The 113635-nt window shown below is 44.6% G+C and carries 121 protein-coding genes, 2 pseudogenes and 1 riboswitch (2 of these 124 only partly in view); of the genes and pseudogenes, 25 read left to right on the forward strand and 98 right to left on the reverse strand.

All coding sequences use genetic code 11. The features are described 5' to 3' along the window. The 22 genes and pseudogenes from ftsA to RKD52_RS13000 form a co-directional block, all read right to left on the reverse strand. Nucleotides 1-96 carry the start of a cell division protein FtsA gene (gene ftsA / locus RKD52_RS12895; protein ID WP_369732982.1) on the reverse strand. It extends 1200 nt beyond the left edge of the window, so the window shows 96 of its 1296 coding nt (coding positions 1-96); its start codon is at nucleotides 94-96; the stop codon falls past the left edge of the window. Nucleotides 97-313: 217 nt separating this feature from the next. Then, nucleotides 314-676 carry a small basic family protein gene (locus RKD52_RS12900; protein ID WP_454100016.1) on the reverse strand — a complete coding sequence of 121 codons (363 nt, stop codon included), beginning with the start codon at nucleotides 674-676 and terminating at the stop codon, nucleotides 314-316. Beyond that, nucleotides 676-1395, reverse strand: a complete 720-nt coding sequence (locus RKD52_RS12905; RefSeq protein ID WP_369732981.1) for a DUF881 domain-containing protein — start codon at nucleotides 1393-1395, stop codon at nucleotides 676-678. Before RKD52_RS12905 ends, RKD52_RS12900 begins: the two co-directional genes overlap by 1 nt. Before the next feature lie 12 nt (nucleotides 1396-1407). Further along, the gene (locus RKD52_RS12910) at nucleotides 1408-2106 is read right to left on the reverse strand and encodes a DUF881 domain-containing protein (protein ID WP_369733091.1); all 699 of its coding nucleotides are present in this window, start codon (nucleotides 2104-2106) and stop codon (nucleotides 1408-1410) included. After that, on the reverse strand, nucleotides 2096-2935 hold the full coding sequence (locus RKD52_RS12915; RefSeq protein ID WP_454100017.1) for a cell division protein FtsQ/DivIB: 840 nt from the start codon (nucleotides 2933-2935) through the stop codon (nucleotides 2096-2098). The genes RKD52_RS12910 and RKD52_RS12915 overlap by 11 nt, the downstream gene beginning before the upstream one ends. 145 nt (nucleotides 2936-3080) lie before the next feature. After that, nucleotides 3081-3989 carry a UDP-N-acetylmuramate dehydrogenase gene (gene murB / locus RKD52_RS12920; protein ID WP_454100018.1) on the reverse strand — a complete coding sequence of 303 codons (909 nt, stop codon included), beginning with the start codon at nucleotides 3987-3989 and terminating at the stop codon, nucleotides 3081-3083. 236 nt (nucleotides 3990-4225) lie between these two features. Beyond that, the gene (gene spoVE / locus RKD52_RS12925) at nucleotides 4226-5326 is read right to left on the reverse strand and encodes a stage V sporulation protein E (protein WP_029285012.1); all 1101 of its coding nucleotides are present in this window, start codon (nucleotides 5324-5326) and stop codon (nucleotides 4226-4228) included. A gap of 47 nt (nucleotides 5327-5373) precedes the next feature. Continuing rightward, nucleotides 5374-6723: a UDP-N-acetylmuramoyl-L-alanine--D-glutamate ligase gene (murD, locus tag RKD52_RS12930; protein ID WP_454100019.1), complete on the reverse strand. Its 1350-nt coding sequence runs from the start codon at nucleotides 6721-6723 to the stop codon at nucleotides 5374-5376. A gap of 1 nt (nucleotide 6724) precedes the next feature. Continuing rightward, nucleotides 6725-7699 carry a phospho-N-acetylmuramoyl-pentapeptide-transferase gene (gene mraY / locus RKD52_RS12935; protein WP_203290119.1) on the reverse strand — a complete coding sequence of 325 codons (975 nt, stop codon included), beginning with the start codon at nucleotides 7697-7699 and terminating at the stop codon, nucleotides 6725-6727. Between the two features lie 90 nt (nucleotides 7700-7789). Continuing rightward, a complete protein-coding gene (locus RKD52_RS12940; protein WP_454100020.1) occupies nucleotides 7790-9259 on the reverse strand; it encodes a UDP-N-acetylmuramoyl-L-alanyl-D-glutamate--2,6-diaminopimelate ligase in 1470 nt (489 codons plus the stop codon). Between the two features lie 263 nt (nucleotides 9260-9522). After that, a complete protein-coding gene (locus tag RKD52_RS12945) occupies nucleotides 9523-11466 on the reverse strand; it encodes a stage V sporulation protein D (protein WP_454100021.1) in 1944 nt (647 codons plus the stop codon). 138 nt (nucleotides 11467-11604) lie between these two features. After that, nucleotides 11605-13827, reverse strand: a complete 2223-nt coding sequence (locus RKD52_RS12950) for a penicillin-binding protein (RefSeq protein ID WP_454100022.1) — start codon at nucleotides 13825-13827, stop codon at nucleotides 11605-11607. Between the two features lie 2 nt (nucleotides 13828-13829). Further along, nucleotides 13830-14195 carry a cell division protein FtsL gene (gene ftsL, locus RKD52_RS12955; RefSeq protein WP_454100023.1) on the reverse strand — a complete coding sequence of 122 codons (366 nt, stop codon included), beginning with the start codon at nucleotides 14193-14195 and terminating at the stop codon, nucleotides 13830-13832. Nucleotides 14196-14224: 29 nt separating this feature from the next. Beyond that, nucleotides 14225-15157 carry a 16S rRNA (cytosine(1402)-N(4))-methyltransferase RsmH gene (gene rsmH, locus RKD52_RS12960; protein WP_454100024.1) on the reverse strand — a complete coding sequence of 311 codons (933 nt, stop codon included), beginning with the start codon at nucleotides 15155-15157 and terminating at the stop codon, nucleotides 14225-14227. Nucleotides 15158-15241: 84 nt separating this feature from the next. Next, entirely contained in the window at nucleotides 15242-15673 is a 432-nt protein-coding gene (gene mraZ / locus RKD52_RS12965; RefSeq protein ID WP_454100025.1) for a division/cell wall cluster transcriptional repressor MraZ, read from the reverse strand. A gap of 123 nt (nucleotides 15674-15796) precedes the next feature. Beyond that, nucleotides 15797-17008 (reverse strand): annotated as a pseudogene (gene bshC / locus RKD52_RS12970) (bacillithiol biosynthesis cysteine-adding enzyme BshC); the annotation flags it as partial. A gap of 10 nt (nucleotides 17009-17018) precedes the next feature. After that, nucleotides 17019-17423, reverse strand: coding sequence for a bacillithiol biosynthesis protein BshC (bshC, locus tag RKD52_RS12975; RefSeq protein WP_454100026.1), 405 nt, complete (start codon nucleotides 17421-17423; stop codon nucleotides 17019-17021). Nucleotides 17424-17512: 89 nt separating this feature from the next. Continuing rightward, nucleotides 17513-17902 (reverse strand): DUF3397 family protein, encoded by a 390-nt coding sequence (locus RKD52_RS12980; RefSeq protein WP_454100027.1) that lies wholly within the window; start codon nucleotides 17900-17902, stop codon nucleotides 17513-17515. Next, nucleotides 17899-18777: a 2-dehydropantoate 2-reductase gene (locus RKD52_RS12985; protein ID WP_454100028.1), complete on the reverse strand. Its 879-nt coding sequence runs from the start codon at nucleotides 18775-18777 to the stop codon at nucleotides 17899-17901. The genes RKD52_RS12980 and RKD52_RS12985 overlap by 4 nt, the downstream gene beginning before the upstream one ends. Before the next feature lie 141 nt (nucleotides 18778-18918). Continuing rightward, nucleotides 18919-20460: an acyl-CoA carboxylase subunit beta gene (locus tag RKD52_RS12990; RefSeq protein WP_454100029.1), complete on the reverse strand. Its 1542-nt coding sequence runs from the start codon at nucleotides 20458-20460 to the stop codon at nucleotides 18919-18921. A 16-nt stretch (nucleotides 20461-20476) separates the two neighbouring features. After that, a complete protein-coding gene (locus RKD52_RS12995; RefSeq protein WP_369732967.1) occupies nucleotides 20477-20692 on the reverse strand; it encodes an acetyl-CoA carboxylase biotin carboxyl carrier protein subunit in 216 nt (71 codons plus the stop codon). Between the two features lie 63 nt (nucleotides 20693-20755). Beyond that, on the reverse strand, nucleotides 20756-22090 hold the full coding sequence (locus RKD52_RS13000) for an acetyl-CoA carboxylase biotin carboxylase subunit (RefSeq protein ID WP_454101213.1): 1335 nt from the start codon (nucleotides 22088-22090) through the stop codon (nucleotides 20756-20758). A 196-nt stretch (nucleotides 22091-22286) separates the two neighbouring features. Here RKD52_RS13000 and RKD52_RS13005 point away from each other — a divergent pair, with 196 nt between their 5' ends. Then, the gene (locus RKD52_RS13005; protein ID WP_369732965.1) at nucleotides 22287-22766 is read left to right on the forward strand and encodes an N-acetyltransferase; all 480 of its coding nucleotides are present in this window, start codon (nucleotides 22287-22289) and stop codon (nucleotides 22764-22766) included. A 35-nt stretch (nucleotides 22767-22801) separates the two neighbouring features. On the opposite strand, the gene RKD52_RS13010 is transcribed toward RKD52_RS13005, so the two are convergent. From RKD52_RS13010 to RKD52_RS13025, 4 genes are all read right to left on the reverse strand, one after another. Continuing rightward, nucleotides 22802-23410 carry an RsfA family transcriptional regulator gene (locus RKD52_RS13010; RefSeq protein ID WP_454100030.1) on the reverse strand — a complete coding sequence of 203 codons (609 nt, stop codon included), beginning with the start codon at nucleotides 23408-23410 and terminating at the stop codon, nucleotides 22802-22804. An 87-nt stretch (nucleotides 23411-23497) separates the two neighbouring features. Continuing rightward, nucleotides 23498-24280 carry an enoyl-CoA hydratase/isomerase family protein gene (locus RKD52_RS13015; protein ID WP_454100031.1) on the reverse strand — a complete coding sequence of 261 codons (783 nt, stop codon included), beginning with the start codon at nucleotides 24278-24280 and terminating at the stop codon, nucleotides 23498-23500. A 122-nt stretch (nucleotides 24281-24402) separates the two neighbouring features. After that, complete coding sequence (gene rpmF / locus RKD52_RS13020) at nucleotides 24403-24576, reverse strand: 50S ribosomal protein L32 (RefSeq protein WP_029285043.1); 174 nt, start codon at nucleotides 24574-24576, stop codon at nucleotides 24403-24405. A gap of 72 nt (nucleotides 24577-24648) precedes the next feature. Then, nucleotides 24649-25170: a YceD family protein gene (locus RKD52_RS13025; protein ID WP_454100032.1), complete on the reverse strand. Its 522-nt coding sequence runs from the start codon at nucleotides 25168-25170 to the stop codon at nucleotides 24649-24651. Between the two features lie 843 nt (nucleotides 25171-26013). Here RKD52_RS13025 and RKD52_RS13030 point away from each other — a divergent pair. Then, entirely contained in the window at nucleotides 26014-27243 is a 1230-nt protein-coding gene (locus RKD52_RS13030) for a nucleotidyltransferase (protein WP_454100033.1), read from the forward strand. Nucleotides 27244-27324: 81 nt separating this feature from the next. Here the strand turns inward: RKD52_RS13030 and RKD52_RS13035 are convergent, their stop codons facing one another. Together RKD52_RS13035 and RKD52_RS13040 are read right to left on the reverse strand one after the other, a co-directional pair. Next, nucleotides 27325-28347, reverse strand: a complete 1023-nt coding sequence (locus RKD52_RS13035; RefSeq protein WP_454100034.1) for a SepM family pheromone-processing serine protease — start codon at nucleotides 28345-28347, stop codon at nucleotides 27325-27327. Further along, nucleotides 28331-29170: a patatin-like phospholipase family protein gene (locus RKD52_RS13040; RefSeq protein WP_454100035.1), complete on the reverse strand. Its 840-nt coding sequence runs from the start codon at nucleotides 29168-29170 to the stop codon at nucleotides 28331-28333. Before RKD52_RS13040 ends, RKD52_RS13035 begins: the two co-directional genes overlap by 17 nt. Before the next feature lie 141 nt (nucleotides 29171-29311). Between RKD52_RS13040 and ylbJ the strand changes: the two genes are divergently transcribed. Next, nucleotides 29312-30526, forward strand: a complete 1215-nt coding sequence (ylbJ, locus tag RKD52_RS13045; RefSeq protein ID WP_454101214.1) for a sporulation integral membrane protein YlbJ — start codon at nucleotides 29312-29314, stop codon at nucleotides 30524-30526. Nucleotides 30527-30751: 225 nt separating this feature from the next. Here ylbJ and coaD read toward each other — a convergent pair whose 3' ends face one another. Next, nucleotides 30752-31234, reverse strand: a complete 483-nt coding sequence (coaD, locus tag RKD52_RS13050) for a pantetheine-phosphate adenylyltransferase (RefSeq protein WP_454100036.1) — start codon at nucleotides 31232-31234, stop codon at nucleotides 30752-30754. A 1-nt stretch (nucleotide 31235) separates the two neighbouring features. Next, nucleotides 31236-31805, reverse strand: coding sequence for a 16S rRNA (guanine(966)-N(2))-methyltransferase RsmD (gene rsmD, locus RKD52_RS13055; protein ID WP_454100037.1), 570 nt, complete (start codon nucleotides 31803-31805; stop codon nucleotides 31236-31238). Between the two features lie 380 nt (nucleotides 31806-32185). Between rsmD and RKD52_RS13060 the strand changes: the two genes are divergently transcribed. Continuing rightward, a complete protein-coding gene (locus RKD52_RS13060) occupies nucleotides 32186-32566 on the forward strand; it encodes a DUF7147 family protein (RefSeq protein ID WP_454100038.1) in 381 nt (126 codons plus the stop codon). A gap of 58 nt (nucleotides 32567-32624) precedes the next feature. Here RKD52_RS13060 and RKD52_RS13065 read toward each other — a convergent pair whose 3' ends face one another. Continuing rightward, nucleotides 32625-32897, reverse strand: coding sequence for a YlbG family protein (locus RKD52_RS13065; protein WP_029285061.1), 273 nt, complete (start codon nucleotides 32895-32897; stop codon nucleotides 32625-32627). A 95-nt stretch (nucleotides 32898-32992) separates the two neighbouring features. Between RKD52_RS13065 and RKD52_RS13070 the strand changes: the two genes are divergently transcribed. Then, complete coding sequence (locus tag RKD52_RS13070) at nucleotides 32993-33328, forward strand: hypothetical protein (RefSeq protein WP_454100039.1); 336 nt, start codon at nucleotides 32993-32995, stop codon at nucleotides 33326-33328. 9 nt (nucleotides 33329-33337) lie between these two features. On the opposite strand, the gene RKD52_RS13075 is transcribed toward RKD52_RS13070, so the two are convergent. The 4 genes from RKD52_RS13075 to ylbD all read right to left on the reverse strand — a co-directional run bounded on the left by RKD52_RS13075 (nucleotide 33338) and on the right by ylbD (nucleotide 35027). Beyond that, nucleotides 33338-33787: a YlbF family regulator gene (locus tag RKD52_RS13075; protein ID WP_454100040.1), complete on the reverse strand. Its 450-nt coding sequence runs from the start codon at nucleotides 33785-33787 to the stop codon at nucleotides 33338-33340. A gap of 70 nt (nucleotides 33788-33857) precedes the next feature. Next, nucleotides 33858-34274 (reverse strand): hypothetical protein, encoded by a 417-nt coding sequence (locus tag RKD52_RS13080; RefSeq protein WP_454100041.1) that lies wholly within the window; start codon nucleotides 34272-34274, stop codon nucleotides 33858-33860. Between the two features lie 102 nt (nucleotides 34275-34376). Further along, nucleotides 34377-34616 carry a YlbE-like family protein gene (locus RKD52_RS13085; protein ID WP_282033494.1) on the reverse strand — a complete coding sequence of 80 codons (240 nt, stop codon included), beginning with the start codon at nucleotides 34614-34616 and terminating at the stop codon, nucleotides 34377-34379. A 15-nt stretch (nucleotides 34617-34631) separates the two neighbouring features. After that, nucleotides 34632-35027 (reverse strand): spore coat protein YlbD, encoded by a 396-nt coding sequence (gene ylbD / locus RKD52_RS13090; protein ID WP_454100042.1) that lies wholly within the window; start codon nucleotides 35025-35027, stop codon nucleotides 34632-34634. Between the two features lie 171 nt (nucleotides 35028-35198). On the opposite strand from ylbD, the gene RKD52_RS13095 reads away from it, so the two are divergent. Continuing rightward, nucleotides 35199-35681: a PaaI family thioesterase gene (locus RKD52_RS13095; protein WP_454100043.1), complete on the forward strand. Its 483-nt coding sequence runs from the start codon at nucleotides 35199-35201 to the stop codon at nucleotides 35679-35681. A 195-nt stretch (nucleotides 35682-35876) separates the two neighbouring features. Here RKD52_RS13095 and RKD52_RS13100 read toward each other — a convergent pair whose 3' ends face one another. Together RKD52_RS13100 and RKD52_RS13105 are read right to left on the reverse strand one after the other, a co-directional pair. Further along, entirely contained in the window at nucleotides 35877-36914 is a 1038-nt protein-coding gene (locus RKD52_RS13100; protein WP_454101215.1) for a CAP domain-containing protein, read from the reverse strand. Between the two features lie 203 nt (nucleotides 36915-37117). Then, nucleotides 37118-37546 (reverse strand): CBS domain-containing protein, encoded by a 429-nt coding sequence (locus RKD52_RS13105; protein ID WP_454100044.1) that lies wholly within the window; start codon nucleotides 37544-37546, stop codon nucleotides 37118-37120. 195 nt (nucleotides 37547-37741) lie between these two features. Here RKD52_RS13105 and RKD52_RS13110 point away from each other — a divergent pair, with 195 nt between their 5' ends. Then, entirely contained in the window at nucleotides 37742-38098 is a 357-nt protein-coding gene (locus tag RKD52_RS13110) for a YugN family protein (RefSeq protein ID WP_454100045.1), read from the forward strand. Between the two features lie 132 nt (nucleotides 38099-38230). Here the strand turns inward: RKD52_RS13110 and RKD52_RS13115 are convergent, their stop codons facing one another. From RKD52_RS13115 to cyoE, 9 genes are all read right to left on the reverse strand, one after another. Further along, nucleotides 38231-39247 (reverse strand): sterol carrier protein domain-containing protein, encoded by a 1017-nt coding sequence (locus RKD52_RS13115; RefSeq protein WP_454100046.1) that lies wholly within the window; start codon nucleotides 39245-39247, stop codon nucleotides 38231-38233. Nucleotides 39248-39284: 37 nt separating this feature from the next. Continuing rightward, entirely contained in the window at nucleotides 39285-39794 is a 510-nt protein-coding gene (locus RKD52_RS13120; RefSeq protein ID WP_454100047.1) for a GNAT family N-acetyltransferase, read from the reverse strand. Between the two features lie 144 nt (nucleotides 39795-39938). Then, nucleotides 39939-40400, reverse strand: a complete 462-nt coding sequence (locus RKD52_RS13125) for a DUF420 domain-containing protein (RefSeq protein WP_454100048.1) — start codon at nucleotides 40398-40400, stop codon at nucleotides 39939-39941. Nucleotides 40401-40458: 58 nt separating this feature from the next. Continuing rightward, nucleotides 40459-41364, reverse strand: a complete 906-nt coding sequence (ctaG, locus tag RKD52_RS13130) for a cytochrome c oxidase assembly factor CtaG (RefSeq protein WP_454100049.1) — start codon at nucleotides 41362-41364, stop codon at nucleotides 40459-40461. Between the two features lie 159 nt (nucleotides 41365-41523). After that, on the reverse strand, nucleotides 41524-41853 hold the full coding sequence (gene ctaF, locus RKD52_RS13135) for a cytochrome c oxidase subunit IVB (protein WP_369732944.1): 330 nt from the start codon (nucleotides 41851-41853) through the stop codon (nucleotides 41524-41526). A 4-nt stretch (nucleotides 41854-41857) separates the two neighbouring features. Further along, a complete protein-coding gene (gene ctaE, locus RKD52_RS13140; RefSeq protein ID WP_454100050.1) occupies nucleotides 41858-42481 on the reverse strand; it encodes a cytochrome c oxidase subunit III in 624 nt (207 codons plus the stop codon). Further along, on the reverse strand, nucleotides 42481-44352 hold the full coding sequence (gene ctaD / locus RKD52_RS13145; RefSeq protein WP_454100051.1) for a cytochrome c oxidase subunit I: 1872 nt from the start codon (nucleotides 44350-44352) through the stop codon (nucleotides 42481-42483). The genes ctaE and ctaD overlap by 1 nt, the downstream gene beginning before the upstream one ends. A 34-nt stretch (nucleotides 44353-44386) precedes the next feature. After that, nucleotides 44387-45466, reverse strand: a complete 1080-nt coding sequence (gene coxB, locus RKD52_RS13150) for a cytochrome c oxidase subunit II (protein ID WP_203290105.1) — start codon at nucleotides 45464-45466, stop codon at nucleotides 44387-44389. 98 nt (nucleotides 45467-45564) lie between these two features. Beyond that, nucleotides 45565-46482 carry a heme o synthase gene (gene cyoE / locus RKD52_RS13155; protein WP_454100052.1) on the reverse strand — a complete coding sequence of 306 codons (918 nt, stop codon included), beginning with the start codon at nucleotides 46480-46482 and terminating at the stop codon, nucleotides 45565-45567. A 462-nt stretch (nucleotides 46483-46944) separates the two neighbouring features. Here cyoE and RKD52_RS13160 point away from each other — a divergent pair, with 462 nt between their 5' ends. Continuing rightward, the gene (locus RKD52_RS13160; protein WP_454100053.1) at nucleotides 46945-47886 is read left to right on the forward strand and encodes a COX15/CtaA family protein; all 942 of its coding nucleotides are present in this window, start codon (nucleotides 46945-46947) and stop codon (nucleotides 47884-47886) included. A 28-nt stretch (nucleotides 47887-47914) separates the two neighbouring features. On the opposite strand, the gene RKD52_RS13165 is transcribed toward RKD52_RS13160, so the two are convergent. The 5 genes from RKD52_RS13165 to glsA all read right to left on the reverse strand — a co-directional run bounded on the left by RKD52_RS13165 (nucleotide 47915) and on the right by glsA (nucleotide 55957). Further along, the gene (locus RKD52_RS13165) at nucleotides 47915-49339 is read right to left on the reverse strand and encodes a cryptochrome/photolyase family protein (RefSeq protein ID WP_454100054.1); all 1425 of its coding nucleotides are present in this window, start codon (nucleotides 49337-49339) and stop codon (nucleotides 47915-47917) included. Nucleotides 49340-49648: 309 nt separating this feature from the next. Beyond that, entirely contained in the window at nucleotides 49649-53092 is a 3444-nt protein-coding gene (gene pyc, locus RKD52_RS13170; RefSeq protein ID WP_454100055.1) for a pyruvate carboxylase, read from the reverse strand. 69 nt (nucleotides 53093-53161) lie between these two features. After that, nucleotides 53162-54370, reverse strand: coding sequence for an FtsW/RodA/SpoVE family cell cycle protein (locus tag RKD52_RS13175; protein WP_454100056.1), 1209 nt, complete (start codon nucleotides 54368-54370; stop codon nucleotides 53162-53164). A gap of 263 nt (nucleotides 54371-54633) precedes the next feature. Beyond that, on the reverse strand, nucleotides 54634-54915 hold the full coding sequence (locus RKD52_RS13180) for a YlaN family protein (protein WP_369732935.1): 282 nt from the start codon (nucleotides 54913-54915) through the stop codon (nucleotides 54634-54636). Between the two features lie 112 nt (nucleotides 54916-55027). Further along, nucleotides 55028-55957: a glutaminase A gene (glsA, locus tag RKD52_RS13185; protein ID WP_454100057.1), complete on the reverse strand. Its 930-nt coding sequence runs from the start codon at nucleotides 55955-55957 to the stop codon at nucleotides 55028-55030. A 134-nt stretch (nucleotides 55958-56091) separates the two neighbouring features. Here glsA and RKD52_RS13190 point away from each other — a divergent pair, with 134 nt between their 5' ends. Next, on the forward strand, nucleotides 56092-56580 hold the full coding sequence (locus RKD52_RS13190; RefSeq protein ID WP_454100058.1) for a peptidyl-prolyl cis-trans isomerase: 489 nt from the start codon (nucleotides 56092-56094) through the stop codon (nucleotides 56578-56580). Nucleotides 56581-56638: 58 nt separating this feature from the next. Here RKD52_RS13190 and RKD52_RS13195 read toward each other — a convergent pair whose 3' ends face one another. Continuing rightward, a complete protein-coding gene (locus tag RKD52_RS13195; protein WP_426864573.1) occupies nucleotides 56639-57967 on the reverse strand; it encodes a PhoH family protein in 1329 nt (442 codons plus the stop codon). Between the two features lie 170 nt (nucleotides 57968-58137). Between RKD52_RS13195 and RKD52_RS13200 the strand changes: the two genes are divergently transcribed. Then, the gene (locus tag RKD52_RS13200) at nucleotides 58138-58752 is read left to right on the forward strand and encodes a YhcN/YlaJ family sporulation lipoprotein (RefSeq protein ID WP_454100059.1); all 615 of its coding nucleotides are present in this window, start codon (nucleotides 58138-58140) and stop codon (nucleotides 58750-58752) included. 99 nt (nucleotides 58753-58851) lie between these two features. Here RKD52_RS13200 and RKD52_RS13205 read toward each other — a convergent pair whose 3' ends face one another. Continuing rightward, nucleotides 58852-59307: a pyridoxamine 5'-phosphate oxidase family protein gene (locus RKD52_RS13205; RefSeq protein ID WP_454100060.1), complete on the reverse strand. Its 456-nt coding sequence runs from the start codon at nucleotides 59305-59307 to the stop codon at nucleotides 58852-58854. Nucleotides 59308-59482: 175 nt separating this feature from the next. Here RKD52_RS13205 and RKD52_RS13210 point away from each other — a divergent pair, with 175 nt between their 5' ends. Next, complete coding sequence (locus tag RKD52_RS13210) at nucleotides 59483-59683, forward strand: YlaI family protein (protein WP_369732929.1); 201 nt, start codon at nucleotides 59483-59485, stop codon at nucleotides 59681-59683. Further along, nucleotides 59683-60105 (forward strand): hypothetical protein, encoded by a 423-nt coding sequence (locus RKD52_RS13215; RefSeq protein ID WP_454100061.1) that lies wholly within the window; start codon nucleotides 59683-59685, stop codon nucleotides 60103-60105. Before RKD52_RS13210 ends, RKD52_RS13215 begins: the two co-directional genes overlap by 1 nt. A 10-nt stretch (nucleotides 60106-60115) precedes the next feature. Here RKD52_RS13215 and RKD52_RS13220 read toward each other — a convergent pair whose 3' ends face one another. From RKD52_RS13220 to typA, 3 genes are read right to left on the reverse strand one after another with little or no spacing between them, the layout of a single operon-like run. Continuing rightward, complete coding sequence (locus tag RKD52_RS13220) at nucleotides 60116-60397, reverse strand: hypothetical protein (RefSeq protein WP_454100062.1); 282 nt, start codon at nucleotides 60395-60397, stop codon at nucleotides 60116-60118. Next, complete coding sequence (locus RKD52_RS13225; protein ID WP_454101216.1) at nucleotides 60394-60702, reverse strand: YlaH-like family protein; 309 nt, start codon at nucleotides 60700-60702, stop codon at nucleotides 60394-60396. The genes RKD52_RS13220 and RKD52_RS13225 overlap by 4 nt, the downstream gene beginning before the upstream one ends. 54 nt (nucleotides 60703-60756) lie before the next feature. Next, the gene (gene typA / locus RKD52_RS13230) at nucleotides 60757-62601 is read right to left on the reverse strand and encodes a translational GTPase TypA (RefSeq protein ID WP_454100063.1); all 1845 of its coding nucleotides are present in this window, start codon (nucleotides 62599-62601) and stop codon (nucleotides 60757-60759) included. 139 nt (nucleotides 62602-62740) lie between these two features. On the opposite strand from typA, the gene RKD52_RS13235 reads away from it, so the two are divergent. Next, nucleotides 62741-62926: a YlaF family protein gene (locus tag RKD52_RS13235; RefSeq protein ID WP_454100064.1), complete on the forward strand. Its 186-nt coding sequence runs from the start codon at nucleotides 62741-62743 to the stop codon at nucleotides 62924-62926. A 59-nt stretch (nucleotides 62927-62985) separates the two neighbouring features. On the opposite strand, the gene RKD52_RS13240 is transcribed toward RKD52_RS13235, so the two are convergent. From RKD52_RS13240 to RKD52_RS13250, 3 genes are all read right to left on the reverse strand, one after another. Further along, complete coding sequence (locus RKD52_RS13240) at nucleotides 62986-63441, reverse strand: GNAT family N-acetyltransferase (protein WP_454100065.1); 456 nt, start codon at nucleotides 63439-63441, stop codon at nucleotides 62986-62988. Beyond that, the gene (locus tag RKD52_RS13245; protein ID WP_454100066.1) at nucleotides 63441-64232 is read right to left on the reverse strand and encodes an inositol monophosphatase family protein; all 792 of its coding nucleotides are present in this window, start codon (nucleotides 64230-64232) and stop codon (nucleotides 63441-63443) included. The genes RKD52_RS13240 and RKD52_RS13245 overlap by 1 nt, the downstream gene beginning before the upstream one ends. Before the next feature lie 174 nt (nucleotides 64233-64406). Further along, on the reverse strand, nucleotides 64407-64595 hold the full coding sequence (locus RKD52_RS13250) for a hypothetical protein (RefSeq protein WP_454100067.1): 189 nt from the start codon (nucleotides 64593-64595) through the stop codon (nucleotides 64407-64409). A 254-nt stretch (nucleotides 64596-64849) separates the two neighbouring features. Between RKD52_RS13250 and RKD52_RS13255 the strand changes: the two genes are divergently transcribed. Beyond that, on the forward strand, nucleotides 64850-65491 hold the full coding sequence (locus tag RKD52_RS13255; RefSeq protein WP_454100068.1) for a YktB family protein: 642 nt from the start codon (nucleotides 64850-64852) through the stop codon (nucleotides 65489-65491). 72 nt (nucleotides 65492-65563) lie between these two features. Here RKD52_RS13255 and RKD52_RS13260 read toward each other — a convergent pair whose 3' ends face one another. The 23 genes and pseudogenes from RKD52_RS13260 to RKD52_RS13370 form a co-directional block, all read right to left on the reverse strand. Continuing rightward, a complete protein-coding gene (locus RKD52_RS13260) occupies nucleotides 65564-65833 on the reverse strand; it encodes a UPF0223 family protein (protein WP_369733086.1) in 270 nt (89 codons plus the stop codon). A 26-nt stretch (nucleotides 65834-65859) separates the two neighbouring features. Further along, nucleotides 65860-66816 (reverse strand): NAD(P)H-dependent flavin oxidoreductase, encoded by a 957-nt coding sequence (locus RKD52_RS13265; protein ID WP_454101217.1) that lies wholly within the window; start codon nucleotides 66814-66816, stop codon nucleotides 65860-65862. Between the two features lie 707 nt (nucleotides 66817-67523). Further along, nucleotides 67524-68525 carry a phosphotriesterase family protein gene (locus RKD52_RS13270; protein ID WP_454100069.1) on the reverse strand — a complete coding sequence of 334 codons (1002 nt, stop codon included), beginning with the start codon at nucleotides 68523-68525 and terminating at the stop codon, nucleotides 67524-67526. 6 nt (nucleotides 68526-68531) lie between these two features. Next, nucleotides 68532-70205, reverse strand: coding sequence for a long-chain fatty acid--CoA ligase (locus RKD52_RS13275; protein ID WP_454100070.1), 1674 nt, complete (start codon nucleotides 70203-70205; stop codon nucleotides 68532-68534). Between the two features lie 292 nt (nucleotides 70206-70497). Next, on the reverse strand, nucleotides 70498-71673 hold the full coding sequence (locus tag RKD52_RS13280) for an ABC transporter substrate-binding protein (RefSeq protein ID WP_454100071.1): 1176 nt from the start codon (nucleotides 71671-71673) through the stop codon (nucleotides 70498-70500). Nucleotides 71674-71760: 87 nt separating this feature from the next. Continuing rightward, a complete protein-coding gene (locus RKD52_RS13285) occupies nucleotides 71761-72468 on the reverse strand; it encodes an ABC transporter ATP-binding protein (RefSeq protein ID WP_454100072.1) in 708 nt (235 codons plus the stop codon). Continuing rightward, nucleotides 72446-73225: an ABC transporter ATP-binding protein gene (locus RKD52_RS13290; protein WP_454101218.1), complete on the reverse strand. Its 780-nt coding sequence runs from the start codon at nucleotides 73223-73225 to the stop codon at nucleotides 72446-72448. The genes RKD52_RS13285 and RKD52_RS13290 overlap by 23 nt, the downstream gene beginning before the upstream one ends. Next, complete coding sequence (locus tag RKD52_RS13295) at nucleotides 73225-74205, reverse strand: branched-chain amino acid ABC transporter permease (protein WP_454100073.1); 981 nt, start codon at nucleotides 74203-74205, stop codon at nucleotides 73225-73227. Before RKD52_RS13295 ends, RKD52_RS13290 begins: the two co-directional genes overlap by 1 nt. After that, nucleotides 74202-75068, reverse strand: coding sequence for a branched-chain amino acid ABC transporter permease (locus RKD52_RS13300; RefSeq protein ID WP_454100074.1), 867 nt, complete (start codon nucleotides 75066-75068; stop codon nucleotides 74202-74204). The genes RKD52_RS13295 and RKD52_RS13300 overlap by 4 nt, the downstream gene beginning before the upstream one ends. A gap of 171 nt (nucleotides 75069-75239) precedes the next feature. After that, a complete protein-coding gene (locus RKD52_RS13305) occupies nucleotides 75240-76223 on the reverse strand; it encodes a quinone oxidoreductase family protein (RefSeq protein WP_454101219.1) in 984 nt (327 codons plus the stop codon). A gap of 8 nt (nucleotides 76224-76231) precedes the next feature. Then, entirely contained in the window at nucleotides 76232-77011 is a 780-nt protein-coding gene (locus RKD52_RS13310; RefSeq protein ID WP_454101220.1) for an enoyl-CoA hydratase/isomerase family protein, read from the reverse strand. A gap of 11 nt (nucleotides 77012-77022) precedes the next feature. After that, nucleotides 77023-77787 carry an SDR family NAD(P)-dependent oxidoreductase gene (locus RKD52_RS13315; RefSeq protein WP_454100075.1) on the reverse strand — a complete coding sequence of 255 codons (765 nt, stop codon included), beginning with the start codon at nucleotides 77785-77787 and terminating at the stop codon, nucleotides 77023-77025. 16 nt (nucleotides 77788-77803) lie between these two features. Further along, nucleotides 77804-78547: a 2-phosphosulfolactate phosphatase gene (locus RKD52_RS13320; RefSeq protein WP_454100076.1), complete on the reverse strand. Its 744-nt coding sequence runs from the start codon at nucleotides 78545-78547 to the stop codon at nucleotides 77804-77806. A gap of 2 nt (nucleotides 78548-78549) precedes the next feature. After that, a complete protein-coding gene (locus RKD52_RS13325) occupies nucleotides 78550-79605 on the reverse strand; it encodes a phosphotransferase family protein (protein ID WP_454100077.1) in 1056 nt (351 codons plus the stop codon). A 23-nt stretch (nucleotides 79606-79628) separates the two neighbouring features. After that, nucleotides 79629-80036: an acyl-CoA thioesterase gene (locus RKD52_RS13330; RefSeq protein WP_454100078.1), complete on the reverse strand. Its 408-nt coding sequence runs from the start codon at nucleotides 80034-80036 to the stop codon at nucleotides 79629-79631. A 15-nt stretch (nucleotides 80037-80051) separates the two neighbouring features. Continuing rightward, nucleotides 80052-80829 (reverse strand): annotated as a pseudogene (locus RKD52_RS13335) (enoyl-CoA hydratase). Beyond that, the gene (locus RKD52_RS13340) at nucleotides 80826-81710 is read right to left on the reverse strand and encodes a 3-hydroxyacyl-CoA dehydrogenase family protein (protein ID WP_454100079.1); all 885 of its coding nucleotides are present in this window, start codon (nucleotides 81708-81710) and stop codon (nucleotides 80826-80828) included. The pseudogene RKD52_RS13335 and the gene RKD52_RS13340 overlap by 4 nt, the downstream one beginning before the upstream one ends. 78 nt (nucleotides 81711-81788) lie before the next feature. After that, nucleotides 81789-82352 (reverse strand): TetR/AcrR family transcriptional regulator, encoded by a 564-nt coding sequence (locus tag RKD52_RS13345; RefSeq protein WP_369732908.1) that lies wholly within the window; start codon nucleotides 82350-82352, stop codon nucleotides 81789-81791. A 72-nt stretch (nucleotides 82353-82424) separates the two neighbouring features. Then, a complete protein-coding gene (locus tag RKD52_RS13350; RefSeq protein ID WP_454101221.1) occupies nucleotides 82425-84035 on the reverse strand; it encodes a long-chain-fatty-acid--CoA ligase in 1611 nt (536 codons plus the stop codon). A 30-nt stretch (nucleotides 84036-84065) separates the two neighbouring features. Continuing rightward, nucleotides 84066-84818 carry an SDR family NAD(P)-dependent oxidoreductase gene (locus RKD52_RS13355; protein WP_454101222.1) on the reverse strand — a complete coding sequence of 251 codons (753 nt, stop codon included), beginning with the start codon at nucleotides 84816-84818 and terminating at the stop codon, nucleotides 84066-84068. Beyond that, entirely contained in the window at nucleotides 84818-85993 is a 1176-nt protein-coding gene (locus RKD52_RS13360; RefSeq protein ID WP_454100080.1) for a thiolase family protein, read from the reverse strand. Before RKD52_RS13360 ends, RKD52_RS13355 begins: the two co-directional genes overlap by 1 nt. Before the next feature lie 12 nt (nucleotides 85994-86005). Continuing rightward, a complete protein-coding gene (locus RKD52_RS13365) occupies nucleotides 86006-86782 on the reverse strand; it encodes an SDR family oxidoreductase (RefSeq protein WP_454100081.1) in 777 nt (258 codons plus the stop codon). A gap of 11 nt (nucleotides 86783-86793) precedes the next feature. Then, nucleotides 86794-88020: an acyl-CoA dehydrogenase gene (locus RKD52_RS13370; protein WP_454100082.1), complete on the reverse strand. Its 1227-nt coding sequence runs from the start codon at nucleotides 88018-88020 to the stop codon at nucleotides 86794-86796. Nucleotides 88021-88266: 246 nt separating this feature from the next. Between RKD52_RS13370 and RKD52_RS13375 the strand changes: the two genes are divergently transcribed. Continuing rightward, on the forward strand, nucleotides 88267-89739 hold the full coding sequence (locus tag RKD52_RS13375) for an aminotransferase class I/II-fold pyridoxal phosphate-dependent enzyme (RefSeq protein ID WP_454100083.1): 1473 nt from the start codon (nucleotides 88267-88269) through the stop codon (nucleotides 89737-89739). Nucleotides 89740-90346: 607 nt separating this feature from the next. Here the strand turns inward: RKD52_RS13375 and RKD52_RS13380 are convergent. Both RKD52_RS13380 and RKD52_RS13385 read right to left on the reverse strand, forming a co-directional pair. Then, nucleotides 90347-90487 (reverse strand): GapA-binding peptide SR1P, encoded by a 141-nt coding sequence (locus RKD52_RS13380; RefSeq protein WP_081414065.1) that lies wholly within the window; start codon nucleotides 90485-90487, stop codon nucleotides 90347-90349. 196 nt (nucleotides 90488-90683) lie between these two features. Next, a complete protein-coding gene (locus RKD52_RS13385) occupies nucleotides 90684-90983 on the reverse strand; it encodes a DUF3055 domain-containing protein (protein ID WP_369732903.1) in 300 nt (99 codons plus the stop codon). A gap of 155 nt (nucleotides 90984-91138) precedes the next feature. Between RKD52_RS13385 and RKD52_RS13390 the strand changes: the two genes are divergently transcribed. Continuing rightward, nucleotides 91139-91537, forward strand: a complete 399-nt coding sequence (locus RKD52_RS13390; RefSeq protein WP_454100084.1) for a DUF1885 family protein — start codon at nucleotides 91139-91141, stop codon at nucleotides 91535-91537. Between the two features lie 33 nt (nucleotides 91538-91570). Here the strand turns inward: RKD52_RS13390 and RKD52_RS13395 are convergent, their stop codons facing one another. After that, nucleotides 91571-92404: a polysaccharide deacetylase family protein gene (locus RKD52_RS13395; protein WP_454100085.1), complete on the reverse strand. Its 834-nt coding sequence runs from the start codon at nucleotides 92402-92404 to the stop codon at nucleotides 91571-91573. Between the two features lie 117 nt (nucleotides 92405-92521). Here RKD52_RS13395 and RKD52_RS13400 point away from each other — a divergent pair, with 117 nt between their 5' ends. Together RKD52_RS13400 and RKD52_RS13405 are read left to right on the forward strand one after the other, a co-directional pair. Next, nucleotides 92522-94060, forward strand: a complete 1539-nt coding sequence (locus tag RKD52_RS13400) for a glycine betaine uptake BCCT transporter (protein WP_454100086.1) — start codon at nucleotides 92522-92524, stop codon at nucleotides 94058-94060. Between the two features lie 660 nt (nucleotides 94061-94720). Beyond that, on the forward strand, nucleotides 94721-95107 hold the full coding sequence (locus tag RKD52_RS13405) for a hypothetical protein (protein ID WP_454100087.1): 387 nt from the start codon (nucleotides 94721-94723) through the stop codon (nucleotides 95105-95107). 70 nt (nucleotides 95108-95177) lie between these two features. On the opposite strand, the gene lpdA is transcribed toward RKD52_RS13405, so the two are convergent. From lpdA to RKD52_RS13430, 5 genes are all read right to left on the reverse strand, one after another. Next, a complete protein-coding gene (gene lpdA, locus RKD52_RS13410; protein WP_369732898.1) occupies nucleotides 95178-96590 on the reverse strand; it encodes a dihydrolipoyl dehydrogenase in 1413 nt (470 codons plus the stop codon). A gap of 4 nt (nucleotides 96591-96594) precedes the next feature. After that, the gene (locus tag RKD52_RS13415) at nucleotides 96595-97965 is read right to left on the reverse strand and encodes a dihydrolipoamide acetyltransferase family protein (RefSeq protein WP_454100088.1); all 1371 of its coding nucleotides are present in this window, start codon (nucleotides 97963-97965) and stop codon (nucleotides 96595-96597) included. Nucleotides 97966-98121: 156 nt separating this feature from the next. Then, nucleotides 98122-99099, reverse strand: coding sequence for an alpha-ketoacid dehydrogenase subunit beta (locus RKD52_RS13420; protein ID WP_029285200.1), 978 nt, complete (start codon nucleotides 99097-99099; stop codon nucleotides 98122-98124). Between the two features lie 3 nt (nucleotides 99100-99102). Then, nucleotides 99103-100218 carry a pyruvate dehydrogenase (acetyl-transferring) E1 component subunit alpha gene (pdhA, locus tag RKD52_RS13425; protein WP_369732895.1) on the reverse strand — a complete coding sequence of 372 codons (1116 nt, stop codon included), beginning with the start codon at nucleotides 100216-100218 and terminating at the stop codon, nucleotides 99103-99105. A gap of 463 nt (nucleotides 100219-100681) precedes the next feature. Beyond that, a complete protein-coding gene (locus tag RKD52_RS13430; protein ID WP_454101223.1) occupies nucleotides 100682-101350 on the reverse strand; it encodes a YkyA family protein in 669 nt (222 codons plus the stop codon). A gap of 227 nt (nucleotides 101351-101577) precedes the next feature. Here RKD52_RS13430 and RKD52_RS13435 point away from each other — a divergent pair, with 227 nt between their 5' ends. Both RKD52_RS13435 and def read left to right on the forward strand, forming a co-directional pair. Further along, on the forward strand, nucleotides 101578-101706 hold the full coding sequence (locus RKD52_RS13435) for a YjcZ family sporulation protein (protein ID WP_081414064.1): 129 nt from the start codon (nucleotides 101578-101580) through the stop codon (nucleotides 101704-101706). Nucleotides 101707-101851: 145 nt separating this feature from the next. Next, nucleotides 101852-102406, forward strand: a complete 555-nt coding sequence (def, locus tag RKD52_RS13440; protein WP_454100089.1) for a peptide deformylase — start codon at nucleotides 101852-101854, stop codon at nucleotides 102404-102406. 44 nt (nucleotides 102407-102450) lie between these two features. On the opposite strand, the gene RKD52_RS13445 is transcribed toward def, so the two are convergent. Then, nucleotides 102451-103221: a Cof-type HAD-IIB family hydrolase gene (locus RKD52_RS13445; protein WP_454100090.1), complete on the reverse strand. Its 771-nt coding sequence runs from the start codon at nucleotides 103219-103221 to the stop codon at nucleotides 102451-102453. A 432-nt stretch (nucleotides 103222-103653) separates the two neighbouring features. Between RKD52_RS13445 and RKD52_RS13450 the strand changes: the two genes are divergently transcribed. From RKD52_RS13450 to RKD52_RS13460, 3 genes are all read left to right on the forward strand, one after another. Then, nucleotides 103654-103863, forward strand: a complete 210-nt coding sequence (locus RKD52_RS13450) for a DNA-dependent RNA polymerase subunit epsilon (RefSeq protein ID WP_454100091.1) — start codon at nucleotides 103654-103656, stop codon at nucleotides 103861-103863. 4 nt (nucleotides 103864-103867) lie between these two features. Then, on the forward strand, nucleotides 103868-105535 hold the full coding sequence (gene rnjA, locus RKD52_RS13455; protein WP_454100092.1) for a ribonuclease J1: 1668 nt from the start codon (nucleotides 103868-103870) through the stop codon (nucleotides 105533-105535). Nucleotides 105536-105757: 222 nt separating this feature from the next. Continuing rightward, nucleotides 105758-105895: a hypothetical protein gene (locus tag RKD52_RS13460; protein ID WP_158001607.1), complete on the forward strand. Its 138-nt coding sequence runs from the start codon at nucleotides 105758-105760 to the stop codon at nucleotides 105893-105895. A 67-nt stretch (nucleotides 105896-105962) separates the two neighbouring features. Here the strand turns inward: RKD52_RS13460 and ade are convergent, their stop codons facing one another. The 6 genes from ade to RKD52_RS13490 form a co-directional block, all read right to left on the reverse strand. Next, nucleotides 105963-107687, reverse strand: a complete 1725-nt coding sequence (gene ade, locus RKD52_RS13465) for an adenine deaminase (protein ID WP_454100093.1) — start codon at nucleotides 107685-107687, stop codon at nucleotides 105963-105965. A gap of 65 nt (nucleotides 107688-107752) precedes the next feature. Next, nucleotides 107753-107854, reverse strand: a riboswitch (purine riboswitch). A gap of 213 nt (nucleotides 107855-108067) precedes the next feature. Beyond that, nucleotides 108068-108151, reverse strand: a complete 84-nt coding sequence (locus RKD52_RS13470; protein ID WP_369733079.1) for a putative holin-like toxin — start codon at nucleotides 108149-108151, stop codon at nucleotides 108068-108070. A gap of 167 nt (nucleotides 108152-108318) precedes the next feature. Then, the gene (locus RKD52_RS13475) at nucleotides 108319-108981 is read right to left on the reverse strand and encodes a potassium channel family protein (protein ID WP_369732889.1); all 663 of its coding nucleotides are present in this window, start codon (nucleotides 108979-108981) and stop codon (nucleotides 108319-108321) included. 116 nt (nucleotides 108982-109097) lie between these two features. Further along, complete coding sequence (locus tag RKD52_RS13480) at nucleotides 109098-109952, reverse strand: gamma-glutamylcyclotransferase (RefSeq protein WP_454100094.1); 855 nt, start codon at nucleotides 109950-109952, stop codon at nucleotides 109098-109100. A 107-nt stretch (nucleotides 109953-110059) separates the two neighbouring features. Beyond that, the gene (locus tag RKD52_RS13485; RefSeq protein ID WP_454101224.1) at nucleotides 110060-110515 is read right to left on the reverse strand and encodes a DUF6884 domain-containing protein; all 456 of its coding nucleotides are present in this window, start codon (nucleotides 110513-110515) and stop codon (nucleotides 110060-110062) included. Between the two features lie 169 nt (nucleotides 110516-110684). Continuing rightward, entirely contained in the window at nucleotides 110685-111197 is a 513-nt protein-coding gene (locus tag RKD52_RS13490) for an acyl-CoA thioesterase (protein ID WP_029285225.1), read from the reverse strand. Between the two features lie 153 nt (nucleotides 111198-111350). On the opposite strand from RKD52_RS13490, the gene mreBH reads away from it, so the two are divergent. Together mreBH and RKD52_RS13500 are read left to right on the forward strand one after the other, a co-directional pair. Then, a complete protein-coding gene (gene mreBH, locus RKD52_RS13495) occupies nucleotides 111351-112358 on the forward strand; it encodes a rod-share determining protein MreBH (protein WP_029285227.1) in 1008 nt (335 codons plus the stop codon). Nucleotides 112359-112622: 264 nt separating this feature from the next. Next, the gene (locus RKD52_RS13500) at nucleotides 112623-113477 is read left to right on the forward strand and encodes a VanW family protein (RefSeq protein WP_051827076.1); all 855 of its coding nucleotides are present in this window, start codon (nucleotides 112623-112625) and stop codon (nucleotides 113475-113477) included. A gap of 42 nt (nucleotides 113478-113519) precedes the next feature. Here the strand turns inward: RKD52_RS13500 and abc-f are convergent, their stop codons facing one another. Continuing rightward, nucleotides 113520-113635, reverse strand: partial view of a ribosomal protection-like ABC-F family protein gene (gene abc-f / locus RKD52_RS13505; protein WP_454100095.1) — the final stretch only. 1645 nt of this gene lie beyond the right edge of the window; 116 of the gene's 1761 nt are visible here — the last part of the coding sequence; its start codon lies beyond the right edge, outside the window; it ends in the stop codon at nucleotides 113520-113522.

A 113635-nucleotide genomic window follows, 5' to 3' on the forward strand; every position in this document is an offset into this window, starting at 1 on the left:
AATAATGTTCAAATTATCGTCTGCCATTTCGCCGATGATAACCTTAACACTGGATGTACCGATGTCTAGACTTACAAAGATTTCATTGTTGTTCATTCTATGGCACCTCCTTAACTTATCATTTCCATTCTATTATTAGAGGAACAACAATACAATGAATCTAGTTTTACATATTTGTAACAATGCTGAAAAATGCTGTGACATTTGAAACATGCATGTCACACAAATTCCAGCCTGCTTCGTGCAGGTTCTAACATGAATTAGATACTTAAAGTGAGTATTCGTCAAATCCTTGATTTTCCCTCTTAAAAAATCAACTTTTTTTAAGTTTTTGGCGCGATTCAGTCCAATTGGCAATAATGATTCGTCTGATGACGGCAATATTCTGGAACAGTCTGACTCCAAAAGCAAATATTGCTACCAAATACAAGTCTACACCAAGATGAACACCCAGAAAAGCTAAACTTGCTGCCAAAATGATGTTAAAGAAAAAACCGGATACAAACACCATTTCATCGTACATATTCTGCAAGTGTGCCCGAATCCCCCCAAGCAGCGTATCAAGTGCCGCAAGAATGGCTATGGAAAGGTAATTCGAATATTCGCCGGGAATCCGGAAATCAGTCAGCAGTCCCAATGAAATTCCAAGAACCAACCCTAAAATGGGAAGCCACATTATGAATTCTCTCCTTTTTCAAACGGTTTCATATTCTGAACCCTGATCACATCATCATACGGAGGGATCGTAATGCTCCCTTTTGGCTCTGAGATGGACAGTCTGAGATTATCAACAGCAAACGTATCCATAACCGTTGATCCGTTTAACCGGCTGAAAAGCTTCTCTGCATCCTCGCCGATCACCTTAATCTCAAGCGGAAAAGAATGCAGGCTGTAGCCGTCTATCTTCGTTTTGCCGTTGATGTCCCGGATGACGGTCGTATTGACAACTCTCCGGCCATCAATTGAGATGCTTTCGGCACCGTAGGAATTAAGTTCATTCAAAAGACGCTTAAGCAGATCAGGTGCAACACTGCTTGTTTCCGTCTGTGTCAATGACTCATCAAACAGCGGGGAAATCGTAATCGTAATCCCCTCCCCTGTTACTTCGGTCAGCCCTGCTTCTTTCTTTAGCTCTTCTACTGTTTCCTTCAGGGTTTTTTCAGCACTTTGATTCTCGTCATTCTCATATGTATCGATCAGCTCTTCATACTTGCGGATCTCAAGCAGCAGCTCAGACTGCATCATCTGCTCTGTTTTAAGTGCCTCCCGCAGCTGCCACATGTCCCTTGTATCTCTGACCTGAGGTTCCTGAATGGACTGAAACTGAACAGCAAGCATAAGGCCGAATATCATTGTCAGTATGGAAAAGCTGACACCTTTCAAATTTTTCTTCAAGGCAACCACCCGTCAAGATTTCTTTTCTTGCAATAATGGATTCATTTTAATCTCATCTTTTTTCTCAAGGGTAATGACAATGTTGTCATATGCTACTTGTTCCACCACTCCGCCTGCAATATTCAGAGCCTGATCGAGCACAGCAGGATCGCCGATGGCTGAAATAACAAACGGTGCGGGAAATTGATTTCCATCCACAGTTACAACAGGTCCATTACAATATATATACGAATCATGCGATAATCTCTGTCCATTGATTGCAACTGCACTTGCACCGGATATGAGAAGTTCGTTGATCACTTTAAAAATATGGCCTTCATGCACAATGTAATTATTGACGTTTTCGCCTTCAGGTATGTAGGAGGAATCTTCAAGAGTGACTTCAATCCCCTCTCCTTTTACACCAAGCTCGCCTACATACATTCTGTATTTCTCAGCATCTTCAACCAGGTTAAAATAAAGCTGCTTTTCATTTTTCAGATCTTCTTCAATTTTCCTGACCTTTTCCTGGGTATCAGACAATTGCTTCTGAAGCTCGGCATTTCGTTCCTCCTGCTTGATCAAAAGCTGCCTTGTTTCATATTCTTTGTCCCATTGTTCAGAAGAAATGCCGTTTTCAGGCTGTTTTTCTTTCGTAAGCTGATAAGAAAAAGCTACAAGAAAGCCAAGCACAAGCATGATTAAGGAGAGGATGACATACCTACCCCTCATTTTCATTTTCATTTTGTTCCGTCGCCTCCGCCTCTGTTTCGTCTGCAGCTCCTTCAGCAGGAGTGCTGAGCTCAGTTTCCCCGCTCTTGTCAAATGATTCAAAGTACGTGCCGACTTCCATATGAATAACGCCCTTTGCACCAGGCGCAAGCTGGCTGACAATGGAAGGATAATTTTTCATCTTTTCTGAAAACCCTCTGACAGATGCCTGTACTTCATAACCGTCGTTCATGTACAGAGTGATATGCCACGGGTCCATTTGTTCAGGTGTATGATAAATTTCCGAAATGGCATTTGAAATGCTGTCAGGCAGGCTCATTAATTCAAGAGCCATTTCTTCTATTTCTTCAGCGTTTTTCCAGTTCATCAGAAGCGGTGCGTCATCTGGAAATGCCCCGGTTACAGGATCAAGTGTTCTTCCGTTCTCTAGAATCGGCGAAAACTTGTCCCCTTTTACGACATATGCCACTTTCTGAAACTCATTGACTGCAATCGTTACCTTATTTGGCAGCTCTTTTTCAATCCGCACATCCTGAATTTGGTCAAAGTCAGACAGCGCCTCCCGAACTTCACTGTCCTCGATGCTGAAAAACCCTGTTTTTTTGGTAATTCCGCTCAAAGAAATAATCTCTTCATCAGAAACAGTTCTGTTGCCTTTTACATCTATGGAAGACACTTTGCTCAGCGGAGACTGAAAGTAGATGACAAGCAGTATGAGGATGAAAAAGACGGATAGAAAACCTATTAATCTGCGGTTTGATTTTTGCCTGCGGTGCTCTTTTAATTTGGGCACCCTGTCTTCAAGCGAAACGACTTTGCCTTTTTCCATGTATTCACCCCTCATCCCGAATGACTTTCGGGGCCGTAAAATCTTCTTAAAAAGAGAAACAAACGGCATGCTGGATGCCGTTTAGCAACTGTGCTTTTAATAAAGATAGTATACCACAATATAAGGAAAAAGAGATAAGCAATCATCACATTAGACCGGCAATTTCAACCTCCGTCTCCATTTTCACGCCGTGCTTATCAAAAATCGTCTTTTTGACATAATCAATCAAGTCAAGAACGTCTTTTGCAGTGGCATTGCCAGTGTTCACGATGAAGTTTCCGTGAAGATCGGAAATTTTCGCGCCACCGATCTGATGGCCTTTAAGTCCTGATTCCTGAATGAGCTGTCCTGCATAGTAAGGAAGGGGGTTACGGAATACACTTCCGCAGTTAGGCAAATCCCACGGCTGTGTTTCTCTGCGGTAATCCTTATTCTTTTGGAGCTGTGCCGTAATCTCTTCTCTGTTCCCTTTTTGAAGCTTCATGACGGCTTCAAGGCAGATGCCCGGACGCTTTTTCTGAAGCAGGGATGTGCGGTATGAAAACGCGAGTTCATCAGCAGTCAGCCACTCCATCTTTCCGTCTTCAAACAGAATGTGTGCTTTTATGAGAATTTTGGACATATCAGACCCGTGAGCTCCGGCGTTCATATAGACAGCGCCGCCGACTGAGCCAGGGATTCCCCCTGCGAATTGAAGTCCTGACAGTCCCTGTTTGCTAAGCAGGGTCGTCAACTTAATGAGAGAGTATCCGCCTCCGGCTGTCACCGTCTCTCCGTCAATCTCCATATGGTCGAGGCCCTTGCCAAGTTTAATGACAACGCCTTTTATTCCTGCATCACTGACAAGCAAATTGGAGCCGCGTCCAATTGCTCTCCACGGAAGTCCGCTTTCATTCACAATATCCATTGTCTTTTTCAGATCACTGATGGAGGCCGGTTCCACGAAAATCTCTGCAGGTCCCCCGATTTTAATGGTTGTATGTTTGGCTAAAGGTTCGTTTTGAACAACCTTTCCTACCTGTGCCTCTTGAAGCTTATTAAGTATGTTTTCCATGACAGCCTCCTGTAAAAAATTGTTTGTCATTTTCCCTGCTGTGTCAGAAGGAGCCGGTAAAAGCACAATACCTTCTATTCCCTCTTAAACCGCAGTTAAAACCTTTTTATATGTTTTTTATATTCTATGAGCACAATGCCCAATCCATTTTAGATTCTTATAGACTTAAGAATCAGCCATTTTCCCGCAAAACGCGAGGAACCCTGTTTTTCAACAGGGCCCCGTTTCGTATAGCGTCAATACCTGGCATATCTGCTTATGTTCAGCAGCACACCTACTGCCATCAGCATCAGCGTAAGCGAAGAGCCCCCGTAGCTTAAAAACGGCAGAGTGATGCCTGTTACCGGCATTAGACCTGTTACAACTCCAATATTGATCATTACCTGTATGGCAACCATTGTTATAATGCCGATTGCAAGGTATGAACCGTACTGATCGGGTGCTCCGAGCGCAATCCTCACTCCGCGCCATAACAGGAGGCCAAACAGCAGAATAATCAGCGATCCGCCAATAAACCCGAGTTCCTCGGCAAGAATGGCGAAAATAAAATCTGTCTGCGGCTCCGGCAGATAAAAGAACTTCTGCCTGCTTTGCCCGAGGCCGAGTCCAAACAGACCGCCCGGCCCGATTGCATATAATGACTGGATAATCTGAAAGCCGCTTCCGAGAGGATCTTCCCACGGATTTAAAAACGATGTAATCCGTTTGATCCGGTAAGGTGCGGAAAGCACCAGCGCTGCAAACCCTGCCACACCAAGAAGCCCCAGTAAACCGAAATGACTGATTCTTGCACCTGCCACAAAAATCATGACAATGCACGTCCCGACCATAACCGTTCCTGTTCCGAGATCAGGCTGCAGCATGATCAGCGCGAATGCGGTAAAAACAAATGCCAGCGACGGCAAAAGCCCTCTTTTAAAGGAGGTTATTTTCTTTTGATTTTCCGATAGAAATTTAGCTAAAAAGGCAATCATTGCAAGCTTCATAAATTCAGAAGGCTGTATGGAAAAAGCCCCTACTCCAATCCAGCTTCTTGATCCGTTTCTCTCCATCCCGATACCGGGAACAAGGACAGCGAGAAGCAGGATAAAACAGACGATGACAAGCATTTTCGCCCAGGTTCTCCACGTCCAGTAATCCACATTCATAATGAAGAACATGGCTACGACTCCGACGCCTGCGAACAAAAGCTGCCTCTTGGCAAAGAAAAACGAATCTTCGAATTTATACGTTGCCCACACTGCGCTTGCACTGTATACCATAATCAGTCCAATCGTCAGAAGGAGCAGCGTGATAATGACTAGTATAAAGTCCGGTGCAGATCTTTTTGCCGTCAACGCCAAACACCCCAATATAATGGAATTAGGGCGCGTGTACGAGCCCTTTACTTTAGCTTATGCACGGCGTTCTCAAACATGTCTCCTCTTTGTTCAAATGTTTTATATTGATCCCAGCTTGCACATGCCGGGGATAAGAGTACGATGTCGCCTTCCTGAGATAAGCTGAACGCCGCATAAGCCGCCTGTTCAACATTATCGACACGTTTCACCTCTTCTATTCCCGCATCCGCTGCTATTCTCTCAAGCTTTGGCGCAGTCTGGCCAAACGTAATCAGAGTTTTGACATTCCCAAGGAAGGGGATCAGTTCGTCAAATTCATTGCCGCGGTCAAGGCCGCCGGCAAGTAAAACGGTCGGTGCATCAAATGCCTGGAGAGCTTTTGAAGTAGCCAGTATATTTGTAGCTTTTGAGTCATTGTAATATTTAACTCCGCCTATCGTGCGGATAAACTGCAGACGGTGCTTCACTCCTTTGAAGGAAGTCAGCACTTTGCGGATGGCTTCTGTTTTAGCACCGCTCAGTTTCACCGCACAAACAGCTGCGAGAATATTTTCAAGATTATGTTTGCCTGGAAGAACGATTTCTTTTACATCAATGATTTTTTCATCGTTAAACCAAACGGCGCCGTTTTTAATGTACGCTCCTGATTCAAGCTCTTGCTTGACAGAAAAGAAAATCTTTTCCCCATTACCAGCAGCAGCTGCTTTTACGACCTCGGCATCATCCGCGTTGACAACAGCAAAATCACTGTTCTGCTGGTTAGCATAAATTCTTGCTTTTGCAGAAGCATATTCTTCCCTCGTGCCGTGATAATCAAGATGGGCATCAAACAAGTTCAGCATCAGGGCAATTTTAGGACGGAATGTTTTCGTTCCCATCAGCTGAAAAGAAGAAAGCTCTGTAACGATGATGCTGTCTTTGTCTGCCTGCTCTGCCACTTCACAGGCGACTGTTCCGATGTTGCCGGCGATGAGTGACTTTTTACCGTCAGACAGCAGCATTTCATGGATAAGGGTCGTCGTCGTCGTTTTCCCATTGGATCCGGTAATGCCGATCATGTCAGCTTCTGAAATTAAATAGGCAAGTTCAACCTCCGTAACGATTGGAATTTGCTTTTCCAGCGCTTTTGCAAGCAGAGTGTTTGAGTATGGAATACCGGGATTTTTCACAATGTATTCTGCCCCGTCTAGGAGTTCCGGCGGATGGCTTCCGCATACCACGTTAAGCCCCATAGCCTGCAGTTCCTGCGCTGATTCATTTTCTTCAAGCGGCAGCATATCATTAACCGTTACGCGCGCACCCAGTTTATGTAAGAGCCTTGCTGCAGCCAGGCCGCTTTTTGCGAGCCCTAGCACAAGGACATGTTTGTCTTTAAAGTCGTTAATTTGTTTCATTTTATAACCACACCTCTACGTAAATTCCAAGAACGGCGAAAATCAGTCCGACTGACCAGAACGTCACAACAACTCTCCATTCCGACCATCCTGTCAGTTCATAATGATGATGAAGGGGACTCATCTTAAAAACGCGCTTTCCTGTCGTTTTAAAAGAGATTACCTGAATAATAACGGAAAGAGTTTCAATAACAAAAACTCCGCCGATCAGAACAAGCAGGATTTCAAGCTTGGTTAAAATGGCGATGGTTACGATTGCTCCGCCAAGTGCAAGAGATCCTGTATCTCCCATAAATACTTTTGCGGGGTGAGCATTAAATACGAGAAATCCAAGAACAGCCCCTACGACTGCTACAGAGAAAATGGCCACATCATATTGAGATTGATTCCATGCGAGAACAGCAAATGCTCCAAACGCAATGGCAGCTGTACCTGAAAGCAGACCGTCAAGACCATCCGTCAAGTTAACTGCATTAGAGCCGCCGACAAGCATGAAGACAATAAGCAGCACATAGGCCCATCCAAGATCAACACCGAGCTCCGTACCCGGAATGCGGACCTCTGAAGAGAATCCAAACTGTCTGAAAACAATATAGAAAATAACTGCAATAATGATTTGCCCGAGCAGCTTTTGTTTCGATGTAAGGCCGAGGTTGCGCTTCATCACAACTTTGATGAAATCATCCAAAAACCCGAGAAGGCCGTAACCGAACGTAACAAATAAAAGCAAATACATTTCAACACTTGGTTCTGCAAATTTATAACTCATGACAATAGTTGTCACAATGACAGACAAGATAATCATGATGCCGCCCATTGTAGGCGTTCCTGATTTCTTCTGATGCGATTTTGGCCCTTCATCCCTGATGCTCTGTCCGAATTTAAGCCTTCTTAAGAAAGGGATAAAGATGGGAGATATCAGAACACTGATTAAAAAGCCCATTAGTATTGTAAAGATGATGATTTGTTCAAGCATGTATAGATCCTCCCTGGTATCACTGCAGGACGCTGGCCCGTAAGCCTGAGCGTCCCTGATTCATTCATATAGTACGGATAAGTCCGCCGGTTATTGATTTAATTTAAATTGTACCGCACGCAGAGCAACCTCGCGGTCATCAAAATCGAATACCTCTGACCCGATAATCTGATACGTTTCATGACCCTTTCCTGCAATCAGGATCACATCCCCCGCTTTTGCTTCATTTACTGCGTAAAAAATGGCCTCTTCTCTCTTTTCAATCTTATGGAAATAGGCTCCTGCAACACCTTCTTCCATTTCCTTAAGGATAGTAGCAGGCTCCTCGCTTCTTGGATTATCAGATGTGAAAATGGGTTCTTCTGCATACTTGACAGCTATTTGCGCCATAATGGCCCGCTTCGTCCTGTCTCTGTCCCCTCCGCATCCGACAATCACAAACGTTTTCCCTTTGGCAAATTGCTTAACTGTTTTCAGGACATTTTCAAGACTGTCAGGTGTATGGGCATAATCAACGATGACAGAGAAATCCTGGCCCCCGTCAACGACTTCAAATCTGCCTCTTACCCCTTCAATCTCAGCCAGTGTCCCGGCAACAATCTCAAGGCTTACACCAGAAGCAAGACATGCCGAAGCAGCAGCGAGAGCGTTGTAAATGCTGAATTTGCCGATGAGCTTCATTTTGATGTGCTGTGAGCCAAACGGTGTGACAAGGTCAAATGCCGTTCCGCTTGGGGACATGACGATGTTTTGTGCAGATACATCGGACTCAGAATCAATCCCGTATGTGAGAATATGGGCTGCTGTCATGCTCATAAATTCGCCTGATGCAGGATCATCTGCATTTAAAACCGCCGTTTTGGGCTTATCCGGGTTAAATGTATTTCCAAGCTGAGAAAACAGGAGGCCTTTGGCTGCACGGTACGCATCCATCGTCTCGTGATAATCCAGGTGATCCTGGGTAAGGTTTGTAAACACGGCTACATCATAGTCACATCCATGGACGCGGCCCATATGGAGAGCGTGAGATGAAACCTCCATAACACCGTGGCTTACTCCTTTATCTGCCATTGTACGGAATGTTTTTTGAAGGGTCAGGCTCTCAGGTGTCGTATTTTTGACACTCAGTTCTTCATCGCCAATCTTTATGTACATCGTTCCGATCAAACCGGTCGTCTTCCCTGCATTTTGCAGAATCTTCTCAATCAGGTGTGTTGTTGATGTTTTTCCGTTTGTACCTGTTACGCCGATCAGATGCATGCCTTGTGTTGGATGGCCGTAAAAAGCATCGGCAAGAAGCGCCATCGCCCGTTTTGTATTTTTAACAACAATAACCGGAACAGAAAGGTTTAAAGGTTTCTCAGATAAAACCGCAGCTGCGCCGTTTCTGACGGCCTGCTCTGCATAATCGTGTCCGTCAACCGTATATCCGCTGATGCAGATAAATAAGCTGTCCTGCTTTACTTCCCTTGAATCCATTTCAATCGAGAGAATTTCCGGATTTTCCTCCACATTCCATTTTATATTCTGAAGCTGCGAAAGCAGTGTGTGTAATTTCATTTTCACCAAATCCTCTCAAGAACCAACAATAGTTTCTGTCTTTATTTTAGTCGTGCAGCAAATCCCCATTTTACAAAAACAGCCTGCCGGCATACCGGCTTACGGTCATCCTGTTGTCAGAAAAACGCACAGTACCTATTTTATCTTATCTTCGGTAAAAGAGCCATATCCGCACTAAAAAATGTGCGGGGGCAGAGCTGTTTCTCCCCAAACAAAAGCGAGGCAGTCACGTTTTGTGAATGCCGGCTTCAGAACATATGCGTTTAGTCATTGTCTTCTGATTTTTTGCTTCCTTTTCCCAAATAAAGACGAAGTGTTGACCCTTCTTTCACCTTTACACCTGCCTGAGGCGACTGCTGAACAACTGTATCTCCGGATCCTGCGATATCAAGTTTGAGATTCACCATCTGCTCCCTGAGTTCCTGCGCTGTAAGCCCTACAACATTCGGAACGCTCACAAGTTTTGTGTCTAGCCATGTGTATTCCTTCTCGATTTGGTTTTTCCGCGGTTTCACTCCAAGCTCCCTCAGACTGTCTTCCATAATGTTTCCGACAATCGGGGCTGCAACCGTTCCCCCGAACTGCACAGTGCCCTTAGGATTATCGACTGCTGTATAAACGACGATTTCCGGGTCATCTGCCGGAGCAAATCCAATGAATGAAACAATATAATTGTTTTTCATATAGACACCGTCTTTTACTTTTTGAGCTGTTCCTGTTTTACCTCCTACACGGTACCCCTCAACAAATGCGTTTTTCCCTGTTCCTTGGGCTACTACACTTTCAAGTGCATATCTGATTTGCTTCGACGTTTCTTCGGAAATGACTTTGCGCTTTGCTTCTGGTTCTGTGCTGCTGATCACATCTCCTGTAACAGGGTCGATCCATTCTTTAGCTATATACGGGGTGTAAAGCGTACCGCCATTTACAGCTGCAGCTACGGCTGCAACCTGCTGGATCGGTGTAACGGATACCCCCTGTCCGAATGCGGTCGTTGCCTGTTCCACTGGTCCTACATTTTTAACATCAAACAGGATTCCCCTTGCCTCTCCCTGAAGATCAATCCCTGTTTTCTGGCCAAAGCCGAAGTTTTGGATGTATTTAAAAAGGGTGCTGGTTCCAAGTCTTTGACCAAGCTCTACAAAACCGGGGTTACATGAGTTCTGTACCACTTCAAGGAAAGACTGGCTCCCGTGTCCTCCGCGCTTCCAGCACTTTAATCTGGCTCCGCCGACCTCCACTGAACCCCCATCATGAAAATGCTCTTTCTGCAAATCTACTTTTTTCTCTTCAAGTGCAGCTGCAAGTGTAATGATTTTAAATGTTGAACCAGGTTCATAAGAACTCCACACAGGGAGATTTCGGTTATAGATGAGCGGATCGACATTCCGGAAATCCGCCGGATCAAAATCAGGTCTGCTTGACATCGCCAGAATTTCGCCGTTTTTCGGATTCATCGCGATCGCAATCATGCCGTCTGGATTGTATTGCGCCTGTGCATTATCGAGTTCCCTCTCTACGATCGTCTGCACTTTTGAATCGATTGTCAGTTTTAAATTCAGGCCATCCACCGGTGCGGTATATTCATCCGCCTCTTTTGGCATCCTCTTTCCTTTAGCATCAGAATAAAACTTCACATATCCCTTTGTTCCTTTCAGCTGTTCATCATAATACGACTCCAGTCCAAGGAGGCCCTGATTATCAATGCCTGCAAATCCGAGGACGTGCGAGAGGTAGCTGCCGAACGGATAATGGCGTTTTGAATCCTCCGCTATGTATACACCTTTTAAACCGAGCGCCCTGAGTTCTTTTGCTTTTTCATGAGAAATTTTGCGCCCTTCGGGATTGATTCTCTGGATGGATTGCTTCTGGGTGATAAGTTGATAAGCCCGCTCTTTCGGCATATTTAATACAGCTGCAAGCTTTTCTGCCGTGCCCGCCGGGTCCTCAACCTGCCTCGGCACAACGAGAACAGACGGAGCACTCATATTCGTCGCAAGCTTCACGCCGTTCCTGTCAAGAATCTCGCCCCTCTCCGGCTCAAACGGAATGTTCCGGCTCCAGGAATCCTTCGCCAGGGCTGTCAGTTTGTCTCCTATAAAAAATTGAACATATCCAAGGCGGATATCGATAATTAGAAAAATCAAAAAACCAAACATCAGCACCATCGCAAGTCGTTTGCGCACCGTCACATTTGAAACACGCATATATTTTTTCCCCCTTATCAAGGCTCGTTCAAATATATGCTTGTACCGTGAGTGCTAGAACTTTGACTGGACAACTCGGAAAAAGCAAAAAGAGAGCCCGTCCAAAGCGGTCCGGGCCCTCTCTTATTTTGTTTAAGCTTATTCAGTTTCAGCCTCTTCAGACTCAGCAGTTTCTTCTTCAAATTCTGCAGTTTCGCCTTCAGATGCCCCCGCTGGACTTTGAAGTTTCACCGTCAGCCTGTCATTTTTCTGAACACGTTGACCTTTAGTGATCGTTTGCGATACCGCATAGCCATTTCCTTTTAACTGGAGCTCTAAATCCAGGAAATTGGCAAGCTTCATAATATCCCGCGATGACCATCCGGTGAGATCAGGCATGGACATTTTCCCGTCTGTTTTAAGAAAAACACGCCCGTTTGCGATCAATCTTGAATCTTCTTCGGGATATTGTTCGCTCACTTCATTGCTGCTGCCGAGGATGACGGCATTCATCTTATTGTCCTCAAGCCATTTTTGTGCTGCTTCGACACTTTCCCCTTCAAAAGAAGGAAGCGCAGAGCCTACTTCTGTCTCCGCTTTTTCCGGTTCTTCCTCCACTTCTTCAGACGGCTGAATTTTCATATACTGAAGACTGTTTTTCATAACCGAGTTAAACACCGTCGATACAGGCATTGAACCTGTTTCCGTATCTTTAAGCTGCGGCTTTTGCACCGCTACATAAACAAGGAGTTCAGGGTCTTCTTTCGGCGCCATTCCGAGGAATGAGAATACAAAATTGTTTTTTCCAGTCAGATATCTTCCATCACTGCCTGCCATCTGGGCCGTTCCTGTTTTGCCGGCCACACTATAGCCCTCAATTTTGTATGGTTTTCCTGTGCCCTTTTCGGAACTTACGACCGTTTCAAGTATGTCCAGTACTTCTTTTGAGGTTTTTTCCGAAATCGGCGTTCCCGCTGTTTGCGGTTTGTTTTCTTTTACCGTTTTCCCGCTGTCCGGATCAACAATTTTATCAATGATGTAAGGCTTCATCATTTTGCCGCCGTTAGCAATCGCTGTAGCTGCCTGCACCTGCTGAATAGGCGTTACAGTGGACCCCTGGCCGAAAGAGGTTGTTACTTTTTCAATATCATATTTATAGTTGAAGACTCCGTTTGCTTCATTGGGAAGATCGATTCCCGTTTTTTGATTCAGTCCGAATTTCTCCATGTAATTCATAAAGCGGTCAGGACCAAGCTTTTCTTTTGCAAGGATAGCCATTGCAACGTTAGAGGATCTCTGCACACCTTCAAGGAAGGTAATCGTCCCCCATCCGGTTTTGTTATGGTCACGGATTCTTCCGCCTTCTACTTTATAGGCGCCAGATTTATACAGTTCGTCCCTATTGAAGACACCCTCCTCTATAGCTGCTGCCACAGTAAAGATCTTCATTGTTGAGCCGGGCTCAAAAGGATAGGCGACTGCATCATTATAATAGTTGTTAATATCACGGACGTTTGGATCAAAGCTTGGGCGCTGCCCCATCGCCAGTATTTTCCCTGTTTTCGGATCTGCTACAATCCCGATGATTTTTTCAGGTTCATATTCTTCGGCTGCTTCGTTCATCGCATCCTCAAGGAATGTCTGAATCTTTTGGTCGAGTGTCAGATAGACCGTATCTCCATTATCGGGAGCAATAATCTTTTCCTCGCCGTTTGGAAGCTTGAACCCCTGCTTGTCGCCTTCATATGCCATATATCCGTCTTTTTCCTGAAGGTACTTATCCAGGCTTTTTTCCAAACCGAACATTCCGACGGTTTTTGTGGTTCCTTCTTCCCGCTGCGCATATCCGATAATATGCGAGGCAAAGGTGCCGTTTGGATAATACCTGTGCGTATCACGGATAAACCCGATGCCCGGAAGGTTTAATTTCTCAATTTTCACTTTGAGTGAATGACTGATATTTCTGCCCGCTGATCCAAATTCCACCTGAAACGCTTCTCTCTCAAGGATATCCCGGACTTCACTGTTTTCCATATCCAGGAGGGGAGCAAGCTTTTCCGCCGTTTCCTCAGGATCAACCACATGTTTAGGTTTTTTGGGAGAAGTGGACATTTTATCGTCAAGTACAGCGATCAAAGTGTACGTATTTGTATCCTCGGCAATCACTTCGCCTTTTCTGTCCACAATGGAGCCCCTGCTAGCTTCAATTGTCCGCTTTCTTTCATACTGTTCCTGTGCCCTTGCGGCAAGGACTTCCCCATTTACTTCGCCTGTTGTCTGCAAATACAAGAAACGGATGACTAAGACAAAAAAGAGCAATGCAAATATTAAGGTTAATATTGCTGCTCCTCTGTTCATATTGATATTTTTCGGCTGATTCATGATTAGTCATTTACTACTTTCACTTTATTCGTATCAAGCTCAAGTCCGAGGCCTTTAGCTATGCCCATAATGCGCTCATAGCTGCTTAGTTCTTTAACCTGTACGCCAAGATCTGCGTTTACCTTCTGCTGATCCTGGATTTTTGCTTCGATTTTCTGAACGGCCACATTTCCCTTGTAGACCGTGACGCTATTTGAAACAATTTGGATGGCTGCAAACAGCAGAACAGATAAAAAGGCAACGATCAGCACTTTTTCGCCGATTGTAATTGTAGGTCTTCTTTTGATGACCACCGATTGCTGCTGTTCGGGCATTTGCTTATGCTGCTCTTGCCTTTGCTGCTGGATTTTCACAGCTAAATTACTCATGAACAAAACCCCCTCGTTTCATCTATTTCTTACAGTTTTTCAAGTATTCGCAGCTTGGCTGATCTTGCACGATTGTTTTCTTCAAGCTCTTCTTCAGATGGTGTAATCGGTTTTCTTGTGATCAGTTTCACTTTAGGCTTGAATTCATCAGGTATGACCGGCAAATTAGGAGGCAGTTCCGGTAATGAAGCAGCTTGCTTGAATGCCGTCTTGCAGATTCGGTCCTCTAAAGAATGGAAGGTAATGACACTGACTCTGCCGCCGGGTTTAATCATTTCAACTGCTTGTCCAATCGCTTCTTCAAACACTTTCAATTCATCATTTACCGCAATTCGGATCGCCTGAAAAATCCGTTTGGCAGGATGTCCGCCTTTGCGCCTTGCAGGTGCGGGAATGGCATCCTTAATTAGTTCCACCAGCTCTCCGGTCGTCCGGATCGGCTGAATTTCCCTTGCAGCTTCAATTTTCCTTGCTACTTGTTTAGAGAACTTTTCTTCTCCGTATCTGAAGAAGATTTTAACCAGTTCTTCATAGGTCCACCCATTCACGACATCATAAGCGGAAGTCCTTGCGTTCTGATCCATTCTCATATCAAGAGGTGCGTCATGATGATAGCTGAAGCCTCTCTCAGGTGTATCTAATTGCGGCGATGAAACTCCGAGGTCGAATAAAATGCCGTCAACCTCTGTTACACCAAGGTTTTCAAGTTCTGCTTTTAAATGTCTGAAATTGCTTTTAATAAATGTTACTTGTCCTTTGTAGGACTCTAATAGCTTTTTTGCATGCGAGAGGGCTGCATCGTCCTGGTCAAAAGCGAAAAGGTGCCCCTTTTTTGAAAGCTTGGACAGCAAGTAAGAACTGTGTCCCGCTCCGCCTAATGTGCAGTCGACATATACCCCATCTTCTTTAATGTTCAAACCATCTACCGTTTCATGCAATAATACTGTTTTATGTTGAAACATTGCTGCTACCACCTTTATCAGATTCGTACGTACTTGAGATGCTGATTTTGACATTGCTATTACTCATTGTTGCACAAGAGATTATTATATATCAAAACCAATCATATTTTCAGCAATTTCGGCAAATGAATCTTCCTGTTCGGCTACATATGTATCCCAAATTGCCTGATCCCAAAGTTCGATCCGATTTGATACTCCGATAACAACACACTCTTTTTCAAGCTTTGCATACTGCAGAAGCGGTGCAGCCAAGTTAATGCGCCCCTGTTTGTCAATTTCGCATTCAACAGCACCCGAGAAGAAAAATCTTGTAAATGCCCGTGCGTCTTTTTTTGTTAATGGAAGGGCCTTCAGCTTTTCCTCGATCATTTTCCATTCACTCATCGGATATCCGAACAAGCATTGATCGAGTCCTCTGGTGATGACGAAAGTTTCTCCGAGTTCTTCGCGGAATTTGGCTGGAACGATCATGCGGCCTTTTGCATCTATCGTGTGATGATATTCACCCATGAACATGTCCGTCGCCCCACTTTCTTTCTTTCGGTCACCACTTCCCCCCACTTCTCCCCACTTCCTATTCTACACGTTCTTTTCATAAAAAAAAACCCTGTATTCCACAGGATTTCAGAAATTCGTTCTTTAAATTTTGACAACTTTATGATGGGAGTTAAAAGAATAGCGAAGCTTCACGATTTCGTGCAGAAAATCAGGTCCATATTTATTCAAATAATAGTAAATATTCCATGTTCTCTCTTGAAATCCGCCATTTGGCTGAAGAGATTTCGCGATTCTTGTGAATTTATCCAATTCTGCGCGGTGCTTTTGCTGAACTTTTTTGTCGACGTGAGATTGAAGCAAATCAAGCTGTGCCTGAATAAAAAATGCATTTTTTTCAAGAAACGGCTGAAGGCTTGCGTCTTTAGCGACTGCCGACTCCCGAAGGCTTTTGTGAATCCGTTCAATCTCCGTCTTGGCTTGAGAAATTTCAGGGGTCAGCTGAGAAGGTTCCATTTTAGCAAGCCACTCTTCCCGGACTTTGTCAGCCCCTTTTGAAAACAGGTCGTCGAGCGTAAGTGAAACGTCCCTCATGTCCGATTCGATGGACCGTTCAACAAAGGTGATATTCAGCCTTGGCACTACTGGCGGCATGAAAAAGCCTGCTGTTTCAAATACTCTCTTAAGCTCTGCCCAGTAAGAAATTTCTCCCGGCCCTGCGATAAAGGCAAGTGTCGGAAGAAGATATTCCTGCATAAGCGGCCTTGTGACAACATTGTTGCTCAGTCTCTCCGGATATTGTTCTGCGAACTGCTTAAGCTCTGCCTCAGTATACGACAGACCTTCGGCAGTAAAGACGGAATCATCTGTACGCTTAAGAAGCAGACGGTCACCTTTGCTGTCATGGAAGAAAAGATTTGCGCTCGCGTGATCAGCTTCAATGATTGGCTTGTAACCAGCTTCAGTCATGTATGCCTGCTGAGCTGAAAGGCTCTCAGACAGCTCTTCATTTTTCATGATTAAATGCTGAAAAAATCCTGCTTCCATTTTTCTGAGCTCAGGATCTGAAGAGTTGATCAGCACCAATCCGTAATCCGAAAACATTTCATATGTAAGATGTTCGAAAAACTCCGTATAAGTGGCTGAAACAGACAGCGTTTGTTTGAGGCTGTTCATCAGCTCCATTGTATAGTCCGTTTCCCCGTATGTTTCAAAAACAGAGCAGATAAAGTTCCAGCATTCCGCGTGGTCGATAGGTTTATAGAACACAGGAATCTTTTCATTCATCGCTGTTTTAACAGCCTTCTTCTTGATAACCCCGTTTTGAGAGACATGCAGATGATTGACCTCAGCAAAATCATGATCCTCACCCCGCTACCCAGAAGACTGGAATGACCGGAACAGACAGCTTTGCTTCCTGCTGTTCTGCAAGGACGAGAATTGAAATGATTTTGTGAATCGTATAGAGCGGTCCTGTCAAAAGACCCGCCTGCTGTCCCCCGACGACAACAAGACTTTCCGGATCTTTTAAACGCTCTATATTACGGATCACAGGTTCTTTGTCCTGAAAATGCTTTTGGTGGTAACTCAAAAGATAGGAGGACAGCTCTTCTCTTGCGAATGTTCTATTTTTTAAGTCCTTCACTCTTTTTTCATAAACGGTGTCATCCGTAATGCTGTAGTCAAAGTAGTCCTCTGTATTCAGCCTGCCGCTGATCAGATCTTCGACTAATCGGTTCGAATGGCGAAGGGAGAGGTCAGTAATCTCCATTTGTGTAAACTTCCTTTCCGGGTTATGTAAGCATCCGAGAAGAGTATAGCATTTATCCGGCTGAAAAGAAAAAGACTTTGCCTGCACCTTCAGATATATTCAAGTATCCCTCTTACTGCTCCGAATACCGCAAGAATGGTTGAGAGCGGAAGGAGAATCAGAAAAGAAAATCGCCAGCACTTTTTAAAGGCTTTTGACAGCGGAACAGATGAGCTGGATCTTATCATATAAATGAGGACAGCAAACATCACAACCAGCAGAAACAGAAAAACGCCTCCATAAACAGATGTATCAGATAAAACAAGCAATTTAAAATAAATGGAGAGCGCAAACAGAACGACAGCAGCATCTGCTGCATACAGCATGCCCCTTTTTACATTTCCCGTTACCGCTGATAAAACAGCGACCAGAATGAGGAAAGTTAGCAACGGAAGAGACACGGCAAATGCTGCGAGATTGATGAACCACTCGCCGATCATTCCTTTTCTCCGCCTTTAACAGCATGATACAAAAATTCAAGCAGCGGAACCGGCTTATTCTGCTTTTTTGCCTCATCAAGCAAATAGCCGATAATCCCGTCAATCTCTGTTTTTCGGGATGCTTCCACATCCCTGAGCATAGAGGACCTGTTCTCCGCCGTCCTTTTGCAGATCTCCATCACTTTTTCCCACTCAGCATTTTCATCAGACATATCTAAAATCCCGATAGCTTCTTTAAATACAGATTTAGCCATCCTTCTGTAATGAGGGCTTTCAATAAGCTCACCGTTTTTCACTTTTAAAAGGGCTGTCAGCGGATTAATAACTGCATTTGCAAGCAGCTTTCTTGAATGTGCTTCTCTCCAGTCCTTAACAGCTTCAAACGGGAAACGTTCTGAATCAATGGCCGTAAGTGGTAGAGGAGGCTGATCAGGGAATAGAGAACTGACTTTAATGACACCCGCACCCGTATGCGCGACAGTCGCATCACCCGACTTTAAAGATCCATGCTCAACAGAGCCGATATAGACATTATGTCCATCAAGAGATTTCAGCAGAGGGATATGAGACATGCCATTTTGCAGAAACAGGAGGTTTTTCCTTTCTTTCATTTCTTTCAATGAAGGAAGAACATCGCCAAGCTGATACTGCTTGACGGCTATCATCAGCAGCGGCTCTTTGAAGTCCCTGCCGGAACATGCTTTCACATCTTTAACAGTTGTTTTCTGATCTCCCTGCAGAAGGATTATTCCTTTTTCATTGATCAGGTCTGACTGTTCTTTTCTTCTCGTGTAAACTGTGACATTGTGCTCTTTAGCCAAGTAAGCTGCACAGAGCATTCCCACAGAGCCTGAGCCGATAATGCCAATCTCCATATATGCATCCCACCGTTTCTCATTCGTTTCTTTATCATAACAAAATAGTCAAAATGTTCCTATAGCTATTCCGCCGCCTGTTCGGGGAAATTTTCACCAAATAAAAGAAAACAAGCCAGCTCTTGGCTGGCTTGTGTCTAATCAGACCGGATAGACCGGATGCTTGCGTTCGCCGAATGGGATTGCTTTTGTTTCATAAAGGGAAAATCTTGAGATCAGCTCTTCTCTCAGCTTATCAGCAGAAACAATATCATCCACAATCATTTCTGATGCGAGCTTATAAATATCAATATTTTCTTTGTATTCCTGCTGCTTTTCAAGAACAAACTTCATTCTTTCTTTTGGATCCTCAATTTCATTTATTTTGTTTGAGTAGATGGCATTCACTGCTGCTTCAGGACCCATAACGGCAATCTGCGCAGTTGGAAGGGCGATCACACAATCTGTTTCAAAAGCAGGGCCGGCCATCGCATAAAGTCCCGCACCGTATGCTTTTCTCACGATCACGGAGATTTTAGGCACAGTGGCCGAACTCATCGCTGCAATCATCTTTGCCCCGTGCCGGATAATGCCGGCGCGCTCCACTTTTGTTCCAATCATGAAACCCGGCACATCGGCAAGGAACAGGAGCGGAATGTGGAAAGCATCTGCCAGCTGCATGAATTTTGCCGCTTTGTCGGCAGAATCCACGAAAAGCACGCCACCTTTCACCCTCGGCTGATTCGCAATAATGGCCACGACTTTCCCGTTCAGTCTGGCGAATCCAGTGATGATTTCAGGAGCAAATAACCGTTTGATTTCAAAAAAACTGCCTGCATCAATAAGTGAATCAATGCATTCATACATATCAAACGGAGCATTTTGATTGTGCGGCACAATTTCCGTAAGCGGTCTGCCCTGCTTTGGCAAAACGGGTTCTGCTTCTTTCGTCACGCTCAGATAGTTTTGCGGGAAGTACGTCAAATAGCGTCTTGCTTCAAGGATCGCCTCTTCCTCTGATTTCACAAGAACGTCACCGCATCCGCTCACCGAACAGTGCATTCTCGCTCCGCCCATCTCCTCAAGCGAAACTTTTTCCCCGATTACTTTCTCTGCCATGCGTGGTGAGCCAAGGTACATGGAAGCATTCCCGTCAACCATAATCACAATATCGCAAAAAGCAGGAATATAAGCTCCCCCCGCAGCTGAAGGCCCAAAGAGAAGACAGATTTGCGGAATGCTGCCGGACAGCTTTACCTGATTGTAAAAAATTCTGCCTGCGCCGCGGCGGTTCGGGAACATATCAATTTGATCCGTAATTCTGGCTCCTGCAGAATCCACTAAATAAAGGAGAGGCACTTTCAATTTTTCTGCCGTTTCCTGGATGCGGATGATTTTTTCAACGGTTCTGGCTCCCCATGATCCCGCTTTAATCGTCGAGTCATTGGCCATCACGCATACGGTTTCTCCGTTTATTTTTCCGACAGCGGTCACAACTCCATCAGATGGAAGGTCGCCTGCCTGATTATTGGCAAATTTGCCGTCTTCTATATACTTTCCGTTGTCAAATAGCCTGTTCAGCCGTTCCCTGACAAACAGCTTGCCCTGGGCATTCAGTTTTTCGTGATATTTAGGGTGTCCGCCGGCTTCGATTTCAGCTGTCTTTTCTTTCAGCAATTTTTCAAGTTCATCAACTTTCATCATTTGGAATCCCTCCTCATTACGGTTTTAAAACAAGCAGAACATCGCCTTCGTTAACAAAATCCCCGGCTTCTGCTTTTACCTCTTCCACTGTGCCGTTCTCCGGACTGTCGAGGGGGATCTCCATTTTCATTGACTCAAGCATGATCACATCTTGTCCAGCCGCTACTTCATCACCTGCTGCCACTAATACATGCAAAACAGTTCCTGCCATACTTGCTTTAATTTCGATCATGTTTAAATCCTCCATTCATGGTGTTTGGTTACTTTTTTCATGTTAAAGCCTTTCCGCACATTCTTATGCCAATACGGCCGTCTGCAGAAAGGACGTGCTGTATATGCCCTTTTTAAATTGACTGTTTGATAAAATCGTCAAAAATAACGGCAGATTGGTTTTAATTCCTTCTATTTTAACTCCGTTCAAAAACGTCTCGGCTTTAGCTAAAGCATCCGGACGGTTTTCACCGGTCACAATGATTTTTGCAACAAGCGGATCATAAAATGGTGTAACTGTATCCCCTTCTGCATAAGCACAGTCGACAATGATTCCGTCCATTTCTTTAAATGTAAACGCTTTAATTAAGCCTGGTGACGGAATGAATTTCACAGGATCTTCTGCATAGAGCCTGAACTGGATGGAATGGCCCTCTTTTGTGATCTCCGGCTGCATGGATGGAAGCTTTTCCCCTGCCGCTGTCCGGATCTGCCATTCAACAAGGTCAAGGCCTGTTATTCCTTCTGTAACCCTGTGCTCCACCTGGAGTCTTGTATTCATTTCCAGAAAATAAAAATTTTCTTCTTCATCCACAATAAATTCAATCGTACCGGCATTTATGTATCCTGCATGAATGGCTGCAGCAACTGCAGCAGCGCACATTTTTTCTCGGGTGGCTTCAGACAGATGAGGCGACGGTGATTCTTCCACCACTTTCTGGTTTCTGCGCTGAACAGAACAATCCCGCTCAAACATGTGCACAACATTCCCAGACTCATCTCCAAAAAGCTGAATCTCAATATGCCTTGCTTCTGAAATGAATTTTTCAATAAACACATCATCATTTCCAAAGTAGGCTTTTGCTCTCGTTTTGACGGAAGCAAAGGATTTTTTCAGGGCTTCCTCGTCATCGCAGCGCTGCATGCCGATTCCTCCGCCGCCTCCGCTTGCTTTCAGCATGACCGGATAGCCAATCTCAGAAGCATATGCGCATGCTTCGTCCATATCAGCAAGGCCTGAGCTTCCCGGCACGACAGGAACACCTGCTTCTTTCATTGCTTTCCTTGCCGCTACTTTGTCCCCCATTATGGCAAGTGTCTCAGACTTCGGGCCAATAAATTTTATCCCCCTGGCCTCTGCCGCCTGGGCAAACTCCGTATTCTCAGACAAGAAACCATATCCGGGGTGAATGGCATCCACTTTTTCACGGACTGCTATGTTTAAAATATCATCTTTTAATAAGTAAGATTTCGCTACAGGCGCTTCACCGATCCTGAATGCATAATCAGCAGCCTTTACAAAAGGCAGTCCTTCATCTGCATCCGAATAAACAGCTACCGTTTCTACCCCCATTTTTTGACACGTTTTCATAATCCGGAGCGCAATTTCTCCCCTGTTTGCAATTAAAATTTTCTTCAACATTCTCCCCTCCCATGATGATAAGAAAATCCCCACTAAGTACATTTCTCCATCTTTTTAAAGATTCCTTCCCGAAAAATGAAAACGCATACGAAAACCTTTCTTAATTTTCTGAGCATGGTATAATAAACGCAAAGCTTTATCTTTTTTAATGATCTTAAACGCAAGATTCATAGGCTGCAAGGGGGCATAAACCATGTTTAAGGTAGAAAAATTATTAATAAATTTTAAAACGCTGGAAGAATTTAAGAAGTTCAAAGAGTACGGGCTTCAGGAGCTCTCAATGCTTGACGATCTTCAGGACAATATCATTGAAAATGACAGCAATTCACCATTTTACGGGATTTACTTCGGGGATAAGCTTGTTGCCCGCATGAGTCTCTACCGTGTTGATAAAAGGTTTGATGTTTACTTTGAACCTAAACAGGATTATCTGGAGCTTTGGAAGCTTGAAGTTCTGCCTGATTACAAGCGAAAGGGATGCGGCACGGCGCTTGTTGAATATGCAAAATCCTATGGTGTGCCGATTAAAACAAATCCGCGCGTGAAATCAGGGGAGTTCTGGTCAAGGATGGGATTTGAGCCAGTTACGTATGATATGGAGCGGGATAAGGGAGAAAATCCTCTCGTTTGGTATCCTGAAGGGGTGTCAGAGCAGAAAGGCGAACCTGCTTAATAAATAAGAAATGACCGCTTGTCAGCGGTCATTTCTTATTTTTCTGTCCGTTCTATTTTTCCGTTTCGGTCCAATTGAAAATTCACCTTTCTGCTTCGTTCATCATCTCTCATAACAGCTATGTTTCTCGCTTTTTCCATCATTTCAATCAGCATAATATAATCCTCTTCCACCATTTTAAGATTATTATGAATGGTTTCTTTTTCTGACTTTGCCTGCTCAAGATCAAGTTCAAGCTGCTTTATGCGCTGAGCCAGTTTTTCATTTTCACTCTTGAGCTCTGCTGCATTCTCTGAGTTCTCATAGTTTTGCAGAAAGGAGATGACATCCTGGAACGTCAATGCGCCCGCTTCAGCATGCTCATGATCACCTGTGTTTGCAGCCTGTTTTTGAGGCTGGCTGTTTGATTCCTGGCTGCGCAGCTGTTTACGCTGCGTCTTGGCAATCTCAATTGCAGATTTATATTGCTTTCTGACATACGAATTCCAGCGGAAGCCGCATGCAGCTGCCGTTCTGGACAATTTTCTGCCGACATCTTCGAATGCAGCAAGCTGCGTGCCGCCTTCCCTGATCTGTCTGAGTACAATCTCTGCAAGCATTAAATCCTCATCCTGTGTCCAGGCATCCTGCCGTGTAGTCGTCATTGTCTGTTCCCCCTCAATGCGCATTTTTTACATACTTATGCGCCTGCTAGAGTAGATAGACTAATTGACAATGTTTTAATCGATGACTTACAAGCTCTTTTTTGCCGTCTCACTTTTGGCGAGGAACTTCTGCACCAGGCGCATATGTTCTTCACCTGTCCAAAGCTTCGCACACTGGCGGATTTCTTTGTTCATACGGTCCCTGAGCCCTGTTGCCATCCACTTTTCAACCTGCATTTGCTTATAAGCTTTCAGCACAGGCGGAAAAGATACAAGCGACTCTTTTACATAGTGCAGCGCTGTGGATTCAAAATCGGAAGCTTCAAGAACTTCTGAAGCAAATCCCAGTTCTTTTGCCTTTACTGCCCCTATTTTTCCTCCGCTCATCAGCAGCGTCATGGCAGCATCATGCTGCATTTTTTCAAACAGCAGCGTACCGCCTCCCCAGCCGGTCGTGATTGCCTGCCTGCCCTGAATAAAGCCCAGTTCGGCACTTTCACTGACCAGCCTGAAATCAGCAGCCGCAGCAATCTCCATTCCGCCCCCGACAGCTGTGCCGTTAATAAGGGCAAAGACCGGCAGAGGAAAAGCAGCGATCCGGTAAAGGATATCACCCATTCGTGACAGCATTTCAAATGCTTCCCCCTCCGACTCAAGCGCATGAAAAACGGAAAGGTCTCCGCCTGAGCAAAAAGCCTTTGTCCCGCTGCCGGTTATCGTCAGAGCAAGAATTCTTTCATTATGCAGTGCGCCGGTAAGAATCTGGCTAAGTTCATTCATGACATCAAAATCTATGGCATTTCTCCGTTCAGGCCTGTTTATCGTAACCTGAAGGATGCCCCCGCTTTCGACTGCTGTTACTTTCCCCATATGCATCCCCTTCTTGCCGTTTTTATCTCCACTCTTATTTTATAGGAGGGCGGGGACTCAAACCAGCAAAAACACAAAAAACGCAAGAATCCATTAGGATCCTTGCGTTTTTAATGAAGCTGTTATTTGCTTACAACTTCTTTTCCTTTGTATGTTCCACATTCTTTACATACGCGGTGAGCTAATTTCACTTCACCACAGTTTGGGCATGCTACCATACCAGGCACTTGCAATTTGAAGTGTGTACGACGCAGTCTCTTTCTTGTTTTAGAAGTTCTTCTAAAAGGTACAGCCATTATTCCCACCTCCTTACAGAGTTTCGTTAAAACAGTGTGTAACAGCCTATATATAAGTGCTAAACAATAGCATCAGCTGTCTTGATCATCGAAAAATTTCGATAACCCGGCAAGTCTTGGGTCAATCTTGTTTTTGTTCTCTTCTTCAGAGATCACTTTCCAATCTTTTCCCTCTTGCGGGGCAGCCTGATCGTTTTCTTCAACAGAATCGCTAAAAACCTGCATCGGCACTTCCAAAAGAATGTTTTCTTTAATAACAGGTATTAAGTCAACGATATCTTCCTGAACGTGATGGACATCTTCTTCCATCTCGAAGTCTGCATTCGGTTTTAATAAAAACGTTTCAGTTGTATGAATTTCGAACGGAAATGGAACATCCACCAGCGTTCTTGCACAAGGGAGAATCAGCGTGCCGGTAAGCGTCAGATGAAAGACAGCTTTTGAAGAGCCAAGATCGGCTCTGCCTGTTACTGAGACCGGAGAAATATCGCGGACCTCAGAAAGAGCGCCTTTCATATCGGTTAACTGGATCGTTTCATCAATCTGCAGTCCCTTGTTTTGCAGTTTGTTCAATTCATTAATAGACCATTTCATATGGTATCACCTCAAGGCAACAAAGGTAATTATAGCTTTCGCAATAATATTTGTCAATATTTTTTCTTTACAGTGTTTAGTATACATGAATAAGCATTTAAAGCAAAATATTCAGGGCAAAAAACATATTTTTTTATGTCAGCCGTCTGAAGAAATTTTATCACGCAGTTTTCATTGCATGGTCAAACACAATCTTGTTTTGACCGTTCAGCTCTGAGGTCTCTATCTGAAGGGGCAATTGAGGCTTTGTTTTGAACTTTCAGCTCTGATGCTTTCCTCTAAAGGGTCATAAACCACCTTGTTTTAACCCTTCAGCTCTGTTGCTTCTCTCTGAAGGGTCATATGCGGCTCTATTTTGACCCTTCAGCTCTGTTGCTTTCCTCTGAAGGGTCATAAGCGACTTTGTTTTAACCCTTCAGCTCTGTTGCTTCTCTCTGAAGGGTCATAAGCGACTTTGTTTTGAACTTTCAGCTCTGATGCTTTCCTCTAAAGGGTCATAAACCACCTTGTTTTAACCTTTCAGCTCTGTTGCTTCTCTCTGAAGGGTCATATGCGGCTCTATTTTGACCCTTCAGCTCTGTTGCTTTCCTCTGAAGGGTCATAAGCGACTTTGTTTTGAACTTTCAGCTCTGTTGCTTACCTCTAATGGTCATAAATCACCTTGTTTAACCCTTCAGCTCCAGTACTTTTCACTAAACGGTCATAAACAATCATGTTTGCTAAAATAAGCTTCAAACCCATCTCTACGAAGCACCAAAACAGCTTTTCCAAGAACAGAACTTGACTTCCTCCGCTTCAGGCGACATGATTTATGTAAAACATTTGGTTTGGAGGCATGCCCACTTGAAAACGGTTGGATTGGTTGTGGAGTATAATCCGTTTCATAACGGACACCTTTATCATCTTGAGGCTTCGAAAACGGCTTCTGAGGCAGATGCAGTGATTGCCGTGATGAGCGGCAATTTTCTTCAGCGCGGCGAGCCTGCGCTTGTCTCAAAATGGGCGCGTACAAAAATGGCATTAAAGCAGGGTGCAGATCTTGTGATTGAACTCCCTTATGCCTACGCAACTCAAAAAGCTGAAACCTTTGCTGATGGGGCCATTTCCATTCTTGAAGCGCTCGGATGCAGCAGTGTATGCTTCGGCAGTGAAAACGGGGAGATCTCTCCTTTTCTTGAAACAGCCGAGCTGCTGAACAGCCATCATGCAGAGTATCAGCAGCTGGTTAAACAGTTTATGAAAGAGGGCATGAGCTATCCCAGTGCCCAGACCTCAGCATTTCTTGCCCTTGAAACGGATTCACGCCCGCTTGATCTGTCTCTTCCGAATAATATTCTGGGGTTTCAGTATGTCCGTGCGATTCAAAAGCAGAAAGCATCCATACGTCCTCTTACGATTAAACGGACCGCCGCAGGCTATCATGATGAAGATTTTAACTCTTCTCCGATCGCAAGTGCTACAAGTATAAGAAAAGCGCTTTTTTCAGATGAACAGAAGGATATCAGCCGGTTTGTTCCATCGTCTACAAACGAGCTTCTGCGCGAGTATGAATCAGAGCACGGGGTTTTTCATCACTGGGAAGACTATTTTGACCTGCTGAAGTATACGGTCTGCACGATGAGCATGGAAGAAATGAGACAAATCTATGAAGTTGAGGAAGGCCTTGAAAACAGGGTCAAATCTGTGATGACGCAGGCGGAATCTTTTAAAGATTTTATGGAACAGCTTAAAACGAAACGATATACGTGGACAAGACTTCAGCGGATGTGCCTTCATCTTTTAACACGGACAACGAAAGATCAAATGCAGCAGGCAGGCGGACGCGCCCCCTATTTAAGACTGCTCGGAATGTCGGACGCAGGCAGGTCCTATTTGAACAGTGTGAAAAAAAACCTGGAGACACCGCTTGTTTCTGTTCTCTCATCATTCAGCCACCCGCTGCTTGATCTTGACATCAAAGCTTCTGCCGTTCATGCGATGATCCTGCCTGAACCGCTGAGGTCCCAGTGTATAAAACGGGAATATTCCAATAGACCGATTCAGTATGACAGGGAGAAAGGCTGTTTTTTGTAGAACTTAGTTCAGTTGAGGCTTATCTACATAAAAACCACGCAGAAATGCTGCGTGGTTTTTTTTCACGTGCTGACACCCGTTTTATTTCTCGTCCAGCTTTTCCAGATAAGCGATTGCGTCGTTAAAGGTGTCTATAGGAACGATTTTCATTTCCGTGCCTATTTCTTTTGCCGTCTTGACCGCTTCCCTGTAATTTGATGTTTCAATGCCCTCTTGATTTGGTGCCAGGAAGATATCTGCACCCGATTTATCAGCAGCAACAATTTTTTGCGAGATTCCTCCGATTGGCCCCACCGTTCCTTTATCGTCAATCGTTCCGGTTCCTGCAATTTGATAGCCTTTTGTAAAATCCTCTTTTGTCAGCTGATTATAAATTTCAAGCGACATCATCAGTCCTGCCGAAGGCCCGCCAATATTGCTTGTATCAAGCGTAATGTCCGGATCCGTTTCAATTTCCCTGTCTGTTACAAGAGATATGCCTATTCCCACTTTTTTCGGATCGTTCGGGAAGGTATCGGCTACAATCTCTGTTTTTCCTTTTTTCCCATTGCGTTCGTATGTAATTGCGATTGTATCGCCCTTTTTCTTTTTGCCGACATATGCAATAAATTCTTCAGCTGTTTTAAATTCGCTGCCGTCAACTTCAAAAATTCTGTCGCCGTTTTTCAGCTTGCCTTCAGAAGGCATGTCTTTTACCACCTGCATGACGTAAATTCCCCTGAACAGATAATCTACTTTTTTGCCGGCTTTTTCATAAGCCAGAGCAACTGCTGATTCCTGTGATGATTCCATCATATGAAGCTGCCGGTTCAGATACTCATCATCTGATTCACCTTCCTGGACAACGTCCTCAAGAGGAAGGATTTCGTGATACGGGAACACAGAAGCTATGGCATAAGAGAAGATGTTGGCTCTCCCAAAACCTACGGTTGTAAGGGAAAAGCTGCCTTCCTCCTCATAGCCGCCCTCCACTTCAATAATCGGCTCAAGCTCCGTAGCCATTCCGGGCTTCGTTATATAAAAAGGAAGCTTTATAAAATTCAGCACCGCTGCCAGAATGATCCCTATAAGGATCGCTCTTACCAGTTTAGTATTTTTCTTCATCCTGCTGAGACCCCTTCCAGCTCTCTATAAGCAATTTTATTTCCTCTACATGCTTTTTTGCTTCGTTTTCACCAATTTCAATGATTTCTTTAATGTTTTTAAATGCTTTGGAACTGTACTGCTCGACATGCGGACGAATCATAATGTCAGAAGCAATTTTCCGGTGATGAACAAGTTCATCCTGCATAATATCAAGGCTTTGCAGAATAACATCAAAGATGGATGTAATTTCTTCTGTCTTTTTCACGCGGGAAACGTCCACAGCAATGACGAGATCAGCCCCCATTTCCTTGACAACCGATACAGGAATGCGATCAATCACTCCGCCGTCGATGAGCAGTTTGCCGTCAATTTTTTCAGGAACAAATATGCCTGGAATCGCAATGCTTGCCCTCACTGCATCTGCCACAGGCCCTTTGGTAAAAATGACTTTTTTTCCTTCGTACAAATCCGTTGCCACGATAGACAGCGGTATTTCGAGATCTTCGATATTCATCCCTCTTGTAAAAACGCGGATAAATTCCTTGACGCGGTTTCCGGCAATGAACCCCATTTTCGGCACAGTAAAGTCAAGATAGTATTTCCGTTTGAACATCACTGCAAGTTTATATAAATGCTCAAATCCGAGCCCCGTTGCATAAAAACTGCCGACAAGCGCGCCCATGCTGCTTCCGGCAATCATATTGACAGGTATTCCTTCATCGTTTAATACTTTCAGTACTCCGAGATGTGCAAACCCCCGCGCTCCCCCGGATCCGAGTGCAAGACCAATTTTAGGTTCTCTTTTCAAAGAGATACCCTCCTCTGATGTCAATTCGTTCATTAGTCAATTCTATGGTCTAAAACGGTCCCCTATTCTCGTATATTGAAGTATCAAAGAGTGTACAACCCTGCAGGTAGTCTGATTTTATTTTATCACTTCCTGCTTTCAAAAGTATAGAAAGAAGCAAGAGGGGGACGCATGTTGAATTCATCTAAAATGAAGACACTCGTGCTTGGATGCTCGCTTTTCATCCTTGCATTTGCCATGATCATAAGCCCAAAGGTTTCCTTTACTGCTTCTAAAACAGGGCTAGAATTATGGTGGGGAGTTGTTTTTCCGTCTCTTCTTCCCTTTTTCATTCTCTCCCAGCTATTGACCGGCTTCGGGGTTGTCGCCTTTATCGGCGTACTTCTTGAACCAGTTATGCGGCCGCTGTTCAGAGTGCCCGGCATTGGCGGGTTTGTCTGGGCGATGGGTTGGGCTTCAGGGTCTCCCGCAGGCGCTAAACTGACTGCAGAGATGAGGAAAAAACAGCAGCTTACTGCAGGAGAAGCCGAGCGGCTCGTTTCCTTTACAAACTCATCAAATCCCCTGTTCATATTCGGTGCTGTAGCGATCGGTTTTTTCAACAATCAGGCACTTGGTCTCCTGCTTGCAGCTGCCCACTACTCCGGAAATCTTGCAGTAGGTCTTACGATGAGGTTTCACGGCAGGGACAGCGAATCTGAAAATCAGGACAAATCAAGAAAGATACCGTCCATTAAAGAAGCTTTTGAAGAAATGCACAGAACTCGGATGGAAGATCAGCGCCCGATCGGCAAAATGCTTGGCGACGCGGTTCTTTCATCCATCCAGACGCTTTTAATGGTAGGCGGCTTTATTATTTTATTTTCCGTCATAAACAAACTATTATCCCTTTTATCTCTGACAGATGCAGCTGCTGCAGGATTCAGCCTTATTCTCGCTTCAGTTCATTTATCGGCTTCTCTTGGTCTTCCCCTCGTATCAGGTTTATTTGAGATGACTCTTGGCAGTCAGCTTGTGAGCACGGTTGACACAGACTTGCTTCAAAAGGCAATTGCCGTCAGCTTTATGCTTGGCTTCAGCGGATTATCCATCCAGGCACAGGTGGCAAGTATCCTTGCTGATACGGATATCCGTTTTCAGCCGTTTTTTGCTGCAAGGATCCTGCAGGGCGTTTATGCGGCATTTTTTGCATGGCTCTTCTGGAAACCGCTGTATTTGGGAGTTTCAGGTTCAGAGGTGTCCGTCATCCCGGTATTTTTAAGAGAAGATGCGCCGGTTGTGCTTGGTTCCGTCTGGTCCGTGCTTATGGAAACAGGTCCGGTCATTACGCTTTTCTCTCTATCTGTCTATATCATCATCTACGCTAAAAGAATGCTTCAGAGAAATTGAAGGATCTGCAGAACAAAAGCGCAAGCGCCAAGGCCCGCTCCGATAGGCAGATAAGAATCCGGCGGAAAAGTCCGGTTCCCGCCTTTTTTGACGGATTTGTTCTGACAGAGGATTTAGGCGCTTCCGCTTGCCGATGATAACTTTGTTATGTTTTCCACAACCTTTACACTTTCTAATTTCCTTTACAACAAAAAAAGAGGCCTCAATTCATGAGACCTCTTGATTTTATTTCTTGAATTTTTGTTTAAGGGCGCGTTCAACCGCTTTTGGAACAAGCTCTGAAATATCTCCCCTGTACTTGGCCACTTCTTTTACAATGCTTGAGCTCAGGAACGAATACTGATTGTTCGTCATCATGAAAAGGGTCTCAACATTCTCATCAAGCACCCTGTTCATGGATGTGATCTGCATCTCATATTCAAAATCCGATACTGCACGGAGCCCTCTTAAGATCGTGCTTGCTTTTTTGCTGTTGGCATATTCAATCAGAAGGCCTTTGAACGACTCCACCGTGACATTCGGCATATCCTTTGTCACTTCCTGCAAAAGCTCGATGCGCTCATCCACATTAAAGAGCGGATTTTTAGAAGAATTATTCAGGACGCACACATAAACATGATCAAAAACTTTTGCTCCCCGTTTAATAATATCCAAGTGTCCGTATGTCACAGGATCAAAGCTTCCCGGACAAACTGCAATGCTCGCCATCTTACTCCCCCGTCCCTTTTTCTGTGTGTGCAAAGATGGATACCCCGCTGATGCCGTATGTTTCTTTCCTCGTCATCACAAAGGATCCGATTGTTTCCGGCAATTCAACATCATGATCATGCTCAGCCACAATGATGCCGCCTGTCTTCACAAGATTAAGCTCGTCTATCAATTCGATAAGCGCTTTCAATTTTTGTTTCTTATACGGCGGATCCAAAAACATGAGCTCACATGACAGCTCTCTTTTCGCCATCGCTTTCAGTGCTCTCTCTGCATCATTCCGGTAAACCTCAGCCTGACTTTGAAAGCGGCAGGCTTCTAAATTTTTATGTATAGTTGCGACTGCTTTTGCTTCTCTGTCTACAAATATGCACGTATCCATTCCCCTGCTCAGCGCCTCGATCCCAAGACCTCCGCTTCCTCCAAACAGGTCAACAGCAAGACCTCCGTCAAAATAAGGCCCGATGATATTAAAAATGGATTCTTTCACTTTATCTGTTGTCGGGCGCGTTGACGTACCCGGTACAGCCTTAAGCGGGCGGCCCTTACAGCTCCCAGAAACTACTCTCATCTTTTTCACCACTGTCATTTTATGTCTTTACTGCATGAAAACAGCCTGTTTTATCGTACCATAGAGAATGGGCAAATGCATTAAAAAAACCCCGCAGGCATCCTGCGGGGTCCTTCTGAACCAAAAAAAGCACGCTTTTTTTGGGCAGAAGGCAAAGGGAGAGGAGAAACCGGAGGAAGAACTTATGGGGAAACGTAAGTCTTCTCCGCGGTTGGCAACAACATCTCGATCGATGTTGTTACTACCATTATCCACCAATCGTCCGCGCACTATACATCTCATCTGCGTTTTTTCTTCAGAAAATAAAAGCTTGACCTACCAGGCACCTCAAAAAAGTGATACATTATGGGAAGAAAGCACGAACAGGAGGAAAAACACACATGATTCAGCGCTTTATTGAACTGGGAGCAGGATTTTCCGATCTTTATGAACTGATTGAAACAACTAAAGCAAATGCGCACCGCGTTTCAAGATTCTTACTATTGGAGACAACCATTGACGGACGGAGCATGTCTTCCTTTGCCGTTGTTATGGAACCAACTGATCCGGGCCAATTTCAGGCCATTTATTTATGCCTTGAAGGGATTCCTGCGGGAGAAACAAAACGCCGCCAATTATTTCAGGAACTCTCCGAATCTCTCTCAAAACCGATGATTGAACTTAATGTGAAATCTTCTGGTGAGTTTGCTGAAAAAGATTTATATTATCAGTATCTGACAGGCATTCTCAGAATGAACAGATACCTTCCTGCCTGGCAATAAACGCAGGACTTATCCCGTAAGATAAAAAAAAGCGCAGCCGTCAGGACTGCGCTTTCTCTTACAAGCCAAGTTTATAGTCATATTCTTTTGCTTTATCAATCTTCGATTCAAACTCCAGTTTAAGAAAGGGCTTATATGACGGTTCAGCATGCTTGACGAATGAAAAGGAAGAAACCTTTTCGATTGTATGTTCAACTTGCTCCATGTCACAATATAAGACGACATACTTTAATTTTTTTGAAACGTAGTGGATGTTGCCGAATTTGCGGAGCATTTTAATCTGCTTTAACGAATGCATCCATATAATTATGCCTTGACGCTTATCAAACATCGTTCATATTCTCCCTTTTTATATTCTCCACTTGAAGTGTAACAATTTTCTAATTTTTTTACAATACGCAGCTTTCCCGAAAGGAGCTGGCCAATTTGGATCTTGAGCAGACGTTTCAGCTGTTCCTGCAGCTTATGAATGAGGACAAACGCCTTGCGTGCTCGGTTAAAAAAACAGCAGGCATCCCGTTTCTTTATATTGCGTGCAAAGGGAATGCATCAGCAGATGAGCTTGCCTTACTGATTGAGAAGTCGGCACGGACTGCCATGCGCGGCAAAAGGCTGACGGCTGAACCCGTTTTTGTCAGAGAGGATAAAAATCTTTATGTATTCCGCCACCGTTTTTATGTGCCCCAGGAAAAGATGTTTTGCTGCGGTAATTTATGCGATGACTGCATCCGTTTAAAAAACAGACATAAAAAACGAGGCTGAGCCTCGCTTTTATGATGCTTTGCAGCCGCACGACCCGCCGGAGCCACATCCGCCCCCGCAGCTTGAACCGGAATCAAAGAAAGGATTACCGGTCGGCACTTTAATATTCTGTGACACGGCTGTGCCAAGTTCAACGCTGATCTCATCGAGAAGATTCTGCAGTTCTTTCTCCGCTTTTTTGAAAGCAGCCACTGCATCATGGAGATCGAGCTCCCGTTTAGCATCTCTCATCGCTTTTGTTATTTCTTTATATTGGGGATGGTATTTTCCAAAACGCTGAACATCCTCATATAAATTCTTTATCTCAACAAAACGCGCAATCACTTTCTGTGCTGATTTGTCTTTTCTTAATGTATCTAAAGTGCGGCGGTAATCTTCCGCAATTTCTGATTGTACAACTAATGCACCAAGAAGCTCAGCTTCATCGAGCAATTGAACGCTTTCCATTGTAGCTAGCATAGAAACATCACCTCAATCTACATTCTACCATGTTTGCGCCTCAATGGTAAATGGAGCGGCTCGTCCTGCATCAGATTGTGACGTTCCACGTCTTTTTCAGATGATAACGGGAAGAATCGTTGTGGAGCACTTCTATATAAATCGTATGGGTTCCTTTGTCCAGTCCTTTAATGATAAAAGCAGCTGTATGAATTTCATCTGTTTTTTTTCCGTCTATATACAAATTTAGATAGCCTTCTCCGTTAACCTTTTCCCCGCGCTTATCCGAAAAGGAAAAATTAGGGATGTAGCATTCTATGTATACATTGCTTCCCTTTACATGATGAGTGACATTCAGCTGCCTCGGCTGAACGGCTGTTTCAACCGCTTCATCGCCAAGCATGCTGACTTCCATAGGGATCGTTTCCTCCCCCTCAGGCCGGGGCTTTTCATTAGAACATGCAGATAGAGCCGCAGCCAATATCAACAGCCAAATAAAATGTTTCACAATAACAACGCCTCCTTCTCACGGTAGTTTCACCAGAAAGAAGCCAAATATGTCCGGGTAAAAGAAAATAGAAGAGAAAGTCTTTACCTGACCTCTCTTCTATTAATCCTGCTGCCTCATGGACTGAAGCATGCCGAGCATCATGGAAGCCATGTTGACGGAGTTAGAAAATTGGGCTACTTTGTGCGGGATGGTTTTTTGATAATAATTCATCATCGCAAGCTTCATCGATTCGGTGTCGCCCGGGTTTCTCGACAGCTTTCTGTACCACTGCGGCTGCTCGCGCAGGAACTTTTTTAATTCATTATCTGCTGCAATCATGTCCTGAATTTCTTTTCTCATTTCACCCGCTCCTGCTTAATCTTTTCTGAACGAAAAAGGATTGTTTTGCGTTTTTGACTGGCCGGATGAAGCACCTTTTGTCAGCCCGAATGTTGAAAACAGATTTTGAATGGAAGAGATTGTGCTGTTCATGTTGTACAGATGCTGATTCATCTGATTTGCGTCCATGTTTTTAACAGCTGTCATCATTCGGGACATAAAATCGGATTTTTTATCCTCTGCACTTTCAGACTCAGCCGCGTCCTCGCTGTATTTTTGCCAGGAAGCATCATTTTCTCCGAGCAGATACCAGTCTTCAAATAATTCCTGCCATTTTTTATCGCCTTTTCTGACTTCTGAAATCAATTTTGGATGTTTTTTTACAAATTCTTTAAATTGTGCAATAGATGGATGTTCTTTTTTCTCAGTCATTATGATCACCTCTGCTTACATTCGCCTGCTTTATTTTATTTTTAAACGGTCAATCGGTTCGCCCAATTTTATAAAAGCAGTGTATTTTCCATCCTTCACTGGAAAATCCTGATTGCGCTCAGTTTGCAGCAGCTGATAAGATAAAAGCAGAACAGAAAGGATGAGTGAGACATGGAAAAGGCAGAAATTGCGAAGCTTTTGGCCGAGATTAAGGAGGAGGATCTTCCAGCAGCCGAGCTGTTTCTTTTGGGACTGCAAAAGAAAGCGCAAAAAGAAAACGGTACATACATAGGAGCATTCCTTGCGCCAAGCGGGGAATACCGGGAAAATGAATTTATTTTAAAAATACCGAATACCCCTTTAATTCAAAATTCACTGGAGATTGTGCACGGAGGCATCACCGCTACTCTGCTTGACTCTGCCATGGGTTCTCTTGTCCATCACGTCCTGCCGGGTCATCTTGCAGCCGTAACGTCTGAAATGAAGATTAACTATGTGGCTCCGGGCATCGGCTCAGAGCTCACGTGCACCGCAACTCTTATCCACAGGGGCAGCAAAACGCTTGTGACAGAAGGCAGAGTTGTCCGCGATGACGGAAAATTAATGGCCCATTGTACAGCAAGCTTTTTTATCATCGACAGACCAACTCCATAATAGGCGGGGATCCAATGTTTCCATTTTTTAAAAAGACCTGTTATTTCTGTAAAAAGAAAGTGAAGAATTCAGAGGTTTATCTTGGGGAAAAACAGAAGAAAATCCATGTGTGCAGGCTGTGTAAAGCCTATGCCGAACGAAGAGCATACCGCAAAGCATAAGAAAAGACATCCCTCCCGGATGTCTTTTCTATCCTTATTCAAAAGGCCTGATAAAGTTTTGTGTATAGTAAAGCTCGTTGACACCTACACCAAGCTTCGTAAATTCAGGGTTCAGCAGGGCTTCTCTGTGGCCTTTGCTGTTAAGCCAGCCTTCAACCGCAGCAATGCCGTCAATGTACTGGGCAGCAATATTTTCACCCGCAAGCTGATAAGTGACTCCCCCTTCTTTCAGTCTGTCGCCAAGACTCCCTTCAGTCGGTGATTCATGAGAGAAGTAATTGTTGACGAGCATATCATTGCTGTGACCGAAAGCAACCTCTGAAGTCATTTGATCCCATTCTACAGGCGGTACGCCGTGCCTGTCGCGGATCACGTTTGTCAGATCCAGAATCTGTTTTTCTGCGCCTTCTTCGACCGCCTTCCACTGTTCATCTGTCAGTTCTGCGGGTTCAAGAAGTTCACCTCTGTAAACCACTTCGTACGGCCTCTGCTTGATGAGGGTCTCTTTATCCAGAGCCCGGATGCTTGACAGTTCTCCATCAAATTTATCCAGATAAAGCTGAACAAAAATATCACCAATCTGCACAACAGGCCTCGTGTTCATATCTTCCTCCGACATTTCAAACCGGTAGGAGCTGCCATTCAGATCAATGGAAATGCTTGAAGATATGGAGTTTGTTTTAAAAACATCCCCGGCAGGCTGTCCGAGCTTATAAGGATTCACGTTGACATCAGGTCCAATTGCATAAACGGTTACAACCTTATTTTCCTTTACTCCAACCTGCAGATATTGCCTGTCATTCTGATTATAAATCCACCATTCATAATCGTAGGAAGACGGATCAATTCTGACTGGTTCCCCGAGTGTATTCACGATTTCATCTGATGATTTTCCAATGAAGGATAATACCCCTTCTTCCGGCACGTTCAGCTGCTCTTCAGACTGCCCGGCGAGCTGTTCGCTCTCATCCTGCTGTCTGATCGGCTGCTCATGAGTTCCATACTGAATATATAAAAAATAAGAACCTGCAATAATCAGCAAAAGAAAAAACGTCTTAAATATACCGCCCAGCTTTCATCCCTCCAGGTCTTTCGTTTCTGCCATTATATGAAACAGCAAAATCTATATACTAGTAAACAGTATTTCACAAGATTGGCAGATAGTATATCCTTTTATACGTCATTTAATCAAAAAACAGGTTTTTTTTCAAATTGTAAGGTTCAGAAGTGCTTTATATTTAAAAAGGAGCATGCAGCTGCATGCTCCTTTCATCTTCAGTGGAAATGGCTTCCATGTTCAGAAATGTCTGAGAGCGCCGTTCCTGCTCTTTGATCTGTCAGATGATTAAGTGACAGGTCTCCCAGTGAAACCATCCCCAGCATACGGCCATTTTCCACTACAGGAAGCCGTCTGATCTGATGCTCGGCCATGAGCCTTGCAGCTTCTTCCGCTGTTGCATCCGGGCCGATTGTACAGAGGTGATCACTCATCACGTTTGTCACCTTGTTGGACCCCGGATGTTTTTCAGCTATTCCCCGAATAACCAAATCACGGTCTGTAATCATTCCAATCAGCTTATCCCCTTCGACTACGGGAATCGAACCTACATCCCAGTCCCTCATCTTAACAGCAGCCTCATAAACATTATCAAGCGGTGTGCATACCTGAATATCTTCAGACATAATATCTTTCACTTTTTGCATCTTTTATCCTCCTGACAAACGATATGTGAACGGAACCGTTCCAATACACCCAGTTTGTCCAAAAACAAGATAAAGATGTAAAATAAAAGGTAAAGATTGAAAGTTCGATGCATTCGTACTATGATTGAAGGGGAGTTCATTAAAGCGCTTTACTAATGAAAATGCCGCGACAAGGTTTTTAGGAGGGAATACATAATGAAAATGGAAAACACGGGACTTGACGGGCTTACAATTGAACTGAACAGACTGGATGAAATCATGGATGATCTTGGAATTGTCCGTGCAGGCCAATGGGATTATGAGCGCGTTACATATGACCGCAAGTTTGAAAACAAAGGGGAAACGTTCTACCTGCGCATTCCGGGCTATGCCGCTGAAGGTGATATCGGATCAAGACATGCAGTAATTAAACTCATGACTCCTCTTCTTGGAAAGCACTATTATCCTCATGGTGTTGAATACGGAGAAGGCGAGGATTTTCCAAACGCTGTTTTAAACACAAGCAAAAATCTTCTGAAACAGCTGAAAGAAGAAATCGGCCGCATCGTTTAAACTGTCTCTGGCAAGTGCAGAAGCAGATGGCAGAAAAGCAAAAGCTCTTGCAGCTTTTGTTTTTTTGAAGCAATCGTCACAATTGAAAAAGATCTGATAGAAAAGCCGGACATTTTTGTCCGGCTTTTCCATTTATACATAACAATGGGGCTTTTGACGCGGCAAAATCTTCTCCAGCAGGCTCATATCATTTTTAGAACCCTTTATATATCCTGCTTCAAAAAGCACCCTTGGATTAAGACTTTTAAACAATGCCGCAGCGAGAATACCGCTGTCCATATACAGCCCCATTTTACTGGCGTCAGAACGTACAGCTCTTCCCGCGCCTCCTTCAATGCAGTATGTGCCGCTGTTTGCAGGCATGGATGAATCCGTAACGTGTAAATACAGCGGACTTCCTTCGTTTTCAAAAGGAAACATAGCTAAAAAATCAGGCAGATTCGTAATTTTCCCAATAATAGCTGGAATATGGCGGCTTGATAAAAACCGATTTTTCAACTGATATGGAAATGAATCACTCTCTTGTGCAGTCAAAACTATTTCATTTACTTGTAGCGTCCTGATTTTGTTCCAAAGGGCCGGTTTAGCCTTCGGGCTGATTGCAGCCCATTCTTTTATATGAAGCTTTTGATCAGCCAGGAAACATTTCATATAGCCAATGGCTTCACCTTTGTCGTTAACCGCTGCAAAAAGCGAGTATTGTCCTACACTCTTATGATCAGTGAGGCTGTCGGAAGAAGAAATTAGACAGGTGTGATGCCCGGATAATTTCTTCACAATCTGTTTTGACAAGTATTCACCGCTGATTCCATCAGCTTCAAATACTTCACAGGTACTGTTAAATGACCGTAAATAAAGGCATTCCGCAGCCATTCTCCATTCCCTTGCACCTATTAAAGTTTCAATGCCATACTTCCTTATGAAGGAGAGAGGCACGTCATCAAAAAATACCATGTGACATCCCTGATTTCTCCAGTCTTCAAAAAAACCCTTCATTTGCCTGTCCAACTTGCGGGACCTCCAATTAATGAAAGGGGATGCGCTTACTTGAACGGCTTTAAGCTTATGACCCGAATAAGTTAACTCTCTAATGCGGACAATTAAATCTTCCCCGGGTGCACCTTGAAAAAACGGCAGATCTGCTTCCATTCTTTTTTCGGCTCTTCCTATGCTTGACACCTCTCTTCTATGCTTTCTTTTTCAGCTCCCAGGATAAAAAAACATCTTCTTTTTTCGTGCAGATCATACCGAGCTTTTCAAACAGTTTAATGGATTTGCTGTTCTCATCCAGACACTCCATCTGAATGCTGGCTACTTTTCGTTCACTTGTCAGCCATTCCATGACAGCATCAATCGCTTCATAGGTCAGACTTTCTTCATCAGCAGCTTCATGAATGTTGTAGCACAGCTCAACTGTCCCGCTGTCATCAGGCATTCCCTGAAAAAACAAATCGCCGATAATTCTTTTTTCATTGTATAAAATGATCAGCCAAAGGCCCCATCCGTACTCCTGATCGTTTTCCTCGAGTTTTTCAATATACAGCGGGAGCATCCCTCTTACAGCAGAAGAAGGCCAGGCACAGGGTATTCCAATCGGGGACCGGGTTTCCAGTTCCTTTCTGTGGAAAATCAGCGATTTTGCAATATCCAATGAACAAGGAATAATTAAAAGCCGGTCTGTTATAATTTCAATCATCTTCCCGACACTCCCTTTCAAGAACTCCCTCATACTTTCATTTTATGGCCATAATGAGCGTCCTATACTTCCTGCAGTCCGTTTTTTCATGTTCAGAGCATAAAAAAGAAGCAATAGAAATCTTTCATTCTACTGCTTCCTCATTTAAAATCCAAATATCGCTTTAAACACAGATGTCGTTTCTCCGCCTTTATATTGAATATAAAGGAGAAAATAAACAGCAACTCCTGTGATTGCAGTAAAAAACCAGATGACGCTTGTTCCGGGTCCAAGCTTTCTGTGCCTTGCGAGCCTGTTTTTAAAACCTGAGACCAGCATGATGATTCCAAGCACTGCCCCTACAGTTGCAAGAGTGATATGGAAAATCAAAAATACTGTATAGTAGATTTTAATAGAATCAGGTCCGCCGAAAGCAGTGTTCCCGACAAAGATTGTCCGTGATGCATAGACAATAAAAAAGATTATCGCAAAAACAGCGGCCGTCATCATCGCCTTCTGATGCGCCTCTATTCTCCGCTGTTTGATAAGATACCATCCAACAGCAACGGCTGCAGCGCTGAGAACGATAAAGGCTGTACTGATAGTAGGTAAAAGAGGTACGTTCATATTGGCAGCTCCTAATATAGTAATCATAGATTGATAAGCAGAAAAACCGGAGCGTATCTTATTTTACCGGCTGAGGAGCAAGACGGCTGCGTTCTTCAAGTTCGTCTCTCTCTCTTTCTTTTCGGGCCCATTTAAAGAAAATAATCCCGAGCAGTCCCCCATAGACAAATTCCTGAATAATCTTCATCATGATGCCGCCAAGCTGCTGGTCTTCCACTAAAGGAAGGGTATTAAACATTTCCGGGCCGGTCAGATCAAGTCCTGCCAGCATGCTTGCAGGAACGCACAGTTCAAGAGCACTCGCCCAGGCAGCTGGATTCGTGTAGGTGGAATACAAAGATATATCTGCGAAGATAATCAGCGCACATGCCGGTGTAAGCAGCATTCCATTTGCAAATATGTAGCCGATCTTCTTAATTCCGCCAAGCTCTCTCCATTCAGGAAGCTCATTTAACAGAGGCCACCACATAAGCATTGCGGCAATAAAAATAAAGATGGTAACAGCCGCATGAAGGATATGGTCTGTTTTCACAGCATCAAAAACAAGAGGAATATGATAGAGCGAAAAAACGCCATTAAATACAAAAAGGGCAATCAGCGGACGGGACAGGAAGGAAACTGTCTGTTTAATAACCGGTCTGTAAATGATGGCTCTCCACATCCATACGGGCACACCATAGATCATAAGCGGCGGAACGAGCAAATATAAGAGGGCCATTTGTGTCATATGTGCACTGAACATTAAATGCCCCATTAAATCCAGAGGACTGCCTTTTACCGCATAAAGAAGAAGAATAGACGCCGTGAACAGGGATTTCTGTTTGAACGTGACAGGTTCACTGTCTTTAAAACGGCTTCTAAGCGGCCCTGCTGCAAGGAAATAGACCACTAGAATACTTGCTGTAAACAGAAAAAAGTACGGGCTCCACATTGCTCTAAAGCCAAACATTTCTAAATTTAACAATGAGTTCAACTCCTATTTCTGCTAGTACTCCCTGTCCTATTATACACCTTAGATGAAGCGCTATCAATGAACGTTCTATGACAAAGACACAGGACTTCCAGGATTGCCTGAAAGAAAAACATAAAAATAATCCGGCTGAAAAATCAGCCGGATCAGAACTTACCACCAAATGATTGTGACAAAAGCAAGGACTGTTAAAAACGCAACGCCGATTCCTGAATAAAGGAAAAGCGCAGGCACCTCATGTCCTTTATGGCTCATGTGCATGAAGTAGTAAAGCTGGAAAATAACCTGTACGACAGCAAGAAGAAGGATAAATGGAATCTTAAACCATTCTGCAATGCCGTCATATCCGATCGCAACAAAAGCAATGACAGTCAGGAAGATCATCAGTGCAAAGGTTACGACCTGATATTTCATATCTTCTTTGTTTTTCTTGCGGCGATATGCAAGATCTACTTTTGGGTTTCCTGAGTTTTGATTTGCCATCAGTTTATCCCACCATTCCCATTAAGTATACAACTGTGAAGATGAATACCCATACAACGTCAATGAAATGCCAGTAAAGACTTGCAACGTAGTATTTAGGTGCGTTGTATAAGTTCAGTCCTCTTTTTGCATTGCGGACCATCAATGTTGTAATCCAAAGGAGACCGAATGCCACGTGGGCACCATGTGTTCCGACAAGCGTGTAAAAGGCAGAGCCAAGTGCACTGCTTGTCATAGTGAATTTGAATTCATGAATATAATGATTGAATTCATAAATCTCAAGTGCAAGGAAGGCAGCTCCTAAAAGAACCGTGATTCCCATCCATAGCTGCATTTTTTTAAATTGAAAGTTCTTCATGTGATACATTGCATATACACTCGTCAGAGAACTTGTCAAAAGAAGCATTGTTGCACCAAATACGAGCGGAAGCTCAAACATCTCCTGGGTTGTTGCCCCTCCGTTGTCAGAATCCCTGAGTGCCAGGAACGTGGCAAATAAAGAAGCGAACAGAACTGTCTCTCCGCCCAGGAACAGCCAGAAACCCAAAAACTTATTTTTGCCTTCAAGGGTTGCCTTTTCAGGTGAGGCAGGGAACGTTTCAGCTGTCAATTTTTCCTCAACATGCATTATGCCTTTACCCCCTTATCGTTATCATCATTCATCAAATCTTCTTTGTGGATGTGATAACCGTGATCATCAATGATAGAACGCAGGAACATACAGCCAAGAGTAATGGCAAATCCGATGATAATAACCGGAATGCCCCATGCGTGTTCTGAATGATAAAGCAGTCCGAATGCAGCAACGAACAATCCAAAAGACATGATCAAAGGAAGAATCGATCCGTTAGGCATATGAATATCGCCAAGCGGCTCGGCTGGAGTCATTCCTTTATTGCCTTCCATTCTTTCTACCCACAGTGCATCAAGCCCGCGTACAAGCGGAGTTTGTTTGAAGTTGTATTCAGGTGCAGGCGATGAAACGGCCCACTCAAGGTTGCGCCCGTCTCCCCATGCATCTCCTGCAGCTTTTTCACCTTTAATCGATGAAATAATGATGTTCCAGAGCAATACGATTGTTCCGGCTGCCATCAGGAATGCACCGACTGTACTGATAAAATTACCCATTTCAAGTCCCTGGCCAGGCAGGAATGTGAATATACGGCGCGGCATCCCCATCAGTCCAAGGAAATGCTGAATAAAGAAAGTTAAATGGAATCCTGTAAAGAACAGGACAAATGTAACGACGCCAAGCTTTTCTCCGAGCATTTTTCCAAACATTTTCGGCCACCAGTAGTGAAGGCCTGCAAATAATCCCATGACAACTCCGCCTACAATAACGTAGTGGAAATGGGCTACAACGAAATACGTGTCATGATACTGATAATCTGTAGGAGCAGCAGCAAGCATGATTCCTGTTACTCCGCCCATTACAAACGTCGGGATGAATGCTACAGACCAGATCATCGGAACGGTAAACCGGATGCTTCCGCCCCACATTGTAAACATCCAGTTGAAGATCTTAATGCCTGTAGGAACAGCAATTGCCATTGTGGCAACCGCAAAAATTGCATTTGCAATCGGTCCAAGACCGGTTGTAAACATGTGATGCGCCCATACCATGAATCCTAAAAAGCCGATAAGTACAGTTGCGAATACCATGGAAGAGTATCCGAAAAGACGCTTTTTGGAAAAATGAGGAAGGACATCAGAGAAAATTCCGAATGCAGGAAGAATCAGGATGTAAACCTCAGGATGTCCGAAGATCCAGAATAAATGCTCCCAGATGATTGTATTTCCGCCTAGTTCAGGAACGAAGAACCCTGTTCCGAAAATGCGGTCAAACATCATAATAGCAAGGCCGACTGTAAGCGGCGGGAAAGCGAACAAGATAAGTGCAGATGCTACAAACGTTGTCCATGTAAACAGCGGCATGCGCATGTAAGTCATTCCTGGTGCGCGCATATTGATGATGGTTGCAAGGAAGTTAATCCCGGCAATCAGTGTTCCAAATCCTGATATCTGGAGACCTAATAGATAAAAATCGATTCCGTGTCCAGGTGAATTAAGAGCAAGCGACGCATAGTTCGTCCAGCCTGCATCAGGAGCTCCTCCTAAAAACCATCCCATGTTCAGGAACAATCCTCCAAAGAAGAAAAGCCAGAAGCCAAGAGAGTTTAAAAAAGGAAATGCAACATCGCGGGCTCCGATTTGAATAGGAACCACCGCATTCATAAATGCAAAAATCAGCGGCATGGCTGCCAGGAAAATCATGGTTGTTCCATGCATGGTTAAAACTTCATTATATAGTCCGGCTGAGATGAAATCATTATCCGGTACAGCGAGCTGAATACGGATCAGCATCGCTTCCAGACCTCCCACGAGGAAGAAGAAGCCGCCGGAAACCAGGTAAAGGATGGCGATTTTCTTATGGTCTACCGTTGTCAGGTAGTCCCAGAGAACTGCGCCGAACCCTTTTTTCTGAGTTAACGTACTCACAGTGTTACCTCCCTTTTATTCTGCTAAGACAATCTTATTTGGCTTCTACCTTCAAGCCGCTTAAGTATTCTGTAAGAGCATCAAGTTCCTGATCATTCAGTTCCGGGTATGTTTTTGTCATTTTATTGCCCGGTTTGTACTGTTCAGGATCTTTCAGCCAGTTTCTGATGTTCTCTTCATTATGAGGAAGAATTCCTGCAACTCGTGAACGCTCGCCGAAGCTTGCAAGGTTGGGAGCAGTTCTTGCCTGTTCAGGACGCTCATCCACCGGAGTGACAGCGTGACAGCCGATACAGCTTTTTTCCTGGAACAGCTTCTCTCCTTCTTTAGCAAGGTCAGAAGATGCAACAGCTTTGGCATTCTTCATTTCTTCAGCCCACTGAACAAACTCTTCCTTGGATTTTGTTTCAACTTTAAAATCCATCAAAGCGTGTGAAGGTCCGCAAAGCTCAGCACATTTTCCGTAGAAGTATTCTCCGGCCTGCTCAGCGCGGTCACCGTCAAAATTAAGCCAGAATTTATTCACATTCTCCGTGTTTGTATCCATTTTTCCGCCTGCAGAAGGCACCCAGAATGAATGTTTAACATCAGAAGCAATCAGGTTAAAGTAAACCCTTTCATCTGTCGGCACAACTAAATCCTGGCTCGTGATGATCCCGTAGTCAGGATACTCAAATTCCCACCAGTAAAGGTTTGCTCTTACGTTTACAACGACTGCATCTTCAGGCTTGCGGTCTTTTTTATCCATTGCCTTGACGTCTGCAAGCTCAAATGTTGCAGATACTACAGGAACCGCCAGCACAAGCAGTAAAAGAATAGGAATAACAGTCCAAATGATTTCCAGTTTATGACTTCCCTCTACTTGCTCGGGAATTTTATTTTCCTCACCTTTGCGCTGTCTGAACTTCACAACCACATAAATGAAGATCACAGTTACGACTGCGATTACAATGACCATGATGAGTGTACTCAAAATCATAAGCGAGTACTGCATATCCGCTACTTCACCAGCTGGTTGAAGAGCGGAAAGATATGGTTCACCACAGCCGGCTAGGACAAGTGTCAGCATTGCAAATACGGCAACGAGACGAAATTTTGTCAGCCTCTTTTCCATAGCTAAATCAAACCCCTCTTTCAGTAAATTAATCCCCGCATGCTCACAGGAATTGTCAATTCCTTCTATGTAAATTCCTAAAAGAAAGAATTTCTAACCTAGTTGATCGTGAAAAGTACCATCGCCACAAAAAGGATCGTTAAGTAGTTCAGCGAATAAATAAACATCCACTTTGCCCATTTCAGGTCATCCTTAGCCTTTATGCCGGACAGGGCAAGCACTAGCCAACCGAGGTTCAGGACAGTTGCCAGAATAATGAATGCTGCACCAAGCTGAAACAAGTAAAACGGCAAAGGCAATAGACAGATTACCCAGACCATCATTTGCCTTTTTGTAACAGCAAATCCGTGAATGACAGGCAGCATTGGTATCCCGGCTGCCCGGTATTCCTCAACCCGCTTCATTGCGAGAGCGAGAAAATGCGGCGGCTGCCAGATAAACATGATCATGAACAATACCCATGCCGTCACACTGAGGTCTGCATCAACAGCTGCCCATCCAATGAGAGGGGGAACGGCACCGGAGATGCTGCCGACAACTGTATTCAGCGTATAATGGCGTTTTGTCCACATTGTATATAAAAAGACGTATGTAATTACGCCGATCAACCCGATAAGCGTTGCTGCTGCCGTTGTCATGGAGAGCATGATAAATCCGAATGCAAGCAATAAAACACCAATCCACAGTGCCTGAACTGGATTCATTCTGCCTGTGACAGTCGGTCTCGTCTTTGTCCGCTCCATAATATGGTCTATGTCACGGTCATAAAAGTTGTTGATGGCACAAGATCCTGCAATCACAAGAGCGGATCCTGACAGCGCATACAGAACTGTGTCAATATTGCCGAGAAAACTTAGCCCGTTAAAATACAGCGCAAGCCAGATGCCAGTGAACGCGGTGATTAAATTGGAATTGACGATTCCCATTTTAATAAGGCTCAAAAAGTCTTTTAAGACGGTTGATTCATAAACTACTTCACCGAATCCTGTTTCTTTCGAGGTCCTTGAATCAGGCACGTATGACAGTCCCCCTTTTAACTCTGCTGCCGGCTGTGCAGCTTGCTATATCATACTAAATTAAGCAATATTTTCAAAATCGCTTCCTTCTTGATATTAAACCATAATCGGTTCTTGTTTTGTGAACAAAATATGAAGAAGTTTTGTCGAAATTGTGAAGCAGAACAGGAGAGCCGGCTAATTCATTGAAAAGCAATTCATTCACTGATACTCTAAAAATAAATGGCACACCTTTATGACCACGTTAACATTCTATCATACCTGTCAGGAATTTTTTATAGATAATGGAATCTTTTGCGAAAAAATGATTCTATTGGGATTTCTCCATATCATTCCTTTTCATTCATTCTGTTTTGCCAGTATAATAAACAGAAGATAGATATTGTCATTATTTGTTGCCTGCCGGACTTTAAAGTGTCCGGTTTTCATAAGCTCATTACTACGAATAAGAAGGTGAACATCTTGCATCGAGCATTAAAAGGAATTGGTGTGCTCACAACACTAGTGATGCTTCTTGTGCTTTTAGGGGGAGCACTCGTCACAAAAACGGAATCCGGCGCAGGATGCGGAGATTCCTGGCCGCTCTGCCACGGAGAACTGATTCCGTCTGAAATTACCCCGGAGCTTGTCATTGAGCTCAGCCACAGGGTTGTCAGCGGACTTGCGGGCATTCTTGTCCTGCTGTTGGCTGTAACTTCCTGGATCAAAATCGGACATAAGAGGGAAACGAAATTTCTGGCTGCTCTTTCTTTCTTTTTCCTGATTCTTCAGGCGCTTATTGGTGCAGCCGCAGTAAAATGGGGACAGTCTGATGCCGTTCTTGCCCTGCATTTCGGTATTTCTCTTATCTCTTTTGCATCAGTGCTGCTGCTCACCCTGCTGATTTTTGAAGTAGACAAAAAGTTTGATACAGAGTCCCTTATTATTGATAAAAGGATGAAATTCCACAGCATCGGCATCATCTGCTACACATATATCGTGGTCTATACAGGTGCATTTGTCAGACATAAGGGGGCAAGCCTCGCATGTCCGGAATGGCCGATGTGCAGCAACAGGCCATACGGGCTGCCTGGAACTCTGCATGAGTGGATTCAGATGGGCCACAGATTTGCAGCTGCTCTGATTTTTGTTTGGGTGGCATATGCTGCTTATACCGCAGTTAAGCACTATAAACATCAGAAAGCTGTCTATTATGGATGGATCATAGCGTTTGCCCTTATTTCCATGCAGGTCGCATCAGGCGCGCTTGTCGTATTAACCGGGCTGAACCTTGGCGTTGCCCTGGCCCACGCACTTATTATTTCCTGTCTGTTCGGAGTGCTGAGCTATTTCATTCTGCTGATCAGCCGCAACCGGATAAACCGTGAGGCTTTGAAGAACAACGAAGATAAGAAAGCCATATAAAAAAGAGAGGCATTGATGCCTCTCTTTTTTATATGCCCTGAAACATTTCAATTGCTTTTACCCGCTGTTCGCTGTGTATGACTGTAGGTTCCGGATAATCGTTTCCGATGATGCAGCCAGCTTCTTTCTGTTCCCCGCTGCTCATCTTCCACGGCTCATGAATCCGTTTAGCGTCTACGTCCCGAAGCTCGGGCACGTATTTTTTGATATACTCTCCATCAGGATCAAACTTTTTTGATTGTGTGACCGGATTAAACACTCTGAAGTACGGGACAGGGTCTGTTCCGACAGATGCTGCCCACTGCCATCCTCCAATGTTGGATCCGGGCTCATAATCGACAAGTTTTTCTGCAAAATACGCCTCCCCGAGCCTCCAGTCAAGCAGGTAATCTTTCGTTAAAAAGGAAGCTGTGATCATTCTCAGCCGGTTATGCATCCATCCTTCTGCATTCAGCTGCCTCATGCCCGCATCAACGATTGGATAGCCTGTTTTTCCTTCTTTCCACGCTTTCAGCCTCTCTTTATCCGTATTCCATTTAATTGTCCGGTAGCGCTGATCCGCTTCTTCATTCACGCTGTTTGGGAACTGAACGTACACCATATTATAAAAGTCCCGCCAGGCAAGCTCCTTGATGAATGTTTCTTTTCCCTTATCCTGAAGATGATCCTCACTCTGCATAATGTGGTGATAGACAGTGCGGATAGAGATGCTTCCAGTTTTTAAATATCTAGAGAGTCTGCTTGTCCCCGCTTCAGCCGGAAGGTCTCTTTTTTTATGGTAATCTTCCAATTTTTCGTCTGTAAACTCCTGCAGGGTTTTAAGAGCAGCTTCTTCCCCGACGTCCTCTCTTTCTTCAAGGCTGCCGATAATCTCCTTAAGCTTTTCAGCCCCATTACCAGGAAGGTCCTGCTTTGAAACGGTGCAGGCACTGAGTTTTTTCAGATCGATTTCGGCAGGCTGTTTTTTTTCAAGCTTGCTCCACGCTTTGTAATAAGGCGTGTATACTTTGTAAAGGGAGCCGTCCTGCTTTTTAACTTCCTGAGCCCCATGAAGGAAATGATCCTGAAACGTCCAGTACTCGACCTCATTTTCTTTCAGAACCTTTTTCACCTTGTCATCGCGTTCTTTTCCGTAGCCTGTTTCATCTTCATTAAATAAAAACAGGGTGATCTCAGGTATTTTTTTAATTAATGATTCCATTATTTCTTCAGTCTCGCCATACATCAGATGAAAGGCAATTTTATGTTCCCTGCAATGATCCATAAACGCCTTTAATGTCTGAAAAAAATAGTGATGGCGGAAGTCTGCCGGGTTTTCAAGAAAAGCCGGATTCAGCTGAAAAAACAAAAACAGCTTTCCGTTATGTTCTTCTGCCCATTTTACGGCCTCTGACAGGGCTGTATGATCCTGCAGCCTTAAATCTCTTCTGAACCAGACTGCTGCTGTCTTCATGACAATCACCTCTTTCATGATTGTACTGTTTTCCCCCGGCGAATGAAAGAAATGATAGGCTCGGTAAAGAACAAAAGCGTAAGCGCCAAAGTCCGCTCCGATAGGCAGATAAAAATCCGTCGGAAAAGTCCGGGTCCCGCCTTTTTTGACGGATTTGTTCTGGCAGAGGATTTAGGCGCTTCCGCTTGCCGAGGATAACATTGTTATGTAATCCACAGCCTTTTGCTCTTTATCATTTCCTTAACAAAGAAAAAGACAAGAGCCGGGTTCACACCGGGCTCTTGCCTTTTCGGTTTATATAAGTAAGAATTACTCAGTCATTTCAATCAGCAGATCACCAGTCTGAATGGCTTCACCGTTTGCAACATGAATCTCTTTTACGGTACCTGAGAATGGAGCCTGAACGGTCGTTTCCATTTTCATAGCCTCAGTGAGAAGAAGATGATCGCCCTTGCTTACTTTTTCGCCTTTTTCAACAAGTACTTTTATCACTGTTCCGGGCATTGTCGCACCAATGTGATCCTTGTTGCCTTTATCAGCTTTCATTTTGGCGGTAACCGTTGCCTTGACGTTTTCATCGCGGATGATGACTTCACGCGGCTGTCCGTTCAGTTCAAAATAAACGACCCGCGTACCGTCCGGCTGAGGTTCGCCTATTGATACTAGTTTTACGATCAAGGTTTTACCCTGTTCAATTTCGACTTCAATCTCTTCGCCAAGTCTCATTCCGTAAAGGAATGTAGGTGTATCAAGCACAGAAATATCACCGAATTGTTCAAACGTCTTTGCATAGTCAAGGAAGACTTTAGGGTATAGAGCATGGGCAATCGCATCGAAACTTGTCACCTGACGGCCAAGCGTTTTAAACAGGTCTTCTTTTAAAGCAGGAAAATCAACCGGCTCAAGCAGTTCTCCCGGTCTGACCGAAATTGGATCTCTGCCTTTAAGAATGATTTTTTGCAGTTCTTCAGGAAATCCGCCATGCGGCTGGCCGAGATAGCCTTCAAACAGCTCTACAACTGAATCAGGGAAATCAAGCGATTCGCCGCGCTCAAAGATATCATTTTCTGTCAGGTTGTTCTGAACCATAAACAGGGCCATATCGCCGACTACTTTAGAAGAAGGCGTCACTTTCACCAAGTCTCCAAAAAGATCGTTGACGCGTCTGTACATTTCCTTTACTTCATTCCAGCGGTCATCAAGGCCGACTCCTTTAGCCTGCTGCTGAAGATTGCTGTACTGTCCGCCGGGCATTTCATGCATGTAAACTTCAGAGTGAGGGGCATTCATGCCGCTTTCAAAATCCCGGTAATAGTGACGCACGCCTTCCCAGTACTGCGAAAGCTCTTCCAGTGCTTCAATATCAATATTCGGACGCCGCTCCATTCCCTGCAGAGCATGATAAAGGGAATTGGCGCTCGGCTGTGAAGTCAGACCTGCCATCGAACTCACCGCTGTATCCACAACATCAACACCTGCTTCAATCGCTTTGGCATATGTAAACAGGCCGTTTCCGCTGGTATCATGTGTATGAAGATGAACAGGGATATCAATTGTTTCTTTCAAAGCGGAAATCAGATCATAGGCAGCCTGCGGTTTAAGAAGACCCGCCATATCTTTAATTCCCAGAATATGCGCCCCTGATGCTTCAAGTTCTTTCGCAAGGTTCGTATAGTAGGCAAGATCATATTTTCGGCGGGAAGGATCAAGAATGTCGCCTGTGTAGCAAATAGCCGCTTCTGCAAGCTTGTTTGATTTTCTTACCGCTTCAATGGCTGGCCGCATTCCCTCTACCCAGTTCAGGCTGTCAAAAATCCGGAAAACGTCAATGCCGGCATAGGCTGACTTTTCTACAAATTCTTCGATCACATTGTCAGGATAGTTCTTATACCCAACAGCATTTGAAGCACGGAGGAGCATCTGCAGCAAAACATTCGGGACTTGTTTTCTGACTGTCAGCAGTCTGTCCCACGGATCTTCTTTTAAGAATCTGTACGCTACGTCAAATGTAGCGCCGCCCCACATTTCAAGAGAAAACAAGTTAGGAAGAAGTCTTGCTGTCGGCTCTGCAATATGTTTGATGTCATTTGTTCTCAGTCTTGTGGCAAGCAGAGACTGATGGGCGTCGCGGAATGTTGTATCTGTCAGCAGCACTTCGTTTTGCTCTTTCAGCCAGTTTACAAGACCTTCAGGCCCAAGCTTGTCAAGAATCTGTTTTGTTCCCTCAGGGACCGGTTCTGAGTATTTGACTTTCGGAATATGAAGCTTGTCAAATACAGGTTTCTTTTTCTTCTCAATGCCGGGAAATCCGTTGACGGTCACATTGCCGATATAGGAAAGCATCTTTGTTCCCCGGTCTTTTTTCTTCGGAAAAACAAACAGCTCCGGTGTCGAGTCGATAAAAGAAGTATCGTATTCACCTGACATAAACTTTTCATGCCTGATTACGTTCTCGAGGAACGGAATGTTTGTTTTAATACCGCGGATGCGGAACTCCCTTAAGTTTCTGATCATTTTGGCAGCTGCCTGTTCGAATGTAAGCGCCTGTGTTGAAAGCTTTACAAGCAAAGAATCATAGTGAGGTGTAATGACAGCTCCCTGGAATCCGTTGCCGGCATCAAGTCTGACTCCGAATCCGCCGCCTGAGCGGTAGGCCATAATTTTTCCTGTATCCGGCATAAAGCCGTTCAAAGGATCTTCTGTCGTCACCCTTGATTGAATGGCATAGCCTGTTACTCTGATCTCATCCTGCTGCGGTATGCCGATTTTACTGCTGTGGAGGGCATGTCCCTGTGCAACCATAATCTGCGTCTGCACAATGTCAATGCCAGTCACCATCTCAGTAATCGTGTGCTCTACCTGTACGCGGGGATTGACTTCAATAAAGTAGAATTCTCCGCCTGCTACAAGAAATTCAACCGTCCCTGCATTTACATAGCTGACATTGCTCATCAATTTCACAGCTGCATCGCAAATTTCCCGTCTGAGTTCTTCGCTTACAGATACGCTTGGTGCAACTTCCACAACCTTCTGATGACGGCGCTGAACCGAACAGTCGCGCTCATAAAGATGCACGATGTTTCCGTGGTCATCCCCGATAATCTGAACTTCAATGTGCTTTGGATTTTCAATCAGCTTTTCAACATACACTTCGTCATTGCCGAATGCAGCCTTCGCTTCAGATTTGGCGCGCTCATAGCTTTCTTTCACCTCAGAAGCACTTCTGACAATCCTCATGCCGCGTCCGCCTCCGCCAAGGGAAGCTTTGATAATGAACGGATATCCGTTTTTGCGTCCGAAATCAACTACATCCTCAAGGCTTGCAACAGGTCCGTCGCTGCCTGGAATGACAGGGATTTCTGCCAGTTCGGCCTGTTTTCTAGCTTTTACTTTGTCCCCGAACATATCGAGATGTGCGGATTTAGGCCCTATAAAAATAATGCCTTCTTCTTCGCATCTTCTTGCAAAGTGAATGTTTTCCGACAGGAATCCGTATCCGGGATGGATGGCGTCAACCCCGTTGTTTTTAGCAATTTCAATAATACCTTCAATATCAAGATAGGCATCGATCGGTTTTTTTCCTTCACCGACTATGTATGCTTCATCTGCTTTATAACGGTGGAAAGAGCCCGAGTCCTCCTTGGAATATACAGCGACCGTTCTGATGTTCAGCTCCGTGCAGGCGCGGAACACGCGAATGGCAATTTCACCGCGGTTAGCTACAAGTATTTTCTGAATTTTTTTCTGCGTCATAGGAATCCCCCTTAGGCTTCATCAGTTGTTCGATTAATAGTATAACACATTAGAAATTAGTATATCACTTTAATTTTGCTGAAAGGGAACCGCGTTGCCTTTCAGTTCAGCTGTTTTTTTCACTTCATCCTTCTGATAAACAGAGCGGTATTTAACAAACATTGAAATGTTTATTAGCAGCCCCATTGAAAGCATCAGCAGGATCATCGATGACCCCCCGTAGCTGATAAACGGCAGCGTAACTCCTGTTATCGGAAGAAGTCCGGTCAGACCGCCGACATTTATGGCTGTCTGAATGCCAATCATGCTTGAAATGCCAATGGCAAGAAGTGTGCCGAATGCATCATCGCAGCTGCGTGCTATATGAAACCCTTTCAACACAATAAAGGCCAGGAGAACAAGGACAAATAACACGCCAAAAATGCCAAGCTCTTCAGAAATGATGGCAAGAATAAAATCCGTGTGTGCTTCGGGAAGATAACCGTACTTCTGAATGCTTTCTCCGAGTCCAAGGCCTGTAAGTCCGCCTGAACTTATGGCGTAATAGGAATTCACAAGCTGAAAGCCCGCTCCTCCGGCATTTTCAAATGGATCCATAAAGCCTGTAAACCTGCTCATTCTTACTGGTGTAAAAATATCATTCCATTTCCAGATTATTAAAGGACTGACTATTGCAAGCATCGACAATCCAAGCACAATAAGTTTGACAATATTTTTAAGTCCCAGACCTGAACAAAGAACCATTGTCAGTGCAATCATGGCGATGATGGATGCAGAGCCAATATCCGGCTGCAGAATAATTAGCACACAAATGAATCCAGTAAAAATAATTGGAGGAAGTACTCCTCGTCCGAAATGTTCAATGTACGACTGCTTTTTTTCATATACAGCTGCGAGATAGAGAATGACGCTTAGTTTCACGAACTCTGCCGGCTGAAGCTTAAATCCGAAGAGTGAAAACCAGCTTCTTGCACCTCCTGCGACAGATCCAAACACAAAAATGGCCAGCAGCATGCCTATAGAAATGAGAACCACGCTTCTGAGAAAGAATGGCTGCAGATAGGCCCGGTATGGAAAAATCATACTCAGCAAAAGTACAATAAGCCCTGCCGCAATAAACAGCGCCTGCCTGTTAAAGAAGTGGTCACTGGTATATTCCCACCTTGCAACCGCTGAAATCATGCTGGAACTGTATACCATGACAAGTCCGAATCCGCACAGAAGAAGAACCGCAAGGATAAGTGAGTAGTCATATGATTTTAAGATTTTTTTTATCATTTTATCGCTTCCTATCGTTACAAGTTGCTGTTTTCATGATGAAGTTCTTTTCCTTTTATTGTTCGAGATTGGCAGACGGAATTCCTTCTGAAATCTTGCTTTCAGGGGCACGACTTATGGTAACGCGCTAAACAGGCGGAAACAAGTTAAAAAAGTATGTAGGTCTAAAGCTCCGGGATTGATTTACCTTATAAAAAAACTCAAACTGCATTTTTCAGGCAGTTTGAGTTTTCATTTTCATTCAGTAAGCTTTAACGCGAAGCTTATTTTTTCGTAAAAGCTTCATGAAGTGCAGACATTTCTCTCTCAAGTGTGTCGAGGATCGCTTTGCCTTCTCTTTCTTCGATGAGATCAAGCCTGACAGCAAAGTCAATCTCTCTTGAAAGTCCAAACATTTGTGTATCTAAAACCTCTTCGTAAAGAGGACATTGAGGCATCGTCAAATTGTCCATTTGGACTTGAATCAGCTTCGTAATTTTATCAGCATCCGCTTTTAAAAGAGCAAGTGCTTTTTCTCGATGATCAATTGCAATCTCAGACGCCAATTGAACCCCTCCGTTCCCGAGCGATTACCTTAATCTATCTATTAATATTATAGGGTAAGCGTGAAAAAATCAAGAAAAAACAGGGTGTTTCCCGCACGCCGGCCCTCTTTTGCTAAAAGATGCTCAATTCATATTTTTCTGACAAAAGATGGAGGAGTTTTATTCCTGCAATACTGTTCCCCTTTTCATCAAGAGACGGCCCAAAGATGCCGATTCCAAACTGATAGGGGACGATCCCCATAATTCCGCCTGAAACCCCGCTCTTTGCCGGAATGCCTACTTTTATTGCAAATTCGCCCGAAGCATTATACATTCCGCACGTTACCATAAAGGTTTTGCATATTCTGGCAATATCCTTTGGAATCACCTGCTGTTCAGTTTCGGGGTGCTTGCCGTCGAGCGCAAAAACAGCCCCTATCTTTGCCAGGTCCAAACTGTGCATCTCAATAGCGCACTGATTGGAGTATAAATCAATCAGATCTTCAACGTCCCCTTCAATGATCCCGTCTTTTTTCATGAAATAACAGAGCGACCTGTTCAGCCAGGCGGTTTCAAATTCAGACGCGGCCACATTTTTGCAGATGTTTATTTTCTTGTTAAACGTAAGCTTCCGTATAAAATCAATATACCTCAGCAGTTTTTCTTCCATTGTCGAGCCTTTAATCATATTTGTGACCGCAAGCGCACCGGCATTGATCATGGGATTCAGAGGGCGCTGTTTTTCGTGTGTTTCGAGTTTGACGATGGAATTAAACGGATCTCCGGTCGGTTCCATTCCAACTTTGCTGAAAACGTACGGCTCCCCGTGATCCATTAAAACAAGTGCAAGAGTCAGCACTTTTGATATACTCTGCAGAGTGAACGTCTTTTCAATATCCCCGGCAGACATACAGGAATTTTCCACATGGTAAATGGCAACGGACAAATCATCCGCTTCTGCTTTTCCAAGCTCAGGTATATAATCCGCTACTTTTCCTTCTGACGTCACCTTTTTCGCTTCTTCCACCAGTTCAGCAAGCTCTTCATTCGTCTTGCACGGCATTTCCGTTCACCTCATCTGTTCATCATTATGAAACGTAGTTTGCCCAATTAAAAGAATCAGCATGAGCGGCATGACAAAATACAGGAAAGCGCTTATACTTTACAAAGAGCTTACTAAAGGAAGGACGTGCAGCAATGGAATCCATCATTACTCTTACAGGAAATGTAGCCTATTCAATTACACTCGACCCGGGGGTCTGGATTTTTGATGACCGCAAAGTGGATCTGAATACTTATTTTGAAGAAAGCAGAGACTCCCTTGATGAGCTTGAGGAATACACTAAAGCTGTTTCAAAACACTGGGATCAGGAAATAAAAGAAGGTGCGCGGCTGCCGGAAGAAAGAAAAGTTACAAAAAAAGAAGCGCTGCTTAACGGAACGTTCGGAATTCCATTTTTCCCGTTTCTCCAAAATGCCGAGCCGAAAGCCGATGCACGAAAGGTCATTTTTTCCACTGGCGAAGGAGAAATTGAACTGACTTTGAAAGAAGCCTCAAACGCCGTACTCGGCTTCAGCAGAAACGGCAAACCCCTTGCTGATGTTGGGCCTGCGACTCTTTACTATGGTGACGGAAGCAATAAAGACAATCCTGTTAAAAACATAAAAAAAATAATTGTTGAATAGAAAGCATTCTCTGCTTTCCCATAAGAAAGCCGCTGAGATCAGCGGCTTTTCGTGTTTTTTATAACAAATCAGCTGCCAGCTGCGCGAGGCCAGAGCGCTCACCTTTGACAAGTCTGACATGCCCTGCAATCTGCTGGTCTTTAAATTTCTCCACAACATAGGTTAACCCGTTGTTGTATTCATCCAAGTAAGGATGATCAATCTGCTCGGGATCCCCCATGAGGACAATTTTGCTCTTTTCCCCTACCCTCGTCAGAATTGTTTTCACTTCATGCTTGGTTAAATTCTGAGCTTCATCAATGATGATGAACTGTTCAGGAATACTTCTTCCTCTTATATATGTGAGGGCTTCTACTTCAATTGAACCCATTCCGGCAAGAATGGCATCCAGTTCTCCCGGCTTTTTGGCATTAAATAAATATTCGAGGTTATCATAAATCGGCTGCATCCACGGTCTGAGCTTCTCCTGCTTTTCCCCCGGCAAATAGCCGATATCTTTTCCGACCGGCACAATCGGCCTTGCGACAAGCAGTTTTTTAAATGATCCCAGGTCCTCTGTTTGCATAAGTCCAGCGGCCAATGCAAGCAGCGTTTTGCCTGTTCCCGCTTTCCCGATCAGCGTCACAAGAGGCATATCGTTTCTCAGAAGCAGCTCCATCGCCATTGTCTGCTGTACGTTCCTCGGTTTTATCCCCCAAATATGATCATGATCAAAGACCAGACGTTTTACCTTTTTCCCGGTTTTGTCCACAATTCCAATAGCAGATGATGAACCGCCGAGAGCATTTTTCATAATGACAAACTGATTCGGATAAAATGGATGATTTGTCACCTCTGCCAGAATCAGCTCATTTTTTTCGTAAAACCTGTTTAGATCATCCCCGCTTATATACAAATCAAGATAGCCCGTGTAGATCCGGTCAATCTCAACCACTCTGTCGCTCAGAAAATCTTCTGCAATGAGCCCGATTGCATCAGCCTTAACTCTGACCAGCGTATCTTTGCTTACCAATATGACAGGTCTGCCGTTTTCGGTTGTCTCTTCTTCAATTGACAGATTTTTCGCCACCGCAAGGATCCGGTTATCATTTGTTTTTTCAATAAAAATCTCCTGCAGCTCGTGAAACGAGCGGTGATTCAGTTCAATTCTTAAAAAGCCTCCGCCCGGCAGCGGTATTTTTTCATGCAGCTTTCCGATGAGCCTTAGGCTATCAATGAGTTTGGAAACATGTCTTGCATTTCGTCCTATTTCATCCATATACCTTTTTTTTGAATCGACCTCTTCTAGAACAACTGCTGGAATGACTACTTCGTTCTCTTCAAATGAAAAAATGGAATTCGGATCTTGAAGTAAGACATTCGTATCCAAAACATAGATTTTACTCAACCTTCCGCCTCCTACCTTATACGGGTTTTTAGAGCGTGCTGCGCGTGCTCGGGGTCCTGAAATAATCAAGCTGTAATTGAAGCGTTGCTAAAATATATGAAATGGTGCATAAAGATAGAAGATTTATCGGACAATAAAATTAAAAAGCATGGTCTAAAAGGAGTGATTACATGCGCAGTATGACATTTTCAGCATTGGTCCTTGTGCTTATGCTTTCAGCCTGTTCTTACAATCAGGGATCAGAACAAAACCGTTCTGAAGATCAAAATGGAAAGCCGATGAACGTCAGGAACTCTGTCAATGAGCCGGTTGAAAAGAAAACAGGCCAGCAGATTTCACGCCGCCTCGTTGATCTTGCAGGCCGGGTGCCTGGTGTAAATGATGCCAGCGCCGTTGTTCTCGGAAGATATGCCATTGTAGGGATTGATGTGAACTCAGAGCTTGACAGAAACAAGGCTGAATCCATTAAATATGCGGTTGCAGAAAGCATTCAGCACGACCCGTATGGTGCAAATGCTGTTATCATTGCAGATGCTGATACGACAGTGCGTCTAAAAGCAATCGGCAAAGACATTCAGCAGGGCAAACCGATTTCAGGCATTCTTGATGAGCTTGCTGCCATTGTCGGACGCGTGATGCCCGAAATCCCGAATGATGCTCTTAACAATCAAAACCGCCATAACAGACCGACTGAACAGGACAACAATCAGCTCAACTCAAAAGAGCAAAAAGAGCTTGACCGCGAACAGAACGATCAGTCAGAGAACCACTTAAACAGAAACTAACTCAAAAGCGCAAGCGCTTGACGACGAAAACTAATCGTAATATTCACCGGAAACATGAATACTTCCATATCAAACACAAAAAGCTTAGTTCATCCTGAACTAAGCTTTTTTCATGGCTTCAAGAACCTGGCCGTCAAGCTTAGCTGCTGCTTTTTCATCATATGTTTTTTCATATGCTGGTTCAGCCGAAATTTTCGAACCGTAAAACATCACATCTCTTACTTCAGAGATCACCAGTTCAATCAGGGCAAGCTTCAGAGGGACAGATTCAAGTTTTTCTTCCTTTATATGTGCATTTCCGTTAATTGTATATGTAGACTCGTTTGCAAGCAGCGTCAGAGCTGCAGCAGGATGCTTTTTGATATTTTTGACAATCCGCGAGCGGTTATCAACGGCAAGGTACACCCGCTCCTCATCCGGTGCAAAAACCCAGGAGACGGCCGACACATTCGGAGCGCCTGTTTCAAAGTCAATTGTGGCAAAAACAGCAAAACGTTCTTTCTGGAGATTGTCAAACAAGGGCTGAATCAATTTGGTTTCTGACTTATTAGCCATTTTCTTCCCTCCATATTCGTTGTATAATGCTATCATACCTTTTTTTTCTAATGCTTGCTACATTCAAATTCGGACATCCTTTTTGCCGATAAATCTCCGCTGCCTGCTGAACTTACGAATGGAACAGGCGGCTTAATCAAATCATTATCTCCAAAAAATAAGAATGAGGTGTCACATGAGAGTAAAATGCGTGCTGTGCGACAAAGTTGAAACGATCCATGATGAAACACTCCAGGCGAAGCGTCTGCGCAACAGGCCAATCCATACATATATGTGCAAAGAGTGTGAAATCAGAATTGAAAACCGGACAATTGAACGCGCAAATACCGGGAATTTCAAGCTTTACAGAGATAAAAAAACAGAGGACAGCTGGTAGTGGCACTGAGAGGCGCCATTGCCGGCCTACTGAGCGGAATTCTTTTGGGGCTTTTTCTTAAATTTGCCGAACAAGTCAGCGGCGAAAAAGTATATGTTTTATTGCTTAATATCGACTTTATATATAGCAGGCCTCTCCCTGAACTGGCTGAATTCATTCTTCATTTGGCGGTGGCCGTCGCAATCGGCATCGTCTGCAGCTGGATGACCCGTGCTTTCAGACTGTCTGCCGGAAAAGTATGGGCTGCGTCTTTCCTCCTTACCCTGCCTGCAGCCCTCCTTTATTTCCCTCTCACCATTCTTGCTGTTAAAGAAACACCCGGCATTTTTAATATTGAAGCGATCTGCTGGTGGATCGCCGGCCATATTCTGTTTGCCGCAGTGCTTGCGGCATGCATACACAAAAAGACACCTCGGAGTTGAGGTGTCTTTTTTAATAGTTCTTATATTTTTCAGGCTCAGCTTCAATCTGCTCAATCATGCTGTCAATCAGTTCAACGGGAAATCTGGATGATTTCAGTTCCCCGTTCAGCTTATATGCGACCAGGTACATCACTTCGTCCTTTTGGACAGAAATTTCCTGTATATCATGATTTTCCTTCAGCAGCTGATCAAAAAGGCTGAATGTATCTGCTGCTGCCGTGTCTTCAGGACGGGCGTCTGCCACTGTTTTAATGGAGAGCCAATTGTAGAGGGAGTCCTGAATCGACTTCATGTTGCGGCATCCTGCTGCTCGGCTTTTTTTGACCTGTGGAGTCTGATTTTATAAATAATCAAAATCAGAGCAGCCACAATAAGTCCTTCTGCAACAGGCAAAAACGCTCCTAAAAACGTCAGAACCGTACAGCCGAACATCAAAAACAAGTAGATGACAATTGTCTGAAGAAGGGGAAGCTTTTTAGCAAACCCCAGCTTGAATACGATAATTGACAATCCGAGAATGACCAAATATAAGATATTTGCCCCTGTTTGTGTATCGGGTTCAGTTGCCGTATAAATGCTGTAGGCAACCGGCCACATACTTTCGTATACGTTCATCCCGCTATCCCCTCCATTGCACGTCCAGAGTCAGACTTAAAGCAATCCTGCAAGCTTTTTCTTTTTAGCCTGCTTTTCGCGTTCGTTCTTATCAAGAATTTTCTTTCTCAAACGGATTGAAGTAGGCGTAAGTTCGCAATACTCATCTTCGTTCAAGTATTCAAGAGATTCTTCAAGTGACATGATGCGAGGTTTTTTCATTGTGCTCGTTTGATCTTTGTTCGCTGAACGGATGTTTGTCTGCTGCTTCATTTTGCAGATGTTGACAACAAGATCGTTTTCGCGGTTGTGCTCTCCTACGATCATTCCTTCATACACGTCTGTACCTGCATCAAGGAAGATGATTCCGCGGTCTTCAATTCCCTGGATACCGTAAGTCGTTGACTTTCCGTTTTCCATTGAAATCAGTACACCCTGACGGCGTCCGCCAACCTGGCCAGGCTGCATTGGCTGGTAGCTGTCAAATGTGTGGTTAATGATGCCGAAACCGCGTGTAATAGACATGAACTCAGTAGAGTAGCCGATTAATCCGCGTGCAGGCACGTTGAAAATCAAACGGACTTGACCGTTGCCGTTGTTGATCATATCAAGCATTTCGCCTTTGCGGGCACCAATTGATTCCATAACAGAACCAGTATGCTCTTCAGGAACATCGATTTGAACACGCTCAACCGGCTCACAGCGTACTCCGTCAATTTCTTTTACGATAACTTCAGGTTTTGAAACCTGCAGCTCATAGCCCTCGCGACGCATGTTTTCGATCAGGATAGAAAGGTGAAGCTCACCGCGTCCTGAAACGATCCACGCATCCGGAGATTCTGTGTTCTCAACACGAAGGCTGACATCTGTCTGAAGCTGCGCCATTAAACGCTCTTCGATTTTACGTGACGTCACATATTTTCCTTCGCGGCCTGCAAATGGGCTGTTGTTGACAACAAACGTCATTTGAAGGGTAGGCTCATCGATGCGGAGGATAGGCAATGCTTCCTGATGCTCAACCGGGCAGACTGTTTCCCCTACGTTGATGTCTTCCATTCCGGAAACGGCAACAAGATCCCCTGCCTTAGCGCTTTCGATTTCAACGCGTTTTAATCCCTGGAATCCGAATAATTTCGTTACACGGAAGTTTTTGATGCTTCCGTCGATTTTCATTAATGAAACCTGCTGGCCGACAGTCATCGTTCCGCGGAATACACGGCCGATTCCGATACGTCCTACATAGTCATTGTAGTCAAGAAGAGCTACCTGGAATTGAAGAGGCTCATCTGTGTTGTCAACTGGTGCAGGAATGTTCTCAACAATAGAATCAAATAATGCAACCATGTTTTCTTCCTGATCAGCAGGATCCGGACTTGTGCTTGCCGTTCCGTTCATTGCAGATGCAAAGATAACCGGGAACTCAAGCTGTTCTTCCGTTGCATCAAGTTCGATGAACAGGTCAAGAACTTCATCCACCACTTCTTCAGGACGTGCAAAGTCGCGGTCAATTTTATTGACAACAACAATCGGCGTCAGCTTTTGCTCAAGTGCTTTTTTCAGCACGAAGCGTGTTTGGGGCATACATCCTTCATAAGCGTCAACAACAAGAAGTACGCCGTCAACCATTTTCATGATTCGCTCTACTTCTCCGCCAAAGTCGGCATGTCCTGGTGTATCCATAATGTTAATGCGTGTATCTTTATAGTTAATTGCCGTATTTTTTGCCAAGATCGTGATTCCGCGCTCGCGTTCGAGGTCGTTTGAATCCATCGCTCTTTCTGCAACTTGTTCGTTCGCACGGAACGTTCCTGCCTGGTGAAGCAATTTGTCTACAAGCGTCGTTTTCCCGTGGTCTACGTGGGCAATAATCGCAATGTTTCGAATATCATTTCGAAGTTTCACATTTTCATCTCCTAAAAATTTAAAATAACCTAGTGTATTATACCACAAACTTTTGTAGAAAAAAGAAATCATTTTATGTAAACTGATAAAAGGGGCAGTATTTTCTGTCCAAACCGCTTTAAAGGGGATGAAAACAACGATGAAATCCGGAAAATGGATTTTCTTTCTTTTGGCTTTTACAGCGGCGGCATCTATGGTTGCAGTCGGCATCGCTGTCGGGCAAAGAAGTATAATCGGAGTCGTTCTCTCGCTGCTTGCACTTACTGGAGCAATGGGATTTGGCTTTGCCACAAAAAAGAAAATGCGCGATAAAGGAATGCTTTAGAGAGCCTGGATATATGTCCGGGCTTTATTTTTGTTTTTTCGCCGCATGAAAAAAACCTGCTAAGCAGGTTTCACTGTAATCATATAATCTTTACCATCCGCATCCCGTTCAAGCTTCAGCTGCTCGAAGCCGCACGATGCGAGAAATTTCAGCCAGTCAAGCTTTTCAGCCGGACAGCCGGCAAAAACGGCTTTATGGCCTGCCTTCTTCAGATTGGCTGAGATGTGCGAAACGATTTCTTTTCCGTACCCTTTTTTTCGCTGATCTTCTTTAACTAGTACCGTTCCAAGCCATGGTTTCTCGTTTGAAGGAGACCAGCTGATATGAAAAGAAATGCCGATTGCTTCGTTATTGCAGCTCCAAATCTGCCATTCCCCGTTATACATCTTATGAGAGATCATGTACTCTGAAGCCTGCTCCGGGAGGCATTCTTCCTTTTGCCATGCAAGGCTTGAAGAAATGAGCTCCTTGAAAAATTCCAGATCTGCATCCTCGTATGGTCTGCTCTCGATCATTATTTAATTAGGTACTCATTCAATATCGTTTCATGAATTCCTTTTTTCGCTACAAAAATGCTGTTTTGTCCAAGCATATTGATTGGTTTTCCATCAAGAGTGGTTGCTTTTGCTCCGACTTCCTCAAGCAGCACTAGGCCTGCTGCAAAATCCCACGGGGCAAGCCTCAAAGTGATGTAGGCGTCAAGCCTTCCAGCTGCTACATATGCGCATTCAATCGTTGCTGAGCCATATGATCTTGTCCCTCTGACCGCTTTTGCAACAGGAACAAGTTTATTATGGTCAAATCGTTTATTCTCCATGACCCAGGTAGCGTTCAGGGCTATGACGGCTTCATTCAGCGGCACATCTTTAAGCTTAGGAAGCTCCGTATCATTCATATAGGCGCCTTTTCCTTTAACCGCATGGTAAAGCTCGTCATGCACCACATCATAGATGAGGCCGACCTGTCCGACGCCGTTCTCATAAATTCCAATGGAAATGGCAAAATTGCGCTGCTGGTGAACAAAGTTCATCGTTCCGTCGATCGGATCAACAATCCAGATAACGCCGTTCATCGACTCAGGCTTGTCCCCAAAACCTTCTTCTCCAAGAATTTTATGCCCGGGATATGTATGGTTGATTTTAGAAATTAAATATTGTTCTGTTTCTTTATCCATATTCGTAACGAGATCATCGGGATTTGATTTGGCCTGAACAGACAGTACCTTCTGAAAAGACTGCCTGATTTTTTCTCCTGCCTCATATATCCACGTTTTCGCATCCTCTTCAATCTTAGTCCAATTTTCCATGTATAAACCTTCTTTCTATGTAGGTAACCTAATTGCAGGGTTAAAGGCTGTGAACGACTTCTATATAGTAAGAATAACGCAATGAATTTAAGAAACGCAAGCGCTCTGCGGGGAGGATATGTCTGCTCAGATAAAAACGAACCCTGTGCTGAGGTTCGCTTTTGTTTGCGGCTGCTATGCCTGAAGTCTGAGCCATTCTTTTCTGAGTCTCTCAAGCTTGCGTTTGCATTCATTCTTCTTCGTTTCATCATTATCGGTCATGGCGTCGTAAAGGGTGGCCAATTCATAGTCCAGTTCGAGCTTTAGCACCCCTATGCGATGATCTGATTCCTTTTGTCCTGTCGTTCTGACGATTTGTTTCATCTTTCTACCGCCCCTTTCAAAAATTGTCTATAATTGTTAACCGGTGACTTTTAATCGATTGACTTAATTTTCTGATATTTTTATATATGATATGAGATATGGAAATAGGATGCAACTTGGAAGTGAAAATTGTGTATTTACCTATTATTTTTTAAATACCACATTGAAGGAGTGTCGAAACGTGCAAGTTCCTTTCGAATATGCGCACACCTGTGCTAAACTGATTCCATTACCTGCAAACGGGAGGCAATCATATGGAATTTAAAGGTTTTACAAATGAAGATTTTGATGTCTTTAAAATAGATGGACTTGATCAGCGGATGGAGGCGCTCATTTCAGCTGTCAGACCAAAGCTTGAAGTGCTCGGGGAAGTGTTCGCGGATGAGCTGTCGGCCATGACGGGAGAAGAGATGTTCCCTCATGTTGCAAAGCATGCCCGCCGGTCGGTTAACCCTCCGAATGATACGTGGGTGGCATTTGCAGGCAGCAAACGCGGCTACAAAATGCTGCCGCACTTCCAGATCGGACTTTGGGAGACACATGCTTTTGCCTGGTTTGCTGTCATATACGAAGCGCCGGTAAAAGAAGAATACGGTGAAGCGATTGAAAAAAACTGGAGCAAATTGAAAAAGAATATTCCTGATCACTTTGTCTGGTCAGGTGATCATACGAAACCTCAAACCCTTGTTCAGAAAGAGTTGAGCAATACGGATCTTCAAAACCTGTTCAAGCGTCTTCAAACCGTTAAAAAAGCTGAATTACTCTGCGGCATCAGGATTGACCGCGATGACGCAGTAAAGATGAGCGGTGACGAATTTATCAGCACCGTACAGGATGCATTCAAAACACTTCTCCCGCTTTATAAGCTCTCTCAAAAAGCTGCGGTTAAGGCTTAAAACTCAGACAGGGTACCATCCTTAAGAGGATGGTACCCTGTTTTGCTTTTCGGACGGAATATACCGCCCTTTTTACATCTTAATCATTTCAGCATCGCTGTTATCTTTGCTTTTTTTCACAGCCCTGTAGGTAGAATAGCCGCTTATTTCCTCAAAATCATCGCAAATGTTTTTTTCCTCTGCTTTGCTCGGGACAATTTCTTTAAACCTGCGGTATTTCTTCATAAAGTCTTCTCTGCTGATCCCCTTTTCATAGGCTTTCTCCACTGCCTGAAAAAACGAGATGACGTCGATGATTTCTGCTGTCGACCAATCCGGCTGTATTGGATATTGATAATCCACTCTGTTCACCTGCCTTTATCCTGCTGCTAGTTCCATTTCCCTCTGATTTCCGAGGCTTCTGATATAATTCTTGAAAACAGCTCATCCACACTCGGAACATCCCTGATCAGGCCTGTAACCTGGCCTGCCCAGGCAAAACCATTGTCTATCATACCATCATATATGTATCTTTTGTTAGCTTGTCCGCTAATATAATCTTTCAGCTGCTCATAATCTGCCTTTTTTTGCTCCATGTCAAGAATGGTGTCCGTCCACGTACCTGCAAGCGCCCTTGCAGGTGTACCGATACTGCGTTTAATCACGACTGTATCTCTTTCAGAACTGTTCACAAGGGCTTTCTTGTATGCCTCATGGGCATGGGTGCATTCCTTTGTAGCGATAAACCTTGTCCCCATCTCAATTCCTTCTGCACCAAGACTTAAAGCAGCCATGAGGCCTCTTCCATCTCCAATTCCGCCTGATGCAATGACCGGGATGGAAACCGCATCCACAACCTGCGGAATGAGGACAAATGTACCTGTATCATCCCGTCCGAGATGTCCTCCGCCCTCCTGGCCGACAACCATAACAGCATCAGCTCCGAGTTCCTCAGCTTTTTCGGCCTGCCTTCTTGCAGCCACCAGCACAAGCTTTTTCACATTTACCCCTTTTAATTGATCAAAAATGGGTGCAGGGTTTCCTCCTGTCATCGTAATCACGGGAACTTCTTCATCAATAGCCACCTGAAGCAGGTCAGAATAAGGTCTGCCGTGCTGGCCGACTGCGAAGTTGACGCCAAACGGCTTATCAGTCTTCATCCTGACTCTGGCAATCTCTTCTCTCAGCAATTCAGGCTCTCCAAGCGACATCGCCGTGATCTGCCCAAGCCCCCCGGCATTCGACACTGCCGCAGCAAGTTCCGAATAAGCGAGGTACGCAAGACCTCCCTGTATAATCGGGTACTGAATATTAAGCATATCGGTTATTCTTGTTTTCCAATTCATCATGATCCCCCTCCCATTAATAACTTCCTCTATATCCACTTCTCTTAAGACAGCCGTTCTCCTTCTTGCTGTGGTGAAAAAAGGGGTGAATAAATAGATATCGGGGTAAATCAAGTCATCTGGATTGACGACACTTCCGAAGATCCCTCAACGGTAAAAATGGCACCACTATGAGGAATGATGCCATTTTCGAAGTCCTTCAATGGCAAAACGGCGCCACTTTGGGGAATGACTCCACTTTTGTAGATCCTTCAACGGTAAAAGTGGTACCACTCAACGTAATAACGCCACTTTCGAAGATTCCTCAACGGTAAAAGTGGTACCACTATGGGGAATGACACCACTTTCGAAGATTCCTCAACGGTAAAAGTGGTACCACTCAACGTAATAACGCCACTTTCGAAGATTCCTCAACGGCAAAAGTGGCACCACTCTGCGTAATGATGCCACTTTCGAAGACCCCTCAACGGTATAAGTGGCACTACTATGGGGAATGGCGCCACTTCCGAAGATCCTTCAACATCAAAACTGGCATCACTCAACGGAATGGCGCCACTTCCGAAAACCCTTCAACGGTAAAAGTGGCATCACCCAGGGAAACGGCGTGACCAACAAGTTATTCCCAGTCAGATTAATCGATTGGAACAGACAAAATCCGAACAGCTTAAACTGTCCGGATTTCTTGTTGATTTCCTTATGCCCCGGCCCTAAAGCCTGACCTTTGCCCCCACACCGGCAAACAGTCTGGAAGGATTTTTTTCTGTCATGGTTCTGATGTCCTCTTCCTGCACTCCCTTATCCCGAAGAGCTGGAATGACATTTTCAAACAAGTGGGCAGGGTGCCAGTTCTTCATTTTCTCCTGAACCTGCTTTGGGAGGATCAGCGGTCTTCCCATCCAGTAGTTTACGGTATCGTGAGACATCATAATTTGATCTGCATACCCTTTTTCAAGTAATTCCATCAGCGTCTTTATTCTTATATCATCGTCAGGTGCTCCCACCATGCCCTGAATGCCGAAACGGTCAAAAGCGATATAAGCTCCGTGCTCCAGAACAGCTGAATGATAGTCAGGATCCGTATTGCCGCACATGTGTCCGATAACAATTTTTTTCGGATCACAGCCAAGTTCAATGAGCAGTCTGATTTGTTCCGGCCCCATTGTTCCTTCCTGGGTGTGGGTAAGAATGACCGTGCCTTCTTCGCGGTGAACCCTTGCAGCCGCTCTGAAGAACATTTGCTCATAAGGCGTAATTTCACCCTTGCTTGATGCAAGCTTAATGATTCCGGGCTTGATGCCCGTTGCCCGAATGCCTTCTGTCAGCTCTTTTTTAAACATTTCATAAATTTCTTCTTCTGCCGTACCGAGGCCCTGTCTGAATTTAAAGTAAGGGGTGGCTCCTTCACCTTCATAATAATATCCTGTGGCGCAGATAATCTGGAGACCGGTTCTTTCAGATATTTCCTTCAGCAGCTCCGGATTTCTGCCGCACTCATTCGGTGTCGGATCTACTACTGTATCGACCCCGAAGCTAAGCAGCTGAAGAGCGACGGTAATGCCTGTTTCAAGGGCATCCTGCTCATCAAATCCTCCAAGGGAATCGTCACCGTGAAAACCCGGATACCCGAAAACAAAATGTTCATGAATCAGCGTTTTGCCGAGCTGATCAGCCGGGATCGGCCCTGTAACGGTTTCAACTGTGCCGGTCATTGCGCTTCACCCCATCACCCTTTGTTTTTCTTCTTCCTGAAGCTTCCGCCATAGCAGCTTTCCGCTTGAAGTCATCGGCAGACTTTCTCTGAATTCGATCATTCTTGGATACTTGTAGGCTGCCATTTTTTCTTTTGCCCAGCTGATGATTTCCTCGCCGTCAATTTTCCCCTTATATTCCTGATTCAGAATAATAAAGGCTTTGACTGTTTCTCCCCTGCGTTCATCCGGTACGCCGACCACGCATGCCTGCATGACGGCAGGATGCTGATATAGCATGCCTTCAACCTCTGTCGGCCACACTTTAAAGCCAGATGCGTTGATCATTCGTTTTACTCTGTCCACGATAAAGTAATAGCCTTCTTCATCGCGTTTTCCGATATCGCCTGTCCTGAAGAATTTTTTCCCGTCAAGCTCGACAAACGATTTTTCATTTTCTTCCGGTCTTCTGTAATAGCCCAAAAAGACTTGCGGCCCGTTCACGACAATTTCGCCTTCTTCTCCATTTTCAAGCTCCCGGCATGTTACGGGATCAATAACCCTTGCATCTACATCAAAAGAAGGAATGCCAAGACATTGAAGCTTCGATCTGTCAGGCGGATTAAAATGTGTCTGGGCAATGGTTTCTGAAAGGCCGTAGCCCTCGATAAATTTCAGGCCGGACAATTGGTACAGCCTTTCTCCAACGGCTGCAGGAAGAGCTGCACCACCTCCTGCTAGATTCATCAGGCTTGCCATGTCCTCTTTTTTCAGGGAAGGATTTGCCATAAAGTCAATCAGCATTGTGCTGATTGTAATCCAGTGGGTTACTTCTTTATCCCTGATGATATTTCTCGCAAATTCCCTGTCCCACCTTGTCATCATGATCATGGTGGCTCCGGAGAGAATCGGAATGTGCATGCTGTGCACCATGCCTGTTACATGAAACAGGGGCAAAGTCGCAAGACATACCGCATCAGACGTTGCATTCAGCCAGTGATAGCCTCCGAATGTATTGGCCTGAACGGTGCGGTGAGTATGCATGCACCCCTTTGGAAGTCCTGTCGTTCCGGAAGTGTACGGCAGGACAGCGAGATCATCTGCTGATGCCGTCATCCGGGAAGGCACTTCCAGGCTGGACAGCGCTTCCTTCCAGTGAATATGCCCGGTTTGAGCAAGCTCAATTGGACCCATTTTTACTTCTTCCGGTATTTCATGACCGGGTTCACCCGCATGCAAATAATCAGAATAGGTTGATACAATGATATTCTTCAGCGGGACTGAGTCAAGCAGCGGAAGCACTTTGGAGTACAGTTCCTGTCCTACAATACCTGACTTTAACTCACAGTCATTTATATAAAATCTCAGTTCTTCCGAGGTGTTCATCGGATTAATCGGCACAACCACGCCGCCGGCACGGAGGATGGCGTAATACCCGATGACAAACTGGGGCGAGTTTTGAACAAACAGCAGAACATTTTCACCTTTTTTAACGCCCATTTTCTTTTCAAGGAATCCGGCAAGATCTTCGGTTTCTTTTAAAAGCTGCCTGTATGTAAGCTCTGCGCCGTAATAATGAATGGCTGTCTTGTCCGGGTATCTTTTTGCAGATAGTTCCAAGTTTTCGTACAGGGTTGTTTCAGGTACTGTCAGTGTGTACGGCACTCTTACCGGCCAATGCTTGAAATGTGATTGAATCATGTGTATTTCACCTTCCCGACTGTTATTGGTAGCGCTTACAGTAATATTTCTAACTTTTCTGATAAATACCTTTTTCCTTTGAGAAAATTTTTATTTGCAACATTTCATGTTCTGGTAAATGACTGTTTTTGTATTTTAGAAATCATACCCGTTCCCTTTCGCTTCAGTCCACTGGTGCCTTATTTAAATACTTTTCAGCAACCATAAGTACGAACACAGCCTTAATTAAAGACAGTTTCCCGCTGTATACAGCGGGAAACTGTAAAGATTCGTTCTTTCATCCAGTAGATCTTTACTTATCCAACTTCACAAGCTTTCCGTCTTCTACAACATGAATGGATGTTTTCCAGTTAAAGCCGTTGTTTTCCATTCCCGTCAGATGCCATACCATTTGCTCGTCTTCAAGTTCTTTAATTCCTTTTTCCATATTCTCCATGATTTCCGCCGGGTCTGAGACAGTGCCTGCTTCCTGCATTGCTTTCACTGCGACGTGAAGGGCCTGGTAGTTAAATGCACTTTCGGCTGTCGGTATGCCGTCTGTCAGTTCCGCATATTTATCGACAAATGCCTGACCTCCCGGTGCGTCGCTTTCACTGATTGGCAGTGTGCCGATTGCGCCTTCAAGCATTTCATATCCTCCGAGGACCGGTTCCATTTCTTCAAACTTCGCCTGGTCCATAATCATGATACCGCCTTTAAACCCGAGCTCTCTCGCCTGTTTGATCAGCAGCGCCGTCGGCTGCGACGGTCCTCCGACAAACAATACGTCCGGCTTTTCTTTAAGAGCATTCGTCATGATGGTGAAAAAGTCTGTTTCTTTGCTGAAATCCACTGAACCGTCAAAAACGATTTCTCCGCCTTTTTCTTCCCAGACAGGTTTAATGGTAGCCGTCCAGTCTTTTCCGTACTGTGTAGCTGTCGGAATCAGTGCGAGCTTCTTCCCGAAGCGTTCCATCTGATAGTCAGCATACGGCTCAGGATACGCGTCATATGCAGGAGGAATGCTCAATGTCAGTTTGTTGCCCTGTTCCTGAATTTTCGGTTCGCTCGTATAGGCTCCGATGATAAAGTTTTCCTGCTGGTTAAAAACTTGAGTGGCGAAAACACCGCCGCTGTGCGGAACAAAAACGATCGGTGCTTTATTTTCCTGTACAAGCCTGCGGGCATTTGTTCCCGTTTCATTCGGAAGGTACTTGTCATCAAGGGATACAATTTTCACTTTGTATGTTTTTCCGTCGACTTCAAAGCCTTCTTTATTAATCTCATCTGCTGCCATCGTCAAGCCTCTCAGCGTATTCTCGCCGTAAAAAGCAGCCGGACCGGAAAGCGGGCCGCTGTATCCGATATTGACTGTGCCCTCTCCGCCTGCATCTCCCCCGCCTGACGCACCGCTTGAATTGCATGCCGCAAGACCAATTAACGACACCGAAAGTCCAAGAACCATCCCGATCTTTTTAAGCGATTTCACAGAAATTCCCCCTTGTTTTCATCAAAATCGACTCGTTTTTTAACCTGTTTGTGCTGCAGACCTGCCATTTGCGAAAAAAATGCTATGTCAGGCGCCAATATAGGCGCGTTTGACCTCATCGTTATCAAACAGCTCTTTTTTTGTCCCCTGCATCACAATCTGTCCGTTCTCCATCACATAGCCCCTTGTTGAGATGGACAAAGCGGCATGCGCGTTCTGTTCAGCAAGCAGCACCGTCGTTCCGTGCTTATGAATTTCCTGAATGACTTTAAACATCTGGTCTACGATCAGCGGTGCTAGTCCGAGAGAAGGTTCATCAAGCATCAGGATTTTCGGCTTCGCCATGAGAGCCCTGCCGATTGCAAGCATCTGCTGCTGTCCGCCGCTAAGTGATCCTGCAGCATCTTTCCGTTTTTCAAAAAGAATCGGAAACAGAGCATAAATGTCCTCCAGCTGTTTTTGGACAGCCTTTTTATCTCTGCGCCGGGTATAGCTTCCCATTTTCAAATTTTCATAAACAGTCATTTCAGAAAACAGCTTTCTGCCCTCGGCGCACTGGACAATACCTGCTCTTACCAATTTATAGGGCGCCATATTATGAATCTTCCTGTCTTCAAAAAGAATGTCACCGGAAGAAACCTTATTCAGGCCTGACAGCGTATGAAAAAGCGTGCTTTTCCCTGCGCCGTTTGCCCCGAGAATGGTCACAAGCTCTCCCTGCCCAATTTCCATGGATACGTTTTTCAGTGCCTGAAACCGGCCGTAAAAAACATCAATATGTTGCAGCTTCAGCATAGGCATGTCCTCCAAGATAAGCTTCGATCACGTTTGGATCTGCCTGAATATCAGACGGCAGTCCTTCTGCAATTTTTTTGCCGTGATTGAGAACCATCACTTTATCAGCCAGACTCATGACCATCTTCATCTTATGTTCGATAAAACAGACTGTATATCCGCTGCGCTTCAATTTGAGAATCAGCTCGGACAGTCCATCTGTTTCATCAGGATTAACTCCTGCTGCAGGTTCGTCAAGAAGGATGATCTCCGGTTCTGTTGCGAGAGCAAGCGCAATGGCCACCCGTTTTTGGGCTTCCTGTGAGATGACAGAAGCCATTTCGCCTTCTAAATGCTCAACCCCGCAAAAGGCAAGAGCTTCCATCGCTTTGTCATAGCAAAGCTGCTGCTCTGACCGTTCCCTTTTCGTTTTAAATATCCCGTCAAACAAGTTAGATTTCGTTCTGAGGCGATGTCCGATCAGCACATTGTCTATGACAGTAGCGTCCGAAAAAAGACTTGTCGTCTGAAACGTCCTGCCAATTCCGAGCTTAGCCATTCTGGCAGGCTTTGCTGCTGTCACATCTGTCCCGTTAAACAGGACGGTCCCTGAAGTCGGCCTGTGAAAACCGCTGATCAGATTCAGAAATGTGGATTTTCCGGCTCCATTCGGCCCTATGATTGCGGTGATTTTCCCTTTTTCAATCCCAAGATCAACCTCATTTACAGCCGTCAATCCCCCGAAAGATTTTGTCAGCTGCCTGATTTCTATCAGCATCATCCAGCCTCCTTTATTTTTCTCTTAGCATCAGCAGGTCTGCGCTGCGAGAAATACATTTTCAGAGAGTGATAGCTTCCGACAAGCCCTTTTGGATAAAAAAGCATGATCAAAACGACAATCGGACCGAATATGAGCATTCTGTATTCTTCAAGAAACTGCAGGGACTGTGTGACAGTGACAATCAAAAATGTGCCAAGAACGGGTCCTGTCATCGTGCCGATTCCTCCGACAAGAAGATACATCAGCATTTCAAATGTGACAGTAATCGCTGAGATATCGGGCCCGAGAAATCGGATAAAACCCGCATACAGCACGCCTGAGAGACCTGCAAAAAAAGCGGAAAGGACAAAGGCAAGCAGCTGATTTTTCATAATATTGATCCCGATTGTCTTTGACAGATCCTCACTCCCCCTGATGGCAAAGAGCGTTCTGCCGAAAAGAGAGTCTTTAATTCTTTTAACTGCCATGATGGTTCCAAGCAAAAAGAACAAGATAAAATAGTACTGTGATTCAATCGTGTCAAATGTCAGTGGTCCGAGAGCCGATGGCACCGGAATGCCGATCAGGCCCCTGACTCCCCCGGTGACTTCATCCCACTTGTCGATAACCAGATAAATAATAAACCCCACACACATCGTGTATATGGCGAAAAAATGGTGTCTTGTCCTTAGCGCGATCAGACCGATCACAAAACTCAGGGTTATTGTAACGGCAAGCGCTGCTGCAAATGCAAGCCAGAAATTCACCTGATAAGTGGATGTCAGTATTCCGAGTGTGTAGGCTCCTGCCGCAAAAAAACCGGCATGGGCTAACGACAGCTGGCCTGTAAACCCCGAGATGATGTTAAGTCCGTAAACAGCAATGGACCAGATCATGACCAGGATCAGGATTTGCTTATGATAATGATTTTGAGACAACAATGGAAACAGCACCGCAATCAGCAATATAACCGGCAACAGTATTTTTTGAATCTTCACGTGCGTGCCCCCTTTGAAAAAAGACCGGTTGGCTTAATGGTTAAAATGGCCACGAGGAGGAGAAATGCAAAGATGTCTTTATAATCGTTTGAGAGATAAGTAGCTCCCATGCTTTCAGTCAGCCCAAGAAGAAACCCACCCGCTATTGCCCCGGGAATACTGCCCATCCCTCCGATAATGATGATGACGAAGGCTTTCATAATGACCAGGCTCCCCATCGTCGGAAAGACGAGATTGATAGGAGAAGCTAAAGTAGCTGCTGCAGAAGCGAGCGCCGCAGCAATGGCAAATGTCAGCATGGCCACCATATTGGCGTTGATGCCGACTAAAAAGGCGCCATCCCTGTTTTGCGACATCGCGACAATGGAAGCTCCAATCATCGTCTTTGTCAGGAAAAAATGCAGAGCAAGCATCAGGAGGATGGATGAACCAACAACCAGTATCCGCTGCTGTGTGATGGTGAGCCCGAATATTTCCACTACACCTGAAAAAGGCGTCGGCATCTGTTTGTAATCTGTTCCCCAAATCAGCTGCGCCAGCGCTTCAAAAAACAGCATCAGGCCGATTGCAGCAACCATGACTCTCATGGGATTAACATTTCCAAGGTATTTAAACACAACTTGTTCGCAGAGAATGCCGAGAGCAGCAACAATAAGGATCGACAAAATGAGTGCTGCCCAGTAGTTCATGCCATACTGAGTCATAAATAAGAGACTGACATAAGCGCCGATCATATAGAACGAGCCGTGGGCAAAATTCGGGATATGCAGAATGCCGAACACAAGCGTCAGCCCTAAAGCAACAAGACTGTAAACGCTTCCAATTGTGATTCCGTTAAATAATTGCTGAAGAAATAATTCCATAGCGGCCCCCTTACTCTTGCTTATTTTCTTCAATTAAAAATCCATCTGGAAGATATTCATGGCAGGTATAGGTCCGGGTAAAAGAGAGGAGTTTTTGCAAAACTGCTGCTGGATAAGGATGGATGCAGTAAAAGATAAGAGGCAGGGGGACTAAAGCCCCCCGCATAAAAATCAAGGCACGAGAATCAATTTTCCTTTCGTCTGTCTGCCCTGAAGCATTTCATGAACTTCGCCTGCCTGTTCGAGCGGATAAACGCCGCCGATCGTAAGCTTCAGTTCTCCTTTTTGAAGATAGCCCAGCAGGTCAGACAAACTTTGAAGATAGATTTCTTTCTTTCTCATCATCTGAGGAAGAAAAAATCCGATGACAGACAGGTTTTGAGCCATCAGCGATGACGGATAAAGCCTTGATTGCTCCCCGCTCGCCACGCCGTAAATGACCAGGCGGCCAAATGGAGCCATACAGGAGAGGGTTTTCCTGAAAACATCTCCCCCAGCCATCTCAAGAGCAACATCTACACCTTTGCCATCCGTCAGCTGAAGCACTTCCTTCTCCCAGCCTTCAAGCGTATAATCAACAGCTTCATCTGCACCCATTTCAAGGGCAAGTCTTCTTTTTTCAGCCGTACTGGCTGTTGCAATGACTTTGCCTGCTCCAAATAATTTGGCAAGCTGGACGGCAATAGTCCCGACTCCGCCTGCAGCCGCATGAACAAGGACCGTTTCGCCCTTTTCAACACGCCCCATTGTTTTTAAGATATGATAAGCGCTCAGTCCCTGCAGAGGCAGAGAGACAGCCTGCTTAAGGTCTACTCCTTCAGGAACGGGAATCAGTCCGCGTTCTTCTGCAACGGTATATTCTGCATAGCCTGTAGCCCTGCTTGATCCTAGAAGGGTAACCACTTTGTCTCCCTTTTTAAAACGGGTAACCCCGCTTCCTGTCTCAGCGACCGTTCCTGCCACCTCTGCTCCGGGAACAAATGGAAGCGGCGTATCAATCACATACTGCCCTTCCCTTCTTGCCGTATCTGCATAATTGACGCCAATTGCTTCAATCTTAATCAGCACTTCGTTTTCAGCAGGCTTAGGGACATCTAGTTCTACTACTTTCAATACTTCCGGTCCGCCGTATTCTTTTAATTGAATTGCTCTCATCATCATCTTCACTTCCCCTGAAAGATTGGCTTGCGTTTTTCTTTAAATGCGTGAATGCCTTCATGATGATCTTCTGTTGAGATCATCAGTGTCTGTGCAATCCGTTCCTGCTCCAGAATTTCTTCAAGTGTGCTCATTGCTGAGGCATTGATGATTTTTTTCATCATGCCATACGCTTTTACAGGTCCCTGTGAGAGCTTATGAGCATATGAGACAGCTTCATCCTTAAGCTGCTCAAGCGGGACTACTTTGTTTACAATGCCATATTCTTCAGCCTGTACAGCAGTAATCGGTTCTGCATTGAAGAACAATTGCTTCGCCTTATAAGGTCCAATGATCCTCGGCAGAAAATAAAGGCCACCCCCGTCTGAAATCAGCCCAACCTGTGAAAAGCTCATCACAAATTTGCTGTCTTCCGCAGCGAGAATCTGATCGCACGCCAATGCCAGATTGAAAGCTGCACCTGCGGCAAATCCATGTACGGCGGCAATGACAGGTTTATCAAGTTCTTTAAAAGCCTTGATGCATTCATTCAGGCGGCCAATATGATCATAAACCTGCTGCCCGTCAGCCTCTCCCATCGTTTTGACGTCCCCGCCTGCACTGAACGACCGTCCTGATCCTGACAGGACAACGGCTCTGATGCTGTCATCTGTTTTTGCCGCGGCAAGTTCATTCGTCAGTGATAAGATCATCTCTGCGCTGAAAGCATTCAGTCTTTCTGGACGGTTCAGTGTTAAAAACAGTACATTTCCGCTTTTTTCTACTAATAGATCGCTCATTTTTATTCCTCCCTGGTTTATGTAATCAGCCAGCCGCCGTCTGCAAGCAGATCGGAACCGGTCATATATGATGCCTCGTGAGAAGCAGCAAATGCAATAATATTCGCAATTTCTTCGGGCTTGCCGACACGCTTCAGTGCGGTATTCCGCTTAATCGCTTCTGTGAATCTTGCGTTCTGCAGACCCTGCTCTGTCAGAGGTGTTTCAATAAAACCCGGTGAGACCGAGTTGACTCTGATGCCATTTCGCGCGAACTCATGCGCAAGCGCTCTTGTAAAATGAATGACGGCCGCTTTAGCTGCGCTGTAATGCGGAATTTCTGCCCCCGCTTTATGTCCTGAAAGAGACGCCACGTTGACGATTGCCCTGTTCTCATTACCCGCACCGCTGCACTCAGCCATATAACCGCCAAGCACTTTTGAAACAAGAAAAACACTTTTCAGATTGACATTCTGTACAAAATCCCATTGTTCGGCTGTTGTATCCATAATTCTCGAGTGTACAGATCCGCCTGCGTTGTTGACGAGAATATGCAGCTCACCGAATTCTTCTTTTACAAAGGAGAGAAGTGAGAGAACATCCTCTTCTTTAGTAACATCAGCTGCAAAAGGAAACGCAGTTTGCTCAGAATGATTCAGCTGCTCTGCCGCGGCCTTCAGTTTTTCCTCGCTTCTTCCTGCAAGAATGACTTTTGCGCCTTCTGATGCAAGCTTTCTTGCCGTCTCAAGCCCGATACCGCTCCCTCCGCCTGTCACAACAGCGATTTGGTTATGAAATCTCATTTTTTTCACTCTCCTTTCACGACGACTTTACCTTCAGATGGCGGTAATCGATCAATTCATCTCCATATAGGACCGGCACACATGAAAAGCAGTCTCTAGTGGAAATAAAGGTGATTTCCTCCTGAAAGCCGTATTTCTTCAGCATTTTTCCCACTTTGGATTTAGCAAGTACGACGGCCGGTTCTTCTTTGCAGCCTTCATAAAACAGCTTCGCTGTCTGGGCGGCATCACTCAGTTCATAGCACCCCGCCTCATCCAGGTGCTGAATCAGGCAGCCTGCCCCGTAAAAATCCTCCAAACTGAAATGCCCGGACGAACCGGAGCAGACAAGGATAATAGTATCCTCGCGGTGGTCTTGAGCAAGGGCATCTGCCACTGCTTTGGCATTCAAGAGCGAGCAGGCGAAAATCCTTCTGGCAGGACTGCTTTTATGAACGGCAACCGTTCCGTTTGTCGTAGATAAAATGATTTTTTTCCCTTTGGCAAAGGCCTTCAATGCGGAGGGATTAGGATCCAGGAATCCATTAATCGTCCTTCCCTCATATTCGCCGACAAGCATGCAGTCATCCTTGTTCATTTCCGCTGCACGGTTTCGGGCCTGTTCACCGTCCAGCACAGGGATGACGGAACGGGCACCATGCTCAAGAACAGTGGCAATGGTTGAAGTAGCAAGCAGCACATCAAAGACTACCGCAATTTTGTCTTTCATTTTGGCTCCGTCTATTTCTTCTTTTCTGGTCACAACATGTATTTTTCCCATGGTCAGCCCTTATGTGCCAGCCGCAGTGCATGCTGGATCAGGATTTCAGTATATGGCCCAAAGCGGGCAAAGCGCTGGTCATGTGTCTGCCCTTTTTTGAAGCGGTAATAGATTTGCTGGCAGATGACGGCAAGCTTAAAGGTGGCAAAGGTCGTGTAATAATGAATGCTGGAAACGTCTCTGCCGCTTTTCTTTGCATAGCTTTCAATAAATTGCTCTCTTGTATAGAAGATGCCGCTTGCCGTAACAGACGGCTTGCCCATTCCTTTTTTCAAAGGCTCGGGATCATCCTCCTCCATCCAGTAGCTCATGGCGGCCCCGAGATCTGCGAGAGGATCCCCGATTGTAGTCATCTCCCAGTCAAACAGGCCGGTCATTTCTTTCAGATCACTTGAAAAAAGCGAATTATTCAATTTGAAATCATAATGGATAACGGTCGGGTCAGGTGAAGCAGGCAGGTTATTCTCAAGCCACTCTGTCAGCAGGCTGACTTCTGGAATATCATCTGTTTTTGCCCTGTGATAGCGGCCGATCCAGCCGTGTACCTGACGCTCCATAAACCCTTCAGGCCTGCTCAGTTTTTCAAGCGCCGTACCTTTATAAGGAACATCATGAAGACGGACAAGCGTATCGACCATCAGCTCAGACAGAGAGCTGCCAAGTTCCACGGTTGCTTCCATTCCTTCTGGAAGCTCAGTGTCGACTAATACTCCGTGCCGTCTTTCCATGATGAAAAACGGACTGCCTGCAATCGACTCATCGCTGCTGAAAACATAAGGTTTCGGCGCCAGAGGAAACAAAGGGTGCAAGTCTTTTAAAATGACAAACTCCCGTTCCATATCATGCGCTTTAGGAGCCACTGGTCCAAGCGGCGGCCTTCTGAGCACCCCTTCCCAGCTCCCGATCTTAAGGGCATACGTCAAATTCGATGCACCTGTCCCGAACTGTTTGATTTGAAGGGGACCTTCCGGCAGCTCATCCATTTCCGTTCTTAAGTATGTCTCAAGAACCCCCGCATTCAGTTCTTCTCCTGTTCTTACCGGAATAAGCTGAGACATCACGCCACCTCTTTTTTGAAAATTCAGATATTTATTTTTAAAGCATGGGTCTTTAACTGTTCTATTAGATGATCTGGCATCTCTTCTGTTTCCTTGGTTTTAAAGTTAAAGGTCACAATGACCGCTTCACCTTCTGCAATCAGCCTGCCAGATTCCTGCTCCGTAATTTCATGATGAACGGTGAAGCTTTTGGAGCCGATTTTCATAACGGAGGTTTGAATGATCAGGTGTTCATTAAAATAAGCCTGACCGCGAAAATCGCATGTTGCTCTGGCAAGAATAAACGGCCAGTCCCCTGAAGACATGCAATATCCCAATGCTTCAAAAAACTGAACGCGCGCATCTTCGAGGTAAATGAAGTAGCTTGTATTGTTCACATGCCCAAGCGCATCTGTTTCGCAAAACCTGACTCTCATCCGTGCTTCATGCATGGAGAAATCATCCCCTTACTTATGGCTGAAAGCAGGCTTTCTTTTTTCAATAAACGCCTGTACGCCCTCTTTAATATCTTCTGTCTGAAATACTTCTTCAAACAGGCCCGCTTCAAGATCAAGACCTTCTTCAAGCGTGCTGCTCATGCCCTCATCCACCGCTTTTTTAATTTTTGACAGGGCGGGAAGCGAGTGTCGGGTCACGCGGCCGGCAAGTTCAAGGGCTTTTTGAAGTCCTTCTCCCTTAGGTACAACATACGAGACAAGCCCAATTCTTTTCGCTTCAGCTGCATCAATCGGATCTCCTGTGAACATCAGCTCTTTTGCTTTAGCTGCACCAACCGCTCTCGGAAGCCTTTGAGTGCCGCCTCCACCTGGAAATAATCCGAGCTTAATTTCCGGAAGTCCAACCTGGGCATGCTCCTCAGCTATTCGGAGATCGCATGTTAAAGCGAGTTCACACCCTCCGCCGAAGGTCATTCCGTTTTAAAACCGCGATCACCGGTTTAGGGAACTGTTCAATTTCATTTAAAAATGCATGCCCTTCAAGGAAATTGGCTTTGATGCCTTTTTTTCCGATGAGGTTCGGAAATTCCTTAATATCAGCTCCAGCCATAAACGCCCTGTCACCCGCTCCTGTCAGAATGACCGCAAGTGTCTCATTGTCTTCTCTGAGACTTGCAAATGCTTCTTTCAACTCTCTTGTGACCTGCTGGTTCATGACATTTAAAGGTGGATTGCTGATTGTGACAACGGCAGCTGCTCCATGTTTTTCATAAGACACAACGCTCATTTTTTCACCTCTTCTTTTTGATAGGTGTACCATCCCTTGCCCGTTTTTCGTCCAAGATCACCTTGACGCACCTTCTGCTCAATGCAGGCAAACGGCTTATCAGCAGGGTCTCCAGACTCCGCATATCTCTGCTGCATGACATAGTAACCGACATCAATCCCGGAAAGATCCATTAGCTCAAACGGCCCGATCGGATGATTCAGTGCTTTTCGGCAAATGGTGTCGATATCCTGAAAACTTGCATACCCTTCTTCATACAGGTAGACGGCTTCTCTTTGCAGGGCACCTAAAATCCGGTTGGCGATAAAGCCGGAAATCTCCTTATTCAGAAGGACGGCTGTGCGGTTGATCGTTTTACAGACATCCATCGTCAAATCGGCCGTTTCTTTTGACGTGTCCTCACTCATGACAACTTCCACACAGTCCATGACAAGCGGCGGAAAAAAGAAATGCATGTTGACAACTTTGTCTGCACGATTTGTTGCGGATGCGATCAGTGAATTGACAATGGTTGAGCTGTTGGATGCAAAAATGGCATGAGGCTTTGCCATTTGATCAAGCTTTGCAAACAATTCTCTTTTAACATCCAGCTTTTCAACGACTGCTTCAATGATAAAATCAGCATGGGCAGCAGCCTGTTCAAGTGACGTTGTAAAGGTGAGCCTTCCAAATGCCGCTTCTTTTTGCTCCTCCGTCAGTTTCGATTTTGATACCCATTTGTCCATCAAGTTGCGGAGAGATGCTTCCGCTTTTTCTAAAGCGCTTTCCTGCACGTCCTGAATCACCGTTTCATAACCGCCAAGGGCGCACAGCATGGCAATCTGATGGCCCATCTGACCCGCTCCAATAACTGAAATCTGCTGAATATCTTCCTTTTTCATCATCATCTCTCCTTTTAACTACTGACCAGTCGGTATAATGGGGTCGTGGAGAGCTCCGGGACGAACCCGGAACCCCCTTTACCCTGTCAGTCCTTCAAGCACCATCTTCAGAAAAATATCCGATACTTCAGCATCAGACACCCTTCCGTTTGGATCAAACCAGAAGTAGCTCCAGTTTGTCATGCCGAGAATCCCGAAGGTGACAATGTCCATCGGCAAGTCAGACCGGAATTCCCCTTCTCCGATTCCTGCTTCAAGCAGCTGCTGAATGTTCAGTCTGAACTGGTCGCGTTTTTTAATGACCTCAGCCATATCCTCTTCCGTCAAATTTCTCATTTCCCTGAAAAACACTTTTGCGCTTAAGCCTTCTTTTTCAATATCGTGAATCAGCATATAAACAATTTCATGCAGTTTTTGCTTATATGGCTTTGAACTGTCATGGATGATTTCCTCCTGTTTTCTCAGAAGCTCATCGATGTATTTTAAATGGATGGCCATAAGCAGCTCAGTTTTGCTTTTGTAATAGTAATAGAATGTGCCTTTAGTGACACTGAGTGCATCGACGATGTCCTGAATGGACGTTTCCTTAAAGCCTTTTTCTCCAAACAGCTGAATGCTTTCCTGGATGATTTTTTCCTTCATATTGGCTAATCCTCTCTAGCTTAGATTAAAAAAAGTATACCATAAGCACTTTAAGAGATTCATAGTTTCCTGTTATCTTTGAAGGGTTTCTTCCCGCAATGCCCTGCGGAGGATTTTGCCCACGCTTGTTTTTGGAAGTTCGTTTCTGAATTCAATTATCGCCGGCACTTTGTATGCCGCAAGATTGGACCTGCAAAAAGCAATTATCTCTTCATCTGACGCATGCTTCCCTGCTTTTAAGACAACAAAAGCTTTGACAGTCTCTCCCCTGTACGGATCAGGCACCCCGATAACGACTGCCTCCTGCACCGCTTCATGTTCATAGAGAACTTCTTCTATGTCTCTCGGGTAAACATTGTAGCCGCTTGCGATAATAAGGTCTTTTTTCCGGTCAACGATGTAAAGGTATCCCTCTTCATCAACCTTTGCGATATCGCCTGTAAACAGCCAGCCGTCTCTCAGCGTATTGGCCGTCTCCTCCGGCATGTTCCAGTAGCCCTTCATCACCTGGGGGCCTTTAAGGATGACTTCTCCAAGTTCCCCGGCAGGAACTTCTTCTTTGCCTGTTGCCACATCAACAATTTTATAAGCCGTGCCCGGCACTCCGATTCCGACGCTCCCAGGCTTCCGCTTGGCAAACGGCGGGTTGCAGTGAGTTGTCGGAGCAGCCTCTGATAATCCGTAGCCCTCAAGGATTATAGCACCCGTTTTGCGCTCGAATTCATTCAGCAGCTCCACAGGCATCGGTGCACTGCCGCTATTGCAGATGCGGATGCTGCTGATCCCGTACTCCTCAGCTTTAGGATGGTTGGTAATGGCCACATACATCGTCGGTACACCCGGAAAAATGGTCGGCTGTTCACGTTTGATGGTCTGCATCACTTCCTCAAGATCAAAGCGCGGAAGCAGAATCATAGAATTTCCTCTCAGGACGGTCAAATTCATGCATGAGGTCATTCCGAAGACGTGAAAGAGCGGGATCACTGTCAGGCAGCGTTCTGAGCCGGTCTGAACTTCATGCTTGAAAAATTCGAAAGACTGATAAATATTGGCGATCAAATTTCTGTGTGTAAGCATCGCCCCTTTTGAGCGCCCGGTCGTTCCTCCTGTATACTGAAGCACTGCGATATCGTGCTCAGGTTCGATCTGCACGGGAAGAACCTCTCCTGTTGAAAAAGAAAGAAACTGCGAAAACGTAAAATCTCCCTCTTCAGGTGTCATTTCCTCCTGCAAACTGACGGTAATAATCTGCTTTAAAGCCGTGCCTGCACGGACTGCCTTTACCCGCGGATAAAGCGCATCATACACGACAATCGTTTCCGCGCCGGAATCATTCAGAATATAATCAAGCTCCCGTTCAACGAGCATCGGATTCACCTGGGTGATAATGGCTCCTGCTTTTAGGGCTCCGTAATAGGCTGCCGGATACTGCGGACAGTTTGGCAGCATAATAGCCACCCTGTCCCCTTTTTGAACGCCTTTTTTCTGAAGCGCCGATGCAAAGGCAATGCTCATCCCGTACAGCTGACGGTAGGAGATGGATTTTCCGTAAAATGAAATCGCCTCTTTATCGCCGTAATTCTCAACGGTTTCTTCAAGCATCTGCGGAATGGAAATATAGGGAATGTCGATCTCGTGACTGACAGTATCCGGATAATTAGCTAGCCATTGATCCAATTGAATTCCTCCTTATGCTAAAAAAGATATACTTTTTCAAAAGGTAATCGTTCCTCCATCTGCCAACAGAGCAGCAGCTGTTACATATGAGGCATCATCGCTTGCCAAAAACAGCACAGCCTTAGCGATTTCTTCAGGCTGGCCGATTCTGCCGAGCGCATTGGAAGTTGTATAAATTCCCCATCTTCGTTCATCATTCCGCCATTCATCCACAATGGCTGTATCAATCACACCCGGAGCAATGGCATTAACCCGGATCCCGTCTTTCCCATAATCAAGCGCGGCATTTTTAGTGAGAGCGATGACTCCGGCTTTCGAGGCATTATAAGGAGCCATTCGCTTTTTTCCTTTTATGCCAAGCACGCTCGACGTATTGATAATCGATCCGCCTCCGCTCTGTTTCATATGCGGAACAGCATATTTCATGCCGAGGAAAACACCCTTCAAGTTAATGTCAACGACTCTGTCCCATTCCATTTCTTCCATATCATGAAGCTTTACACTCTGATTTGAAACACCGGCGTTGTTAAACAGGATATGAAGACCCCCGTATTCGCCAACAGCCCCATCCATCAGTCTTTCTACATCTTCAGCATTTGCTGCATCTGTATGGACAAAAAGACAGGAGAAGCCTTTTTCTCTCACAGCTGCAGCTGTTTTTTCCCCAGCCTCCTGATCGGCATCTCCAATCACGACATTTGCTCCATGTTCAGCAAAGAGGAAAGCCGTTGCTCTGCCGATTCCTCCCGCTCCCCCCGTTATGACAGCTGTTTTCCCCTTAAGCCTCATCACTCAGACTCTCTTTCAATAATGGCGGCGATTCCCTGGCCCCCTCCGATGCAGGCCGTAATCAACGCAAAGCGGCCGCCTGACCGCTGCAGTTCATATACGGCTTTCGTCATAAGAATCGCGCCTGTCGCACCTAATGGATGTCCGTGGGCAATCGCCCCGCCGTTTACGTTCAATTTGCTGTGGTCAAACTGCAGTTCACGGTCACATGCCAGAACTTGAGCGGCAAACGCCTCGTTCAGTTCAATCAAATCCATATCGCTGAGTGACAAGCCTGATTTCTCAAGTGCAAGTTTTACTGACGGAACCGGACCTATTCCCATAATGTTCGGGTCTACGCCTGCAACTGCATACTGTCTGACTGTGCACAACGGTTTTAGTCCAAGCTCCGCCGCTTTTTCGCGTGACATGACCACAACAGCAGATGCCGCGTCATTTAAGCCTGAACTGCTTCCTGCTGTAACGGTTCCGCCTTCTTTAAATGCAGGCTGGAGTGCTTCCAATCCCTGAATCGTCGTATTCGGACGCGGGTGCTCGTCTTTTTCAAATAGAAGCGGCTCCCCTTTTCGCTGAGGGACCGGGACGGGCACAATCTGTTCGTCAAATCTGCCTTCTTCGACAGCTGCAGCCATCCGCTGCTGGCTTCTCAGTGCATATTCATCCTGCTCTTCCCTGCTTATTTCGTATTTAACCGCCAGATTTTCAGCCGTAATGCCCATTGGCGGATTACCGATTTCCTTCGGTGAAAGAACGGCTGACTTAAATCTCGGAGGCGCAGGACTAAATGCTTTTTTCGGCTTTTCCATTAAATATGGCGCAAGGGACATGCTTTCTGTTCCTCCGGCAATGTAGACATCTCCGTCACCGGCTTTGATGGCCTGGGCAGCAAGACAGACTGCATTGATGCCAGAGCCGCACTGCCGGTCTACTGTCAGTCCCGGAATGCTGATGGAAAGACCGGTTGTCAAGGCAGTGAGTCTTGCAATATTGCCTCCGCCTGACAGGACGTTTCCAAAAATAACGTCATCAATCATATCTGCCGTAACGCCTGCACGGTTCATGGCTTCTTTTATCACGATTGCCCCGAACTCATTCGGTTCCATGGCGGAGAGCGCACCTCCCTGCCGTCCGATGGGTGTTCTGACTGCCGCTACAATGACAGGATCTCTGTTCATTCTTCTTCCTCCTTACATGGCATGTGTTCCGCCATCAATGACGAGAACATCACCAGTCATAAAGTCTGATGCTTTAGCTGCAAGGAACAATGCAGCTCCTTTTAAATCCTGGTCCGTCCCAAACCTCTTGAGCGGCGTCATGTTCAGGAAATGGTCTTTTCCATTTTCAATAATGACCTGAGACATTTTTGTCGGGAAAAATCCCGGGGCAATGGCGTTGACATTGATGTTGTACTGCCCCCATTTCACAGCTAAATCCTTTGTAAAGGTAATAACGGCTCCTTTACTGGTGTTATAGGCAATCGTGTCCATGTAACGGGGGTCCGTCCCTCCAAGGCCTGCAACGGAAGCAATGTTGATGATTTTTCCGCTTTTCTGCTGGATCATGTGCCTTCCTGCTTCCTGTGACATCAGGAAGGTGCCTGTTACATTCACATTCATGACTTTATTCCACGCATCAAGCGGCATGTCCTGTACCGGAGCTCCCCATGTAGCACCGCTGTTATTGACGAGAATGTCAATTTTTCCGAACGTGTCCACTGCTGTCTGCACCACATTTTTTACATCATCCTGATTCGTCACGTCACAGCCGAGTGCGATCGCCTTGACTCCGTATTCACGGCTCAGCTTTTGGGCTGTATCCTCGCATGCAGCAGCCTTTCTGGAGCAGAGCAAAAGTGATGCGCCGGCCTGGGCGAAGCCTTCCGCCATCTGGGCACCAAGACCCCTGCCGCCGCCTGTAATAATGGCGACCTTGTCTTTTAGATCAAAAAGTTCCTTGATGTGCATGATATTCCTCCTTATACGGTCTGCAGATTCACATCGTATTTTTTCAGTTCAAGTCTTGCCAGCTGTGCACGGTGAACCTCATCAGGACCGTCGGCGATTCTGAGCGTTCTTGCACCTGCCCACTGAGCCGCAAGCGGTGTATCTTCGCTGACCCCAGCTGCTCCGAATGCCTGGATGGCGCGGTCAATGACTTTCAATGCCATGTTTGGAGCAATCACTTTAATCATGGCAATTTCCGTTTTCGCCTGTTTGTTTCCGACCGTATCCATCATATAGGCGGCTTTCAGCGTCAGCAGCCTGGCCTGCTCAATCTCAATCCGGGAATCAGCGATCCATTCTCTGACAACCCCCTGGCTTGAAATCGGTTTGCCAAAGGCTTCTCTCACTTGTACACGCTTACATAATTCTTCAAGCGCACGTTCTGCAGCTCCTATTAAACGCATGCAGTGATGGATGCGGCCCGGGCCAAGACGTCCCTGTGCAATCTCAAATCCTCTTCCTTCTCCAAGAAGCATATTTTCTGCAGGAACGCGGACATCTTTAAACGTAATTTCAGCGTGGCCGTGCGGAGCGTGATCATAGCCGAACACAGGAAGGACTCTTTCAATGGTAACTCCCGGAGTATCGAGCGGCACGAGAATCATAGACTGCTGTTCATATTTAGGAGCATGAAAATCGGATTTCCCCATAAAAATCGCAATCTTGCAGCGCGGATCGCCTGCACCTGAGGACCACCATTTTCTCCCGTTGATGACATACTCATTGCCATCGCGGATAATGCTCGCTTCAATATTTGTCGCATCGGCTGACGCAACGTCCGGTTCTGTCATGGAGAAGCAAGAACGGATCTCGCCGGCAAGCAGCGGTTTCAGCCATTTTTCTTTTTGTTCATCCGATCCATACCTCACAAGCACTTCCATGTTTCCGGTATCTGGTGCGGCACAGTTGAACACTTCCGGAGCGAGCAGCGAACGGCCCATAATCTCACAGAGCGGAGCATATTCAAGATTTGTCAGCCCGGCACCATATTCGCTTTCAGGCAGGAACAAGTTCCACAGTCCCCGTTCCTTTGCTTTGGCTTTCAGCTCCTCCATAATTGGAGGAATAGCAGACCATCTCGTTTCCTGTTCATTTAATTGCTCTTCATATTTCTTTTCATTCGGATAGACGAATTCTTCCATAAAAGAAATTACCTGCTTCTGCAGCTCAACTACCTTTTCTGAATACGAGAAATTCAACTCTCATCACCCTTTCATCCACCTTACTAACCGGTTGGTATGTAGTTCTGTTTCTATCATAATATGATTCTCCCAAAAAAGACAACTATTATTCTAAAAATTCTGTTAAATATTCACTGTCCCTCGTATATCTGCCCGCTAAAAACTCCTTTCCAATCCTTGTAGAAAGTGATATAATTCACTTGTTTTATGTGTAAATGAACGTGATGAAAATAGATTATGCACTAAAGAAGGTGGGAATACAAATTGTCGCAATATGAAACACCGTTATTTACAGGGCTCAAAGAACACGCAAAGAAAGATCCTGTACAATTCCATATTCCTGGACATAAAAAAGGAGCAGGCATTGACCCTGAATTCAGATCTTTTATCGGGGAATCTGCTTTATCTATAGATTTGATCAACATCGGCCCTCTGGATGATCTCCACTCTCCTAAAGGCATGATAAAAAAAGCCCAGGAACTCGCAGCAGAAGCATTCGGAGCTGATTATACATTCTTCTCTGTGCAGGGCACGAGCGGAGCCATCATGACCATGGTAATGGCCGTTTGCGGACCTGGAGATAAAATTCTTGTCCCGCGCAATGTTCATAAATCTGTTATGTCCGCCGTTGTTTTCTCAGGTGCAACACCGATCTTTATCCACCCTGAGATTGACAAAGACCTCGGCATTTCACACGGCATAACAACCGAATCTGTTGAACATGCGCTTGAGCAGCACCCTGATGCAAAAGGGCTGCTCGTCATCAACCCTACGTACTTTGGCGTTTCAGCTGATTTGAAAAAAATCGTAGAAATTTCTCATTCCTATAACGTGCCGGTCCTTGTCGATGAAGCACACGGCGTGCACATTCATTTTCATGATGACCTGCCTCTTTCAGCGATGCAGGCAGGCGCTGATATGGCTGCTACAAGTGTTCATAAGCTCGGCGGCTCAATGACCCAAAGTTCGATCCTCAATGTACGGGAAGGACTTGTTTCGGTTCAGAGAGTCCAGACAATCCTGAGCATGCTGACAACAACGTCCACTTCCTATCTGCTTCTTGCATCACTTGACGTCGCAAGAAAGAGGCTGGCCACAGAAGGACGCGCTCTTGCCGAAAAAGCGATACAGCTTGCCAATGAGACTAGAAACAGAATCAACGCGATTGATAAAATTGAATGCATCGGAGAAGAAATCATCGGCACAAAGGCTGCTTATGACTACGATCCGACGAAATTAATTATCTCCATTAAAGAACTCGGACTGAACGGCTACGATGTAGAAAAATGGCTGCGCGAAAACTATAACATCGAAGTAGAAATGTCCGATTTATACAACATTCTCTGCATCATCACACCTGGTGACACGGAAAGAGAAACCGGAATCCTCGTTGAAGCGCTGCAGGCGCTGTCAGCGCAATTTGCACACGCATCAGCTGATAAAGCAAAGCCGGAGGTTATGCTGCCGGATATTCCAGTATTAGCTTTAACGCCGCGTGACGCTTTCTACGCTGACACAGAAATCGTTCCATTCTCAGAATCTGCAGGCCGGATCATTGCAGAATTTATCATGGTGTATCCTCCGGGGATTCCAATTTTCATTCCAGGAGAAATCATTTCAGAAGAGAATCTCTCATATGTGCGCAAAAATCTTGAAGTCGGTCTTCCCGTCCAGGGGCCGGAAGATCCGGAACTCCATTACCTGCGCGTAATCAAAGAGCATAGAGCAATTAAATAATCTAATCGAAGCATGGCGCATGCTAAAACCCCCGGGATTCAGTTCCCGGGGGTTTGATTTATCATTTATCTGACTGAATTGCTCAGCCATTGTGCTGAGGATAACAGTGGTCGGTGTGATGCTGGGCAGCCTTATGGTTTGCTCTGTCTTATTTATAGGGTACCATTTCCGCTTTTTGCTTCCCTATAATTTGTTCTGTCTGATTTATGGGTTATCATTCTGGCTTTTTGCTTCCCTATAATTTGTTCTGTCTGATTTATGAGGTACCATTTTAACGCTTTGCATCCCTATAATTTGCTCCGTCTGATTTATGAAGTATCATTTTGAAGCTTTGCATCCCTATGATTTATTCTGTCTGATTTATGAGGTACCAATTTCGCTTTTTGCTTCCCTATAATTTGCTCCGACTTATTTATGGGGTATCATTTTGAAGCTTTGCATCCTTATAATTTGTTCTGTCTGATTTATGAGGTACCATTTTAACGCTTTGCATACCTATAATTTGTTCCGTCTGCTTTATAGGTTTCTATCTCTGCCTTGTGCACCGCCCTTTTTTAGACAGCAAAAAAAGCATGCAGGCCCCCCTGCATGCTTTTCAATCCTCTATTTAAACCCCTTGAATAACTGTCATTTCTCTCTCTAGTACTTGGCAATCGCAGCTTGTGCATTTTCCGTACAAAACACTGACCTTTTCATCTTCAAAATGATCGATTGTTCCGTTGCAGGTTTGACAGACGATTGTTCCCATTTCCATACCCCTTTTTGAATGGATTAGCACTATTTGAAAGCGCTTAATACTTTGTAAGTTTATAATAATATAACACATTTAATCCGTCAAGCCTAAATTGTATAACACATTTAATCTTTTTATCTCTAAAAGTATTCTTTTTTTGAAAAGGTATAAAAAAACTGGCGAACGGATCTGTTCGCCAGTTTTTAGTTCACTATTCATATTGAGTGGTTAATTGGGCGGAAGGGATGACGTCACGGAAGAAATCTGACAGTTCTGCTGCCTGCTGCAGTGTTTCAATCCGAAAGGTGCGCATGAGGAATTCGAGGTCTTCGATATCTGATGAGTCAAGGAGAACTGATTTTCCGGTCTGAAGACAGATGACGAGCGGTTTGCCAAAAAACATGCCTGAATACACGATGGCCATATCGTACCTCAAATCACTGGAAGCAAAACCAACATACCTGACATTCGCCTGTTCGGTATCATCATAAAACTTTTCCAATGTGTTCATGATGGCCCCCTTCTTTTTATCAGATTATTCAGATTAATTATACTTCATAATTCAAGAGAGCACAATCATTTCCCCTTGAACTTGCAAGCAGGCGGATAATATGTAATATTTTAAATAATCGGACAGTTATAAAATTGTGCTTAGGAGTTGACGCAATGGCCTCACACGCTTTTATTCATTTAGTTGAAGGTTCTGCTCAGCAGACAATATCCCTTGAACAGGTTGAGGAGCTCTTTCTTTATTACAAAGAGATAACAGGCAAAACGGGCGAACAGCTGCAGTTTGACTATGACCAGTCAGCTTTTCCATACGAGTGCACTCAAAAGGAAGGGTATCTCTCCCTTACTTCTGAGGAGCGCGGCTATGCAAAAATGTATATTGGAGCAGGTCCCGTAAATGAAGAGGCCTTTTCATTTCTGCAAATTACCCTGCCGGCAGATTCGAAATACGGCGACAGAAATAAAGCAAATGAATTTTCAAAGTTTCTGGCAAAAAAACTAAAAGGGGAACTGACCTTATTCAATGGAAGGAAGATGTACTATTATAAACGATGAAAAAAGCGATCATCAAAGATCGCTTTTTTTGTTCTAAAGTGGAGTTTCAATTGCATCAGGGTCAGCAATTTCATACCCTTTTTGCTTAAGTCCTGTCACAATGGAGCTTAATGCTTCGCTTGTCCACTTTCGGTCATGCATCAGCAAGTTTGCACCATCAGTCAAGTATGGAGTATTGATCATGATTTCTGTCAGTGCTTCTTTTGTCTGGTAATCACTTTCCCAGTCGTAGCCGTACGTCCAGTTCATCAGCACCATCTTTTCCTCTTCCGCAATTTTTCTGCTTTCATCTGTGTTGCTTCCAAACGGAGCTCTGAAAAAACGGGGACGTTCACCCGTTATTTGCTCAACAAGATCATTCAGACCGGCAATTTCGCTTTTCTGTTCTGAAGGGGTCAGGTCCTTAAGATTGGAATGGGTCATTGTATGATTTCCTATAGGGAAACCAAGCTGATAAATCTCTTTTAGTCTTGCTTTTTCCTCTTCCGTATCCAGAAAATGACCATTTACAAAGAAGATCGCCTTTACTCCCATCTTTTTCAATGTCTGTGCCATCCCCACACTGTACTGATCTGGAGCATCATCGACAGTCAGAAGCACCGCTTTCGGGCTGACGTCAGGACTCAAAGGCTTAATTGACCAATTTGCCGGATCAAGTTTATATTTTGGTGTTTTATCCAATATGGCTGGCTGTTCAGCCTTTTTATCTGATTCCAAATCCGCTGCAGGCTCTGGTTTTTCCTTCCCTGCTTCATGTACCGTTTTCTTTTCCGCAGGAGGATTTTCTTCTTTATTGCCGCCAGTCCCTGATGCAGTGCATCCTGCAAGCAAAAAAGCTGCTGCCGTCATACAGAGTGCTTTTCTCACGTTCTTTCCTCCCCGGTATATTCTTTTTAGAATAATTTGCCGCCGATTGCTTCACTATATAGGAAGAGGAATTAATTAACAACACTTCTTATTTCCTATTTTGAAGGAGGTCTGAATATGAAAAAACTGACACCTGTTTTTGTCCTTTCTCTCATCGTTTCTGTTCTTTTTATTGTATGGGGAGCCATTCCAAAGAGCATAATCGGAAGTGCCAATCTGTCAAACGTAACGACACTTATCCACGGATTTATTATTGAAAAATTCGGCTGGTTTTATATGCTGACCGCTTCCTTTTTTCTCATTTTTGCCATCGGATTAATATTTACAAAATACGGAAATATCAAGCTTGGAAATGATGATGATGAACCGAAGTATTCTTACCTCAGCTGGTTTGCGATGCTTTTCAGTGCCGGCATGGGAATCGGGCTTGTGTTCTGGGGAGTATCTGAGCCGATGAATCATTACAGCGCACCTCCATCCGGTGAAGGGTTTACGGATGAATCTGCCCGTGCTGCAATGCGCTACTCCTTTTTCCATTGGGGGCTTCATCCATGGGCCATTTACTCGGTTATCGCTTTATCACTTGCATATTTTACGTTCAGGAAAAATCAAAACGGAGTCATCAGCAATATTCTCAGACCGCTTTTTGGAGACCGTGCTGATGGAAAGCTTGGTGTACTGATAGACTTCCTTGCAGTGTTTGCCACCATTTTTGGAGTCGCAACGTCACTTGGACTCGGCGCCATTCAAATTGGTGCAGGTGTCTCCTACTTGTTTGATGGAATCAGCAATTCGTTTTCAACCCAGCTGATTATTATTGTGATTGTAACCTTTCTTTTCATGCTGTCTGCTCAAACAGGGCTTGATAAAGGAATTAAAATTCTCAGTAATGTAAATATTATTCTGGCTATTGCCCTCATGCTCTTTCTGCTTTTTGCAGGGCCGACAAATTTCATCATGGATTTGTTCACGACAACCATTGGCGGATATTTGCAGAATTTAACCTACATGAGCTTCCGCCTTACGCCATTTAACGAGGAAAGCACATGGGTTCAGGATTGGACAATCTTTTACTGGGCATGGTGGATTTCGTGGGCTCCGTTCGTGGGGACATTTATCGCGCGGATTTCCAGAGGAAGAACGATCAGAGAATTCCTGATTGGTGTTCTTGCTGTTCCAACCATTTTCGGGGCATTGTGGTTCTCAGTATTCGGAGGTTCTGCTTTATACCTGCAGCACTTTATTAAAAAGCCCATTATGGATATTGTCAATGACAAGGGAATGGAAGTCGCCCTGTTTGCTGTCCTTGAACAATTCCCGTTTGGCATGTTTATGTCTCTGCTTGCTATTCTTTTGATCAGCACTTTCTTTATTACTTCAGCCGATTCGGCAACTTTCGTGCTTGGCATGCAGACAACAGACGGAGACTTAAATCCATCTGGCAAAATCAAATTTGTATGGGGCATCATCCAATCTGCTGCAGCTGCCGTTCTATTATGGATTGGCGGTCTTGAAGCTCTTCAGAGGGCATCGATAATTGCTGCACTTCCGTTTGCTGTCATCATGATTTTGATGGTCATATCATTGATGAAATCATTGAGACGCGAAAAATTCCCTGTCATGAATCGGACTGAGACTAAAAAAGACACTTTATAAAAAAGTGTCTTTTTCTTTGTTCTTTCTTACCCTCCCATATCGAATTTCAGTTTCGGAAGGTACGCATTTTCCTCTTGCTTACCCTCCCATATCGTTTTTCAGTTTTCGAGGGGACGCATTCTCCTCTTGCTTACCTTCCCATATCGTTTTTCAGTTTTCGAGGGGACGCATTCTCCTCTTGCTTACCCTCTCATATCGTTTTTCAGTTTCGGAGGGTACGCATTCTCCTCTTTCTTACCCTCCGATACCGTTTTTCAGTTTTCGAGGGTACGCATTCTTCTCTTTCTTATCCTCTTATATCGTTTTTCAGTTTCGGAGGGTACGCATTCTCCTCTTTCTTACCCTCCGATATCGTTTTTCAGTTTTCGAGGGTATGCATTTTCCTCTTTCTTACCCTCCCATATCGAATTTCAGTTTTGAAGGGTATGCATTCTTCCGTCTCCCTCTCACCGATCCACCTTGTTTTAAAGTTAATTGTTAATTTTAGCGACAAACTGTCTTTCTATTTTTCATTTTTGTGACAAATAGGTAACATTCAGGGGAATATTCGGAAAACATGATAAAATAGCATTAATTTAGATTAACGGAAACTGTAAAATAGGTACGAAGTAGGACTTAGTTCGGACCGTTACGACCATTTCATTAAAAGGGGTGGACAATATGGCAAAGTCGGTCATTGTCGCCTTCATCATGCCAGTTTTTCTTCTTTCATCTTGCAGTCTGAATATATCCTCTGAATCGCTGCGTCCAGAAGACGATGATAAAAAACTGCTGTTTTTTTCAGATGAACAAGATGAACACCGGGAATCTGTTTATTTTGATGCTCTGATTGATCTGAAACAAGATTTTCCCGACGAAGTGGAAGACTTGGAATTTGTTGAAACGAGCAGTGATGAAGACTATCCGGTAGATATTGATACATTTCCTTCCCTTGTGGTTGTAGACGATAATCGCGTCCTCTTCCAGATTGAAGGCCACGTAGGAACAAAGGAAGAAATTATTAATCCCGTTGTTAAAGCACTTTCAGACAGCAGCGGAGATCGATAGACGGCTTTCACACCGTCTATTTTTTTATGCAAAAAAACCCCCTGATGCATGCCATCAGGGGGTTTGGTACTTATTTAATAATGTGGATTGGGCTTCCGATTGCAACTTCAGCAGCTTCCATTGTGATTTCTCCCAATGTTGGATGCGCATGAATCGTCATTGCGATATCTTCAGCAGTCATGCCAGCTTCAATTGCAAGGCTAAGTTCTGAAATCATATCAGAAGCAGCCGCACCTGCAATTTGCGCTCCGATGACAAGTCCGTCTTCTTTGCGTGTAACAAGTTTCAAGAAGCCGTCTGTTTCGTTAAGAGAAAGAGCACGTCCGTTAGCAGCAAATGGGAACTTCGCTGCAACAACTTCGATTCCTTCTTCTTTAGCCTGTGTTTCTGTGTATCCAACTGTAGCCAGTTCAGGCTCTGAGAATACAACTGCAGGAATTCCGAGGTAGTCGATTTCAGCATGCTCGCCGGCAATTGCTTCAGCAGCAATTTTACCTTCGTATGAAGCTTTATGAGCAAGCGGAGGACCTTCAACGATGTCACCGATTGCGTAGATGTTAGAAACGCTTGTACGGCACTGCTTATCAATTTTGATCACGCCGCGGTCTGACATTTCAACGCCTACTTGCTCAAGTCCAAGCTCATCTGTGTTCGCACGGCGGCCAACCGTTACAAGCAGGTAATCTGCTTCAACTGTCTGCTCTTCGCCTTTAACTTCAAAGGTTACTTTTACGCCATTTTCCGTTTCTTCAACAGATTTTGCTTTTGCTTTTGTATGAATTTCAACGTTGCCTTTTTTCTTAAGGTTACGCTTAACAAGAGAGCTCATTTGCTTTTCAAAGCCCATAAGGATTTCATCCATTGCCTCAATGAAGACAACTTCAGAACCAAAGTTGGCATAAGCTGTACCAAGCTCAGTGCCTATGTAGCCTGCACCGATGACAACAATTTTCTTTGGAATTTCGTTCAAGCTTAGAGCACCAGTTGAATCAAGCACTCTTTTAGAGTATTTGAATCCTGGAATTTCAATTGGACGGGATCCAGTAGCAATGATTGCGTTTTTGAATTTGTACGTTTGAGATGAGTTGTCATCCATTACTTTAATAGATTCGCTGTCAACAAAGTAAGCTTCTCCGCGGACAATCTCAACTTTGTTTCCTTTAAGAAGTCCTTCAACTCCGCCGACAAGTTTCTTTACAACGCCAGCTTTGAATTCCTGTACTTTTGTAAAGTCAACTGTTACGTTTTCGGCTTTAATTCCCATGTCTTCAGAATGCTTGGCATTCTCAAAGCGGTGACCTGCAGCAATTAAAGCTTTTGAAGGAATACATCCTACGTTAAGGCAAACGCCGCCAAGGTTTGCTTTTTCTACGATTGTTACTTTTTGTCCGAGCTGTGCAGCGCGGATGGCAGCTACATAGCCGCCAGGTCCCGCACCAATGACAAGAGTATCTGTTTCAATAGGGAAATCTCCTACTACCATTGAATTACGCCTCCATTAAAATAAGTTGTGGGTCGTTCAATAAACGCTTGATGTGATTTAGAGCATTTTGAGCTGTAGCACCATCAATCATGCGGTGGTCAAAGCTAAGTGACAGCGCAAGTACTGGAGCAGCAACAATTTCTCCGTCAACAACGATTGCTTTTTCAGCGATGCGGCCGATTCCAAGAATCGCAACCTCTGGATGGTTGATAACCGGAGTGAACCACTGTCCGCCTGCAGAACCGATGTTTGTAATCGTGCAAGAAGCGCCTTTCATTTCCGCAGCAGAAAGTTTACCGTCGCGGGCTTTAGTTGCCAGGCCGTTAATTTCATCAGAAATTTCAAAGACTGATTTGCGTTCTGCGTTTTTAACAACAGGAACCATAAGTCCTTTTTCTGTGTCAGCAGCAATACCGATGTTGTAGTAATGCTTTTGAACAACTTCTTCGGTTTTGTCATCGATTGAAGTATTAAGAACCGGGTATTTCTTAAGCGCTGATGTAAGAGCTTTCACTACGTACGGTAAATATGTTAACTTAATACCCTGCTCGGCTGCAACACCTTTGAACTGTTTTCTGTGAGCAACAAGTTTTGTTACGTCCACTTCGTCCATCAATGTTACGTGAGGAGCTGTATGCTTGGAGTTAACCATTGCTTTAGCGATAGCTTTTCTCATCGGGCTCATTTTTTCGCGTGTTTCAGGGAAATCGCCTTCTGGAACAGCTTGTTTAGCAGGTGCTTTTTGCTCTGCTTTTTCTTCCTTAGCTTCTGCTTGCGGAGCTTCAGCCTGAGCTTCAGCAGCAGGTTTCGAACCGCCTTCAAGGAATGCGTCGATATCTTCTTTGCTTACGCGGCCGTTTTTGCCTGAACCTGATACCTGGCGGATTTCAACGCCTTTTTCACGGGCATATTTACGTACTGAAGGCATTGCGATTACTCGCTTGTTTGGATCTGCATCAGCCTGATCTTGTGCACCTGCACCAGTTGCTGCTTCTGCTTCCTGTTTAGGAGCTTCTTCTTTTTTCACGTCCTGGCCGGCTTCAGCTGTAGCCTGAACTTGAGCTTCCTCTTTTTTAGGTTCTTCTTTAGCAGGCTCATCGCCATGGTCGTCACCTTTGAATTTAAGGTTTTCGTAACCTGGTGCATCAAATGTGATCAGGGTTTGTCCAACTGTAGCAACAGTTCCCTCTTCTACTTTAACTTCAATTACTTTTCCTTTAACAGGAGAAGGAATTTCTACGACTGCTTTATCATTCTGAATCTCAGCCAGAACATCATCTTCGTTTACTTCATCGCCAGGCTTGATAAACCACTTTACAATCTCACCTTCGTGGATACCTTCACCGATATCCGGCATTTTAAATTCGAAAGACACGGTATACTACCTCCTATTTTTCATATGGAAAAGAAACCAGGTATCAGGTTTCGGAAGAACTTTGTTCGTTCAAATGCTTTTGCGCCTTCGATGCGCTCCATCATGAAACAATAACACTCTGCCCGGACCAACTGATTTCTTTTCATAAATGTATAATTAGAAATTCATTACTTTCTTAGCTGTTTCAATGACATCCTTGAAGTTAGGAAGCCAAACGCCCTCTGCTTGAGAGAATGGGAAAACAGTGTCAGGAGCAGCTACGCGAAGCACAGGTGCTTCAAGGCTTAAAATAGCGCGGTCGTTGATTTCAGCCACTACATTAGCTGCAATGCCGGCTTGCTTTTGAGCTTCCTGTACAACGATTGCACGTCCTGTTTTTTCAACAGATGCAATAATTGCGTCAATATCAATCGGGCTGATTGTGCGAAGGTCGATAACTTCTGCAGAAACGCCTTCTTTTTCAAGCTCTTCAGCCGCTTTTAAAGATTCATGAACCATTGCTCCGTAAGTGATGATGGAAAGGTCTGAACCTTCGCGCTTCACTTCTGCTTTTCCGATTTCAATTGTGTACTCTTCTTCCGGAACTTCCTGGCGGAATGAACGGTAAAGCTTCATGTGCTCAAGGAAAACGACTGGGTCGTTGTCACGGATAGCTGAGATTAAAAGTCCTTTAGCATCGTATGGAGTTGAAGGAATAACAACCTTCACACCAGGCTGCTGCGCCATAAGACCCTCTAAGCTGTCAGCATGCATCTCAGGAGTATGAACGCCTCCGCCAAACGGTGAACGGATTGTAACAGGAGAATTCCAGCGGCCGCCTGAACGGTATCGCATACGTGCCATTTGTCCTGAAATTGAATCCATTACTTCGTAAACGAAACCGAAGAACTGGATTTCAGCAACCGGACGGAAACCTGTCAGGCCAAGTCCGATTGCAAGACCGCCGATTCCTGATTCAGCAAGCGGCGTGTCAAACACGCGGTCTTCGCCGAATTCTTTTTGAAGTCCTTCTGTAGCACGGAATACTCCTCCGTTTACGCCAACGTCTTCTCCGAATAGAAGAACGTTTGAATCGTTTTTAAGTTCTGTGCGGAGAGCATCCGTAATTGCTTGAATCATTGTCATTTGAGCCATGGCTTACTTCGACTCCTTTGCTTTGTAGATTTCATATTGCTCTTTCAGATTGAATGGCATTTCTTCATACATGATATCCATTAGATCTGTTACTTTTTGTTTTGGATATTCATCCGCTTTTTTGATCGCTTCTTTAATATCTTCTTTCGCCTGTTCGATCACTTTGTTCTCTTCTTCTTCGCTCCAGATGCCTTTTGTTTCAAGGAATTTGCGGAAGCGTACAAGAGGATCTTTTTCTTCCCACTCAGTGTCAAGCTCTTTTGTGCGGTAGCGTGTCGGATCATCGCCGGCCATTGTATGCGGGCCATAGCGGTAAGTAAGTGTTTCTACAAGTGTCGGGCCTTCTCCGTTTACAGCGCGCTCGCGTGCATCACGCACAGCAGCGTATACAGCAAGTGCATCCATGCCGTCAACTTGAATACCTACGATACCTGCAGCAGCCGCTTTTTGAGCGATTGTCTGTGCAGCTGATTGTTTTTCAACCGGAGTTGAGATTGCAAAACGGTTGTTTTGCACAACGAAGATAGCCGGTGCTTTATAAGCGCCTGCAAAGTTGATTCCTTCGTAGAAATCGCCCTGAGATGCTCCGCCGTCACCAGTGTAAGTAATTGCAACAGCTTTTTTATCTTTCTTTTTAAGACCAAGTGCAACACCCGCTGTCTGGATGATTTGCGCACCGATGATAATTTGAGGAGACAATGCATTTACTTCCTCAGGGAACTGGTTTCCGTGGAAATGTCCGCGTGAGAAAAGGAATGCCTGGTACAAAGGAAGTCCGTGCCAGATAATCTGAGGCACATCACGGTATCCAGGAAGAACGAAATCTTCTTTTTCAAGTGCAAAATGAGAAGCGATCTGTGAAGCTTCCTGTCCTGCTGTCGGTGCATAAAAGCCTAAACGGCCCTGGCGGTTCAATGAAATTGAGCGCTGGTCCAAAATACGCGTATACACCATACGGCGCATTAATTCTTTTAATTGGTCATCTGACAAGTCCGGCATTGCAGCTTCATTTACTACCTCGCCCTGCTCATTCAGAATTTGGAACGTTTCAAACTGCTTGGCAATTCCTTCAAATTGCTTTTTGCTGTCAACTACAGCATTTTTCGTTTTAGCAGCCATCTAAGTCACCTGTCCTTTCTCTTATAAAAAATAATTCTTGATTATATGACACATACAGCATTAGCCTTCCCAAAATGACATCTTATGACACATTCTTTTAGGCTTCACTCTACATATCTTTATACCACTTTAGAGAATGCCGAAACGTTCTCTATGTATTGGACAGTACAAAAATCTGTACTAATTAAAGGGAAGAAAAAAATTAATACAATTCATTTCAACATGTTTTAGTGTACACCATTAAAAATGTATACGTCAATTGATTTATACTGATATTCTTTCAACCTTTTTGCCGCATTTTATTTTACTTTTATTCCCTTTTAATCAATCTGTACTATAACTATTTGATATTCTGTACTATAAAAATCGATACAGCATTGTTTGTTTTGGCAGTTCCAAACACATCCTTCGGCAGCATACAAAAAATGCAGGGGCGGCTGCTCCCTGCATTCACTGAACTTGATCATGACGTTTTTCCTTTATCATCTGACTGCTCGACTTCAATTCCGGCTTTTTTGTAAAAATCCATCTTAGCCTTGTTGTACTTTTCAGTAAGATCGTTGAATTCTTTATTCAGAGCCGCCACCTTTTCGTAGCTGCTGTTAATTTCCGTAATTTTCGCTTCCAGTTCCTCAAGCTTCAGATCTTTTTTCTGAAAAAGCTGATACAGCTCTTTATCAAGATCGATTGCTTCATTATATGCTGGAGAAAGCGTATCGTAAGCATCGTAGCGCTGCTGCATCAATGTTTGCAGGTCAGAAGCTTTGCTTTTCAGCGCCTGATCATCCAGGTCCTTTGAAATGTCCTCAACTGCTTTGAATTCTTCTTTTGAATCCATGATGCTCTCTTTTTCATCTTCGGCTCTTTTTTCTCTTTCTTCAATGACAGAAAGCGCTTCTTCAGAAAGTGAAACAATTTTTTCATACTCTTTCATGCCGAGTGAAATAATTTCTTCGTAAAGTTCGTTTTCTTTTTTCTCAAGTTCCACCAATGGCTCCTGCTGATCTTCGAACGAACTTTCCGCCGCAACGGCTTTTTCAAGAGCATTATACATTTCTTCTTCTGCAGAAGGTCCGCTGCACCCTGCCAGAAATAATGCTCCTGCAAGCAGCGCTGCAGAAGCTGCAACCATTTTTTTCACCGCGAGTCCCCCTAACCCATTCAACATATTTACTATAAAAGGTTCTGGTTATTTTTACAATATTTTTATTTGTTTCAAAACTCAAAATGACATTCATTTTTTGGGGAACTGGGCTATCGTCTATACACATTCAACCAAAAAACATAGGTTATATTAGACGCTGAAGGCTGATGCACAGGCTGCAGAGGTAAAGCGTTACATTCAAAGGAGGTTTTCTCATGTACGGTTATCCTGGATACGGTTATGGCGGCTGCGGCTATCCTGGTTATGGACGCACGTTTGCTCTGATTGTTGTATTGTTTATTCTTTTAATTATCGTAGGAGCAGCGTTTGTAGGCCACTGCTAATAATGGCTTGCGGCAGCAGAGCCCACATACATTGTGGGCCGCCGCATCCAAAAATGATACTGGTGGACAAGCAGGACTTTTCGTTTGATCTAAGTTCCATTATACTTAGTAAGATAATTCAGCAGGAAAAGGAGTGTGAGTCCGGGTGATTACTATGGAGGATATTATCAGGGAAGGTCATCCAACCTTGCGTAAAGCTGCAGAAGAAGTGCCGATGCCGCCTTCTGATGAAGATAAAAAAACGCTGCAGGAGCTGCTTGATTATGTCCAGAACAGCCAGAATCCCGAGATGATCGAAAAATACGGCCTGAGACCCGGGATTGGCCTTGCAGCCCCTCAAATAAATGTCTCCAAACGGATGATTGCCATCCGGTTAACAGATGAAAAGGGCCAATTGCACAGTTACGCTCTGTTTAACCCTAAAATTGTAAGCCATTCAGTTGAGAAAAGCTACTTAACAAGCGGAGAAGGATGTCTTTCAGTTGACAGACCTGTTCCGGGATACGTTCCGCGCTATGCGAGAATCCGGGTAAAAGCAGTATCCCTTGAAGGAGAAAATGTGGACCTCAGACTTCGCGGGCTGCTTGCCATCGTCTTTCAGCATGAAATTGACCATTTAAACGGTGTAATGTTCTACGATCACATCAGCAGCGAAGATCCTTTGAAAGAACCTGAAGGCGCCATCGCAATCGAACGGTAAAAGGAAGCACGAAAAGCCTGTCTGCTTAGCAGACAGGTTTTTTCTTATAGAAGACCGGTTTTCTTCAAGCCGTTCAAAATGCCGTCTTCATCTACATTCGTTGTGATTTCATCTGCAATTTCCTTTAATTCGGCAACGGCATTCCCCATAGCCACACCAGTTCCGGCAAATTTAATCATTTCAAGGTCATTCAGCCCGTCACCAAACGCATATACATTTTCCTTGCTGATATCGAGGCGTTCGATAAGCTTTTTTATCCCCTCTGCCTTTGATCCGCCAAATGGAAGAATATCTGTCGCAAGTTCATGCCAGCGGATGATGTGAAAATCCTCGTATTTTTTATACGCCTCTTCTTCGCCTTCTTTGCAGAACAGCAGTGTCTGATAAATCTCATGATTCCGGTAGAACTCGGGATCAAGTTCAGGGTGCATGAATTTCAGGCTTCCCATGCTTTCATGTATGTACGGATGATCTGTTTCTGTAGACATCATTGTTTCATTGCTCATAAAGACAAGCGGATGATCCGAAGTTTTTGCGTACTCATATAATTCTTCCAGACGTTCTGTATGAAGCGGGTTCTTATAAATCACATCACCTTCGAAAACAACATATTGCCCGTTGAAGCTGACAAAGGAATCGATTCCAAGCTCGCGGCGGAGGTCTTCAAACATGAACGGAGCTCTCCCTGTTGCAATTGCAACATGGTGTCCCGCTTTTTTCAAATCATCTATCGCTTTTCTAGTTGAATCAGGAATTTCCTTATCATGATTAAGCAATGTTCCGTCTATATCAAAAAAGATTACGTTTCCGGTCATAATATAGGTCTCCTTACTTGTTCGTAGTTTTGACAGCTTTTACATGACTCATCATAGCGGAAAATAAATGGAGCCACAACCAAAACACCTGTATTTTTTCCCGCAGCTGCATCTGCCATAAATATCCATGTTATCTTTTCCGATATTCACATATACTAAGTCTGGCAGATTCGAACGGTAAACATTCCGAAAATTGGACAAGATGGGAGTGTGGAAAATCATGATGAAAAAACTCAGACGCAGATTGCGGTCTCAATGGAATAGCATTCTTGGCAGAAAATCAATAGCGTAATGAAACCTTTCTGCCCGCAGAAAGGTTTTTTCTTTCCTCCAAAAACGCCCCGGGACCGGGTGAGGGTTGGCTTAGAGGCCATTATCGAATATAATAGAACAAGTTAGTCTAACATACGGCAGTTAAGGAGAGATTTGGCAATGCTATACAAAGTTTATTTTCAGGAAAAACTCGGAGAGGTTCCTGTTCGCGAAAAAACAAAAACCCTTTATATTGAAGCGAGAACAGAAGGCGATGCACGCAATAAACTGAAGGAACGCAATCACAACATTGAATTTATTCAATCTGTTGAAGGTGCTTACTTAGAATACGAAAAACAAAACGAAAACTTTAAAGTATTGGAGATTTGATTTTATGAAATTTGTTAAAAATGACCAGGTAGCGGTTTTCGCTCTTGGTGGACTTGGAGAAATCGGGAAAAACACGTACGGTGTCCAGTTCCAGGATGAGATCATCATGATTGATGCCGGCATTAAGTTTCCTGAAGAGGAACTGCTTGGAATTGATTATGTTATACCCGATTATACGTACTTAGTAAAAAACGAGGATAAAATTAAGGGACTTTTCATCACGCACGGCCACGAAGATCATATTGGAGGAATTCCCTACCTTTTAAAGCAAGTGAACATTCCGATCTACGGAGGAAAGCTTGCCCTCGGACTTATCCGCAACAAATTAGAAGAGCACGGTTTGCTTCGCCAGGCTAAACTCATCGAAATTAAAGAAGATGACATCATTAAGTTCAGAAAAACGTCTGTTACTTTCTTCCGTACAACTCACAGCATTCCGGATTCTTATGGAATCGTTGTCAAAACACCGCCGGGAAATATCGTCCATACAGGTGACTTCAAATTTGATTTCACACCTGTCGGCGAACCTGCCAACTTGACGAAAATGGCTGAGATCGGCAAAGAAGGCGTACTGTGCCTGTTATCAGACAGCACAAACAGCGAAATTCCCCATTTCACTATGTCAGAGCGCCGCGTTGGCGAAAGCATCCAGGAAATTTTCCGGAAAGTCGATGGACGCGTCATTTTCGCTACCTTTGCATCTAACATTCACAGGCTTCAGCAAGTAGTAGAAGCTGCGGTTCAGCATGGCAGAAAAGTTGCTGTTTTTGGCCGGAGTATGGAATCTGCCATTACAATCGGCCAGGACCTTGGCTACATTCAGTGTCCGAAAGATACATTCGTTGAGCCTCATGAAATTAACCGCCTTCCTGCAAACAGAGTCACCATTCTCTGCACAGGAAGCCAGGGTGAACCAATGGCTGCTCTGTCCCGTATAGCGAACGGAACACACCGCCAGATTCAGATTATTCCAGGCGATACTGTTGTTTTTTCATCTTCACCGATTCCGGGCAACACAATCAGCGTAAGCCGGACCATTAACCAGCTCTATCGTGCAGGAGCAGAAGTCATTCACGGTTCATTGAGTGACGTTCATACTTCAGGCCATGGCGGCCAGGAAGAACAAAAGCTGATGCTGCGCCTTATGAAACCTGAATACTTTATGCCGATTCACGGTGAATACCGCATGCAGATTATGCACTCCAAGCTCGCAAAGGATTGCGGAGTAGCTGCAGAAAACTGCTTTATCATGGACAACGGCGAAGTGCTTGCATTAAGCGACCGCGAAGTGTCCGTAGCAGGCAAAATCCCTTCAGGCTCTGTTTACATTGACGGAAGCGGAATTGGCGATATCGGGAACATCGTTCTCAGAGACCGCCGTATTCTTTCTGAAGAAGGCCTTGTGATTGTAGTAGTGAGCATTAATATGAAAGAATTTAAAATTTCAGCCGGTCCAGACATCATCTCTCGCGGATTTGTCTATATGAGAGAATCAGGCGACCTGATCAATGACGCCCAGGTTCTGATTACAAAACACTTGAATAAAGTGATGGAACGTCGTACAAGCCAGTGGTCTGAAATCAAAAATGAAATAACAGACACACTTGCACCGTTCCTGTATGAAAAAACAAAACGCCGCCCGATGATCCTGCCGATCATCATGGAGGTTTAATCTAAATGACTGCTAATCCGGAATTCTTTCCGGACGCACCATCTTATATTCTTTGACGAAGACTGCCCGTCTAGCGGCAGTCTTTTTCATTCTCCGAAGTTATTTTGCTTTTACCGGCACATTCTCCTCCTTAAACCATCTTGAAGCTGAGTGTTATTTAAGGTATAATGAACTGACCGTTCAGTCAAGTACTTTTAGATTCAGAAAGGTAGTGCCTAAGCGATGAAAAAGCCATCCTCTCTTGAAAAATTTGTACAGCGTTTAAAAGAAAAAGGTGTCAAGGCGGACGTGATCAGCCCTGCCACTAAAAAGGCGGTCACTCTTTTGCAGATCGACAGAAAGACTCAGTTTGAAAATTAGAGCAGCATTGCATTCTTACATAAATTAAAAAACCGGTCTCAGAAATTTCTGAGACCGGTTTTTTCTGTTAAATATGTCTGAATTGAGTAACATCAAATATCCCTTCACACGTTATTTTCAGCTCGGGAATAACCGGAAGGCCTAGAAACGACAATGTCAGAAATGGATTAAAGCTGTCCGGAAGTCCGGTTTCAGCAAGGGCATCATGAATTTTTTGCAGGCCATCAAGAACTTTTTCATAAGGCTGATCTGACAGTAGACCCGATACAGGAAGAGGCAGCTGTGCGAGGATTTCCCCGTCAGCCGCAACAGCAAGTCCTCCCCCCATTTCCTTGATTGCTGCTGCAGCGAGTATCAGATCCTCATCACTCATTCCGGCTGCAATGAGGTTGTGGGAGTCATGTGCAATCGTCGCTGCAATGGCGCCGCGCTTCATGGGGAACCCTTTCAGAACTCCTTTGCCGATCAGCCCGGTTCCTTTATGGCGTTCAGCCATGATCAGCTTTGCGTGCCCAAGGTCTGCCGATGGCACAAAAAATCCGTTTACAGTATGAACGATCTCCTCGGCCCTTCGTGTAACAAGCTGATTCGGCACTGCTTCGATCATGGTCATCAGCTGATTTTCGTCTGCACGTACAGCAAGCATGGAGGAATCGATTTCAGGAAGAACGACAGAACCCAGCAGCATGCCGGGAACCTTTCTCCGGTCTGCAGCTTTTTTCACCGTTTTTCCATGGATTGCGGCAAGCACCCCTCGCTTGTACACAGAATCAACTTTAAAACTGCTTAAATCATCTACCAGCACAAAATCTGCATCATATCCCGGCGCTACTGCCCCTTTGCTTTTAAGACCGTAGCATTCTGCAGCATTCAAAGTCGCCATCTGAATGGCTGTCACAGGATTCAGTCCATGTTTGGCTGCAAGTCTGATATGATGGTCTACACTTCCCTCTTTTACAAGATCATCAAGGTGTTTATCATCTGTGCAGAATAAAAATCTCCGTGCATTTTTCTCATTGACCGCCCCAATAACACGGTGGAAGTCTTTTGCCGCAGAACCTTGCCTGATCTGTACATACATTCCCCGCTGCACCCGTTCAATTGCCTCTTGGGCAGTCGTCACTTCGTGATCCGTACTTATTCCGGCCGATCTGTAAACATTGGCCATATCCACAGGAAGCCCTGCCATATGGCCATCAAGCAAGCTGGAATGCTTCTGCGCCATTTTAAGTTTATCCATCATACTGTCCGACGTATTTTTCACAGCCACATAATCCATCACTTCCGCTAGCCCAATAACACGTTCATGCTGAAAAAAAGGTTCAAGGTCCTCCGCTTCAAGTTTTGCTCCAGAATGCTCAAAACTTGTCGCCGGTACACAAGATGGCAGCATGATAAAAACATCAAGCAGTATGTCCTCTGAACTGTCAAGAATGTACTGTATGCCGGCCGCACCCGAGACATTGGCGATCTCATGAGGATCTGCTATCACGGCAGTTACTCCGTGCGGAAGCACAGCTTCAGCAAATTCGTGAGGAGGAACCATGGAGGATTCAATGTGGACATGAGCGTCAATCAGGCCGGGACAGATGAATTTGTCTGATGCATCGATTTCATCATGCCCCTCATAGTCCCCGATGCCGACTATTTTCCCCGCTGAAACGGCAACATCGCCATGGATGATGTCCAAATTAAACACATCCACGATACGGGCATTTTTAAAAACAAGGTCTGCTTTTTCTTTTTTTGATGCAGCCCAGATCTTGTATTTCAATTGTTCTTTTTCAGTCATAAAAAAACCCCTCGCTTTTATAGGATTGCGAAGAGGATGCAAAAGAAAGACGCATGTGTTTGCGCCTGTTCTAATATAATCCCCGCAGTCAAACTTTTTACGGCAGTTCGGTAGAAACTTTTGGACCTTATTTCCAAAATTATACGAGAAAAGATGTTTAATTAGTTTCATATACTAAGACACATCAGCCTTGCAGTCAATCTTTTTTTCTGCTTATAAAAAACGCCTCCTGAGGAAGTCTATAAAAGGAAGGCAATAGATAAAGCCGCAGGTGCCTGACAGCCTGCGGCCTGCATACAAGGGTCCCGAATCTGGGGCCGGCCTGAAAGAAACAGTCAAAGAACATTCCAGACCTCGCCTGCAGCCGAACAGCCGGGGGTCTATTTTTTTTGGTCAAATGACAGGATGGCAATGATAAGCGTGGCGAAAGAGATAGCTAACGTCAAGCTTTCAAAGACTGTCATCCGGGCATCACCCCCTTCCTTTGCTTCAAAAGAAAAGAGACAGGGGCTCAGCCGACCGCCCAGCTGGAATCCAGCATGTATACATTATCAAGTATGCCACTTTTCCAAAAACACAAACGGACAGACAAGGCAGGAACTAAGAAAAAAAAGACACGAAATGTGTCTTTTTAAGCTTCCAGAACCCGCTTTTCAAACCGGTCTATATCTGTATCTGCACCGATGACGATCAGAATATCGCCCTTTTGGATAATTTCATCTGCCTGGGGAGAAACAAAAATTTCTTTATCTCTTTTAATGGCAACAATGTTAATGCCGTATTTGGCACGAATATCAAGATCAATCAGCGTGTTTCCATCGAGCTTGCTGTTTGCCACAATCTCAACGATGCTGTGTTCATCAGAAAGCTCAAGATAATCAAGCACATTGTTTGAAATAAGATTATGGGCAATCCGTCTTCCCATATCCCTCTCTGGATGGACAATCTGATCGGCGCCTATTTTGGAAAGCACCTTTTCGTGATAATCATTCTGGGCTTTGACTGTAATAAACTTCACTCCAAGCTCTTTAAGCATCAGCGTTGTAAGAATGCTCGACTGAATGTTATCCCCAATCGCAACAATGACATGATCAAAGTTACGGATTCCAAGACTTTTTAATACAGCTTCATCTGTTGTATCTCCTACTACGGCATGTGAAGCTATATTAGCATATTCGTTTACTTTATCTTCATCAAGGTCAATCGCCATTACTTCCATGCCCTCTTCGCTGAGCTCGCGGCAAATGCTCCCGCCAAAACGGCCAAGGCCGATAACTGCAAAATCTTTTTTCATATGTATTTCCTCCAGCTATCATTCTTTAAACAAATGTTACCATTACTTTAAACCCAATGAACTAAAATGGCAAGCATCTGCCGCTTAATCAAGATGTCTTTTCCAAAAGTGGAATACTACATTTCAGGCAGCTCATCCATATAGCGTTTCATTCGCTTCACATACTCCGGACTCAATCTGCCTTCAGCACCTTTTAAAATCTCTGACGAATAATGACCAGGTGGCCGAAACTCTTCTTTCTTGTCGATGACTGTAAAAGTCAGACACTGCTCGTATACCCGGCCATTCACCTCCACTTTTACAAATGCAGGCCGGTACATTCCTGTTCCTACCCCTTCTCTCACATAAAGATACTCGACAGCTTCTTTTGGAACTCTGTACAGAATTCCTTCTGCTCCCCCGCGTTCCTCAACAAGATCTGCACGTCCGCCGTCATGTACGGAAATCGTGAATTTCACCGTATATCGCTCAATTTTCCCCGCCCCTATTACTTCAGCAAAGTGATGATCGACTCCTGCAAGTTTGAACCGTTCTGTATCCATGCACGATCCGTAAGCAAAATACAGCGTTTCTTCCGGTAATTCGGAAGCAAACATGTATTCTTTCCAGTCGCCGCTTTGAATCTGTTTCATTCGGGTTGTTTTGCTTGTGTTCATGATGTAGCTTAAAGCCCGGAATTCTCCGGTATCCGTCATAACAGTGATTTCTTTAAGTTCGAATAAGTTATCTTGATGGTTTTCAGCGAAGTACCCCTCTAATTCATGGATCTTTTCAAGGTTCTCTTCGTCCAGTTCAAACAGCTCACCATAAACGGCTCCGGATTCAGCTGTCATCGCAGGATATCCTTCCCCTGTGTCATAAAGTCTTCCTGACGTACGCGCCTGTTCAGCCAGGCACAAGGCGCCTTTCATATATGTAAAATTGCTTTCTCCATGGCGGAGTGTTCCATAAATAAACAAGTGAACGTTCATGATGCTTTCTTGCTCCTTTCATGCTTGTCTTTCTGCAAGACCAGCGGATGATTTACCCAAGTATACCATTTCCTCATTTGTCGGTATATTCAGACAGAACCGGCAATTCAGCAGTGAATCCTTCTTTTTTCTGCAATGGCCTTTTTCAGTTTTTGCTGCATATAGCCGATTCCCCTGCACCCGCTTAAAGGAAAAACAGCTTCACCTTCAAACACCGCAGCTGCTATAGGTCTGAATTTTTTTCCGCCAAGGACTATTAGCCGCTCATACTGCAACAGATTTTTATCTGCTGCCTGTTTCTTCAAGTCTTCCAGTTTTATAATCTCGTCTGATTTCATGCTGAAAGAAAGGTTATACGAACCGGGCACGGGGTCTTCCGGCAGCAGGAAACCGTGTTTAGCCGAAAGAATCACCCATTGATCACTATAGAAAAGATCTGCATACTGTCTGCAAAGCAAATGAAACGTTCCAGTATAGGCGTATTTTGCTTCCACTTCACCAATATGCGGCTCCTTATCCCATATTTTCCTGTTCCCGCACGGTATAATACAAAGCTCTTTCATCCCAATATCCATCCTCCTGGAAGTTTGTTCTTGTTCATTTCAGCGGTGCATGCATGCTAAACTTTAAGTAAAGAAACAAACAATATATAAAGCCAGTATACTTAAAATCTATCTCAGGGAACATGTATGCTGATTTCCTGAAAAACCGCGTGGTCCTGCAGCTTTCGCTTCAGCACCACGGATAGTCCGTTCCAAATGCAGCTGCCATGCCAGCAGCTTCTTCTTTGCGTTTTTTTCTGATTGCTGCCCTCTTCAGAGCGGAGTCATGCAGCATTTTCTCTGTTTCTGATTCAGGCACCACCTGCGGAACAGGAGTAGGCTTGTTATGTTTGTCTACGGCAACCATTGTTAAAAACGACATGGCACAAAGGTTTCTGTTGCCGTTCAGGAGATCTTCGGAAATGACTTTCACAAATACTTCCATTGACGTTCTTCCTGTATACGTCACAAATGCTTCAAGACAGACTGAATTCCCTTCATAAATAGGATGAAGAAAATCAACAGAATCTGTGGATGCCGTGACGACCGGCGTCCTTGCATGTCTGATTGCTGCAATTGCTGCAACATCGTCAATATACGACATGAGCCTTCCACCGAATAACGTACCATAGTTATTTGTATCTGACGGAAGGACAATGCTCGTTTTCACAACAAAAGAGTGTCGGCAGAACTTTATTTCCACTTACATTCACTTCCTTTTTCGGTCCTTTACTTTGTATGCCCATAAAAACCGAAAAAATTCATGAGGAAATAGTTGATCCTGCCCCCATAAATCGACACTCTTTGCAGAATACTTATGAAAGACTCGAAATCTATGAGGATTGGGTGAAGATAAATGTTTTCTACTTCTGAAATTGGAATTGATTTAGGCACAGCAAACATTCTTGTCTACAGCAAGGATAAAGGAATTGCTCTTAATGAACCGTCCGTAGTGGCGATTGATACTGTTACAAAAAATGTACTCGCCGTCGGCACGGAAGCAAAAAGCATGATCGGCAAAACGCCTGGTAAAATAGTGGCTGTACGGCCTCTTAAAGACGGTGTCATTGCTGATTATGATGTGACCACCGAAATGCTTAAGCAGATCATGAAAAAAGCGTCGAAGAAACTTGGATTTTCAATCAGAAAACCAACCGTTGTCGTGTGCACGCCTTCTGGCGCTACAAGCGTTGAGCGCCGCGCCATCCACGATGCTGTTAAGAATTCAGGTGCAAAAATTGTTCATTTAATTGAAGAGCCGGTTGCTGCTGCAATTGGCGCTGATCTGCCAGTTGATGAACCGATCGCAAATGTGATTGTTGATATCGGCGGCGGCACGACTGAAGTTGCCATTATTTCATTCGGCGGTGTTGTATCGTGCCACTCTATCAGAATTGGCGGGGATCAGCTTGATGAAGATATTATCGGCTACGTCCGCAAAAATTACAACCTGCTGATCGGCGAACGCACAGCAGAGAACATCAAAATGGAAATCGGCTATGCCCTGGTCAAACATGAAGAGCTTCATATGGATGTCAGAGGCCGTGATCTTGTGACAGGACTTCCAAAAACGATTACACTGTCATCTGCAGAAATGCAAAACGCTATGAGAGAATCACTGCTTCACATTCTTGAAGCGATACGCGCTACTCTTGAAGACTGCCCGCCTGAGCTGAGCGGTGATATCGTAGACCGCGGTGTGATTCTGACAGGAGGAGGGGCTTTAATGAAAGGCATGCAGGAGTGGCTGAGCGAAGAGATTGTCGTTCCTGTTCACCTTGCACCAAACCCTCTGGAATCTGTGGCGATTGGAACAGGAAGATCTCTGCAGGTTATTCATAAGCTTCAGAAAGTCTCTAAATAACCGGAAATGGACCGCTCCCTGAGCGGTTCTTTTTCTCGTCAATATAAGAACATGCGTTCCTATTTTTTCATTTTATCAGCTTTTGCTACCAAATTCAACCTTAGCAAAATATTCTTTTTTTCTCCAAATTTTTGAAACTTTATCTCTTTCCTTTTCGTCTTATCTAATGTATGATTCACAATAAATGATAGATAACTGGGGGAGAACACCATTAAACGCTTTTTAATTGCTGTATGTATTGTTGCAGGTTTAAGCGGATGCGGATTGGGAGAAAAAGAGGTGCTGCTGACAGCTAAAAATGCCGTCAGCGCCAAAGCGGTCTCAGCAAAAGCTGCTGAAATCAGCCGGGAGTTTGCCTTAATCGACCCAAGGGACGGCAAAGCGGTCAAAACCATTGAAGCCGCTCCTCTGTCAGATAAAGCAGCTCACGCAGAAAATATGGAAAAGCTTGTGAAAGAGCTTGCCGGACAGTATGACAGGCCAATGACACCTTCAAAGATAAGAAACGGCAAGCTGGAACCTGGTCAAAGCAGAGTAATTCTGGATGAAAAAGCATTGCTCCAGCAGCTGATGTCGCTGCCTGCTTTTGACAGGGATATTATCCTTCCGATCACAGAAACATCACCAAACGTTACGGCAGAATCATTGACCGGAGCTTCTCAAAAAGTGATTGGAACCTACAGAACGACATTTAATGCTTCAGTAAAGGGCAGGAGCATGAATATCGCTTTGTCTGCAAATGCGATTGACCAGATTGTACTTGGTCCTGGAGACAGATTTTATTTCAATCAGACAGTTGGCGAACGGACTCCGGCACGCGGTTACCAAAAAGCAATGGAGATCGTCAACAAGGAATTTGTAGAAGGCATAGGCGGCGGAATTTGCCAGACTTCAAGCACCCTGTACAACGCAGTGGCACAGGCAGGACTTGAAATCATTGAGCTTCACCACCATTCCAAAGAAGTCGGCTATGTGCCGATCAATAAGGATGCTACCGTTTCATGGAACGGATATGATTTTAAGTTTATGAACAGCAAAGACTATCCTGTTATTATTAAAACAATGACAGATCTAACAAACGGCAGCCTTCAAGTTCAGATCATAGAAGCAGTAAAATAAAATAGGGCGCTGCATGGAAAAAAGCTGAGACGGAATCCCGTCTCAGCCTTTTTTGCGTTTCTCAAGAAGATTTTTCTCGCGGATAAGCCTTGCAAATTCATTGTCATATTCCTGAAATTCTGGATGATCTCTGTTTATAAGGCTGAGATTTCCTATGA

Source organism: Metabacillus sp. SLBN-84, assembly GCF_053629595.1.

What these genes read in the sequence shown, in the direction of transcription:
- mraY (WP_203290119.1), bottom strand. Translation starts at nt 7,699, where the DNA reads ATGCTTGAACAAATCATCATCTTTACAATACTAATGGGCTTTTTAATC.
- RKD52_RS12980 (WP_454100027.1), bottom strand. Translation starts at nt 17,902, where the DNA reads ATGATCGGCGAGTGGTTCATCAATCTCGCAGCATTTGCCGTGTCTCTT.
- coaD (WP_454100036.1), bottom strand. Translation starts at nt 31,234, where the DNA reads ATGGCGAGCATTGCAGTTTGTCCGGGAAGCTTTGATCCTGTGACATAC.
- RKD52_RS13435 (WP_081414064.1), top strand. Translation starts at nt 101,578, where the DNA reads ATGTACGGTTATCCTGGATACGGTTATGGCGGCTGCGGCTATCCTGGT.
- RKD52_RS13035 (WP_454100034.1), bottom strand. Translation starts at nt 28,347, where the DNA reads ATGAAGAAAAATACTAAACTGGTAAGAGCGATCCTTATAGGGATCATT.
- RKD52_RS13105 (WP_454100044.1), bottom strand. Translation starts at nt 37,546, where the DNA reads ATGCAAAAAGTGAAAGATATTATGTCTGAAGATATTCAGGTATGCACA.
- RKD52_RS13470 (WP_369733079.1), bottom strand. Translation starts at nt 108,151, where the DNA reads ATGACAGTCTTTGAAAGCTTGACGTTAGCTATCTCTTTCGCCACGCTT.
- RKD52_RS12940 (WP_454100020.1), bottom strand. Translation starts at nt 9,259, where the DNA reads ATGAAATTACACACACTGCTTTCGCAGCTTCAGAATATAAAATGGAAT.
- RKD52_RS12910 (WP_369733091.1), bottom strand. Translation starts at nt 2,106, where the DNA reads ATGAGGGGTAGGTATGTCATCCTCTCCTTAATCATGCTTGTGCTTGGC.
- RKD52_RS12900 (WP_454100016.1), bottom strand. Translation starts at nt 676, where the DNA reads ATGTGGCTTCCCATTTTAGGGTTGGTTCTTGGAATTTCATTGGGACTG.
- RKD52_RS13325 (WP_454100077.1), bottom strand. Translation starts at nt 79,605, where the DNA reads ATGTCTCAGCTTATTCCGGTAAGAACAGGAGAAGAACTGAATGCGGGG.
- rsmD (WP_454100037.1), bottom strand. Translation starts at nt 31,805, where the DNA reads ATGAGAGTAGTTTCTGGGAGCTGTAAGGGCCGCCCGCTTAAGGCTGTA.
- RKD52_RS13120 (WP_454100047.1), bottom strand. Translation starts at nt 39,794, where the DNA reads ATGATTGAAATTATAACAGACCGGCTTTTAATTATTCCTTGTTCATTG.
- RKD52_RS13085 (WP_282033494.1), bottom strand. Translation starts at nt 34,616, where the DNA reads ATGAGAAAAGAAATTCAGGACATGATTGCAGCAGATAATGAATTAAAA.
- RKD52_RS13165 (WP_454100054.1), bottom strand. Translation starts at nt 49,339, where the DNA reads ATGAAGACAGCAGCAGTCTGGTTCAGAAGAGATTTAAGGCTGCAGGAT.
- rpmF (WP_029285043.1), bottom strand. Translation starts at nt 24,576, where the DNA reads ATGGCTGTACCTTTTAGAAGAACTTCTAAAACAAGAAAGAGACTGCGT.
- RKD52_RS13205 (WP_454100060.1), bottom strand. Translation starts at nt 59,307, where the DNA reads ATGGCTAATAAGTCAGAAACCAAATTGATTCAGCCCTTGTTTGACAAT.
- RKD52_RS13420 (WP_029285200.1), bottom strand. Translation starts at nt 99,099, where the DNA reads ATGGCTCAAATGACAATGATTCAAGCAATTACGGATGCTCTCCGCACA.
- RKD52_RS13400 (WP_454100086.1), top strand. Translation starts at nt 92,522, where the DNA reads ATGAAAAAACTGACACCTGTTTTTGTCCTTTCTCTCATCGTTTCTGTT.
- RKD52_RS13355 (WP_454101222.1), bottom strand. Translation starts at nt 84,818, where the DNA reads ATGAGGCTTAAGGGGAAAACAGCTGTCATAACGGGGGGAGCGGGAGGA.
- RKD52_RS13445 (WP_454100090.1), bottom strand. Translation starts at nt 103,221, where the DNA reads ATGACCGGAAACGTAATCTTTTTTGATATAGACGGAACATTGCTTAAT.
- RKD52_RS13225 (WP_454101216.1), bottom strand. Translation starts at nt 60,702, where the DNA reads ATGTGGCCGGTTGCCTACAGCATTTATACGGCAACTGAACCCGATACA.
- RKD52_RS13430 (WP_454101223.1), bottom strand. Translation starts at nt 101,350, where the DNA reads ATGGTTGCAGCTTCTGCAGCGCTGCTTGCAGGAGCATTATTTCTGGCA.
- coxB (WP_203290105.1), bottom strand. Translation starts at nt 45,466, where the DNA reads ATGGAAAAGAGGCTGACAAAATTTCGTCTCGTTGCCGTATTTGCAATG.
- RKD52_RS13255 (WP_454100068.1), top strand. Translation starts at nt 64,850, where the DNA reads ATGGAATTTAAAGGTTTTACAAATGAAGATTTTGATGTCTTTAAAATA.
- RKD52_RS12915 (WP_454100017.1), bottom strand. Translation starts at nt 2,935, where the DNA reads ATGGAAAAAGGCAAAGTCGTTTCGCTTGAAGACAGGGTGCCCAAATTA.
- RKD52_RS13075 (WP_454100040.1), bottom strand. Translation starts at nt 33,787, where the DNA reads ATGCTAGCTACAATGGAAAGCGTTCAATTGCTCGATGAAGCTGAGCTT.
- ftsL (WP_454100023.1), bottom strand. Translation starts at nt 14,195, where the DNA reads ATGAGTAATTTAGCTGTGAAAATCCAGCAGCAAAGGCAAGAGCAGCAT.
- RKD52_RS13365 (WP_454100081.1), bottom strand. Translation starts at nt 86,782, where the DNA reads ATGCACATCAAGGAACTTTTTGATCTAAAAGACAAGGTCGCCATTATT.
- RKD52_RS13360 (WP_454100080.1), bottom strand. Translation starts at nt 85,993, where the DNA reads ATGAACAGAGATCCTGTCATTGTAGCGGCAGTCAGAACACCCATCGGA.
- RKD52_RS13340 (WP_454100079.1), bottom strand. Translation starts at nt 81,710, where the DNA reads ATGAAAAAGGAAGATATTCAGCAGATTTCAGTTATTGGAGCGGGTCAG.
- RKD52_RS13345 (WP_369732908.1), bottom strand. Translation starts at nt 82,352, where the DNA reads ATGAAGGAAAAAATCATCCAGGAAAGCATTCAGCTGTTTGGAGAAAAA.
- RKD52_RS13060 (WP_454100038.1), top strand. Translation starts at nt 32,186, where the DNA reads ATGATTCAGCGCTTTATTGAACTGGGAGCAGGATTTTCCGATCTTTAT.
- glsA (WP_454100057.1), bottom strand. Translation starts at nt 55,957, where the DNA reads ATGCCGTGCAAGACGAATGAAGAGCTTGCTGAACTGGTGGAAGAAGCG.
- RKD52_RS12985 (WP_454100028.1), bottom strand. Translation starts at nt 18,777, where the DNA reads ATGGAGATTGGCATTATCGGCTCAGGCTCTGTGGGAATGCTCTGTGCA.
- RKD52_RS13475 (WP_369732889.1), bottom strand. Translation starts at nt 108,981, where the DNA reads ATGAAAAAAGATTTTGCAGTTATCGGCCTTGGCCGTTTTGGCGGGAGC.
- ade (WP_454100093.1), bottom strand. Translation starts at nt 107,687, where the DNA reads ATGACTGAAAAAGAACAATTGAAATACAAGATCTGGGCTGCATCAAAA.
- RKD52_RS13485 (WP_454101224.1), bottom strand. Translation starts at nt 110,515, where the DNA reads ATGAAAGAGCTTTGTATTATACCGTGCGGGAACAGGAAAATATGGGAT.
- RKD52_RS13210 (WP_369732929.1), top strand. Translation starts at nt 59,483, where the DNA reads ATGAGAGTAAAATGCGTGCTGTGCGACAAAGTTGAAACGATCCATGAT.
- RKD52_RS13275 (WP_454100070.1), bottom strand. Translation starts at nt 70,205, where the DNA reads ATGATTCAATCACATTTCAAGCATTGGCCGGTAAGAGTGCCGTACACA.
- RKD52_RS13245 (WP_454100066.1), bottom strand. Translation starts at nt 64,232, where the DNA reads ATGGAAAATTGGACTAAGATTGAAGAGGATGCGAAAACGTGGATATAT.
- RKD52_RS13175 (WP_454100056.1), bottom strand. Translation starts at nt 54,370, where the DNA reads ATGATAAAAAAAATCTTAAAATCATATGACTACTCACTTATCCTTGCG.
- RKD52_RS13270 (WP_454100069.1), bottom strand. Translation starts at nt 68,525, where the DNA reads ATGACCGGCACAGTTGAAACCGTTACAGGGCCGATCCCGGCTGATCAG.
- murB (WP_454100018.1), bottom strand. Translation starts at nt 3,989, where the DNA reads ATGGAAAACATACTTAATAAGCTTCAAGAGGCACAGGTAGGAAAGGTT.
- RKD52_RS13320 (WP_454100076.1), bottom strand. Translation starts at nt 78,547, where the DNA reads ATGGGAAAAATACATGTTGTGACCAGAAAAGAAGAAATAGACGGAGCC.
- RKD52_RS13200 (WP_454100059.1), top strand. Translation starts at nt 58,138, where the DNA reads ATGCGCAGTATGACATTTTCAGCATTGGTCCTTGTGCTTATGCTTTCA.
- RKD52_RS13480 (WP_454100094.1), bottom strand. Translation starts at nt 109,952, where the DNA reads ATGAACGTTCACTTGTTTATTTATGGAACACTCCGCCATGGAGAAAGC.
- RKD52_RS13385 (WP_369732903.1), bottom strand. Translation starts at nt 90,983, where the DNA reads ATGAACACATTGGAAAAGTTTTATGATGATACCGAACAGGCGAATGTC.
- RKD52_RS13005 (WP_369732965.1), top strand. Translation starts at nt 22,287, where the DNA reads ATGTTTAAGGTAGAAAAATTATTAATAAATTTTAAAACGCTGGAAGAA.
- RKD52_RS13380 (WP_081414065.1), bottom strand. Translation starts at nt 90,487, where the DNA reads ATGGGAACAATCGTCTGTCAAACCTGCAACGGAACAATCGATCATTTT.
- RKD52_RS13300 (WP_454100074.1), bottom strand. Translation starts at nt 75,068, where the DNA reads ATGGAATTATTTCTTCAGCAATTATTTAACGGAATCACAATTGGAAGC.
- RKD52_RS13115 (WP_454100046.1), bottom strand. Translation starts at nt 39,247, where the DNA reads ATGGAAGCAGATCTGCCGTTTTTTCAAGGTGCACCCGGGGAAGATTTA.
- RKD52_RS12995 (WP_369732967.1), bottom strand. Translation starts at nt 20,692, where the DNA reads ATGATCGAAATTAAAGCAAGTATGGCAGGAACTGTTTTGCATGTATTA.
- RKD52_RS13095 (WP_454100043.1), top strand. Translation starts at nt 35,199, where the DNA reads ATGGAAAAGGCAGAAATTGCGAAGCTTTTGGCCGAGATTAAGGAGGAG.
- lpdA (WP_369732898.1), bottom strand. Translation starts at nt 96,590, where the DNA reads ATGGTAGTAGGAGATTTCCCTATTGAAACAGATACTCTTGTCATTGGT.
- RKD52_RS13040 (WP_454100035.1), bottom strand. Translation starts at nt 29,170, where the DNA reads ATGAACGAATTGACATCAGAGGAGGGTATCTCTTTGAAAAGAGAACCT.
- rsmH (WP_454100024.1), bottom strand. Translation starts at nt 15,157, where the DNA reads ATGTTTCAACATAAAACAGTATTATTGCATGAAACGGTAGATGGTTTG.
- RKD52_RS13220 (WP_454100062.1), bottom strand. Translation starts at nt 60,397, where the DNA reads ATGAAGTCGATTCAGGACTCCCTCTACAATTGGCTCTCCATTAAAACA.
- RKD52_RS13235 (WP_454100064.1), top strand. Translation starts at nt 62,741, where the DNA reads ATGAAATCCGGAAAATGGATTTTCTTTCTTTTGGCTTTTACAGCGGCG.
- rnjA (WP_454100092.1), top strand. Translation starts at nt 103,868, where the DNA reads ATGAAATTTGTTAAAAATGACCAGGTAGCGGTTTTCGCTCTTGGTGGA.
- RKD52_RS13405 (WP_454100087.1), top strand. Translation starts at nt 94,721, where the DNA reads ATGGCAAAGTCGGTCATTGTCGCCTTCATCATGCCAGTTTTTCTTCTT.
- RKD52_RS13110 (WP_454100045.1), top strand. Translation starts at nt 37,742, where the DNA reads ATGAAAATGGAAAACACGGGACTTGACGGGCTTACAATTGAACTGAAC.
- RKD52_RS13285 (WP_454100072.1), bottom strand. Translation starts at nt 72,468, where the DNA reads ATGCTGAAGCTGCAACATATTGATGTTTTTTACGGCCGGTTTCAGGCA.
- RKD52_RS13010 (WP_454100030.1), bottom strand. Translation starts at nt 23,410, where the DNA reads ATGACGACTACACGGCAGGATGCCTGGACACAGGATGAGGATTTAATG.
- mraZ (WP_454100025.1), bottom strand. Translation starts at nt 15,673, where the DNA reads ATGTTCATGGGTGAATATCATCACACGATAGATGCAAAAGGCCGCATG.
- RKD52_RS13065 (WP_029285061.1), bottom strand. Translation starts at nt 32,897, where the DNA reads ATGTTTGATAAGCGTCAAGGCATAATTATATGGATGCATTCGTTAAAG.
- RKD52_RS12990 (WP_454100029.1), bottom strand. Translation starts at nt 20,460, where the DNA reads ATGATGAAAGTTGATGAACTTGAAAAATTGCTGAAAGAAAAGACAGCT.
- RKD52_RS13390 (WP_454100084.1), top strand. Translation starts at nt 91,139, where the DNA reads ATGGCCTCACACGCTTTTATTCATTTAGTTGAAGGTTCTGCTCAGCAG.
- RKD52_RS13240 (WP_454100065.1), bottom strand. Translation starts at nt 63,441, where the DNA reads ATGATCGAGAGCAGACCATACGAGGATGCAGATCTGGAATTTTTCAAG.
- RKD52_RS13330 (WP_454100078.1), bottom strand. Translation starts at nt 80,036, where the DNA reads ATGCATGAAGCACGGATGAGAGTCAGGTTTTGCGAAACAGATGCGCTT.
- RKD52_RS13460 (WP_158001607.1), top strand. Translation starts at nt 105,758, where the DNA reads ATGAAAAAGCCATCCTCTCTTGAAAAATTTGTACAGCGTTTAAAAGAA.
- RKD52_RS13190 (WP_454100058.1), top strand. Translation starts at nt 56,092, where the DNA reads ATGGAATCCATCATTACTCTTACAGGAAATGTAGCCTATTCAATTACA.
- RKD52_RS12945 (WP_454100021.1), bottom strand. Translation starts at nt 11,466, where the DNA reads ATGCGTGTTTCAAATGTGACGGTGCGCAAACGACTTGCGATGGTGCTG.
- RKD52_RS13305 (WP_454101219.1), bottom strand. Translation starts at nt 76,223, where the DNA reads ATGAGAGCAATTCAATTAAAAGAATACGGCGGACCGGAAGTATTGAAA.
- RKD52_RS13315 (WP_454100075.1), bottom strand. Translation starts at nt 77,787, where the DNA reads ATGAGATTTCATAACCAAATCGCTGTTGTGACAGGCGGAGGGAGCGGT.
- RKD52_RS13250 (WP_454100067.1), bottom strand. Translation starts at nt 64,595, where the DNA reads ATGAAACAAATCGTCAGAACGACAGGACAAAAGGAATCAGATCATCGC.
- bshC (WP_454100026.1), bottom strand. Translation starts at nt 17,423, where the DNA reads ATGGAGATTACTGACCTCTCCCTTCGCCATTCGAACCGATTAGTCGAA.
- ctaF (WP_369732944.1), bottom strand. Translation starts at nt 41,853, where the DNA reads ATGGCAAATCAAAACTCAGGAAACCCAAAAGTAGATCTTGCATATCGC.
- pyc (WP_454100055.1), bottom strand. Translation starts at nt 53,092, where the DNA reads ATGACGCAGAAAAAAATTCAGAAAATACTTGTAGCTAACCGCGGTGAA.
- RKD52_RS13290 (WP_454101218.1), bottom strand. Translation starts at nt 73,225, where the DNA reads ATGCTGATAGAAATCAGGCAGCTGACAAAATCTTTCGGGGGATTGACG.
- RKD52_RS13265 (WP_454101217.1), bottom strand. Translation starts at nt 66,816, where the DNA reads ATGAATTGGAAAACAAGAATAACCGATATGCTTAATATTCAGTACCCG.
- RKD52_RS13025 (WP_454100032.1), bottom strand. Translation starts at nt 25,170, where the DNA reads ATGAAATGGTCTATTAATGAATTGAACAAACTGCAAAACAAGGGACTG.
- ctaE (WP_454100050.1), bottom strand. Translation starts at nt 42,481, where the DNA reads ATGCATGTTGAGGAAAAATTGACAGCTGAAACGTTCCCTGCCTCACCT.
- RKD52_RS13015 (WP_454100031.1), bottom strand. Translation starts at nt 24,280, where the DNA reads ATGGGGAAAGTAACAGCAGTCGAAAGCGGGGGCATCCTTCAGGTTACG.
- RKD52_RS12950 (WP_454100022.1), bottom strand. Translation starts at nt 13,827, where the DNA reads ATGAATCAGCCGAAAAATATCAATATGAACAGAGGAGCAGCAATATTA.
- murD (WP_454100019.1), bottom strand. Translation starts at nt 6,723, where the DNA reads ATGAAACAAATTAACGACTTTAAAGACAAACATGTCCTTGTGCTAGGG.
- ylbD (WP_454100042.1), bottom strand. Translation starts at nt 35,027, where the DNA reads ATGACTGAGAAAAAAGAACATCCATCTATTGCACAATTTAAAGAATTT.
- RKD52_RS13450 (WP_454100091.1), top strand. Translation starts at nt 103,654, where the DNA reads ATGCTATACAAAGTTTATTTTCAGGAAAAACTCGGAGAGGTTCCTGTT.
- RKD52_RS13125 (WP_454100048.1), bottom strand. Translation starts at nt 40,400, where the DNA reads ATGAACGTACCTCTTTTACCTACTATCAGTACAGCCTTTATCGTTCTC.
- pdhA (WP_369732895.1), bottom strand. Translation starts at nt 100,218, where the DNA reads ATGGCTGCTAAAACGAAAAATGCTGTAGTTGACAGCAAAAAGCAATTT.
- mreBH (WP_029285227.1), top strand. Translation starts at nt 111,351, where the DNA reads ATGTTTTCTACTTCTGAAATTGGAATTGATTTAGGCACAGCAAACATT.